Source organism: Geodermatophilus africanus (genome assembly GCF_900107105.1).
GTDB lineage: Bacteria > Actinomycetota > Actinomycetes > Mycobacteriales > Geodermatophilaceae > Geodermatophilus > Geodermatophilus africanus.
In genome coordinates, this window is sequence record NZ_FNOT01000002.1 from 170,245 (window position 1) to 283,546 (window position 113,302).

The window sequence follows — 113,302 nt, forward strand, 5'->3', positions numbered from 1 at the left end:
GGTGCTGCGGTGATCCGGGTCGCCCTCCTGCCGGGGGACGGCGTCGGCGCGGAGGTGCTCGACGGACCGGCGCGGCTGCTGCGCCGGCTGGCCGGGCAGGGGGTGCTCGAGGTGACCGGTCCCTGGCCGGTCGGCGCCCGGGCCGCCGCGGAGACCGGCGACGTGCTGCCCGCGGAGACGCTGGCCGCCTGCGACGCCGCCGACGCGGTGCTGCTCGGCGCGGTGGGGGAGGACCCCCGCGTGCCGGCCGAGGTGTGCCCGCGCCCGGAGGTGGCGCTGCACCGGCTGCGCGAGCGCTACGACCTGCGCGTCTCGGTCCGCGACGTCCCGTTTCCCGACGGCCGGGAGCTCACCGTCGTCCGCAACCTCATCGGCGGCTCCTACGGCGGCGCCGACGACCGCCTGTTCCGGCCCGACGGCAGCGAGGCCGCCGACGTGCTGCGGCTGACCCGGGAGCGGGTGGCCGAGGTCGTGCACCTGGCGTGCGACGAGCTGGCGCGGCGGGGCGGGGGGCGGCTGGTGTCGGTGGACAAGGCCAACCTCTACGCCACCGGCCGGCTGTGGCGGCAGGTGGCCACCGAGGTCACCCGCGAGCGCGGCGTGGCCGTCGAGCACCGGTACGTCGACCGCGCGGCGTTCGAGCTGGGCTCGGGCGCCCCGGTGCCCGACGTCCTCGTCACCGAGGGCCTGCTCGGCGACGTCCTGTCCGACCTCGCCGCCGGGCGGGCCGGCTCCCCGGCGCTGTGCGGGTCGGCCTCGCTGCACCCCGGCGCGCCGGCCCGCGGCCGGTGCGTCGGCCTGTTCGAGCCGGCGCACGGCTCGGCGCCGCGACGGGCACTGCGCGACGAGGTGGACCCGCTCGGCGGCTTCCTCGCGCTGGCCGCCCTGCTCCGGTACTTCCCGGCCACCCGGGACCTCGGCGCACGGGTGCGCGGGGCCGTGGACACCGTGCTGCGGTCGGGCCCGTGGACCTACGACCTGGCACCCGAGGGCACCGCGCCCGCCTCGACCACCGCGGTCGCCGACGCGGTGCTCGCGGCGTTCGGCGCGCCGGCGGACGCCGAGCCGGCGGTGATGGCGGCCGTGCAGGTGCTCTCCGAGCCGGACGTCCGCGTGCGGGCCGACGTCCTCGAGGCGTGGACGGTCGACGTGCTCGAGACCGTCGGCGTCCGGCCGGCCCACGCCCGCGACACCGCGCGGGTGCTCGGCTACGCCGACCTGTCGGGCATCGACTCGCACGGCACCGCCCGGTTGCCGGCGTACGTCGGCGCCATCGGCGGCGGCGCCATCGCGGTCGACGGCGAGCCGCGCGTGCACTCCGACGGCGGGGCGGTGGCGCTGGTCGACGGCTGCGACCTGCTCGGCCACCCGGTCACCACGTTCGCGGTCGACGAGGCGGTCCGGCGGGCGCGGCGGTACGGCGTCGGCTGGGTCAACGTCCGGAGGAGCAGCCACCACGGCGCCAGCGGCTGCTACGTGTACGACGCGGCGCGGCTCGGGCTGGTCGGGCTGGCGGCGACCAACACCGGACCGGTCGTCGCGCCCGCGGGGGCCGGCCGCCCGTACCTCGGCACCAACCCGCTGGCGCTCGGGGTGCCGGTCGCCGGCGAGGAGCCGCTGGTCTTCGACATGGCGACCTCCGCGGTCGCCGCCGGCAAGTTCGAGATCGCCCTGCGCCTGGGCCGGTCCGTGCCGCTCGGCTGGGGCCTGGACGCCGGGGGCCGGCCGACGACCGACCCGGCCGCCGTCTTCCCGGGCAGGGGCGCGCTGCTGCCCCTGGGCAGCGACCGGGAGCGGTCCGTCCACAAGGGCTACGGGCTGGGCCTGCTCGTCGAGCTCCTGACCGCGGTCCTGGCTGGTGGCCCGACGGGACCGGGGGTGGGGAACCTGACGTTCCGGTCGGGCGCCCGGCCGCCGGGGACCAGCCACCTGGTCGTCGTCCTCGACCCGGCGCGGCTGGGCGACCCGCAGGCCACCGGGGACGGCGCCGCCCGGCTGCTCGCCGGGTTGCGCGCGCTGGACCCGGTCGACCCGGAGCTGCCGGTGCGGACGCCGGGCCAGCGGGCCGCGGCCGAGCGGGCGCGGCGCCGGGCGCACGGCATCCCGCTGGACGCCGAGACGCACCGCGCGCTGGCGGCGCTGGGCGGGCAGGTCGGCCGGCCGCTCGCGGTCGGGGCGCGTGGCTGACCCGGCCGGGGAGGCGGACGCCGACCCCGACGAACGGGGCCGGGGCACCGCGCCCGGCGACCGGCGGGCCCGGTCCCCGGCGGCGGTCGGCGCCGTCCTCCGGGCGGTGGCCGTCTCCGTGCTCGGCGTGCTGCCGGCCTTCCTCGTCGGGGCACTGGCCGTGCAGATCCGCGCCGACCTGGACGTGGGCCTAGGGTTGTTCGGACTGGCCGCGGCGACGTTGTTCACCGTCTCCGGCAGCCTCGCGCGCCCCGGCGGCCGGCTGGTCCAGCGGCTCGGGTCCCGCCGCGGCGCCGCCCTGGCCGCGGCGCTGGCGACGACCTCGCTGACCGTCATCGCCCTCGCCGGCTCGCCGGCCGCGCTGATGGCCGGGCTGGCCGTCGGCGGGCTGGGCAACGCCGTCGCGCAGCCGTCGGCCAACGCGGTGGTCTCCGAGCTGGTCACCGAGCACCGGCTCGGCGTCGCCTTCGGGATCAAGCAGTCCTCGATCCCTGCGGCGACGCTGCTGGGCGGGCTGGCCGTCCCCGGGGTGGCCCTGGTCTTCGGCTGGCGGTGGGCGGTCGCCGGCGCGGTCGGTCTCGCCGTCGTCCTGCTGCTGGCCTCGCTGGCCGGCGGCCGGGACGCCGGGCGGAGGGCCGGTCCGGCGCCCGCCCCCGCCGCCCGGGCGCCGGACCGGGGGCTGCCCCGCGGCGGCCTGGTGGTGCTCACCGTCGGCGGGTTCCTCGGCTCGGCCGCGGCCACGCCGACCGGGGTCTTCCTGGTCGACTCCGCGGTCGCCGCGGGCATGGGCGCGGGCGCGGCCGGCCTGCTGTTCGCGGCCTGCTCGGTGCTGGGTCTCGTCGTCCGGATCGGCTTCGGGTGGTGGGCCGACCGGCACCCCGGGCGCAGCGCCTACCTGTTCATCGCCAACCTGCTGACGCTCGGCACCCTCGGCTACGCCCTGCTGGCCACGGGCGCGGTACCGGCCTTCCTCGCCGGTGGGGTGCTGGCCTACGGCGCCGGCTGGGCCTGGACGGGGTTGTTCCACTTCGCGGTCATCCGCGACAACCGCGGGGCCGCCGCATCGGTCACCGGCTTCGTGCAGACCGGGCTGTCGCTGGGGGCCGCCACCGGACCGCTGCTGTTCGGTCTCGTCGCGCAGGTCTCCTACCCGGCCGCCTGGCTCATGGCCGCCGCCCTCAGCCTCGCCGGTGCCGTCACGGTCCGGGTCAGCCGCCGGATGGTGCGCCGCTCCCGCGGGCTGCCGGTGAGCAGGCGGCCGCCGCCGCGCCCGACCCGAACGCACCCTGCCCCGTCCCCCGAGGAGGAGATGCACCGATGAGCACCTGCCGGCTGCACCCGCGCGGCCCGAGCCCCGACCCGGCCCTGCTGGACCGCTGCCGGGCCCTGCCGACGAGCACCCTGTCCGACAGCATGGAGCGCACCGGCGGCGTCTGCGGCGTGCACCCGGTGCCCGGCGGGCGCTGGCCGCGGGTCGCCGGCCCCGCGCTGACGGTGCGCACCCGTCCCGGGGACAACCTCGTCGTCCACCGGGCCCTCGACCTCGCCCAGCCCGGTGACGTGCTCGTCGTCGACGCCGGCGGTGCCCTCGACCGGGCCGTGCTCGGCGAGCTCATGGCCCGCTGGGCCGCCGCCCGGGGGCTGGCCGCGCTGGTCGTCGACGGCGCTGTGCGCGACGTCGAGGGCCTCGCCGCGGGCGCGCTACCGGTCTTCGCCCGGGGGGTCAACCACCTCGGCCCGTACAAGGTCGGCCCGGGGGAGATCGGCGGTCCGGTGCAGGCCGGCGGCACGGTGGTGCGCGCCGGCGACGTCGTGGTCGGTGACGCCGACGGGGTCGTGGTGGTGCCGCGGGAGCGGGCCGCGGAGGTCGTCGCGGCCGGCGAGGGGCTGGCGCGGGCCGAGGAGGCCGTCCTCGCCGACATCGCGGCCGGCGTCTGGGACCGGTCGTGGGTGGCGGCGGCGCTGACCGAGGTGCCGGTCGGCGAGGAGGTGCGCCGGTGACCCGGTGGGGCCTGGTCGGCTTCGGCGAGGCCGGCCGGGTCATCGGCGGCGCACTCGCCGCCTCCGGGGCCGACCTGGCGGTGCACGACCGCCTGCTGGCCGACCCGGACCGCGGCGCGGAGCTGGCCGCGGCGGTCCGCGCGGCCGGGGCGCGGCCCGTCGCCGACGTCGCGGAGCTGGCCGACCGCGACGTCGTCCTGTCGCTGGTCACCCCGGCCACCGCGGTGGCCGCGGCCGAGGGGTTCGCGCCCGCCGCCCCGGACGGCGTCCTCTACGTCGACCTGAACTCCACCGCGCCGCAGGTCAAGGAGGCGGTGGTCGCCGCGCTGCCCGCCGCCCGCGTCGTCGACGGGGTGATGACCGGCGGCGGCATCCGGCTCGACGGCCGCCGCATCCCGATCTCGCTGGCCGGCCCGGACGCCGGTGAGGCGGCCCGGCTGCTCGGCGGCGCCGGGCTCACCGCGGCCGTCGTCGGCGAGCGGGTGGGCGCCGCCGCGGCGCTGAAGATGCTGCGCAGCGTCGTGGTCAAGGGCCTGGAGGGGCTCTGGACCGAGGCGCTGCTGGCGGCGGCGGAGCTCGACGTCGTGGAGCCGCTGCTCGCCATGGTCGAGGAGACGCTGGACCGCTGGCCCACCCGCGACTTCGCCACGATGCTCGTCACCACCCACGTCGGGCACGCCGGCCGCCGGCAGGTCGAGGCGCGGATGGTGCGCGACACCGTGGCCGGAACCGGGGTGGAGCCGCTGATGTCGGCCGCGCTGGTGGCCCGTCAGGAGCACACCGCGCGCGGGCTGGAGCGGGCCGGACGGCGGCCGGGGGAGGTGCCGGCGACGCTGGCCGAGGCGCTGGAGGTGCTGCGCTCGTTGCCCCGCTGAGCCCGGAACTGTCAGACCGTCCGGGCATGGTGGCGGTGGCATGCCACACGCACTCCGGGGAGGGAATGCCGTGATCCTCGAGCCCCGGGCCGCCGACCTCGACCTCGCCGACCTCGAGACCGCCCTGCTGCGGGCCGCGGTCGGCGACTACTCCGCCGAGGCGGCGGTCCTCCTGCTGGCCAACGCCGGGCACTGGCTGCCGCAGCTGCAGGCCGCGGGCCTGGTGTGCCTGCTCGACGACGTCGACGGCGAGGGGCTGTGGGCGCAGGTCGCCTGGCCGGAGGTCGACGCCGCGCTGCGTGCCGGCACGATCGGCGGCGACGGCAGCCAGCTGCGCCTGCTGCGCGCCGCCGCCTCGCTCGCCGACGGGCAGCCGGTCGACCTCGCCGACCTCGCCGCCGGCCTCGACCGCGATGCGCTCGGGCTGCTGCTGGCCGCCGTCGCCCACGCCGGGGGCAGCCACGGCGACGACCAGCAGCCGCTGGCCGCCTGGCCGGTGCGCGGCTGACCGGGCGGCGCGGCGCTCAGGCCCGCGCGGCGGCCCGGCGCTGCCGGTGCGCGGCCACCAGCGCGGGGCGCTCGCGCAGCAGCAGGTGCCGGCCGAGCACGACGACCAGCCCGGCGACGACGGCCAGGACGGCGGTCGCGGTCCAGGCGACGGCGTAGGAGCTGACCGAGAGCAGCCCGCCGAAGGCCAGCGGCCCGGCCGCCGCGCCCAGCCCCATGCCGCCCTGGGTGATCGACGTGGCCTGGGCGGCCATGCCGTGGTGCATGCGGGTGACGGCGTAGGTCGACAGCCCGGCCCACGCCCAGCCGGTGCAGTAGCCGACCACCGCGCCGATGACGATGAGCGCCTCGACGCCGGTGCCGAGCAGCGCGTAGGACAGTCCGCCCACGGACATCTGCGCGGCGACGACGAGCAGCCAGCGGGTGCGCACGCGGTCGGCCAGCCACCCGACGAGCACCCGGGCGATCGCGCCCACCCCGCCGGCCACCGCGGCGAGCACGCCGGCGGTCGCGGGGGCGATGCCGCCGGCGACGGCGGTCGTGACGAAGAAGGAGCCCAGCGCGTTGCCGGTGCCGGCAGCGAGGGCGAACCCGGCGGCGAGCACGTACAGCGGCGCGCGGCGGAACGGCCCGGCCGCCTCCGACGGCGGCGACGACGACCCGGCCGACCCCAGCCGCCGCTGACCGGGCACGGAGAGCACCACGAGCAGCGCCAGGACCGCGCCGATGCCGAACGCCGTCCGCCAGCCCAGGGGGATGGCGACCAGCGGGACCGCCACGCCGGCCAGCAGCGTCGACAGCGGGATCGCCGCCTGCTTGAGGCCGTAGGCCAGGCCCTGCCGGCCGGCCGACACCGAGCGCGCGATGAGGTCGTTGCTCGCCGGCTGCCCGATGCCGTTGCCCCACCCGCCGAGGACGAGCGCGGCGACGAGGACGGCGGTGTCGCGGGCGGCCAGCGCGACGACGAGCATCGCGACCGCCGCGGTCAGCCCGGCGAGGCGCACCACCCGCACCGTGCCGAGCTTGCGGACCAGCGTCCCCGCGGACAGCGCCGACACCGCCGAGGTGGCGAAGAACGCGGCGACCAGCAGGCCGAGCTGGGACGGGCCGACGCCGAGGTCGGCGCGCACCTGCACCCAGAGCACGCCGACGAGGTAGGCCGGGAGCACGCCCGCGGTGGTCACCGTGACCGCCGCGGTGGCGGCGCGGCGCGGCCCCGCGGGGCGCCCCCGGCCGCGGCTCACGAGGTCCGGCTCACGGCCGGCCGTCCTCGGCCAGCAGCACGCCGACGAGGTGCTCGGCGATGGCCAGCGACGACGTGGCGGCCGGGGAGGGCGCGTTGCGCACGGCCACCACGGCGCCCCGCCGGGTGATGCGGAAGTCGTCGACCAGGCTGCCGTCGGACTCCAGCGCCTGGGCCCGGATCCCCGCGGCCGCGGGCACCATGTCTTCGACGGTCAGCTCGGGCACGTAGCGGCGGGCGGCGGCGGTGTAGGCCTTCTTGGACAGCGACCCGCGCATCTCGGCCAGGCCGGTGCGCCAGTGCTGCCGGGCGAACCGCCGGAAGCCCGGGAAGCGGGCGATCGCGACCAGCTCGGCGGGGGAGACGTCGCGCCACCGGTAGCCCTCGCGGGCCAGCGCCAGGACGGCGTTGGGGCCGACCAGCACCTCGCCGTCGAACCGCGGGGTCAGGTGCACCCCGAGGAACGGGTACCGCGGGTCGGGCACTGGGTAGACCAGGCCGTTGACCAGCGCGCGCTTCTCGGGCGTGAGCGCGTAGTACTCGCCGCGGAAGGGCACGATCCGCGGGGCGTCGTCGTCCCCCGCCAGGCGGGCCAGCCGGTCGACCTGCAGGCCCGCGCAGAGCACCACCCGGTCGGCGGCGACCTCCTCGCCGGCGGTGCTGGTGACCACGACCCGTCTTCCGGTGGACCGGAACGCGGCCACCTCGAAGCCGGTGCGGACCGTGGCGCCGGCGGCCCGGGCGTCGGCGGCGAGCCGCTCGGTGACCGACACGTAGTCGACGATCGCGGTGGTCGGCGAGTGCAGCGCGGCGATGCCGGCGACGTGCGGCTCGAGCTCGCGCAGCTCCGCCCGGTCGATCACCCGGATCCCGGGGACGCCGTTGGCGCGGGCCCGCTCGGCGATCGCGCCCAGCCGCTGCTCCTCGGCGCCGTCCAGCGCGACGAGCACCTTGCCGATCTCGTCGTAGGGCAGGCCGTGCTCGGCGCAGAACTCCTTGAGCAGGGCGACCCCGCGGCGGCACAGCGTCGCCTTGAGCGAGCCGGGCTCGTAGTACAGGCCGGCGTGCACCACGCCCGAGTTCCGGCCGGTCTGGTGGGCGGCGAGCCGGTGCTCCTTCTCCAGGACCGTCACCTCGGCGTCGGGGCGCTCGGCGAGCAGGCGGCGGGCCACCGCTGTCCCGATGATCCCGCCCCCGACCACGGTGTATCGCTGGACCGGCATCGTCCTCCGTCCTCCGGTGCCCCCGCGTCGGTGCGAGGCAGGGGTGGGGGCCCGGCCCGCGACCGGCGGCTACGGTGACCGCTGTGATCTCCGTCGCGTGTCCGGCCCGAGGCCGTCGTCCCCGTCCGCAGGGTAGTTCGCGGTGAGCGCCCTCTCGGGTGTGCTACCGATCACACTGACGCCGTTCACCGACGACGGCTCGGTCGACGAGGGCAGCATCGACAGCCTGGTCGAGGACTACCTCGGCGCCGGGGCCCACGGGCTGACCATCCTCGGGATCATGGGTGAGGCCGCCAAGCTGCTCGACGAGGAGCGCGAGCGGGTGCTGCGGCGCTACCTGCAGGCGACCGCCGGCCGGGTGCCGGTCGTCGCCGGGGTCTCGGCGCGGGCCACGAGGATGGCGCTGGACTACGCCCGCCGCGCCGAGGACGCCGGCGCCGCGGCCGTCATGCTCGCCCCGCCGGAGAACACCCGGAACCTCGACCTGGTCTTCGAGCACTTCCGGCTGGTCGCCGAGGCGGTGTCGGTGCCCGTCGTCGTGCAGGACGAGCCGGTCAACACCGGGGTCGTCATGCCCGCGCCGTTCCTCGTCCGCCTGCTCGACGAGATCGAGGGCTGCCGCTACCTCAAGCTCGAGGAGACGCCGACGCTGCCGAAGATCACCGCGGTGAAGCAGCGGGCCAAGGAGCAGGTGGGCGTCTTCGGCGGCCTCGGCGGGCTCTACCTGTACGAGGAGCTGCTGCGCGGCGCGGACGGCATCATGACCGGCTTCGGCTTCCCGCAGGTGCTGGTCGGCACCTATGAGCGGTTCGTCGCCGGCGACCGCGCGGGCGCGCAGGAGTTCTTCTTCCGGTACCTGCCGCTCATCCGCTACGAGGCCCAGCTCGGCGTCGGCGGGGTGACCATCCGCAAGCAGGTCTTCGCCCGCCGCGGCGCGATCGCCTCGCCGCACGCCCGCTTCCCCGCCCCGCCGGTCGACGAGCTGACCCTCGCCGAGCTCGACGACCTGATCGCGGCCGTCGGCCTGTAGCCCCGTCGTCCCACCCACCGCCCCGGCGGCGCGCTGCCGCGCGCCCGGGGCCCCGCCCGCGAGAGGACCCGCCCGTGCGACTGACGACGCTGCGACTGGACGGCGCCGAGCCCGGGGCGCTGGTGCGCCCCGGCGGTGCCGTGCCGCTGCCCGCCCTCAACGAGCGCCTGCGCGCCGACTGGCCGGCGACCGTGCAGGAGCTCCTCGAGCGCGGCCGGGTCGAGGAGCTGCGCGACTGGGTGGCCGGCCAGGACGCCGCCCGGCTCGACGAGCTCGCGCTGCCGCAGGAGCAGGTGGTCTACGCGCCGCTCTACCGCCGGCCGCGCAAGATCTGGGGCATCGGGCTGAACTACGTCGAGCACGCCGCGGACCTGTCCGAGAAGGCGCCCTCGACCGAGCCGGCCAGCTTCCTCAAGCCCGACACCGCGATCATCGGCCCCGGCGACCCGATCCGGATCCCGCCGCAGTCGCAGCGCACCACCGCGGAGGGCGAGCTGGGCGTGGTCATCGGCCGCGAGTGCAAGGACGTCGACGAGGCCGACGCCCCCTCGGTGGTCGCCGGCTTCACCACGATCGTCGACATGACCGCCGAGGACATCCTCGAGAAGAACCCGCGCTACCTGACCCGCTCGAAGAGCTTCGACACCTTCTTCAGCTTCGGGCCGGAGCTGGTGACCGTCGACGAGGTGGACGACGTCGACGCGCTCGAGGTCGCGACGATCCACAACGGGCAGGTGCACCGGCGCAACGTCGTCTCCCACATGACCTTCCGGCCGTGGTGGCTGGTCGCCTTCCACTCGCGGGTCATGACCCTGCTGCCCGGCGACGTCATCTCGACCGGCACGCCCGGAGCGGTGCACATCCGCTCCGGCGACACCGCCGGCGTGCAGATCACCGGTTTCCGCGAGCTCACCAACCCCGTGGCCTGACGGCCCCCGATCCGACGGAGCGCACCCCGATGGACCTCGAACTCACCGGCCGGGTCGCCCTGGTCACCGCCGCCTCCAAGGGCCTGGGCCGCGCCACCGCGACCCAGCTGGCCGCCGAGGGCGCGCGCGTGATGGTCTCCAGTCGCGGCGCCGACCAGCTGGCGCGGACGGCGCAGGAGATCGCCGACGCCACCGGCGCGCAGGTCGAGCACTGCCCGGCCGACGTCGCCGACGCCGCCGACCTCGACCGGCTGCTGCACGAGACGCAGCAGCGGCTCGGCGGCATCGACGTGCTGGTGAACAACGCCGGCGGGCCGCCGCCGGGCGGCTTCGACGCACTGGACGACGCGACGTGGCAGCAGGCCTTCGAGCTGAACCTGCTCTCCACCGTGCGGCTCTTCCGCGGCGTGCTGCCGCACATGCGCGAGCAGGGCTGGGGCCGGATCGTCACGGTGGCGTCCTCGTCGATCAAGCAGCCGATCGACAACCTCACGCTGTCCAACACCTTCCGGGTGGGGCTGCTCGGGCTGGCCAAGAGCGTCGCCCTGGAGGTGGCGCCCGACGGCGTCCTGGTCAACACGATCGGACCGGGCCGGATCGCCACCGACCGTGTCGCCTCCCTCGACGCCGGGCGTGCCGAGAAGACCGGCCAGTCGGTCGAGGACGTCCGCGCGCAGAGCGAGAAGGGCATCCCGCTCGGCCGCTACGGCACCGCCGAGGAGTTCGGCAAGATGGCGGCGTTCCTCGCCTCCGGCGCCAACACCTACGTCACCGGCCAGAACTTCCTGGTCGACGGCGGCATGGTCCGGGCCATCTGATGCGCCTCGTCCGCTACACCGCGCCCGGTGGTGGCCCGGCGTCGTACGGCCTGATGGAGGGCGACGACGTGGTCCGGCTGGACGGGTCCCCGTTCGACGGCGTCCGGACGACGGAGGAGCGCACCCCGCTCGCCGACGTGCGCCTGCTGGCCCCCGTCGAGCCGAGCAAGGTGCTCTGCCTCGGCCGCAACTACGCCGAGCACGCCAGGGAGCTGGGCAACGAGGTGCCGGAGATCCCGGTGGTGTTCGCCAAGTTCTCCACGTCGGTCGTCGGGCCGGACGCCGAGGTTCCCTACCCGCCGGACACGGCGGACCTGCACTTCGAGGGTGAGCTGGCGGTCGTGATCGGCCGGGAGTGCACGCGGGTCCCGGCCGAGGGGGTGGCCGACGTGGTGCTCGGCTACACGGTCGCCAACGACCTGACCATGCGGGACCTGCAGCGGGCCGAGAAGCAGTGGACCCGCGCGAAGGGCTTCGACCGCTCCTGCCCGCTGGGGCCGTGGGTGGAGACCGACGTCGACCCGGCGGCGCTGTCGCTGCGGACCACCGTGAACGGCGAGGTGCGCCAGGACGGCACGACGGCGGACATGCTGCTCGACGTCGCTAGGTGCGTGTCCTGGGTCAGCCAGACGATGACCCTGCTGCCCGGGGACGTCGTCCTGACCGGCACCCCGGCCGGCGTCGGGCCGCTGCAGGTCGGGGACGAGGTGACCGTGACCATCGAGGGGATCGGGTCGCTCGCCACCCGCATCGTCGGAGGCTGAGCCACCCCGGGTGGTCTCCGGGTCCGGGCCCCGCTCCGGACCGGCTTCGGGTCCGGGCCCCGCTCCGGACCGACCCCTCCTCCGGAGAGAGTCGGCCCCTGCTTCCACCTGTAAGCAGGGGCTGACTCTCCCGGGGACAGGTCGTGCCGGCCGGAGCGGCGCCCCGCCGTGGTCCGGCTCCGTCAGCCGCGTGACGGGAGACCCAGCGCCTGCGCCCACAACCGGGTCAGCGTGGCGACGAGCCGCTCCTCCTCGAAGTCGCCGTCGAGCACCAGCCAGTAGTGCACCGCGCCGTTGACCATGGCGACCAGCGCGTGGGCGGCGTACTCGGCGTCGAGGTCGGCGGCGACGACGCCGTCGCGCTGGAGCTGCTCGATGCTGTGCCGCACCCGGCCGACGTTGCGCTCCCGGGCCGCCCGGCGCAGCGCACGCACCTCCGGGTCGAAGGTGGTCACCTGCTCGAAGAGCGCCATGAGCGCGGTGTTCTGCCGGTACATGGCGACGAACCGGCGGTTGGCCTGGTCGATGCGGTGCACCGCCAGCCCGGCCGGGGAGCCGTCCGGCGGGCCTGCCTCGCCGTGGGTCGCCATCGAGGCGTAGAGGTCGTCCATGGTCTCGGCCACCAGCGCCCGGAAGACGGCGGTCTTGGAGCCGAAGTACGTGTAGAAGCTGCCGTGCGCGACGCCGGCCGCCGCCGAGATGTCGGTGACCCGGGCCGTCAGGAAGCCGTCGCGCTCGAACACCTCACGGGCCGCGGCGAGCAGCCGGGCCCGCATCCGGCGGCCGCGCTCGGTGGTCGGCAGCGCGGGCGGCACGCTCGGGCCGGCGTCCCCGGCGGGCGGCTCGGCCGCGGACGGTCGGGGCACGGGCACCTCCGCGGTTCGTTGACATTGACGTCGATGTCAACTTAGCTGCCAGCGAGCCCACCTGTCGTCCCCCTGAGGAGGCGTCCCGATGACCGCGCCGACGCCGCACCCGCACGACGACGGGCTGCAGTCGCTGCTGCGGCCGCGTGGGATCGCGCTGCTCGGCATCTCCGGCCGGTCCGAGAACCTCATGTCCCGGCCGCTGCGCTACCTGGTCGAGCACGGGTACGAGGGCGGCCTCTATCCGGTCAACCCCAACTACGACGAGCTGGTCGGCCGGCGCTGCTACCCGACGCTGACCGACGTCCCGGGTCCGGTCGACCTGGTGCTGGTGCTCGTCGCCGCCGACCGGGTCGTGGACGCGATCCGGCAGGCCGCCGCGGTCGGTGCGAGGGCGGCGGTCGTCTACGCCTCCGGGTTCGCCGAGGTCGGCCCCGAGGGGGTGGCGCTGCAGCAGCGGCTGGCCGCGGTGGCGCAGGAGACCGGCGTCCGCGTCGTGGGGCCGAACTGCCAGGGCTTCCTCTACGCGCCCACCGGCGTGGTCGCCACCTTCACCGCCGCCGCCGACCGGCCGCTGACCTCCGGCAGCGGCGTCGCCTATGTCGGGCAGAGCGGCGCGGTCGGCGGCTCGGTGCTCGACCTGGCCACCGACATGGGGTTGGGGCTGGCGGCGTGGTTCAGCACCGGCAACCAGGTCGACCTCGACCTGACCGAGGTCTCGCTGCACCTGCTGGCCGACCCGACGGTGCGGGTGCTGATGCTCTACGTCGAGGCCACCGGCGACGGCGCGGCCTACGCCGAGCTCGCCCGCCGCGCGCAGCGGGCCGGCAAGCACCTGGTCGTGCTGCGCTCGGGGCGCTCCAGCGCCGGGCGTCGCGCGGTGGCCAGCCACACCGGCTCGATGCTCGGGGACGACGTCGCCTTCGTGCTCACCTCGCGGCGGTACGGCGTGGTGCTGGTCGACGACATCGACGAGCTGCTCGCCGTCGCCGCGGTGCTGGCCGCCGGCAAGCCGGCGGAGGGGACGCGGGTCGCCGTCGTCACCACCTCCGGCGGGGCCGGCAGCCTGGCCGCCGACCAGTGCGAGGACGTCGGCCTGCAGCTGCCCGAGCTCTCGGCCGCGACCCAGGCGCGGCTGCGCCCGCTGATCCCGCCCTTCGGCGCGCTGGCCAACCCGGTCGACGTGACCGCGCAGCTGTTCAACCGGGGCGCGCACGCCTTCGGCGACGTCTGCCGGATCATCGCCGAGGACGACGCGGTGGACGTCGTCGCCGTCCTCGTGACCATGGTCGTCGGCGACACCGGCGCCCGGCTGGCCGAGGACCTCGTCGCCACCGCCGCCAAGCTGCCCTGCCCGCTGCTGGTCGGCTGGATCGCCGGGCAGGAGCTGACCGTCGAGGGACGCCGGGTGTTCCGGGCGGCGGGCGTCCCGGTGTTCGGCTCGGTCGGCGACCTGGCCCGGGTCGCCGCGCGGCTCGCGCCGCCGGTGCGCCGCGGCACGCCCCCGCCGTTGCCGCCGGTGCCCGGGGTCCCGGCCACGGAGGTGCGCGCGCTGCTCGAAGCCCCGGTGGTCGACGGCGCCGCGCTGCTGCGGTCGGTCGGCATCGCGCAGCCGTCGTCCACGCTGGTCACCACGCCGGAGGCGGCCCGCGAGGCGGTCGCGGCGCTGCCCGGCCCGGGCGTGCTCAAGCTGGCCGCGGCCGACCTCGCGCACAAGAGCGAGGTCGGCGGCGTGCGGGTCGGCGTCGGTCCGGACGAGGCCCCCACCGTCTTCACCGAGCTCCTCGACGCCGCGCGGGCGCACCACGTCCCCGGGGTCGAGGGCGTGCTCGTGCAGGAGCTCATCCCGCCGGGCACCGAGCTGATCCTCGGGGTGACCGCCGGGCGCGACGGCTTCCCGCCCGTGGTCACCGTCGGCCTCGGCGGGGTGACCACCGAGCTGTACCGGGACCTCGCCTCGGCGCTGGCACCGGTGACGCCGGAGGAGGCGTGGGCGATGCTGCGCAGCCTGCGTGCCTGGCCGCTGCTGGCCGGCTTCCGCGGCGCCGAGCCCGCCGACGTGCCGGCCGCCGTCGACGCCGTCGTCCGGCTGTCGCAGGCGGCGCTGGCCGCGGGCGACCGGCTGGCCGAGTTCGAGGTCAACCCGCTGATCGTCGCGCCGCGCGGGCGGGGCGCCACCGCCGTCGACGTCCTCGTCCGCACCACCGGCTCGCGGGAGCCGGTCGGCGAGTAGGCATCCTCGGCAGACCACCCCCAGCAGAGAGGCAGGACACCCCCCGTGGGACAGATCCAGTTGGAGCGGAACGGCGGCGTCGCCGTGTTCACGGTCGACTCGCCCGAGGTCAGGAACGGGCTGACCCCGGAGATGGGGCTGCAGCTCTCGGAGCTCTGCGACGAGGTGGACGCCGACCCGGCGATCGGCGCGGCCGTCGTCCGCGGGGCCGGCGGCACGTTCTGCTCGGGCGCCGACCGGCGACGCTGGACGCCGGGCAGCGACCAGGCCGAGGACAGGACGTACAAGGAGCTCGGCGCGGTCTACACCGCCTTCCGCCGCGTCGGCACCTTGCAGGTGCCGACGATCGCCGCCGTCCGCGGCGCCGCGGTGGGCGCGGGGATCAACCTGGCGCTCTCCACCGACCTGCGCATCGTCGCCGAGGACGCCCGGCTGCTGGCCGGCTTCCTGCGCATCGGCCTGCACCCCGGCGGCGGCTACTTCACGATCAGCAGCCGGACGGCGGGCCGCGAGGCCACCGCCGCGATGGGGCTGTTCAGCGAGGAGGTCGACGGTGTGCGCGCCGCCGAGATCGGGCTGGCGTGGAGGGCGGTGCCCGACGACCAGGTCGAGGACCTCGCCCTCGAGCTCGCCGGCCGCGCGGCCAAGGACCCGGAGCTGGCCCGGGAGGCGGTCCGCTCCTTCCGCACCGAGGCCGGTCCGCCCGGGATCGGCTGGGAGGCCGCCCTGCACTTCGAGCGGGCCACGCAGATGTGGTCCCAGCGGCGCCGCGAGACCGCCTGACCGAGCCCCGCCGGGCCGGCGACGGTGCCGGCCCGGCGGGGACACCCTGGAGGGATGCCATGCAGTTCGCCCCGACCGTGCTCAGCCCGGCCGAGGAGGCACTGCGCGCCGAGGTGCGCGACTTCCTCGCCGCCGAGCTGCCCGCGGACTCCCGGCCCGCGCTCGGCTTCGCCGGCCGGCACGACCCGGAGTTCTCCCGCACGCTGGCCGAGCGCGGCTGGGTCGGCATGGCGATCCCGCCGGAGTACGGCGGCCACGGCCGCAGCGCCGTCGACCGGTTCGTCGTCGCCGAGGAGCTGCTCGCCGCCGGCGCGCCGATCGGGGCGCACTTCGTCGCCGACCGGCAGACCGCGCCGGCGCTGCTGCACTTCGGCACCGAGGAGCAGCGGCGGCGGTTCCTCCCCGGCATCGCCGCGGGGGAGGTGTACTTCTCGCTGGGCATGAGCGAGCCCGACTCCGGCTCCGATCTCGCCTCGGTGCGCACCCGCGCCACCCGGGTCGAGGGTGGCTGGACGGTCACCGGCACCAAGGTGTGGACCAGCGAGGCCCACAACAACCACTTCTTCGCCGTCCTCTGCCGCACCTCGCCGATGGAGGAGGGCCGCAAGCACGCCGGCCTGTCCCAGCTGGTCGTCGACCTGCACGACCCCGGGGTCACCGTCTCGCCGATCCCGTACCTCGACGGGAGCCACCACTTCAACGAGGTCGCGCTGGAGGAGGTGTTCGTGCCCGACGACATGGTGCTCGGCGAGCTCGGCAGCGGCTGGCAGCAGGTGACCAGCGAGCTGGCCTACGAGCGCAGCGGCCCCGACCGCTGGCTGTCGACCTTCCCGGTGCTGCGCGAGTGGCTGCGTGAGCGCCCCGCGGTGACCGACGACGAGGCCGCCGTCCTGGGCCGGCTGGCCGCCCGCGCCCGCGCCATCCGGCACCTGTCGCTGTCGGTCGCCCGCTCGCTCGACGCCGGGGCGGCGCCCTCGGTCGAGGCCGCGCTGGTCAAGGAGGTCGGCACCCGCTTCGAGCAGGACCTGGTCGAGGCGCTGCGGGACGCCGCCGAGACCGAGCTCGACCAGGGCTCCGGCTCGCTGTTCCAGGCGCTGCTCGCCGAGGCCGTGCTGACCTCGCCGTCGTACACGCTGCGCGGCGGCACCACCGAGGTCCTCCGCTCCGTCGCCGCGAAGGGACTGGCCGCATGAGTGACGACCGGCAGATGCTGACCGAGGTCGCGACCGGCCTGTTCGGCGACCTGTGCACCCCCGAGGACGTCGTCGCCGCGGAGGCGACCGCCTGGAGCGGGCGGCTCTGGGACGCGCTGAGCGAGTCCGGCTTCCCGCTGGTGTCGGTGCCCGAGGAGGCCGGCGGCTCCGGCGGGGACGTCGCCGACGCGTGCGCGCTGCTCACCGTCGCCGGACGCTTCGCCGCCCCGGTGCCGCTGGCCGAGACCGGGCTGCTCGCCGGCTGGGCGCTGGCCGCGGCCGGGCTCGAGCTGCCCGAGGGCACGCTGTCGGTGGCGGTCGGCCGGCCCGGGGACACCGTGCGGCTCACCGGCCGGCGCCTGACCGCACGGCTGTCCCGGGTGCCGTGGGGCGGGCGCAGCACCCGGGTGGTGGCGTTCGCCGAGACCGGCGGGCAGCGGGTCGTCGTCTCGGCGCCCACCGCCGCGGCGAGCGTCACGCCCGGCCGCAACCTGGCCGCCGAGCCCCGGGACACCCTCGTCTGGGACGACGTCGAGCTGCCCGAGGACGCGGTGGCGCCGGCGCCGGACGGCGTGGACCCCGCGGCGCTGCGGCTGCGCGGGGCGCTGGCCCGCTCGGCGCAGATCGCCGGCGCGCTGGCCCGGGTGAGCGAGCTGAGCCTGCGCTACACCGGCGAGCGCCAGCAGTTCGGCCGCCCGATCGCCCGCTTCCAGGCGGTGCAGGCGCACCTGGTGACGATCGCGGAGGAGACCCAGCTGGCCGGCCTCGCGGCGCAGGTCGCCGCGCTGAACGCCCGGCCGGACCCCTCGTTCGACGACGTCGCCGCGGCCAAGGCGGCGGCCGGGGAGGCGGCGACGGTCGCCGCCCGGGCCGCCCACCAGGCGCACGGCGCGATCGGCATGACCAAGGAGTACGAGCTCGGCCAGCTCACCCGGCGGCTGTGGTCGTGGCGCGACGAGTTCGGCGGCGAGCGGTACTGGAGCCGGGAGCTGGGCCGCCGGCTCGCCGCCGAGGGCGCCGACGCGCTGTGGCCGAGCATCTCGACGGGGCTGGTGGGCGAGCTCGCGGGCTCACCCGAGGGCGCGGTCGCATGAGCACCGACTGGGACGTCGCCGTCGTCGGCGCGGGCACCGCGGGCCTGGTCGCCGCACAGGTAGCCGCCGAGCGCGGGCTGCGCGTCGTGGCCTACGAGCGGCTGAGCCCCGGCGGTCAGCTGGTCAACCTGACTACGCTGCACGACCACCCCGGCGGGACCGGACCCGAGCTGATGTCGGCGCTGACCGCCGCGGCCGAGGAAGCAGGCGTCCGGATCGCCTACGCCGAGGTGACCCGGGTGCACCCCGGTGGACCGGCCAGGCTGGAGACCGGCGACGGCGAGGTGACCGCCGGCGCGGTGGTCGTCGCGGCCGGGCTGTCCGCCGGGCGGCTGGGGCTGCCGGGGGAGGAGGCGCTGGTCGGCCGCGGGATCTCGACCTGCGCCGGCTGTGACGGGCCGCTGTTCCGCGGCCGCGCGGTCGCCGTGGTGGGCGACGACGAGTGGACGGCGGAGGAGGCGCTCGAGCTGGCCGGCTTCGCCGCCGCGGTGACCGTGCTGGTGCCGGGGGAGCCGCGGTGGTCAGCGGCGCGGGCGGCGCGGCTGGCGGCCGACGGGCGGGTCGACGTCGTGACCGGCGCGGCGGTGACCGCGCTGCGCGGCGAGGGCGTGCTGTCGGGCGTCGTCGTCCGGACTGCCGACGGGGAGCGGGAGCTCGCGGTCGCGGGGGTGTTCCCGTTCGTCGACCGGCGTGGCCCGGAGGGCCTGGTGGCGGGGCTGGCCGCCGACGCGGAGGGCCGGCTGGTCCCGGGGGACGGCGTCCTCGTGGCCGGCGACGCGCGCGCGGGGGCGGAGCAGTCGCTGGCCGCCGCCGAGGCCGACGGGCGCGCCGCCGGGGAGGCCGCGGTCGCGGCACTGGCGGCAACCGCCGGGTCGCTGCGGATCGTGGACCCGACGCACGGCGTGCTGCCCGAGGGCGACGCCGGGCCGGTGGAGGCCACCGACAGCACGGCGACGTGGGCCGACGTCGCGCTGTTCACCAACTCCAAGCCGAACGCGACCGAGCTGCTGCGCGGGCTCGGCGAGCGGCTGCAGGCGCACTGGGAGCTGCCCGAGCTCGGTTTCGCGGCCAAGGAGAGCGCCTCGGTGGCGGCCGACCCCGACCAGATCGACTGGCTGTCGCAGCGGTTCAAGATGGTGCTGGTGGCGGTCGGCGACTAGGGCTCGTGCTCGTCGTGGAGTCTCCACGACTCGGTGGAACTGGAGCGGCGCGGCGTCGTGGCACCCCTGGTGGTGACCGAGACGTTCCTGCCGCTGGTGCAGGCGCAGGCCCAGGCGCGACGCGTGCAGCCGCGCCTTCTGGTGGTGCCGCACCCGGTGGGCGGCCTCACCGGGACCGAACTGGCCGGGCGGATCGAGGGTGCGGCGGCCGAGCTGCTGCGGATGGCCGACGAGGCGAGGGGTCAGTCGTGAGTGCCGTGCTGGACCTGCGCGGGGTCACCGAGGAGAGCTGGCAGGAGGAGGCGTACCGCCGCGGCTGGGGCGACGGCCTGCCACTGGTGGCCCCGACGCCGGCCCGGGTGGCGGCCGCGCTGGCCGCGCTCGACGGCATCGACCTGGAGCTGGGGCCGCTGCCGCCGTCCGGGCTGGTGCCGACCCGGGAGAGCTTCGCCGCCAACGCCGTGATGGCCGGCTGCCGGCCGGCGGACCTGCCGGTGGTGCTCGCCGCCGTCCGCGCGCTGCAGGCACCCGAGTACAACCTGCACGGCGTGCTGGCCACGACGCACCCGTGCGCGCCGATGGTCGTCGTGAACGGCCCCGTGCGCGCGGAGCTGGGCGTCAACTCCGGCGCCAACTGCCTGGGCCAGGGCACCCGGGCCAACGCGGTCATCGGCCGGGCGGTGCAACTGGTCACCACGCACGTCGGCGGGGCGCGGCCGGGCGTCATGGACCGCGCGACACAGGGCGGGCCGGCGAAGTACACCTTCTGCTTCGGCGAGAACGAGGAGGAGAGCCCCTTCCCGCCGTTCTCGGTGCGCCGCGGCTTCGCGCCGGGGGAGTCGGTGGTGACGGTCGCGGCGACCGAGGGGCCACACAACGTCAACGACCACGGCGGGACGACGGCCGAGGACCTGCTGCTCACCATCGCCGGGACCATGGCCCAGCCGGGGTCGAACAACGTGTACGTGAAGGGTCCGCACTTCCTGGTGCTGGGCCCGGAGCACGCGGCGACGTTCGCCCGCGACGGGTGGACGGCGGAGGCGGTGCGGGGCGCGCTGTGGGAGCGGGCGCGGATCCCGGTGTCGCGGGTGTCGGAGGCCAACCAGCGGCAGTTCGAGGACTGGGGCGTGGTGCCCGACGGGGACGCGTACCCGGTGAGCACCGGCCCGGAGATGCTGCACGTGCTCGTGGCCGGGGGAGCGGGCAAGCACTCGGTGTGGATCCCGTCGTTCGGGGCGACGGCGGCGGTGTCGCGCGCCGTGCCCGCCCGCCCGTGACCCGTGCCTGACTTGCCGCTGCTCGGGCCGGACGCCGACCCCGCCGCGGTGGCCGACGAGCTGCTGACCGCGGGCCACGGTGACGGGCTGCCGGTGGTGCCGCCGACCGCCGACCGGCTGGCGGCGCTGGTGGACGGCGTCGCCGCACCGGACGCCGTCCTCGGGCAGGTGCCGCCGCTGTTCGGCGAGCTGACCGTGCGGGCGGTCGCCTGGTACGCGGTGCTGGCCGGGTGCCGGCCGGCCGAGCTGCCGGTCGTGGTCGCCGCGGTGCGGGCGGCGCTGGAGCCGCGGTTCAACCTGCTGGGCATCGCGACGACCACCGGGTCGCCCGCGGTGGCGGTGCTGGTGCACGGTCCGGTCGCGGCGTCCCTGGGACTGACGCCGGCCGGCGGGCTGGGGCCGGGGTCGCGGGCGAACGCCTGCGTCGGGCGGGCGGTGTCGCTGGCCCTGGCCGGCATCGGCGGTGCGCGGGCCGGGCTGACCGACATGGCGACGATCGGCTGGCCGGGGAAGTACACCTGCTGCACCGCGTCGCTGCCGGGCCCGTTCCCGCCTCCGGCGGACGGCGACGCGGTGACCGTCGTCGGCGCCAGCGGGGTGCTCGAGGTGCTGCCGGCGTCGGGCTACCGGACCCCGGCCGAGGTCCTCGCACCGGCCGCCGCGGCCCTGGCCGGGGTCGCGCTGGCCGCCGGCGACCCGGGCGCCTTCCGTGACGGCGAGCAGTTCCTGCTGCTGCCGCCGGAGCCGGCCGGGTTCCTGCACGGCCACGGGTGGGGCCCGGAGGAGGTGTCGGGGTTCCTGTTCGCGGAGGGCAACGCGGTGCTCGCCGCCGGGGCCGCGCAGCTGGCCGGGGGATCGTCCGCCTACGGGGCCGGCGACCTGCGGGTGGCCGCCTCGGCCGGGGACGTCCGGGTCGTGGTCACCGGTGGACCGGGCGTCAAGATGGCGCTGCTGCCCAGCTGGATGGGCGGCACCCGCTCGGTCACCGCCGCCGTCCACCCGCTCTGACGCCGCGTCCGCCGCCCTGACCGCCCGACGCCGCTCGAGCCGCGAGCCGCTTCCGGCCCGGTCAGCCCGCCGGACTCGGGATCGGGACGGCGCCGCAGGCCGGGCGCCGCGGCACTCGTGCTCCGGCGACCTCCACCCCTGCTTACACCTGGAAGCAGGGGTGGAGGTTCGCGGAGGAGGTGGTGCCCTGGGAGCCCGCCCCCCGCACCGTGAGCAGCGGGTGAGCGTCACTCCCGCGGGTCCGGCACCGCGGGCGCGCAGGAGGGCGGCGTCGAGCGCGGGACGTCCAGCGCGGGGTTGCGGTCGAAGAAGCCGACCGGCACGAGCCGGAAACCGGCGACCTCGACCGGCACGACCGGCCAGTCCTCCGGGCGCGGGACATGGGTCGACCCGAAGGTGTGCCACAGCACGACGTCCTCGTCCTCCAGCGACCGGTTCCCGGCCACGAACGCCGGCAGCCCGCCCTCGTCGGCCAGGTCTCCGGCGGCGTACCGCTGCGCGGGGTTGTACCGGGTCACCCACAGGTGCCGGGTCGCGAACGCCGCCCGGCCGTGGACGGATGACGCCTCGTCGGTCAGCAGCACCGGCCTGCCTTCGGGGACGAGCGCGTACGCGACCGGCTGACCGAGCCGGTTGGTCACCGAGGGGTTCACCACGTGCCACTCCCGGTCGGCCAGCGGGTCGGCCGTGCGCTGGGCCGTCCACTCCCGCGTGAGCACCGTGCGCCGACGGCGGAGGACGTCGCCGTGGGGGGCGGTCCGGCTGACCCGCCCCCGCACCACGTCCACCTCGTGGACCGTGTTCGCCTGCCCGTCGACCGCCATGTCCAGCCGGGCGCAGAACAGGTGCTGGCGGCACGGCGCCCCCGGTCCGGGCGCGACCTCCGTCGCACACGGGTACTCGGCGCCGCGGTGGACGGAGGCGAAGGGCAGGGCGGCCGCCCGCACCTCGAGCCGGATCGTCCCGTCGAGGTACAGGGACCAGGAGAACGCGTAGTCGTAGCCCCCGACGGTGGTGGCGGTCCGGACCACCAGCCGCCGCTGCCGCCGGGTCTCGGACGTGGCGGGGGAGAAGTCCGTGCGCCCCCAGAGCACACCGGCGTCCTCCTCGCGCAGGCAGACCGCGTGCGGCACGACCCGGGGCCGGCCGTGGTCGTCGGCGAGGACGACGTCGAGGTGGTGGCGCCCGTCCCGGCAGTCACAGCCCGGTCCGGGGGAGGCGGCGAACCGGCCGAAGAGGTACTCGCCGGTGTCGGGGTACTCCTGCCAGCAGCGCGCCGGGAACGGGTCGGCGTGCGGCAGCACCATCTCGGCGATCGACGCGCGGTGGAGGACCGACCGGCCGCCGTGGGTGACCTGGTGCAGCGACAGCCCCTCGCGGCTGTCGAAGCCGATGCGGAACTCCCAGCCCGCCCAGCGCACGACGTCGTCCCCGACGGCGGGGTCCGGCCCCTCCGGCCGTCCGGTGCCGGTGCGTCCGGCGTCCGTCCGGGGTCGGCCGGCGTGCAGCGGCGCGTCCCCCGGCCCCCGCGGCGCCGGCACCGGCAGGTCGAGCGCGTCGTGCACGGCGACGGTCCGCCGCCGGGGCAGGTCGACGTGGGCGACGAGGCCGTCGACGGGGGAGGCCCACGGGCCGTAGTGCGGATCGGCCTGGGGGAAGCCGAGCACGCGGATCGTGCGGCACCCGTACTCCTCTGCGGAGCCGTACATCCCGGCGGTGATCGGGACCGCGCGGACGCTGCCGACCTCCAGCCCGCGGCGCGCGATTGCAGCCGCCCAGCGCTCGTCAGCGGCCAGGATCCCCTCGACCTCCGCGAAGTCCTCGGCCAGCAGCGGGACCCGACCCTCGGGAGCCACTGGGAACCCGACGTCGCGCACGACGGCCCGGCGGGTCAGCGACACCGAGAGGTCGCGGGCCCGGCCGGCGGGCCGGTCGAGCAGCAGCACCCGCACGCGCCGGTCGACGTCCGTGCCGGGGCTCCAGCGGAGGACCTCGGCCTTGTCCGGCTCCTCGGGAGCGACGTGGACGAAGCGGGTCGTGCTGGTGAGGGTCCCGGCGACCAGGTCCCGGACCTCGTCGATCTCCCCGGCGGTTAGTGGCGACAGCGGGTGGCGGCACGCGGTGACAGGGGGTGCGGTCGCGGTCATCGCGGTCTCCTCGGACGGGGACACCCACCCTGGCCCAAGCAGCCGCCGGTGCTCTACGGACCTCCGACCCGCCATGGCCCCCTGCAGGGTCCCGCCGCGAGCTCGCGAGTGGCGGGGGGCAGGGGGTCCTTTCTCAGGCAGTGCCCTCCGCGGCGATCAGCTCGGCGACGGCCTGCGGCCGGGTCGAGCAGTCGTCGTCCGAGGGGGGCTGCTCGCCGGCCAGCCCGGTCACGCCGGCGTCCTCGACGGGCTGGAACCCGAGGCGCTCGATGTGCCGGGGCACCCGCTTCTGCGCGTTGATGACGTGCGAGCGGGAGAGCCAGCCCTGGCCGTCGGCGACGTCGAAGTCCAGGCCGCCGCCGGGCGCGCGCTGCACGTGGCCGGGGGAGGGCAGCAGCCCGACCAGCTGCACGGCCTGCTCCACCGGGAGGTCCTGCGGCGGGCGGTCGAAGTAGTACCAGCTGGCCGCGCAGACGCCGTAGAGCGACGGCCCGAACTGGGCGTAGTTCACGTAGAGCTCGAGCACCCGCCGGTCGTCGATGGCCAGGGCCAGCTCCGCGGAGAGGCCGGCCTCGACCGCCTTGCGCCAGGCGCTCATCTCCTGGTTGAGGAACAGGTTCTTGGCGACCTGCTGCGGGATGGTCGAGCCCGACGGGTCCTCCTCCCCGGACAGGTGCGCCAGTGCGCGGGCCCACATCTCGCCCCAGGTGAAGGCGCCCGGGCGATAGGGCAGCTTGGCGTCCTCGTGCGCGATGACCGCGGCGAGGAAGTTGCGCGACACGTGCTCGACCGGCACCGACTGCTGGATCGCGCCGTTCGGGTTGGCCGCCATGAACGCCGTCGTCGGCGGGTCGACCCAGCGCAGCGAGAGCATCACCAGCGCCTGGACGACGAAGCCGACGGCGAGCACCTTCGCGATCCGCCGGGTGAACAGCCGGCGCGTGCCGGAACGAGGCCGGTCCGACCGCGCGTCGCGGACCCGTCGGCCGTCGGCGGGGCGCGGCTCCTCGTCGTGGTGGTCCCGGCGGCGGAACCGGCGTCCGCGGCGCTCCTCCGGTGGGGGGCCGTACCGGTCGGCGACCTCGTCCCACGACGAGCGCGGCGGGACCGGGGCCGACCCGTCGTACCCGGACCAGTCGTCCGCGGGCCGGTCGGCGGTCGTGGTCCCGCGGGTCCGGCGGCGGACGGTGGGCCAGCGATCCGGTGAGCCGTGCGGCATGGGCGGTGTTCTCCCTGGTGGACGCGAACCGTCATGGTACGGCGGCGGAGCGTGAGGCCGGGGCACCCGCGCTGAGTTCCGTGCCACCGGACGGTCTGCCCTCTATGACGACGATCCAGCTCGACCTCGGTGCGCAGGCGGCCGCGGTGGCCCGGGTGGTGGCCGGCGTCCGCGACGACCAGCTCGGCGACCCGACCCCGTGCGCCGGCACGTCCGTGGCCGGACTGCTCGCCCACCTGGCCGGCCTGACGACCGCCTTCCGCATGGCCGCCGAGAAGATCCCGGTCCACGGCGGGCCCTCCGCGTCGCCGGACGACCTGCCGCCCGACTGGCGCACCCGGCTGCCCGCGCAGCTCGACGAACTGGTCGCCGCGTGGCGGCAGCCCTCTGCGTGGGAGGGGACCGCCACGGCCGGCGGCGTGACGATGCCCGCGCCGGTCGCGGGGATCGTGGCCCTGGACGAGGTGCTGGTGCACGGCTGGGACCTCGCCGTCGCCACCGCCCAGGACTACCCGGCCGACCCGGCGTCGGTGGCGGCGTGCACGGGGTTCGCCGAGCAGTCCGCCGCCGAGGGCCCCACGCCGGGGCTGTTCGGCCCGCCGGTCCCGGTGCAGGACGACGCCCCGCCGCTGGACCGGCTGCTCGGGCTCACCGGCCGCGACCCCGCCTGGCGCCGTCCGGGGAGCTGAACGCCGTCCGGGGAGTTGAACGCCGTCCGGGGAGCTGAACGCCGTCTCGACCGCTGAGCCCCGTCACGACGCAGGTCCCGAGCGTGACCAGCGCGCAGGCGCATCGGGGATCCGCTGGTCACGGGGGAGTGTCGTCCCCGAGGCTCGCGGCGGGCAGGAGGTGGCCATGGCGGTCTACGCGTACCGGTGCGCCGACCACGGGGTGCACGAGGTCAGCCGGCCCATCGGCACCGCCGCCGAGCGCGAGCCCTGCCCGGACTGCGCCGCGCCCACGTCGCGGGTGTTCACGGCGCCCCGCCTGTCGTCCGGGTCGGCGAGCGCCCGGGCGCTGGTCGACCGCACCGCGCGCAGCGCCTCCGAGCCCGCGGTGGTGTCCGCGCCCCCGCCGTCCCGGCGGCCCGTACCCCGCGCGACCGACCCGAGGCTCGCGAAGCTGCCCCGTCCCTGATCCCGGAGGTGTCCCGTGCCCGACGTCGTCTTCCCCCTCGACTCCACCAGGCGCTTCGTCGACCAGGACCTCGTCGGTCACAACCGCTGGCACCCCGACATCCCCGCGGCGGTCACCGTGCGACCCGGCGACACCTTCCGCGTGCACTGCCGGGAGTGGTTCGACGGGGCCATCCACGACGACGACTCGGCCGACGACGTCCGGGACGCGCCGCTGTCGACGGTGCACTGCCTGAGCGGGCCGATCGCGGTGGAGGGCGCCCGGCCCGGTGACCTGCTGATGGTCGACATCCTCGACGTCGGGCCGATCCCGCAGGAGGACTCCGGACCGCTGGCCGGGCAGGGCTGGGGCTACACCGGCATCTTCGCCACGCAGAACGGCGGCGGCTTCCTCACCGAGCAGTTCCCCGACGCGTACAAGGTGATCTGGGACTTCCGCGGCCAGACGGCGACCTCCCGGCACGTCCCCGGGGTGTCGTTCACCGGACTCATCCACCCCGGGCTGATGGGCACCGCGCCGTCGGCGGATCTGCTCGCGACCTGGAACCGGCGGGAGGGCGCGCTCATCGCGACCGACCCGGACCGGGTGCCACCGCTGGCGCTGCCGCCGCTGCCGCAGGACGCCGTCCTCGGCTCGCTGTCCGGCGCGGACTTCGACCGGGTCGCCGCCGAGGCCGCGCGCACCGCGCCGCCCCGGGAGAACGGCGGCAACCAGGACATCAAGAACTTCTCCAAGGGCAGCCGGGTCTTCTACCCGGTGTTCGTGGACGGGGCGAACCTGTCCGTGGGCGACCTGCACTTCTCCCAGGGGGACGGCGAGATCACCTTCTGCGGCGCCATCGAGATGGGCGGCTTCATCGACCTGCACGTCGACGTCATCCGCGGCGGGATGGAGACCTACGGCGTCGCGGAGAACGCGATCTTCATCCCGGGCAACGTCGAGCCCCGGTACGAGCGGTACCTGGCCTTCTCGGGGACGTCGGTGACGCTGGACGGCGAGCAGCGCTACCTGGACTCCTCGCTGGCCTACCAGCGGGCCTGCCTCCACGCGATCGACTACCTGACCACGTTCGGCTACACGCCCGAGCAGGGCTACATGATCCTGGGCGCCGCGCCGATCGAGGGCCGGCTCTCCGGCGTGGTCGACATCCCGAACTCGTGCGCGACCGTCTACCTGCCGACCGGGATCTTCGACTTCCCCGTGGAGCCGTCGGCCTCCGGACCGGCCCGGATCGACCCCGGCCAGGGCGTGCCGCGCTCGACGTTCTGAGCGCGCGGCCGCATCAGGGCAGCTCGCGGGCCAGCCGCTCGATCGGTCCGGACCAGGCGTCCGGCGTCGTCCACACGAAGCTGTGCGCGCCGGGCACGGTGCAGAACCGGCCGTCGGGGGCCAGGCCGGCGAGCTCGCGCGCCCACGCTTCGGTGCACAGCCGGTCCTGGTCGCCGTGCAGCACGAGCACCGGGACCGGCACCTGCGGGACGACGTCCTCCAGGGCGTCGGCGAGGTGCACCTTGAGCGCGTGCCGGACCCGCCCCAAGCCCGCTCGCTGCCGATCGGAGACGTGCTGCTCGTCGAGGCTCGGCAGCTCGTGCGGGTGGTTGCGGCGCCAGGCCAGCAGGATCCGCCGCGTGCTGCGGAACCGCGGGTCCATGGTGGGGCTGGCCAGGACCAGCGCCCGCACGACCCCAGGACGGCGGACCGCGACGCGGGCAGCCACCTGGGTGCCGCTGGAGTGCCCCGCGAGCACGACCTGGTCGAGGCCGCTGCCGTCGAGCCACTGCACCCCGGCGTCGGCGAACTGGGCGACGTCCAGCGGGTGCGGCGGCTCCCCGCTGCCGGAGAAGCCGGGCAGCTCGACCAGGGAGGCGCGGGTCCAGGCGCCGAGTGTGCACAGTGCGGGCTGGAGGTAGTCGGCCACCGCCAGGCCGGGGACGACGACCACCTCCGGGACGGGCTCGCGCCGCGTGCCCACCGTGCGGCTGCGCATGACGCCCCAGGTGGTGGGGCGGTGGGCGAGCGCGACGCCGGGGTCGGCAGCCATGGCGCGACGGTAGCCGTCGGCGTGCGCTGCGACCGGACGGCGTTGCTGGTTGACTCCCCGCAGACGGTGAGCCGAGCCGTCCAGGTCGGCCCGGAGGGGTTCGCCATGGCCACGACGGTCGCGGGGATGTCGAAGCAGCAGCTGGCGCGGGCGCTGGGCGCCACGGGAGCGGCCTTCGGGCTGATCAGCGTCGTCGCGCCCAGAATGGTCGCCGGGACCTACGGGGTGCCGGTCACCCCGGCCGGCCTGCAGCTGCAGCGGCTGTTCGGCAGCCACGCGCTGGCGATCTCGGTCCTGACGCTGAGCGCGCAGACCGAGGAGGAGACGAACCGCGGGCTGGCCGTGGTGGCCGGCATGAACGCGATCGACGCGCTGACCGCACTGGCGGCGGCTGCGCAAGCCGGGCGGGCGACCACGCTGCGGGCGGTCGCCAGCTCGCTGGCCTACGGGGCGGCCGCGCTGGTGGTCCGCTCCATGAGGGGCTGACGCCGGCAGACGTCCTCAGCGCCGCTGCCGGTCGGCCTCCTGACGCCCGCGGTGGTCCCGGCGTCGACCAGCGTGAGGCGGCGGAGCGACTGCGGCGGGGTGCCCGGGGAGACCCGCACGAACCCCGTGACCATCACGGTGTGCACCGCGGTCCGGCGGGTGCGCCCGCTGACCAAGCTGAACGGGATCGCGGAGTCACGGAGCGTGCGAGGCGGGCAGGGTACGGCGGTTCCTCCGGCACCGAGAGTGCTGCCCCGGTACCCGACGGGTGATCTGGGCCACCATCGGACTCCCTGCGATGGCACCGCTGCGGTCCCGCTCCCCGAGGAGAACCCGTGCACGTACGCCCGACGACGCGCCCGCGCCGCCTCCTGATCGTCCTGCTGGCTCTGTTCGGCCTGCTCGCCACCGGTTCCCCGGCGCTCGCCGCCCCCGCCGCCGGGCACGAAGCCGGCGGGAGGCACCCGGACGCGACCTACCTGGCGCTGGGCGACTCCGTGCCCTTCGGCTACCGCGGCGGCGAACCACCGGAGGTCTATGCCGACGCGGAGAACCTGACCGGCTATCCCGAGCTCGTCGCCCGCTGGCTGGACCTCGACCTGCTCAACGCCAGCTGCCCAGGGGAGACGACCGCGAGCTTCATCGACGAGACGGCGCAGAGCAACGGCTGCCAGAACAGCCTGGGCTCCGACGTCGGGTACCGCGACCGGTTCCCGCTGCACGTCGACTACGCGGGCGCGCAGCTGGAGTACGCGGCCGAGGTGCTGCAGGAGAACCGCGACGTCCGGCTGGTCACCCTGCAGATCGGTGCCAACGACGCCTTCATCTGCCAGCAGACGATCGGCTGCGACACCCCGGAGGAGGGCGCTGCGCTCGCTGCGCAGGTCGGGCGGAACGTCGAGCGCATCCTCGGCGCGCTGCGCGGGGAGGGCGGTTACACCGGACGGATCGCGGTCGTCACCTACTACGCGCTCGACTACACCGACCCGGCCAGTGTCCAGGCGGTCCAGGGGCTGAACGCCGCGCTCGCCGCCGCGGCCGGGACCCACGGGGCCGTGGTCGCCGACGGCTTCGCGACGTTCGCACCGAGGGCGCTGGCCGCCGGCGGCAGCTCGATCGACGCCGGGCTGGTGCTGCCGGACGACGTCCACCCGACGCGGAAGGGACACCGGTTGCTGGCCCGGGCGGTCGTGCAGGCCGTCGGGCACTGAGCCCGGCTGGTCTGGCGTCTCAGCCGACCAGGAATGCGGTGGCCTGCGGGCCGTCGCCGTCCACGCAGGAGCCGGTGGCGACGAGGCCGGCGTCCGCACCGACCGGGGCGACGTCGCCGAGCACCGCGGCGCCGGCGCACAGCGCCACCGTGGCGGTCCGCTCGCCGCTGGCCAGGTCGATGGTGACCAGCTCGGCGGGGTAGGAGAGGTCGGCCTGCGGCACCCACGCGGTGGCGCCGTCGGGGGAGAGGACGACGTCGAGCGCGGAGTCGCCGACCCCGTCCAGCTCGACCGAGGTGGCGACCGCGCCGTCCACCACGGTGACCAGCCGGCCGAGCCTCCGGCCGTCGCTGACGTGGGCGGTGGCGACGACGGTGCCGTCGGCGGTGACGTCGACATCGGCCGGTGCGCCGACGGAGGCGTCGGGTGCGACGTCGACCGGCTCGCCGACCGGCCGCAGGTCGTCGTCGTAGGCGGTGACCAGGGCCCGCCCCTCCGCGGCCTCGACCAGCGCGACGACGCCGCCGTCCGGGCGCGCGGCGAGCGCGGCGACCGTGCCCCCGGGCACGACCGGCGCGGTCATGGTGACCACGCCGGCGGCCAGGTCGACGGCGAGCAGCTGCGCCGGGCCCGGGGCGGCGAGCGCCAGGGCGGCGTACAGCGTGCGGTCGTCGGCGGAGAGCGCGGTCGCCGCCCGGTCGGGGCGCTGGCCGAGGGCGGTGACCTTCGCCTGCCCGTCGGGCCGGACGGTGAGCAGCTGATACCCGCTGGTCGGGCCGGTGCTGGCGACGAGGAACGAGCCGTCGGCCAGCACGCTGAGCTCGGCGTCGTCGCCGACGGCGGGCAGTTCGAGCAGCGGGGTCGCCGTCGGGCCGTCCTCGCCGCCGGCGACCTCGACCAGCCAGGCCCGCGTGCCGCCGTCCCGGAGCAGGGCGACCGGGTCGCCGCCGGGGTCGGCCGCGAGGTCGAGCAGCCGAGCGTCGCCGCCGACGGCCGCGTCGAGGTCGACGGTGCCGAGCAGTGCGGGACCGCCGTCCCCTCCGGGGCGCGGGGACGGACCCCCGTTCCCGCCGTCCGTGCACGCCGCGACCGCGAGGACGGCGGCGAGGACCGCGGCGGTGCGGCGGACGCGGGGCATGACGGCTCCGGGGTGGGCAGACGCCGAGCCTGCGGCGGGTGCGGGCGCTCGGCAACTCGGGCGCGGCGGCTGACGCGGCTGGGGCGCGTGTGACTGGCTCGTCCGGACGCGGCGGATGGGTGCCGATGAGCCGGGGGAGACGACGGACTGTTCTCTACCCCCGTCGTCGCGGGAGTGGCTCGGTATGGCGGCATGGCAGCGACGACTCGGTGATGGCCTGGCGGTGCTCGGAGGCGCCCGCCCCGACGTGCTGGAGGTGGCGCCCGGGGCGCGGCCGCGGTTCGTGGCGCTGGGCGGCGTCCTGCTGAGCACCGGCGGGCTGGCCGTCGTCTCGATGGCCTTCGCCGTGGCGATGGCGCTGGGCGTGTGGTGGCCGCTGGCGCTGCTGGTCGGCCTGGGCTGGGGCGCGGTCGTGGTCAACCTCGACCGGATGCTGCTGGTCGGGATGGCGCACGACGCCTCGCTGAGGCGGAACCTGGTGCTCGCCGTCCCCCGGGTGGGCCTGGCGCTGATCCTGGGCGCGGTGATCGCGACCCCGCTGACCCTGCAGGTGTTCTCCTCCGAGATCGACACCGAGGTCAAGGCGATGCAGGTGGAGGCGGCCGACGCCTACCGCGAGTCGCTGGAGACGGACGCGCGCTTCGCCGGGCTGGCCGAGCTGCGCGAGGAGGTGGCGCTGCAGGAGTCCATCGTGGCCTCCGGTGGCGTCGCGGACCCGCAGCTGGCGGTCGTGCACGGCGACGCGACGACGGCGCAGCAGGCCTACGACGCGGCGCTGGTCACGCAGCGCGAGCTCGAGGCGAAGGCGCAGTGCGAGCTCGACGGCACCTGCGGCACCGGGGACGCCGGCACCGGCCAGGCGTACGTGGAGGCGAGAGCGGCTGCGGACGCGCAGGCGGCGGTGGTGGCCTCGGCGCGGTCGGCGCTGGATACGGCCACGGCGGCGGCCTCGGCGGCGGAGGGGCGCGCGGCCGAGCTGGCGTCGGCGTCGCTGGAGACCGACCGGGCGGAGCTCTCGCGGCTGACGGCGGAGCAGACCCGGCTGCAGACGGCGTTCGACGCGACCAACGAGGAGTCGGCGGGGATCCTGGCGCGGCTGGAGGCGCTCGACCGGCTGGGCGACCGCAACGCGACCCTGGCCGCGGCGCAGCTGATGCTGTCGCTGCTGTTCATGAGCATCGAGATCCTGCCGGTGCTGATGAAGCTGCTGCTGAACTTCGGCCCGCCGTCGGCCTACGACAAGCTCGCGGCGCTGCGGGACTCCGGTGACGTGGAGATCGAGGAGCTGCAGAAGGAGTCGCGGCTGACCGTGGCGGCGGCCCGCGAGGAGATGCTCGTGATGGCCGAGAAGGAGCGGATCGACCGGCAGAAGGCCGCGATCGTCGCCCGGCGGGAGACCGCCGAGGCGGCCGCCCGGGCCGAGCGGGCGGCCGCGGTCCGCGCCGCCGAGCGGGCCGCTGCCGCGCCGGCTGTCGAGCCGGCCGCGGACGGCCTGCGGCCGTGGGACACCGGCCCGATGCGCCTGGCTCGCTCGGTCCTCGGCGCCCGCCGCCGTCCGTCCGACCGCGTGCCTGCCGGCGTCTGAGCGAGGTCCGTCCCTGGCGTCCTCCGCGCGCTCGTCCCCTGCCCGCCACGGTGGGCAGGGGACGAGCGCGCAGAGGAGGCACCGGCCCGGCGCTCGGCGGACGTCGCTGCGCCGGACCAGCAGTCAGCGGCCGCCGGCGCCCGGCACGTGCGGCTCCGGGGTGGCGGCCCGGCGGGCGCGCGGCGGTCGCGATCCGCGCGCGGACGGCGCCGCCCGCCGGTCGTCGTGGGTCAGACGGTCTCCGGTACCCGCAGGTGTGCCATGGCCACGTCCATCTCGGCGACCTCCAGGATCTCCGCCTCCATGGACCGGGCGAACTCCCCGCGGATGCTCCGCATCTGCTCGCGGGCCCGCTCCATGGCGTCGCGGCTCTCGAACGAGACGGTGCCGACCGCCCGGCCGCTCTCCCGGTCCATCATGAGGCTGGCGCTGCAGAAGCCGGGCATGTCCTCGAACCTCGGCAGCAGGACCATCCGGAAGCCGTCGGCGAGTCGGTCCATCTGCGCCGGGTCCAGGCGGGACCAGGTGACCCGCGCGCTGCCGCCGTCCCCGAGCGGGTGCTCCCGGTGCAGGACGGCGATCTCCCACTCCTGCACCTCGGGCTCACCCCCGAAGGTCTGCACCAGGCGTTCGCGCATCGGACGGATCCGCTCGGCGCTGGCGCGCATGGCCTCCTCGTCGCGCCAGGCCGACGTGGCGATGCAGCGGCCGGTGTCGCGCTCGACGAGCATCGACATGCCGATACAGCCGTCCATCTGCTGGATGGCGGGCATCGCCTCGTCGCGCAGGTAGGCGATGCCGTCGTCGATCGCTGCGGGCATGCCCCGGATGGTGGTGGATCGGGCGTACATGTCACCGCTCCTCTCCTGTGGCGGCGACGCCCCTGCGGCACCGCCGCGTGGTCGAGGGTCCTCGTCTCCAGGGCGGGGGACAACGGCCGGTGCGCCCGCGGCGGGCCGGCTGCCCGCTGTGTCGTGGCGCAGGCGGCGGTTAGCCTCGGACGGGTGCTGGGCGAGCTGCGGCCGATGCTCACCGATTCCGTTCTCCGCCGGTCGGTCGGCCACGAGGCCTTCCGCCGCGGCGCGGCCTACGCCAGCGCGGGCCGCGTCTCGGACGTCGCCTGGTCCCGCGGCCTCGCCCAGGTCGACGCCGTGGTGGTCGGCAGCGGGGGACGCCGGTACCAGACCGTCGCCGCCTACGACGCCGGGGCCGACCGCTGGTGGGGGGACTGCAGCTGCCCCGTGGGCGAGGACTGCAAGCACGTCGCCGCCGTCCTGATCGCCGGCCGGGAGTCGCTGGAGGGCCCGCGGCCGGCGTCGGCTGCCCGCGCCCCCCAGTGGGAGACGGCGCTCGCCGACCTGGTGCAGCCCGCCGCGGCGTCCGGGCAGCGGGCCGGCACTCCGGTCGCCCTGCAGTTCGAGGTCGAGGCGGCGCCGACCGGCCGGGATTCCCAGCCGTCCATCAGGCTGCGCCCGGTCGTGCCCGGCGCCAAGGGGCGCTGGATCCGCACGGGCGTCTCGTGGCGGACCCTGCAGTACGACTACTACTCGCAGCGCGACCCGGCGCACGCTGCCGCGCTGCGCGCGCTGCACCGCGCCCACCAGGTCAGCGACGACGGCCCCGGGTACTACGGCTACGGGGACCCGCCGGTGCTGCTGGAGGAGTTCGGCCCCGCGCTGTGGCCGGCGCTGCAGCAGGCCCTGGACGACGGCGTGGCGCTGGTGAGCACCCGCGGTGGGCCGGTCCGGCTGGCCACGGACGCCGCGCAGCTCGTCGTCGACCTGCGCCGGGAGACCGACGACCTGCTGCTGGAGCCGGTGGTCGACCTCGGCTCCGGCGTCCGCCTCCCCGCCCGGACGGTGCGACTGCTCGGCAGCCCGCCGCACGGCGCCGTGCTCCTCCCCGACGACCCGGCACTGCCCCCCGACCTCGTACCCGAGCGGGGGCTGCTGCTCGTGCCGCTCGAGCGGGTGCCCCGGCTCGCCGGCGGTCTGCTCGCCGCCGGGTCGCTGCGCGTGCCCGCGGCCGACCGCGCGCGCTTCCTGACCCGGTTCTACCCCGCACTGCACCGCGCGCTGCCGGTCCGCTCCTCCGACGGGTCGGTGGAGCTGCCGGAGGTGCTCCCCCCGCAGCTGTGCCTGCACGTGGACCACGCCGGGGATCACCGGGCCCGGCTGACCTGGGCGGTGCAGTACCGGACGGGCGAGGACGTCCGGCGGCTGCCGCTGGCGGGGGAGGACGGCGCTCCGGACGCCGGGCGCGACCTCGCCGCCGAGGCGCGGCTGCTGCGGTCGCTGCCGTTGCCGGCGGACCGGTTGCCCCGGCTGTGGCAGGACGGCCCGGAACGGCGGCTCGCGCCGACCGCCGAGCTGCGTGGCATGGACACCGTCGTCCTCACGACCGAGGTGCTGCCCCGGCTGGCGGACGCCGGCGTGCTGGTGGAGGGAACCGGCGAGCCCGCGGACTACCGGCACACCGAGGCGGCCCCGGTCGTGCAGGTGTCGGCCACGGACGGCGACGACGCCGACTGGTTCGACCTCGGCGTCACGGTCTCGGTGGACGGCGAGGACATCCCGTTCGCGCTGCTGTTCGCCGCGCTGGCGGCCGGCGACTCGCACCTGGTGCTGCCCAGCGGGACGTGGTTCGACATCCGCCGTCCGGAGTTCGACCGGCTGCGCCGGCTGATCGACGAGGCACGGGCGCTGCAGGACGCCGAGCGGCCGGGGCTGCGGATCAGCCGCTACCAGGCCGGGCTGTGGGAGGAGCTCGTCGAGCTCGGGGTCGTGGCCGAGCAGAGCGAGCGGTGGGCGCGCGACGTCCGGACGCTGCTCGAGGTGGACGACGCGGCGCCGCCCGCGGCGCCCGCCGGGCTGGCCGCGCAGCTGCGGCCCTACCAGCTGCAGGGCTACCAGTGGCTCTCCGTGCTCTGGGACGCCGGGCTCGGCGGCGTGCTCGCCGACGACATGGGGCTGGGCAAGACGCTGCAGGCGCTTGCGCTGGTGTGCCGGGCGGCGGAGGCCGGCGAGCTCATCGCCCCGGTGCTCGTCGTGGCCCCGACCAGCGTGGTGTCGAACTGGGCGCGCGAGGCGGCACGGTTCGCGCCCGGACTCGACGTCCGGACCATCGCGGCCACCGGCCGCAAGCTGGGCGTGCCGCTGGCCGAGGCGGTCGACGGCGCCGACCTCGTGATCACCTCGTACACGCTGCTGCGGCTCGGCGAGGACGACTACCGCGCGCTGCCGTGGAGCGGGCTGGTGCTCGACGAGGCGCAGTTCGTGAAGAACCACCAGGCGAAGACGTACGCCGCCGCGCGGCGGCTGCCGGCCCGGTTCAAGTTGGCGGTCACCGGCACGCCGGTGGAGAACGACCTGATGGACCTGTGGTCGATGCTCTCGATCGTGGCGCCGGGGCTGTTCCCGAGCCCCCAGCGGTTCACCGAGCACTACCGGACGCCGATCGAGAGGGGCGGCGACGCCGACGTGCTGGCCGCGCTGCGCCGCCGGATCCGGCCGCTGATGCGCCGCCGGACCAAGGAGCAGGTCGCCGCCGAGCTGCCGCCCAAGCAGGAGCAGGTGCTGGAGGTCGTGCTGAACCCGAGGCACCGCAAGGTGTACGACACCCACCTGCAGCGGGAGCGGCGCAAGGTCCTGGGCCTCGTCGACGACCTGCAGAAGAACCGGTTCACGATCTTCCGGTCGCTGACCCTGCTGCGGCAGCTGGCCCTCGACGCGTCACTGGTCGACGAGGCCCACGCCGGCGTCCGGTCGTCGAAGGCCGACGCGTTCCTGGAGCACCTGCAGGAGGTGGTGGCGGAGGGCCACCGGGCGCTGGTGTTCAGCTCGTTCACCGGCTTCCTGGGCACGGTGCGGGCGCGGCTGGACGCCCACGGCCTGCCGTACGCCTACCTCGATGGGCGCACGCGGGACCGGCAGCGGCGGATCGACGAGTTCCGCAGCGGGCGCGCGCCGGTCTTCCTGATCAGCCTCAAGGCCGGCGGGTTCGGGCTGAACCTGACCGAGGCCGACTACGTCTTCGTGCTCGACCCGTGGTGGAACCCGGCGACGGAGGCGCAGGCGGTCGACCGGGCGCACCGGATCGGCCAGGACAAGACGGTGATGGTGTACCGGCTGGTGGCCGCCGGGACCATCGAGGAGAAGGTCCTGGCGCTGCAGGAGCGCAAGCGCGACCTGTTCGCCCGGGTGATGGACGACGACGGCGGCGCGTTGTCCGGGGCGCTGACGGCCGACGACATCCGCGGCCTGTTCGCCTGAGCCCAGCAGCTTGACCGACCGGGACTCGACCAAGCCGAATCTGAACGCGTCGTGCGGCGTGGACGCCGCCGGACGGTGCGCCCACGCCTGCCGGTCGGGCACCGCCGTGACCGCCGGGTGCTGTACCTCCGTGGAAGCTCCACCGCTGCTTACACTTGTGAGCAGGGGTGGAGCTTCCACGGAGGTGCTCGGCCGCTGGGCGTCGGGACCCGGTCGGCGTCGGGGGTCCGCCCCGCGCCGGGCGAGCGGGGCCCAGATCGGGTGCCGCCGGCCGGTTGGCCCACGCCGGTCACCCCGACCCGCCAACCGGTGTGAATGCCGCGGTGAGGCGGCCATGATCCTCTTCCGGGCGGGCCGTACGCGACCCCGACCGTGGGCTGGCGCGTCGCTCCGCGCGCCTCCGCCCCCGAGCAGGCGACGTGACCCCTGACGTCGATGTGCCGGCGGCTGTCAGGAGCGGAGCCCGCTACGGCATCTCGGGGGCGACGAGCGCTGCTCCGCACACCGGACAGAACCGGTCGCCGGACAACGCCCGCCCGTGCGCGCACGCCTGTTGGCGCAGGAACGACCGCACCGCGCCGCCCGCCACGTCCAGCGCTCGCGTGACATCGAAGCCGCCTTTGACGAGCAGCCGGTCCGCGTCGCCGTCGGCGATGTCGAGGGTGGGCACCGACGGGCCTGCCGTCCACGGGTCGACGCCGGGGTCCTCGTCCGGCGCGATCGTCACCCGCCACAGGCCGTGTCGCTCCCGCAGGTAGAACCCGCGCCCGTCGACGGTCCCGGCCAGCACGAACGGCGCTCCGTCGACCGCGATCCGGGCCCGGACCCCCAGCTCCGCGGCCCGCGCGGCCAGCGCCTGCCGCTCCTCGGCCCGCACCCGACCAGCTCCGAGCGGACGTCGGCCAGCGAGGCGAACAGGCGGTGCACCGCCGCCGCCCACTCCTCCGGCGTCTGCTGGCAGCCGCAGCCGACCTGTCCGGCGCTACCTTGTGCGCCGAGGCCGAGGCGCGGATGGCAGCCGCACGGGCAGTCCAGTGCGGCCGGCGGATCCGCAGCACGATCCCGTGCTCGGCGAGCGCGGCGACATCGCCTCCCTGAGCGGCCATTCGGCGGCGCGGCGTTCCTCCTGCCCGACACGGAGGGCCGCAGCCGACGCCGCGGTAGCGGCCTGCTGCTCGGGCGACCGTGTTGGCCACTGCCGAGGGCGGGGCTCGATGGTCATGGCCGGCATGGTGCCGGGACCGCCGCGCGGCAGCACGGGAGTTCTGACCTACGAAGGCGCCGGGTCGGGCGTGCCCGGGGTCAGTCGTCGTCCAGTCGGCGCACGGCCGCGAGGAAGGCGTCGGCGGCTGCGTCGACGGCCGCCAGCGCGTCCTCCGAGTCCCTGCCGGGAACCGCGCTCGGCGTGGCCGAAGCGGATCAGGTCGCGGAGCAGGTCCGCTGCGCGCGATCGAGGTGCGGCGTCCCGGGGTCGAGGCGCACGAGCCGCGGGTCGAGCAACCGGCGGACGTTCTTCGGGCTCCGGAGAAGCGGGTCACCGACGCCGTTGGCGCTGCCGACCACCAGTACCTCGTCGAGCAGCGGACGCAGGTGAGCACCTCCGGCAGGAGGCCACGCGGGGGCGTGGCACCCCGGGGGTCAGACGGGGATGACGCGGAGGTCGCTGACCTCGGCGAGTGTCTGGTAGTCCGCGTCCTGGGTGACCACCGGGACGTCGTGCGCGAGCGCGGTGGCGGCGATCCAGGTGTCGTTCACGTTCACTCGTCGTCCCGCCGTGGCCAGGAGGAGTCGCAGCCGGGCCCACTCGTCGGCCACGGCTGTGTCGACGGGGAGGGGATGGAGCCCGCCCACGGTCTGCAGGGTGGAGAGCCTGCGGGACCGCACCGAGACGTCGGTGGCGGCGAGGACGCCGGCGCGCAGCTCGCCGTAGGTGACCACCGAGACGGCGACCTCGTCCGGCAGGGCCGAGACGTCCAGACCCCGGCCTTCCTGGGCGATGAAGACGCTGGTGTCCAGCAGGCCGCGACTCACCGGATGGGCCCGAGCTCGTCGGTGTCCCCGGTGAGGGCGCGCAGGTCCGCCCGGAGCGCGGGATCGGCCTGGGTTCTCGCCAGCCGCGCGGCGAACACCGCCCTGGGAGTCCAGTGCGAACGCTGTTCCCGGATCGGGCCGAGCTCGGCCACGGGCTCACCGTTCACCGTCACCTCCACCACCTCGCCGGCAGCGGCCCGCCGCAGCACGCCTGCCGTGTCGTTGCGCAGCTCCCTGGATGCGACCCGCATGGCTACGACTGTAGGCCAGCTGTAGCAAGAGCACGAGTGACCGGAGACGCCTCGCTCAAGAAGAGTGGGCGGACGGCCGATACTCGTCGTACTCCCGTCCTAACCTGCAGTGCGGACCGAGGGGAGGGGGTGTGCGGTGAGCACTGCCGTCTGGGCCTTCATCGGCGTGGTGGTCGGCGGGCTGCTCACGGTCGCCGCCCAGGCCACCGCCGAGTCCCTCAAGGCCCGTGCCGCAGCCCGGGCCCGGCAGGAGCAGCGGGAGCGCGCGTCCCGGGAGTTCCAGCGCGACACCCTGATCGAGCTGCAGGCCGCCATGGCCGACTACCGGGCGGCGCTGTGCCGGGACAGGAGCCAGCTCCTGCCCCTGCGCAGCACGGAGGCACAGCTCTCGGCCGCGCGGTCGCGGTACCAGATGCTGGTGCACCGGGTGTCCTCGCCGGCCGCACGGGACGCGGCGCTGGCGTGGGAGACGGACGCACTGCCCTGGTTCCAGGGCGACGACTCCGGCACCGCCGCGGCGGAGGCCGAGGCGTGGGAGACGGCGATGCGGGTGACGGGCGAGGCCGTCCGCGCCACCGACTGAGGCCGTCAGGCGGTCTGCAGGCGCTCCGCGACGCCGTGGTCCCGGGCCGCCTCGAGGAGGTACTCGCCGAACTCCCGGCTGACGTGCTCCGCGCGGAGGGCCGCGGCCCCGCCGTCGACCAGCACCCGGGTGACGAGCTCGTCGGCGAAGGACGGGGTACCGGCGACCATGCGGCGGAAGTCGACCACGATGGTGGCGCCGGACATCCGGTCGGCGAGGCCGTGGACGAGGGCACGGGCGCGCTCGCGGCCGCCGCTCAGCTGGGGGACCTCGATCGGTGGGAGGACAGCAGGCACGGTCATCGACCTCCTCACAGGCTCAGGCGCACGTGGGCGAGCGTACCGGGATAGGACGCCGGCAGATCCGCCAGTTCGGGTTCCGATCGACCGCCCTGGAAGGTGCCGCTGGCGGCGCCGCTGATGAGCGTGACGCTGCCGCGGTGCTCGCCGGTGATGCCGATGACCCGGCTGATGCCGCGCCCGCGCCCGGGGCGGCCGATCGAGGTCACGTGCACCTGCGCCGCGCGCACGATCGCCGTCCGGTCGTCGGGCACGGGGATCGCGGCGGCGAGCCGTTCCCGCAGGCCGATGCCGCTGTCACCGACGGCGAACGAGATGTCGCCCCGGTTGTCGTACCGCTGGAGCGCCACGTAGCCGTGCGACCGGGTGCTGTGCTCCAGCACGTTCCGCGCCATCTCGTCGAGCGCGGCGTACAGCGGCTGGATGAGCTCGGGGTGGTCGTCGACGTAGGTCTGCACGAGGGCGGCGGCGACGGTGTCCAGCCCGGCCTCGCCGTCGAAGCGGCGCAGCTCGACCAGGCGGTGGCCGAGCCGGCGCTCCCGCACCTGGGGCAGGTCGTGGACGACGTCGAGGCCGGTGAGCTGCTCGCCGAGCCGCATGCGGGTGAGGTAGTTGGCGACGTCCCCGCCCTCGGGCTTGCGGAAGCGGACGGGACGGCGCTGCAGCGTCGCCCGCTCGGCGATGACCGCGAGGCTCACCAGGCCGGCCGGGTCGATGAACCGCAGCCGGGTCAGGTCGATCTCGACCGGCCCGGTGCCCGCAGGACGCAGGTGCCCGCCGACCTCGTCGTACGTCAACACGCCGTTCGTGCAGAGCGTGATGTCGACGCAATCGGTCCCGGTCATCTCCGTTACATCGTCCACGAGGGTCGGACAGTTGAGTGACGGTCCGCTCCATGTGCGTGACGAGGGGCGGGTCGCAGCCAGTCAGGACCGGACGCCCGAGGGGGTGTCGTAGCCGGGCAGCCACGGCCGGACCTCGGCGTCGACGGCGACGGTGGCGCCCAGTGAGCAGAGGACGCCGACCAGTCCGCTGGCCACGCGCTGGAGCAGCAGGTGGCGCGGCGGGACGGTCAGCCGGCGCTGGGTGCGGGAGGCGGCGCTGAACGGGTCGGAGGCGCGGCGGGTCTGCTCCTGCAGCCAGGTCCGCGTGAAGTGGTACGTGGGGCTGCGCAGCGGCTGCAGGTAGGGGTCGAGCAGTGCCTGCAGGGCCGGGGCGCCGACCTGGTCCGGCCGCAGCAGGCCTGCCGAGGCGGCGGTGCGGTGCAGTGCGGTGGCGTCGCCGTCGCGACCGGCGGCGAGCAGCGGGCCCAGGCGGTGCGGCCAGCCGTGCGGCAGGGCCTCGGTCGCGCCGAAGTCGAGGACGGCGAGCCGGCCGTCGGGCAGCAGCCGGAAGTTGCCGGGGTGCGGGTCACCGTGCAGCCGGCGGGCGCGCGCGGGAGCGGAGGCGAGCAGGCGGACCAGCAGCTGTCCGGCGTGGTCCCGGTCTGCCCGGGTGCCGCCGGCGATGACCCGGGACAGCGGCGTGCCGTCGACCCACCGGGTGACCAGCACCCTCCCCTCGACGGCCAGCACGTCGGGCACGGCGATGTCCGGGTCGTCGCGGTAGGCCTCGGCGAACGCCGTCTGGGCCTCGGCCTCGCGGGCGTAGTCGACCTCCTCGACGAGCCGGTCGCGCAGCTCGGCGAACAGCTGCCGGGCGTCGAGGCCGGGCGCGGCCGCCTGCACGATCGGGGTCAGCGTCTGCAGCCCCCCCAGGTCGGCGACGAGCGCCTCGCCGGCACCGGGGTACTGGACCTTCACGGCCACCGGGGTGCCTTCGGACCAGGTGGCGCGGTGCACCTGTCCCACACTGGCAGCCGCGGCCGGCCGGTCGTCGAAGTCGCGGAACAGCCGCCGCCAGTCGGCGCCGAACGACGCCCCGAGCTCCCGGTGCACCATGTCGGGCGGCATGGCCGGCGCCGCCTCCTGCAGCCGGACCAGCGCCTCGCGGTAGGGGCCGACCAGCTGGTCGGGGAGCGCGGCCTCCATGGCCGACATCGCCTGGCCGACCTTCATCGCGCCGCCCTTGAGCTGCCCGAGGACGGCGAACAGTTGCTCGGCGGTGCGCTGCTGCACCTGCGCGGCGACCACCTCGGCGGGGCGGCCGCCGAGTCGCCTGCCGATCCCGAGGGCGGTGCGGCCCGCGTACGCGGCCGGCAGCGCGGCGAGCCGCGCCGTCCGGGCCAGGCGGCCCCGCGGCGGCACGCCGTCCTCGGAGGTCACCGGCGGACGGTAGCGCCGACGACGCGGGTGTCGGCAACTCCGGCGGGGTCGTCGTCGCCGTGTCCGCACGTTGCCCGTCCGCGCGGGGCGAGGAGGCGGTGGTGGCACCAGCAGCGGGAGAGGAGCACGAGGTGCGCACGACCCCAGGGGTGCTGGTCGGTGCCTCGCTGGCACTGGGACTGGGGCTGGTCGGCTGCCGGACCGACGAGCGGGGGTCGAGGCGCCGTAGCTGCGCTGCGAAGAGCTGCGCCGGGCTCAGCCGCGGACCGCCAGCGCAGCTCGTACCACTCGTGATCGAGCGTGGGGTCCTCGTGGACCCCCCTTGCCCACTGCCTGGATCCGGTTGAGCCACGCGTAGGTGGCGTCACCCGGCCGACTCCTGAGCGTTCTGGCACCCCGCCGGACGATCAAGGCCTTCGGTCCCGGCTCCGGCGTCCGTGGCGCGACGGCGTGTCAGGCGCCCGTGCCCGGCATCGGGGGCAGTACGCCGGCCTTGGTCAGCCAGCCGAGCCAGTCGCCGAAGTGCCACGCCTCCGACACCTCGTCGCCGGACCAGTGCAGGACGTGTGCGCCCTCGCCGGTCGTGCGCTTCCCGGTGGCCTCGACCCCCGGCAGCAGCGGGGTCGTCCCGGAGAGGACGGCCTCGACGGTCCAGCGGTGCACCGAGGTGGCACCGTCGACGAGGTGCTCCTGCATCTGGACGTGGATCTCCGTGAAGCCCGCGCGGAAGCTGTCGACGAAATCGCGGAACCCGTCCCGGCCCATGTCCGGGAACGGGGGCGCGTGGTAGGTGAGGTCCTTGCTGAAGATCTCGTCCACGGCCGCCAGCTCACCCTGCTCCCAGACGGCGACGAAGCGGGCCATCGCCTCGCGCGCCCGTTCCTTCGAGACCGAGGCCGGGCTCGTTGCCTGCGTCATGGCACGACTCCTCCCAGGGGTTCCGTGACGCGTGCCATGCTCCTCCGCCCGGCGAGGAGGGCCAGGGGCGTGGGGCCCTCCCGGCCGGAGGCCGGGTCCTGCGGACGATGGACCCACGACTTCTCGGACGTCGATGGCGTCAGGCGCTCCACCCCAGGCCTCAGCGGAACCGCGTGGTGCCACAGCATGTGCCAGGGCTCCTGCCGCGCGGACCAGGTTGTGAACGACCAGGACGTCCTCTGGGCCCAGACCGACTCGAGTCCGGCCAGTGCCCAGTCGTGTGCCTCGGCGGTCAGGCGACCAGCCGGGATGCGCGAGCCCGCGCCGCAGAGGCCCCGGCGAACGTCATTCGGACGGTCGCCACGCTCTCGGCCTGGCGGAAGACCCTGAGGGCGACCTCGGACCCAGATTTCTCGACGAGCCATGGCACCACCGCTGACGTGTCGAAGTACGCGATCACCTGCGCTGCTCGGCGACCAGGTCGCTGACCGTAGGGGAAGCCTCGACGGGTCGGGGCGCCGAGCGCTTGCGCTGGCGGGCCGGCCGGACGAGCCCCTCGGCGATCAGCCGTTCCAACGGGCTGGGCTCGTCGACCGGGACGATCCGGGCGACCGGGCGGCCCTGGTCGGTCACCGTGACGGTGCGCCCGGCGCGCGCCTCGGCCAGGAACCGGCTCAGCCCGTCGCGCAGCTCCCGGATGCGCACTGGGTCCACTCCGACCTGTCTTGTGGCCACATGAAGTACGTAGCCACAATCGCATCTTGCCGCGCTGCCGGTGAAGCTCTCGTTCGACCGGTCGAGCCAGGCGTGGAGGTCCCCCGGATCACCTCCCGCGCTGCAACCAGCTCGCGACCTGCCGGACGAAGTCCGTCAGATCCCGATGCGCCACGGGCACGGCTGCGGCGACGATCGAGAGGTCAGCACGGGTGTACTCGTCTACCAGGATGTTGCGCAGCCCGACGGCGGCCACCAGGGAAGTGGCTAGATCCGTGCCGATCAGGCCGTGCTCGGCCGCAGCGCGGACGGCGTCGCGGTACGTCATGGGAACCGTCGTCGTCTCGGCGGCCAGCACGTGGCTGCACACCGCCACCATCAGGTCGACGGCCTGGGTGAGGGCTCGTTCCACCGCCAGGCGGAGGAGCACGTCCTCTGCGAGCCGGGCGCCGTCGATCTCCCCGACGAGGCGCAGCGCGCTGCCCAGCTCGTCGAGGGACCGGAGCTTGGCCTGCACCGAGGCGGGGTCGACCGGGCCGGGGCGTCACGAGGTCGCCATCCGCTGCAGGTCCAGGTCGCGCAGCCACGCCGTCTCGTAGAACGCGAGGGCCGCAGCCATCTGTGTCCGGGCGAAGAGGCCGGCCGATGCCTCGTACAGCGGTTGCGCGCCGACCAGTCCGGAGAACCGTGCCGTAGGTGAGGCGTCGTCGAGGACCAGCACGTCGACGGCGTCACTGGCGGTCAGGTCGGCGAGCTCCCCGACCAGCGCCAGCAGATCGTGCGTCCCTGCGGAGAGGGACACGGCGACATCGAGGTCACGGGCTCTCTCCGGGGTGCGGACAGCGCTGCCGAAGACGGTGATCAGCGCGACGCCGTGCCGACGTGCCAGATCGTCGAGCCGGCCGTCGTCGGCGGCGGCGCGCAGCCGGTCGAGCGAATCGGCGACGGACACGGCCCGAGGGTACGAGACGGTACGTCACCGGGATCCCTGATCACCGCCTACGGCAGTGCCGCGCCCGAGCGTCGCTGACCCGGTTGCCTCACCTGGACCGGGCCACCGCCTGCCGCGCCCACGACGCCTGCCGCTTCCCTTGCTTGTAGGCGGCCGGCAGACACCGCGCGCACGGTCGGTGGCCGGCCGTGACGGCCGTGGCCTCATCGGCGAAGAAGACGCGGTGCGGGACATGGTGACCTGCGGCGATGTGCCGACGAGCCGAGGGACAGTCGAGTCGCCCGTAGATCCGCATGGGTGTGTATCCGCCGAACGTCCCGGGAGTCGGAGACCGGTACGGAGCGCCGTCCCCACCGAGCATTGTGTACACAGGGTGATTCTGCGACTACTCGGTGTCCGCTCGGATAGGTGCTGCAACGCGGCGTGTCGCCCCCGCGCTGCCGGCCCGGCCGCCCTGCCACCCGTACCGGACCACTCGTACAACTCGAACTGCACCGAGCAGTCGGATCAGTGGACGGCGCGCTCCTGGCCGGCCCAGTAGGGCTCGCGCAGCGCCCGCTTGAGCACCTTGCCGGCCGCGGAGACCGGCAGTGCGTCGACGACGTCCATGGACCTCGGCAGCTTGTAGCCGGCGAGCCGGTCGGCGCAGAAGGCGCGCAGCTCCTCGAGGGTCACGGTGGCGCCGGCCGCCGGGACGACGACGGCGTGCACCCGCTCGCCCCAGGTCCCGTCGGGGACGCCGATGACCGCGCAGGTCGCCACCGCCGGGTGCTGGGCGAGCACGCCCTCCACCTCGATCGAGTACACGTTCTCGCCGCCGGAGATGATCATGTCCTTGAGGCGGTCGGTGAGGTACACGTAGCCCTCGTCGTCCATCCGGCCCGCGTCGCCGGTGTGCATCCAGCCGCCGCGCAGCCCCTCCGCCGTCTCCTGGGGCCGGTCCCAGTAGCCGAGCATCACGGAGCCGCCGCGGACGACGATCTCGCCGACCTCGCCGCGGGGCAGCTCGACGTCGTCCGGGCCGACGACGCGCACCTCGGCGTGCGGCGCGGCGCGGCCGACGGAGCGCCGGTGCCGCGGGTCCTCGTGGTCGTCCGCCGTGAGGAGGGTGGCCACGGGAGCGAGTTCGGTCATGCCGTAGGCCTGCAGGAAGCGGGCGTTGGGCAGCGCCTTCACCGCCCGGCCGAGCAGGGCGTCGGACATGGGGGAGGCCCCGTACATCACCCGCCGGACGCTGGTCAGGTCGAACTCGTCGACCCGGGGATGGTCGACCACGAGCTGGATCATCGTGGGGACCAGCAGCACGTCGGTGATGCCGTGCTCCTGGACGGCGGTCAGCACGGCGACCGGGTCGAACACCGGGATCATCACCTGCGTGCCGCCGAGCACGCCGCCGGTGACCCAGGTCGAGAAGGCGGCGAGGTGGAACATCGGCGCGGCGTGCAGGAGCAGGCCGCCGGGCGGGACGTGGTCGGTGGCCAGCGCGCCCATCGCCGACGTCAGCAGGTTGTCGTGGCTGAGCATCACGCCCTTGGACCGGCCGGTGGTGCCGCCGGTGTAGAAGACGCCGGCGAGCCGGTCGCCGCCGTGGCGGACGTCCTCGACCGGGTCGTGCGCCGCCACCAGCTGCTCGAAGGCGAGCGTGCCGTCGGGAGTTGGGCCGTCGCCGGCGTGGACGACGTGCTGCAGCCGGCCGTGCGCCGTCCGGATGCCGTCGACGCAGGCCGCGAAGACGTCGTCGACGACGAGGACACGGGCGTCGACCTCGGCGAGCGAGTCGGCGATCTCCGGGACGCTCCACCGGATGTTGACCGGGACGACGGCGCCACCGGCCCACAGCGTCGCGGCGAGGAACTCGTGATAGCGGTCGGAGTTGAGGGACAGGATGGCCGCGCGCTCGCCGTCGCGGACGCCGAGCTGCTGGAGCGCGGCGGCGAGCCGGGCGATGCGGTCGACCGACTCGGCGTGGGTCCGGGTGCGGCCGGCGCAGACGGTGGCGGTCTCGTCCGGGCGTTGCTGGACGTGGCGGTGCAGGCCCTGGGTGAGGTACACGGCGACCTCCCGATCCGGGTGGGGTCCGGATCGTGGCTCCTACGGTGCCCGCGTCGCCAGGGGCGGACGGCCCGGAGGCTCCGGGGGACCGCCCGGCTCACCCGACGACGAAGGCGGTGGTCGTCGGCCCCTCGGCGTCGATGCAGGAGCCGATGACGGTCAGGGTGCTGCCGTCGGCGGAGCGGACGATCGCGCCGAAGGCGCCGGCGCCGCCGCACAGTCCGACGACCGCGGTGCGTTCGCCGGTGTCGAGGTCGACCGCGGTCAGCTCGGCGGGCTGGTACGAGGCGGACAGGACCACGTAGCCGGCGCGGCCGTCGACGGCGAGGTCGAGGGCGGTGTCGTCGGTGCCCGTCAGGTCGGCCACGGTCCGGACCCGGCCGTCGGCGACGGTGACGAGCCGCCCGTCCTCCTGCGCCGCGCCGACGTAGGCGGCGACGACCACGGTGCCGTCGGCGGTCACCTGCAGCGCGGTCGGCGTGCTGACGCGCTCCGGGACGACCACGACCGGGTCGCCGACCACCCGCAGGTCGGGACCCAGGCGGAGGAGGACGACGCCGTCGTCGGGGGAGTCGGCCAGGGCGGAGAGGCCGCCGTCCGGTGCCGGGGCGAGGTGCGTGACCGGAGCGGGCGCATCGGCGGTGGCGCGGACGGCGCCGGTGCCGACGTCGACGGTGACCAGACGGGTCTCGCGGGCGAGGTGGAGCGTCTCCCCGACGAGGAGGACGGCGGTGGGAGGTCCGCCCAGGGGCAGCGGGAGGACGTCGCCGCCGGCCCGCGTCAGCGCGGCGCCGACCACGAGCGGCGTGCCGTCGTCGCTGATGACGAGCTCGCTGCCCGGCTCGACGGCCGGCACGGCGGTCGCGGCGCGGTCGTCCAGGTCGACCAGCCAGCTCTGCGGGGCACCGGCCGCGCCGACCAGGGCCATGGGCGGGCCCACGGGGCTCGGCGCGAGGTCGTGGACGACGACGTCCGTGCCGACGGCGGCGTCGAGGTCCACGGTGGCCAGGACCGTCCGGTACGGGGGAGGGGCGGGGTCGTCCCTGCCGGTGCAGGCGGCCGCGAGCAGGACGGCGAGGACCGTAGCGGCGGTGCGGGACATGGCGTCTCCCGGGCCGGGAGGCGAGGGTCCCGCCCGGAGGGCTCAGGGGACAAGCGGGCGGTCGGCAGCGCCAGGGGCGGACGGCTCCGTGGCCGCCCGCCCCTTCGCGTCAGCCGAGGGACGTCGCCGGCTCCCGGTCGCGCGAGGCGGCGATGAACTCCCGGACGACGGGGTAGACCTCGGCCTCCCAGCGGGACCCGCTGAAGACGCCGTAGTGGCCCACCTTCTCCTGCAGGTGGTGGCGCTTGCGCTCCTCCGGGATGCCGGTGCACAGCCGGTGGGCCGCCTCGGTCTGGCCGGGGGAGCAGATGTCGTCGTTCGCGCCCTCGACGGTGAGCAGCGCGGTGTGCCGGATGGCGCCGGGGTCGACGCGGCGTCCCCGCCAGGTGAAGCGGCCCTGGGGGAGCTCGTGCTGCTGGAAGATGCGGCCGACGGTCTCCAGGTAGAACTCGGCCGGGACGTCCATGACCGCGCCGTACTCGTCGTAGAAGGCGCGGGTGGTGGCGGCGCGGGCCGCGTTGCCGGTGACCAGGTCGCGGTACAGCCGCGCGTGCGCGGTGAGGTGCCGCCGGGGGTTCATCGACATGAAGGCGGTCAGCTGGACGACGCCGGGGTAGACCCGCCGTCCGGCGCCCGCGTACCGCGCCGGCACGGTGTCGACGACCCGGCGCTCGAACCAGGAGAGCGGCTTGGCGGTGGCCGACGTGTTGACCCGGTTGGGGTTGACGCGGGTGTCGATCGGGCCGGCCATGAGGGTCACGCTGGCGGGCTGGGCCGGGTCGTCGTCCTCCGCGAGCAGCGCGACGGCGGCGAGCACGGGGACAGCGGGCTGGCAGACGGCGACGACGTGCGTGTCGGGGCCGAGGTGGCGCAGCGCGTGCATGACGTGCTCGATGTACTGGTCGAGCCCGAAGGGCCCGTGCGAGGCGGGGATGTCGCGGGCGTTGTGCCAGTCGATGACGTAGACGTCGTGGTCGGACAGCAGCGTCTTGATCGTCGGCCGGATGAGCGTCGTGAAGTGGCCGGACATCGGGCCGACGACGAGCACGCGGGGCTGGCCGGTCACCGAGGGCTTGGCGAAGTGCAGCAGGGTGCCGAAGGGTGTCCTGAGGGCCTGGCGCTCGTAGACGTCCGCCTCGCGGTCGCCGACCGGCACGGTGGTGATGCCGAAGGCGGGGCGGTGGTGGGTGGGACGCGCGTTGGCGAGGATGTCGCAGGCGGCCACCATGTGACGGACGGCCGGGGTCCGGCCCAGCGGGGCCGGCAGGCCCTGCAGCGCGCGGGCGGTCCACTCGGACGCCGCGACGAGGGGCGCTCCCATCCGACGGTTCATCTCGTAAGCGCTGTAGAGCATCGGCCTGCCTGTCACTGGGTTGCGTCTGTCAAGTGACTTAGGTCACCGGTCGAGAAGGTTAACCCCTGTGAACGACGGTGGCGCGGCGACCCTCGGATGGGGGCGCGGCACGCGGCTCTTCGTGACACCGGCGCCCCTCGTGCACCAGTGACCACTCCAGCTCCGGACGTCGTGGACCTGCCCCGTCGCAGAAGCGCCCCGGCGACCACGGTCGCCGGGGCGCTGCGTCTCGGGCTCAGACGGACTCGGGGACGTGCAGGTGGGCGAGGACGAGGTCCATCTCGGCGACGTCGACGATCCTGGCGCCCATGGCCTGCGCGAACTGCTCGCGCAGGGTCCTCGCTTCCTTCCGGTCCCTTGCGACCCAGTTGCGGTCCTCGAAGCTGGTGACGCTGGCGGTCCGGCCGAGGCGCCGGTCGACCAGCATGCTGACGCTGCAGAATCCGGGCAGCTCTTGGAGCTTGGGCAGCAGGTTGTGCCGGTAGGCGTTGAGCAGGTCGTCGAGGTGGTTGGGGGCGATGCGGGCCCAGGTGACCTGCGCGCCGGCGCCGTCCCCGGCGGGGCGCTCCCGGTGCAGGACGGCGACCTCCCACTCCCGGATGTCGGCGTGCTCGCCGCCGAGGGTGTGCATGAGGCGGTGCTGGACGGTGCGGTCCTCGTGGGCGGTGGCGCGCATGGCCTGCTCGTCGACCCAGGAGGTCGCGACGATGCAGCGGCCGCTCTCGCGGTCGGCGAGCAGGGACAGGCCGACGCAGCCGTCGGTCTGCTTCACCGACGGCATCACCTCGTCGCGGACGTAGGCGATGCCGGCGTCGAGGTTGCTGAGGTTGCCGCGGATGCTGGTGGATCGGGCGTACATGCCACCTCCGTTCGGGCGGCGCCCCGGCGGCATCGCCACGAGGGCACCTTTTCGCCCGCAGGTCGACAGGGCAACCGCTTGTGGCTGCCGCTGGCGGGGTCAGTCCACAAGCCGCTCGAGAACCGCTAGGTCTCGGAATCAGTAGGTGCACGTCAACGCCGCACAGGCGGGGTCAGCCGCATCTGGTTGGCGCAAGCGGAGCCGGTCCAGGCCCCGCCCTCTGCCGGTCTCGGCAAAGTCATACGCGTCGTACAGTGGGTCACTGAACGACGTTCAGACGGCACAGCGGCCCGTGACTACCGGTCGCTGACGGAGCCTGCTACGTCCGCAGGACAACCCGTACCCAACGCAGTTGGTGCGATCGCGCACATGAGTAGGCGTGCGTACGCACTGTTGGGCAGCAGGCAGATCCTGGCCATTGGAAGCTTGGACCCATGTACGGAGAGGCGGTGGGTTGAGCCGGCCGCTTCGCCGGCGCAGACGTCGAGATTGTCATTGGCCGGGGCGATGCTCGGGAGGTGCGAGTCGGGCGTGGCGATGTCGTTGTGAACCTCGGGATCAAGAGCCGTGTACCTGGCGGGTCGCTCGACACCTACAGTATTGTCGACGCAATTGCGTCGACATCAGTCTGGGGGTTGGTCGTGGAACGAAGTCGACGGCCGCACGGAGAGTTGCGTCAGGCTATGATCGACTTCCTACGCGGCCGCACCGAGCCTGCCTCGATCTCTGACATCAAGGACGGGGTTAGGTCACGGGTTGGCAAAGCTCCGGAGTCGTCGTATCGGAGCGCGCTGCAGGATGAGCGATTCTTTGAGCGTGTCCGCCGAGGTGTCTACAAGCTGCGCAACGGTGCCTGAGGTGCTCAAGACCGAGTTGGACTTGATTCGCGCCTGCATCACTCTGGGGGCTTTAGATGTAGGAGGTCCTCTTTCGCCAGAGGAGGAGGCCGTCGCTCGAAGCGCAGCTGACTTGCCGGGACCCTCGCCGGAGTTCGTCAAGGAGCTTTGGCGAAGTATCGAGAGTGGTAGTGACCCGCTCGGGGACGCCTTCTGTGCACTCAGGGATGCTGCGACTCGCCGTAGTGACGGCGCGATCTATACGCCGTCCACGATTGTGGAACCGATGGTGGAGTGGGCGCTCCACCAGAGTCCGACACGAGTGGTCGACCCCGGCGCTGGATCTGGCCGGTTCCTGGCGGCCTTCCTGCGTCGGGACGCAGGGTTGCATGTTATTGCGATCGACCTCGATCCGTTGGCGACGCTTATGGCCAGAGCAACTTTGGCTGTATTTGGTGCACGCAATGCACGCGTCATCCAAGCTGACTACACCTTAGTTGAATTGCCGCAAGTCGAAGGCGTAACAGCCTTCGTGGGCAATCCTCCATATGTACGACACCACAAACTTTCCCGCACTGCGAAGGAGTGGGCGCAGCGAGCCGCCGCCGATCTCGGCTACAAGATCAGCGGCCTCGCTGGGCTTCACACCCACTTCATCTTGTCGACGGCTCTATTAGCTCGCCCCGGCGACGTGGGTTGTTTTGTCACTTCGGCAGAGTGGCTCGATGTCAACTATGGCGCCATTGTGCGCACACTGATGCTTGGCGATCTCGGCGCGGATAGTCTGCATGTCCTTGAACCAACCGCGGAACCTTTCGAAGGTACCCAAACGACTGCCGTAATTACAACGTTCAGCGTTGGCGAGCAGTCAAAGTCGGTGCGTATCAACGACGTGAACACCCTGGCAGAGCTCGGTGATCTGGTGAGTGCCGGCCGACCGATTGCACGTCAGCGACTCGCAGAGGAATCACGTTGGTCCGTTCTTGCGCGCACGCCGTCTATGACCCCGGATGGTTTTGTTCAGCTCGGTGAACTATGCAGGGTGCACCGAGGGACGGTGACCGGGGCTAATGCCATTTGGGTCCTTGCTCAAGCGGGAGCGCTGCCCGATTCCGTTCTATTCCCCTCGGTGACCAAGGCGCGGGAGCTATTTGCGGCCGGGCCAGTGCTGGCCGATGGGAAGGGGCTCAAGCTCGTCGTGGACATTCCCGCCGACCTTGACTGTCTCGAGTCTGATGAGCGCAAGGCGGTAGAGGTCTTTATTAAAAAGGCCAAGCAAGCGGGTGCCGATAAGGGCTACATCGCCTCCCACCGCCGCGCGTGGTGGTCGGTTGGCCTTAAGGGTCCAGCGCCTATCCTTGCTACCTACATGGCGCGCCAGGCGCCCGCCTTCGTCATCAACGCGGTAGATGCGCGTCATATCAACATCGCTCATGGGCTCTACCCCCGCCAAGAGTTAGATGCCCACGTGCTGTCTCGCTTAGCGGCGGCCCTTCGGACGGGAGTGATGTTAAGCCAGGGGCGCGTGTATGCGGGTGGGTTGACTAAGTTTGAGCCGAAGGAGATGGAGCGACTTATGGTGCCGGACTTGTCTATGCTGAGGAGTCATGAGCCTATCTCCACCGCGATCGACGCTTGAGCAGCTCCAAACTGGAGCCGACAAGGCCATCGACGCCTTCCGGAACGAACGCCTAAGCGAGGCGCGTGATGAGTACTCTGGTCACTTCGCTGAAGCTCGAAGCGCCATCGAGGGCCTTCTAGAGCTCTCGATGGATCTCACATCCCTACAGTCGAGTGGGGAGCTGGCGATTGCGAGATATCTAGAGGCGCTGCGCTACATCGCTGCTCCGCCGATATCTGAGGACGACTTGGAGACTCTTAGCGGAGTGGACAAGAGGTGGTTTAATGCGGCTAGTCAATCATCTGCCGTGGTGCGGACCATCGTAGCCCTGGTCGACCGTCAGCGGTTTCCGTGGCTGCTTGACGGTCGAGAGCCATTGCAGACCGAGCGGGAGGCGGCGATTGTGTCGACAGCTGCCCAGCTCGCCTCCAGTCGCATCCAGACGGCGCGGCGTATGGATTCAAAGGAAGCTCAGGAACAGTTGGTCAAGGCGACACTTCGATCAACCGGATTTGTCGAGGCAGAGCCTAGGGTGATCAACACGCTTCGTTCGGCACCTAGTCCGGGGGAGTTCTGCGGCGAGAGCATGCTAGGAAGTCGCAAGGCTGACATAGTCGTGGGTCTGTGGGACGACCGGGTGCTAGCCATTGAATGCAAGGTCAGCAACTCGAAGGTCAACTCGGTTAAGCGCATCAAGAATGACGCGGCGGTGAAGGCCAGGTCCTGGATTCAGGAATTTGGGACGCAACTTATCGTGCCGGCGGCTGTCATTTCTGGGGTCTTCCACCCGCCCAACCTGCTGTCGGCGCAGGCCGATGGTCTCACCATTTGGTGGGCCCACGACCTTGACCAGATGGTTGACTGGATCCGCCGCACGGGAGGGTAATCACGCTAACGTGAACACTGGTGGGCCCTGGAGCTTTCCCAGGGCCCACCAGTCGCTTTCTTATGGGCAATGTGGGACGGCGTGATCCGTGGTTTATGCCAGTCTGGCGGCATGGAAAACATCGGCCGGCAGTTCGTGCGTCAGGCGCCACAGAACGCGCATAGGTCTTTCGCCAGTGTGTGAGACGTAGCACATCGGTCCGGCGTACAGGTAGGGCGGTGTGCCGAGCGTGCCGTCCGCCGTCTTGGACTCGCGGACGAACAGGTGCACGGACGTGCCCATCTCCCGGTGGTTGATGTAGCGCCGCCCGGTCGCTGATCGCTCGGCCGTCGCGTTCTGCGACTCCCACTGGAACAACGTCGGCGTGATGGCGTGGTCGGCGTACATCGTGGTGGGGGAAAAGTGGGCCTCCGTCTTCTGCAGGGTCACAAAGAAGACGTCTGCCCGGTCGCCGTGCACCCAGCGTACGCCCGAGCCCCAGATGCCGTTGAGGTCCTCGAGCCCGAAGGCCGCCAGCGCCTCGTCGCGGCTGTAGCGCGCATGGATGTGCAGCGGGCGGTCGCCGGCCTCGCTCAGCGGGCGAGCGACTCGGTGGATCCGCTGGTGCAGCACATCGCTCAACTCGACGAGTTCTTTAGCGCGGCCACGGTTGGCCAGCAGTCGAGCCAGCGACTCCTCGACACTGTTGAACGGCGACCGCGAGCCGAGCAGAGAAAAGTGCAGCATCGCGGCCAGCCGCCGCAGCCGGGCGCTGGTCTGCGCTGCGGCGTCGGGACGCGTCACCGACTGGACGAACCGCAGCCGCTCGAGGTCGTCAACGTGCAGCATCCGGCCGAGCGCGGCACCCAGGGCGACGTCGTCCGGCCCAGGCGCGTCGTCGACCCAGCCGGCGGCCCGTTGCAGGTCCAGCCAGCTGCGGCCGTTGCCGCGGTAGAGGTCCTCGAGTTCGACGCCCGTCTCCTCAAGGAAGTCGGCCAGTGACGGCGACTGCTCGTGCTTGGCCTCGCTGACCAGCCCCTTCCACGACACGGTCAGCGACTGCTTGATGTTGTCGAGGACGATTCGCTGCACCACGCGGTCGAGTTCGATGTGGCACCCGGCCGGCAGGGTGGGGAAGCCCTGCTCGACGTCGCGCTGCAGGCCCCGCCGTGAGCTGCCGGTCAGCGCGCGGAAGCGCAGGTCGAAGCGGAACTCCTTGTGCTGTGCGCCGATGAAGTCGAGGACGGTCAGGCACGCCTTGTCCTCGGCCAGGCGCAGGCCACGGCCTAGCTGCTGGAGGAACACCGTCGCGCTCTCTGTGGGCCGGAGGAACAGCACGGTGTCGACGGTCGGGATGTCCAAGCCCTCGTTGAACAGGTCGACGGTGAAGAGGACGTTGACCGTCCGGTCGCGCAGGGCCGCCAGCGCTGCGGCCCGCTCCTCGCGGCTCGACGTCGACGTCACCGCGCGGCTCGGGATGCCGGCCCTGGTGAACCGGTCGGCCATGTACTGCGCGTGCTGGACGCTCACGCTGAACCCGAGCGCTCGCATCCGGCCGGGGTCCTCGACCTTGTCCTTCACCGCCTGCAGGACCAGCCGGACGCGGTGGTCATCGCCGATGTAGACGTTGGTCAGCTCGGTGACTTCGTAGCCGCGGCCGCGCTTCCACCGCAGCTGGTCGAGGGCGACGTCGTCGTGGATGCCGAAGTACTGGAACGGCGCCAGCAGATTCTGCTCGAGTGCCTCCCACAGTCGCAGCTCGACGGCGGTGCGTCCGCCGAACCAGGTGCGCACGTCGGCGCCGTCCGTGCGCTCGGGCGTCGCCGTCAGGCCGAGGAGGACGGTTGGGTTGAGGTGCTCGAGCAGTCGCCGGTAGGTGCTCGCCTCGGCGTGGTGGAACTCGTCGACGATGACGACGTCGAAGTGACTGGGGGCGAGCTGGCCGAGGTCGAGCTGATTGAGCGACTGCACCGAGCCGAACACGTGCCGCCACTCGCGGGGCCGCTGGCCGCCGACGAACAGCTCACCAAAGTCGCCCCGGCGCAGCACGTGCCGGAACGTCGAGAGGCTCTGGGCCAGGATCTCCTCGCGGTGGGCGACGAACAGGAGCCGGTCGACCATGCCGCTGTCGCGCAGCCGCCGGTAGTCCAGCGCGGAGACGACCGTCTTGCCGGTGCCGGTCGCCATCACCACGAGGTTGCGCCACCGGTTGTGGACAGTCCGCTCGGCGTCGAGCGATTCGAGGATCTCCCGTTGGTAGCCGAAGGGGCGGACGTCGAGCGTCGTGATTTCGATCGGCAGGTCGGATGGCCCGCCGCGCTCCGCAGCCAGCGCCTCGCGGAGACGGTCGCCGTCACGGTGCGGCTCGTAGGTCTCGAACGACGGGTCGAGCCAGTAGCTGTCGAAGGTCTCGGCGAACGTGGTGAGCAGGTGCGCCTGCTCGACGCTGGACAACCGCACGTTCCACTCGAGACCGTCGGTCAGGGCGGTGCGGGAGAGGTTCGACGAGCCGACGTACGCCGTCGACAGGCCGGAGGCGCGGTGGAAGAGCCAGGCCTTGGCGTGCAGCCGCGTCGTCCGCGTCTCGTAGGAGACCTTGACCTCGGCGCCGAGCTCAACGAGGCGATCGAGCGCGCGCTGGTCGGTAGCACCCATGTACGTGGTGGTGATGACCCGCAGCCGGCCGCCGCGCTCGCGCAGCTCGCTGAGCTGCTTCTCGATGACCCGAAGGCCCTGCCACTTGATGAAGGCGCACAACAGGTCTACCCGGTCGGCCGAGGCCATCTCGCGGGTCACCTCGTAGCCGATCCGCGGCTGGCCACGACCGTTGACCAGCAACGCACTCGTCGACAGCGGGACTGCGGGGCGATCGGGGAATGACGTGGGACCGGGGACGCCGCTTGGCGGGGCGATTGCCAGAAGGGTGCGGGCCGGGTCGGTAACGGCGGCGTCCTGCTCGGCGCTCGCTGGAGCCATGGTGCTGATGGCCGCGATGATCCGGTTGGCTATCTCGACCTGACGGCTGATCGCCGCGGCGTCACCTCCTCCCGCAGCCCGCAGCGCGCGACGAACAAGGTCGGCGATGTGGCGGGTCAGCGCCTCGTGCGCGTCCGCCGGGTCGAGCGCGCCCAGTTGGACGAGGTCAGCGGGCGTGGCTACGAGTTCCTTGCTGAGCCGATCGGTGACCAGATGTTCGTACAGCCCGGTGGGCACGTCCCCCATAAGCTCAACGTAATCGACCGGTCTCGTTGCGCTTCTGAGGACGCGCGCCGTCCCGTTGGCCGGTCGCCCTACCGCTTCACGGTGCAGGCCGCTCAGCTGCGCCCACCAGCAGGACGACTTATTTGACCCCTTCGGGGTCGAGCAGCGTCATCGTCCCGTCCGACTCGACCACGACGTCGATTGCGAGGGGGCGTTGCTCGGCCGGGAGGAGTGCCTGGCGCATGGTCCGAGCCACCACGCTGAGCTGCCGCTGGGCACGCATGGCGTCGTCGGGGCGCGTACCTCCCCACCAGCCGGACAGGATGCCGTCGGGCATCTTGAGCTGGATGGCCTCCAGCCGATCGGCGAGGGCGAGGAGATCTGCCTCCGCGGCCGTCACCTCGGCCAGGCTGTCTGCGAGGACGGTCCGGAAGCCGTCCAGCGTCATGTCGTCCGACTGTCGGATTTTCTGCTCGCCGACGAGCAGGATGCGTGCGCGTTCCAGCTGCAGTGCGGAGAACACCAGCTCGAGCTCTGCTGACACGTCGCCTCCCGGCTGGAACATCGTGGACAGGTGCTCGGACATCGACTCCGGCGTCGGGTCATCTTCTAGCTGCGCCACTGCTAGCTTCCAACGGTTGACCCGCGTCATCGCTCGCTGGAAAGCCTTGTGGGCGTGGAAGGCCGCCGCGTCGTTGCCGTCACCGCCTGAGGGGCGCTGCCCGTCCAGGAGGAGTGCGGCTGACTGCTTGAGGAGTCGCCATGAGGCGGCCAGGTTGCTCAGCTCGTCGTCCTGCGCGTGCTTCACCAGCTTGTCGAGGTTGCGCTCGATGCGTTGAAAGCGCTCCTGCTCGTCCTTGCGCGCCTGGTACTCCATCGCAGCGGTAATGAGCGCCAGACCGGCGGTGAATCCGAAAGGAGCGACGGAGGCGGTCCGCCTGAGGGGGACCGGAACAAATCTGCCAGCACCCCGGATCACGTGAGAGCCGTCGACGATGGCCGCCTTGATGCCAACCCCGGCTGCGTCCTGCATCGGCTTGAGCACTCCTGCCGAGACGCCGGCGGCCAGCTTCGCCGGCAGCACCATCCGGTACAGCGTCCCGGCCCCCCGAGTGGCGCTGGGAGCCGCCCGGGTGATCGTCGTGAGGGCGCGGCCGATTTCGGAGGCGGGACTGATTGAGGCCGCGCGAACGGCTCGCGCGTCGCCGTGCCACTCCGCCGCCTCGACCGACATCGAGGGGACGTCGACGACCTCGGCCAGCAGCCTGGCGGCCAGCGCGCGTCGGTCGTCACCGTCGGACTGCGACAGCACCTGCTCGAGTCGTCCCAACCCGTCGCCTCCGAGCGGGACGACGATTCCAGGGGCATCCGCGTAGGTCACGTCATCTCGTCGTTAGCGGGGTCATGCGGGCTCACAGATCTGAGATTCTGGCCCGTCGGTGGAGCCACGGGTGTCACTAAAAGTGAGCAGTCAGATACTCCTCGACCATAGCTTGAGCGCAGTCGCCACCTTCGTCGCCGAGGCGCATCGCCGAAGCGTCGGAGACACGAGGGGCGTGTGCGTCGCACGGGACGCGTGACTCCGCGCGACAGAAGTCCAGGGCCTCCGGTAACTGCGCTCACGGCATGTTGATGCGACCGTCACGGTGTGGGTTTCCAGACGCCGCAGTACAAGCTGAGCGACCTGATGCAGAAGGTCGGCGATGGACGCATCCAGTTGCCTGACTTCCAGCGAGGCTACAAGTGGGACGACGAGCGCATCCGCTCCCTCCTGGTGACGATCACCCTGGGCCATCCGCTCGGCGTCGTCATGCTCCTCCAGACCGGCAACGACCAGGTGCGATTCAAACCCAAGCCGGTGGAGGGCACGACCGTTGCCATCGACGTCGCACCCGACCACCTCCTGCTCGATGGTCAGCAGCGCCTCACATCGCTCTTTCAGGCGCTGACCGGGGACGGCGTGGTCGCGACCAAGGACGTCCGCGGCAAGCTCATGGACCGCCGCTACTACCTCGACCTACGGCTCGCGATCGCCGATCCGGCCCGTCGTGACGAGGCGGTCAGGTCACTGCCCGGGGACGGCGTCGTCCGGACCAACTTCGGCAAGGACGTCGTCCTCGACGTCTCGACGCCCGACAAGGAGCGGGCGAGCGGGCTCTTCCCCCTTCGGCTGATCAGCCAGCCCACCGAGGCCTTCGCGTGGTTGCTCGCCCTGAACGATGCCGATCTCGTCAACCGCTTCCACACCGAGGTCTTCACACCCACCCAGAGCTACGAGATCCCGGCGATCGAGCTGGACAAGACGACGACGAAGTCCGCTGTTGCCACGGTCTTCGAGAAGGTCAACACGGGTGGGCTGCCACTCAACGTCTTCGAGCTGCTGACTGCCGTCTTCGCCGGGGACAAGGCCTACTTCGATGAGCACGGCACGGACTTCCGGCTGAACGACGACTGGGCGGCGACCAAGGCGCTGTTCGCCGAGCACCGGGTGCTGAGCGGGGTGGCTAACACCGACTTCCTGCAGGCCGTGACGCTGCTGACGACCCACCAGCGCCACCGGGCCGACACGAGTGACCGCCCGGTGGCCATCTCGGCCCGCAAGGAGGACGTCTTCCGACTGGGGCTGACGGACTACCTGACCTGGGTCGGTCCCCTGCGCGAGGCGTTCGTCTGGTCGGCGACCTTTCTCGCCGACCAGCACATCCACGAGTCGGCGTTCCTGCCATACCGAACGCAGCTGGTGCCGCTGGCGGCGATCAAGGTGCTGCTCGGTGACCAGGCGGACATCGTCGGCGTCCGCAAGCGCATCGCCCAGTGGTACTGGTGCGGCGTCCTCGGTGAGCTGTACGGCGGCGCGGTCGAGACCCGGTTCGCCCGTGACGTCGAGCAGGTGCCGGACTGGGCACGAGCGGCTCTCACGGGCGACTCGACCGCTGCGACACCGCGGACGGTCGCCGACGCCGCCTTCGTCGAGTCCCGCCTGCTGTCGCTGCGGACCCGCAACGCCGCCGCCTACAAGGGCATCTACGCCCTGCTCATGGCCGGTGGCTGCCGGGACTGGAAGTACCAGCAGGCGTTCGACCAGGTGCAGTACGCCAACCTCGCGGTCGACATCCACCACGTCTTCCCTAGGGCCTGGTGTATCGCCAACAGCGTCGAACCGGACCTGCGCGAGAGCATCGTCAACAAGACGCCCCTCGGCGCCGCCACCAACCGGTTCATCGGTGGTGCCTCACCCGCTGCCTACATGACCAAGCTGCAGGCGGGCGCCGGCATCAGCGCCGAGGAGCTCGACGGCCTCGTCGCGACCCATGAGATCGAGCCCGCCGCCCTGCGCAGTGCCGACTTCACTGGCTTCTTCCTCGCCCGCCGAGCCGCTCTGCTGCGGTTGATCGAAGCCGCCATGGGCAAGACGGCGCAGCGTGACGTCGATGCCGATGTCTTGCTCGGCGGAGAGGAGGCCCCGGCCGGCTTTGAGGGCGAGCCGTTGGTTGAGGACGGCGACACGGACAACGAGGTGCTCCTCGACGCGTGAGCCTCGTGCTTCATGTCCTGGCGCGGGACGACGGCACCTCGGCGCGCGCCGCGGTCGATGCGCTGGACGCCGACCGTGGCGGGATGCCGACCAGAGTCTGCTTCGTCGGCCACGGCGAGCTCGCAGCGGCTGAGCGGGTGGCGGAGCTTGCCGCCTGGAGTCGCGACTTCCGGCAGCGCTACGTCCGGGCTGGTTCGCTCAAACGAGCAAGGAGGCTCCAGTCCTGCCTCGCTGGATCCGTTGAGACCGGCATGTGCGCATTCCTCGCGGAGCCGCGGACAGCTGGGGCAAGCCCCGGCGACATCGTCGGTGAGGTGCTGCAGGGCGCTCTGGCGGAGGTCTTCTCGACCCCGTGGCTGGCCGGTCTCCTGGTGCTGCTCGCGATCGCGAAGGTGGTCCAGCTCGGCCGCGCAATGGTCCACGGAGGGCATGCGCGTGACCCCCGCCGCAGCTTCTCCCGGGCCGAGAAGGCCCAGCTCCTCGAGCGGGCCGGTCACCGGTGCGAGCACCACGCCTGGCTACTCGGTCGGTGTCGGGAGACCGAGGCGCTCCAGGCCGACCACGTCCACCCGCACAGCTGGGGCGGGGCGACCGATGCCGCCAACGGCCAGGCGCTGTGCAGGCGGCACAACAAGCGGAAGGCCGACCGCGTGCCGTGGAACGGGGAGCTCGATCGGCTGGCTCGGCGCCGGGAGAGTTACTTCCCTGCCGGGACGCCGACCGCGGTGGCGCGGTACGGAGCGCCGGCCGGTCATCCTGTCGAGGTCTGACCGTGGGTATGGGCTCAGCTCGCCAGCGCCGTCCCCTGGAAGACCTGCCCGCGGTGCCAGGCCACGTGCCGCTCGGCCGGTGGGGGAGTGCCCGGTCGCGGCCGCAGGCGCCGGCCGTGCAAGTCGTAGACGGTCCGCCCCTGCGACGTCCGGGCGGAGAAGCGCTGGGACACGACGACGGCGAGGTCGTCGTCCAGCCCGAGCATCCCGCGGTCGAACAGCTTGTGGTGCAGCGAGCAGAGCGCCAGCCCGTTGTCGAGGTCGTCGGGGCCGCCCAGCTTGAACCAGCGGACGTGCGCCGCCTCGATCCCGACCACAGCTCCGCCCGCGGCGCCGTCGAAGCCGCAGAAGGCGCACTGCCGGTCCCACGCGGCGATGACGGCGGCCGGCCAGGTGCCGCTGCGCCGTCGCTGGTCGGGGCTCGCGCTGCCCGAACGGCCCCCGAGCAGGTCCGGGTCGAGACCGACCGCCACGAGGACGTCCGGCGCCACCGTGCCCGGGAAGTGGCTCTCGACCAGCCCGCGAGCCGCCTCGTCCAGGAGCTCCGGGCGGTTCCGCAGCGCGGTCTCGAGCGATGCCTCCAGCCGGCCGGTCACGCCCTCCCGCAGCGGGCTGACGTTGTCCATCGGGACGTCGCGGTCGAGGGTCCAGACGCCATCGGCCCGGAGCCGGGTGAACGGGTACGCGGCACTCTGCGCACGGCCTGTCCTGGACGTCGGGCCGAACTCGGCGATGAGGTCGGCCAGCTTCTCCTCGGCGTCCGACCAAGGGAGGGCACTCGTGCCGGTGGCACTGAGCCGGCCCAGCGCCAGGAGGACCAGCAGCGGTTTGTGCGGGGACCGACGTCCGTCCTGCTGGTGCTGCCGGAGAGAGGACAGCCGTTCGAGGACCTGAGCATCCGGGGCGCTGCGTGACACGGAGATCCACTGTCCCCGAGGCGGCGACCTCCACGCGGGAGGACACGATGCGTTGGGTCGTCGTCGACGACGCAGCGCGAGACGGGAGCGAGGCTGCTCGACGCCTCCGTGGTGGAAACACCCGTTCCCACCCCGGCCCCGTTCGGCTCGATCCGGCGGTGCACCGGGTCGCCAGGTGCTCAGGCGCAGAGCAGGTCGAGCGCGGCCTGACCGTTGCGCCTGGCCGCCTCGGGGAGCAGCAGCCATGCCGGCGCCGTCGGGTCCGCCAGGTGCGTGCGCAGGTGGAGCAGCCGGGACCGGTCGCTGCCGGAGGGCGGGTGGTCCTCGAACGGGTCGACGCACGCGAGCAGCACGGCGGCGTCGGTCAGGTGACGGTCGCGGTCACGGGTGTCCGCCTTGTGCGCTGCCGCCTTGAGGATCAGTGCGCCGAATGCGTCGGGCACGCTGATCGTCGTCCGCGCTGTCCCGGTGACCTCCAGCTCCGCGAGCACGGTCCGTCGCCGCGCCTGCGTCCCACCTGTCACCTGCACGAGGTCGTACCCGCGGAAGCGCTCCAGCCGCTGGGGCGGGGCGTGGTCGGCGGCGACCATGTCGACGACGGACCGATCGGGCCCGGACGTCACCAGGTCGACGGTGGCGCCGTCGCGCACGAACCGGTGCGCCGTCCCCGCGCGGGGATCGATGCTCGGCCTGAGCCGGTACCCCAGGCCTTCCAAGGCGGTGGCCAGCTGTGGCGCGCGGCCCCGACCGGTCTCCACGTGCAGCAGGACGTCGACGTCGTTCGTCGGCCGCACCACCGGGAGACCCGCGGCGACCGCGTGCAGTTGGACCATCAGCCCGCCGATCAAGGTCCACGCCTCATGCGGGACGACTGCGGCCAGCTCGGCCACGTCCGGCCACGGGCGACCCCAGCCGCCGACCGGTGTCGGGGGTCGGAGCACGTCAGCCACGGAGCTCCTCCTGCGCCCTTTCGAGGAGGCGTTGGCCCTCCGAGCGCTCACGAGCGTCCGTCGATCCGGCGAGGTCGAGGCCGGCCAGGACGTGCCGGCGTCCCTGCGCCAGCTCCGCCACGACGTCCCTCCGCATGCCCGTCGCGCGCAGGGTGACGCTGCCTGCGGGATCGGTCTCCAGCCGGTAACGCTCCACCAACCGCTGCACGGCAGAACGGTCGACGTACCCGTCGAGCCGACCCGGAGTGGCGGTCAACTCGCCGATGCCCCGGGTCGCCCCGGAGGCGACGATGTCGCGGGCGAGGTGGTCGAGCGCTCGCGGGTGCGCGTGGTACCGGTGGATCATGGCCCGGTTACGGGCCCGAGCAGCGAGCTCGGCCCCGGAGATCCCGACGAGTGCCGACCGGAGACGTGACCGCTGGGCCTGCCCCAGCCACGGGGCCGGAACGCCCTCGAGGAGGGCAACGGCGGCCCATGCGGTCGGCTCCTCCCACGCGCGCAGCCGACCGCCTGTGCGCTGGGCCGTCCACTGGGCCACGGACCCCGCGTCGATGCGGTCGGGACCGACCGCCACCAGGTCCCCGGCAGCGACCAGGCGCTGTACGTGCCGGACGGACACGCCGATGCGTTCGGCAGCCTCCTGGGTCGTCATCAGGACCATACGGACAATGTCGTCACAACGACGCTTTCCATCAAGCCGAATGCTCGTTGTCGCTACCGGGTGGCTGGGAGCTGCAGAGGGTCTGCGAGATGGTGAGCCGGCCTCTCCCATCCCTCATGTGCCGCGGACGAGCTCCACGTCCGGGTCTCGGCGTCTGCCTGTCATCACCGAGGCACCGCCAGACCGGCCAGACGGTCCCCGGCGTCGGGTGGCAGCTCCAGGGCCCGGCAGAGCCGCCTGCGGACGATGAGCAGCAGTATCAGGTCGATGCCCGTGGCTGTCGGATCACCGCCCTCGGCTCGTCGGCCGAGCGCGCGCAGCCCGAGGTTCATCCACCGGTGGGCCTCCACGAGGTCGCCGGCCTTCTCCCAGGTCTCGCCGATCATCGCGTAGGAGGAGGTGTCGGCCGGAGCGGACCTGCGGACCTCCTCGGCGAGCCTGCGGGCTGAGGGCAGCTCCCCTGTCGCCACCAGCGCACGGTGCACGTAGCAACGCGCGTCCGGGGCGACCGTGCCCTCGGCGGCTGCTGCTCGTCGATACAGGTCCAGGGCGGCGGGGTGGTCGCCGAGGAGTTCCACGGTTTCCCCTGCCTCTATGAGCAGGGCAGCGGGAGTGACCTCCGGGGAGTCCTCGGGATGGCGATCAGCGGCCCACGCCACCAGCTGGGCGGCCCAGGCCCGCTGCGCCTCCGGCGTCTCGGCATCGAGCCTGAGGCTGCCGACGATCTGCATGGTCAACGGTCCCCGCATGCGGTGATCGTGAGTACCGCGGGACGACCACCGGTGCGCCGTCGCGCATCTGTGGACGGCGGACGTGGTCCACAGCCACTCCTCGAACTCAGGGACCATGGGCGGACCAGCCCGACGAATGGGCCAGCGGCGCCCGTCCGCACCGTGTCGACGGACGGCCGCTCACCGGTGTCGACGGGCAGCAGAGGATCGGGACGTCGTCGACCGCAGAGCCATGGCCGGCCCACCAGCTCGGTTGCGGGCGCCAGAGCCCAGCCGAGCCGGTCAGCGGTCGTTGCCCGCCAGCCGGTCCCGGTCGGCGATGAGCCGCCGACGGCGGGCGGCCGTCAGGTAGGCCGGGGACTCGAGTTCCAGCTCGGCGCGGTCGTGGGGATCGACCCCTATCGCCGCCAGCATCGGCTCGCTGCGCTGGGACACCGAGCCCACACCGAAGTGCCCCAGCAGGTCCTTGGCCGCCAGGTCGCCGCCGTACCCGACGCGGCGGTTGGCCTTGGCGACCAGCCACACGATCGCCCCGGCCGCGGTCTCCGCCCGGCCCCGGCGGCGGAAGATGCCCGGGCCGCCCTCCGCGACGGCGGCCAGCAGCCGGCGGGCCGCCGTCCGGTGCTCGACGTCGAGCAGCGCGTCGCAGCACCGGTCGACCAGCTCCCGCACCTCGGTCACCCGGTCGCGGACGTCCGCCGGCACCCGCTCCTCCGCGAACGGCTCGTCCGGCAGGGGCGCGTCGTCGAGCTGGTCGAGTGCCCGCGCGCCGCCCACGGCCCGGCGCAGCTCGGTCAGCTCCACGGAGTCGAGGTACTCCTCGGGGTCGAGGGCGCCCATGGCGGCCAGCAGCGCCTCGGGGCCCTGCAGCCGCGGTGCGCGGATCGCCGCCTGGTACTCCGGCTCCCACTCGTCGACGGCGGCGAGCGTCTCCTCGGTCAGCCCGGGGCGGATGCCGCGCTCCGCGTGGCTGAACCGGATGAGCGCGCGCAGGACGTTCGGTGCCTTCGCCAGCTGGGAGAAGTCGGCGACGATCTTCCTCGGGATCCAGTCGGTCAGCAGGATCTCCACGGCCACCGGGCTCCAGCGCAGCGGATCGCCCGGGCCGTAGTCCGTGCCGAACCACAGCAGGTCGTCCAGCAGGTCGCGGGAGTCGGCGTCGTCCAGCCCGGCGGCGAAGGGTGAGGCGAGGAATCGCTCGGCGAGCGACTGCCGGTCCGCCTCGCTCCACTCCGGCCGCACGTACCCGCGGCCACCGGTCGGCAGCAGGCCGACGGCCCACTCGACCAGCGGCCGGCAGGCCGGCCACGTGTCGCTCACCAGCGGCGGGAACACCAGCGCGCCGTGCTCGACCGCCTCGGTGATCCGGGCCCGGGCCTCGGCCGGATCGAGCTCGGTGAGGCTGACGTCGGGGTCGTCGGCCTCGCTGCGCATCATCTCGACCAGCGCCGGCAGTGCGCCCGGGACCACGAAGCCGTCCTTGGCGACCGTGCCGAGGTTGTGGTCCACGTAGACGGCGACCGACAGCTCCGGGCCACCGGGTAGCACCACGCCGCACACCAGGTTCTCGCCGTCACCGAGCACGTGCGCCATCTGCAGCACGCGGTCGTGCGGCCGCGCCCGGTCCAGCTCGGCGAGCCAGTGGGGGAGCACGTCCGCTCTGGCGGCGACCTCCCGGCGGACCCGCGAGCGCAGCACGTCGTCCCCGGTCAGGACGGCGATCGCCGTCAGCAGGGCCGAGGTCTCCGGCAGCGGGACCTCGAAGAAGGTCGCGACGATCTCCTCGCGCGGCGGCAGCGAGGGTTCGTCCTGGGCGCCCAGCAGGCGGCGTTCCCGCGGATCGGTGGCGGCCAGGAAGGCGCTCGTCAGTGCGAGCAGGTCGAGGGGCTCCCCGCCGGCGAGCGCCCCCGCGACCTGGTCGAGGAGGTCCGGGCTGCGCCGTTCCCGGCGTGCGGCCGCGTCCCGGCGGCCACGCGGCCCCGAGGAGAGCTTCCTGCGGTGCTTGCGCTTCGGCATCGGGACGACGCTAGCGACGCCTGCAGCTCTCGTCAGGAGGGTCGGGCGTTCCTCCTGGCCGGGCCCATTCGCCCGCCTCTGGAGTGCCCAGCGAGGGAGCTTGACCAGGGAGGATGTACGACACATAGTCGTACACATGGCGGAGAGTCTGGTCGGCACCGAGGTCTGGCAGGCGCGCATCAGCCGGGACCTGTCAGCCCAGCTGCAGGCGGATTCCGAGGTCCTCGGGCTCTCCGGTCGGACGGAGATCGTCAAGGCCGCGTTGCAGTTGCTGCACCAGCGCGCGGCCGAGGAGCGCATGGCGCGCAGCGTGGCGGAGTTCTACGGCGACGAGGAGCCGCCCCTGCCCCTCGGCGTGGTGGCGGGGGAGCCGGACGACGCGGACCCGTCCTGACCCGTGGCCCTGCCCGAACCGCTGCGAGGTGAGGTGTGGGACGTCGCACTCCCCGGTTCCGGCGTGCACCCGGCCGTCGTCCTCAGCATCAACGCCCTGAACACCAGGCTCGGCCACGTCGTCGTCCTACCGGTCACGGGGACCACCGGGCCGTCGCTCACGCACATCCCGCTGGGTTCCGACGCCGGTCTCACCCGGTACGACGAGTCGTACGTCGACATCACCGGCGTCCAAGCGGTGGCTCGCGGCCGATGCCGTCGGCGCCGTGGGCTGCTCGCACCGAGTGAGATGGTTCACATCGAAGGGCAACTGCGCGTCTATCTCGGACTGTGACCGCTCGGCGTCCCGCTCCGGTCGCCATGGCGACCACGAGGCGCTCCCGGCCTCGATGACGCGCTCCGCGCGCGCGAAGGCGACACAGTCATCCCGGCCGGGCCCCGCGGAGCCGCACACCCGCACCCCACAGCTGCGGCGTCGGGCTCGCCGGTCCCCGGGGCAGCTCGCCGGCGTCCGCCCCGGCCACCTGGTCCCAACCGGGGCCGACCCCGAAGCGGACCACGTCGGCGAGGTCCCCGGTGAGCACGACGGTCCGCGTGGTGAGCTCGCTCTCCGCGTCGGACTCGTGGTGCGCCGACACGGTCACCTCGACCCGGTCTCCGGGCACGGTCCCTCGCAGACGGTGTTCCTTGCCGAGCGTGCCCGCCTCCGCCTCGTCCAGCAGGGCGCCGTCCCCGTCGAGGACCTCGACCCGGCAGACGACGCCCTCGGTCATCCCCATGCCGCGCCCGGGGCCGTGCAACACCCGCAGCGTGCCGCCGACCCCGCTGTCGACGAACCGCCGGTCGTCGCCCGGCGTGTAGTCGTACGGGTACGTCCCGGGCTTGCGCCGTCCCACGTCGCCCGGGAGTCAGGTCAGCCTGGGCAGGTTGACCACGATCGCCTCCTGGCTGCTGCGGGCGATGACCACCACGGCCTCCTCGTCGGTCGGGTTCTCCTCGCGGTGCGGGGTGTGCGGCGGGACGAAGACGTAGTCACCGGGCCCGGTGGCCAGCCGGACCTCCTCGCCGTCCTCCGCGAAGACGAAGACCGGGTGGCCGCGCAGCACGTGGATGGCGGTCTCGGAGTCGCCGTGGTGGTGGTCACCGGACGACGTCCGCGGGGCGACGTGCGTCTGGCCCATCCACACCCGCCGGGACCCGACCGTCCTGGCCGACACCGCCTCACGCCGGGTCATGCCGTCGGTCTGGCCGGTGTCCTCGGTGAGCTCGTCGGCCCGGACGTGTCGCAGCGGCTGGTGCCAGCCGTCGGTGGGTTCCTCGGTCACGAGGGTCAGCCGACCGCGCCGGCGCGCGGGCGTCAAGCGCCGTCAGTCGGGGGTGTCGCGCGCGCTGAGCAACGCGGACGCGACGAGCGTGTCGTACTCGTCGAGCGGGAGCTCGAGGGCGTGCCGCACGCGCAGCCGGGCCATCAGCAGACCGGCGGCGTCCTCTGCCGCCCGGTCGTCGCCGTCCTCGACGTCGTCGAACGTCCGCCGTGCCCCCATCGTCAGCCAGCGGTGTGCCTCACGGAGGTCACCCGCCAGCTCGTGGTTCTCGCCGAGGAACAGGTAGACGTCCCCGTCGACCGGGCGCTCGTGGCGCAGCTCCTCGGCGATCCGACGTGCGGCTCCGGCATCGCCCAGCTCCAGCAGCCCGCCGTGCAGGTAGCAGCGGACGTCGGGCGGCACGGGTTGCCCGGCCACCACAGCCCGGCGGAAGAGGGCCACCGCACCCTCGAGATCCCCAGCCTCGGTGAGGTGCTCGCCGGCGCTCACCAGCAGGGACGCGGGGGAGACGCCGTCGTCGTCCGGGCGGACCTCCTCCGCCCAAGCCGCGAGCTTCTCGGCCGCCGCACGGTGCTGCTCCGGCGTACAGGCCCGGGCGTACAGCTCCTCGACTACGTCGCGACTGAGCGATCTGCGCACGACGGTCACCGTATGACCGGACCGGCGCGCCACGGAACTGGCGCCACTTCCTCGTCGTCCCAAGCCATGCCGGCGGGCTGACCCTGCGCCCCAGCCGCGCCCGGCTGGCCCGGTCGCTCGGCAGGCGCATCAGTCCCCGGGGACGACGACGGCGCGGCCGCGGACCGCTCCCTCGTGCAGTCGGCGGTAGGCCTCGGGCACCTCGTCGAGCGTGTACTTCTCCACCTCGACGTGCACCGCGCCGGCCCGGGCGAGGTCGAGCACCTCCATCAGCTCGGCCCGCGTGCCCCGGTACGGCGCGCGCACCGACGCCCCCATCGGCGTGGAGAAGAAGCCGGTCGGCAGCCGTCCGCCGCCGATCGCCACGACGCCGTCCACGGCCACCGACTCGTCGGAGAACGGTAGGGTGCGCGCCTCGACCTCCGTCGGGAGCTCCAGCCATCGGTACCGGCGAGGCTAGGGACCAGTGCACCCACCGTGCGTCCCGTGCCGATGGTCTGGCCAGAAGTCAGGCTAGACTCTGACCATGACGTCGATCCCGTTGAGCGAGGCCAAAGACAAGCTGTCGTCCCTCGTAGAGGCGGCCGAGACGACGCACGAGATCGTCACGATCACGCGCCATGGCCGAGAGGCCGCCGTCCTCATGGCGAAGGCCGACCTCGACTCCCTGCACGAGACACTGTTCTGGCTGTCGCAGCCGGACGTCCGTACCGACGTCGATGACGCTCGTGCCGAGCAGCGTGAGGGGCGGACTGTGTCGGGTGACGACCTGAGAGCCGAGTTCGGGCTCGCTGAGTGACCGAGCCGTTCACGGTCGAGGTCTCCTCGGCCGTGCGACGGCAACTGCGTCAACTCCCGGCCAAGGTCGCCACGGCGATCGTGGAGTTCCTCACGACCGTGCTCCCCGAAAACCCACTACGCCTCAGCAGGCCGCTGACAGGCGCCCTGTCCGGGCTCCGTAGCGCACGGCGTGGTGACTATCGGGTGCTGATCGACGTGGACGAGGACGAACGGCGGATCCTCGTCGTCCGGGTCGCCCACCGCGCCCACGCCTACCGTCTTCCAGGGCCGGGCTGACCCGGAGGGGGCCTCGCCGATCAGGCCCCGGGGACGACGACGGCGCGGCCGCGGACCGCTCCCTCGTGCAGCCGCCGGTAGGCCTCGGGCACCTCGTCGAGCGTGTACTTCTCCACCTCGACGTGCACCGCGCCGGCCCGGGCGAGGTCGAGCACCTCCATCAGCTCGGCCCGCGTGCCCCGGTACGGCGCCCGCACCGACGCCCCCATCGGCGTGGAGAAGAAGCCCGTCGGCAGCCGCCCGCCGCCGACCGCCGGAGCACCGCGGTGACGCCGTCGTGACGCGGCCGGGGCAGACTCGCCCGGCGGCGCACCTCGTCCGGCCGCACCCGGCGCGCTGCGACAGCGCGAGCTCCGAGAGGTGGCGCCATGGCCCAGCCCCGCTCCCGCAGGAACATCGACAGCCTCACGCCGCAGGAGCTCGCCGACTACGAGCACGCCTTCGCCAAGCTGAAGGAGATCTCGGACGCCGACCCCGCGAGCATCGACGGGCTGCAGTACTTCACCGACCTGCACAACACGATGCTGGGCCCCTGCGAGCACGCCAACGACACCTTCCTGCCGTGGCACCGCGCGCACCTCTTCCTGTTCGAGGAGGCGCTCCGGCGCTCGGACCCGCCGCGGACGTCGAACGTGACGCTGCCCTACTGGGACTGGTCGGCGCTGCCGAGCGGGGTGCGCTACCCGAAGGCATTCGAGGACGAGGACTCGGTCCTGCACCACCCGCTCCGCAACGACGACCCGGTGTGCCGCACCGCCTCGGCCGAGGACTGCACGGCCCTGCCCTTCCCGCGGGCCTACCTCGAGCAGCAGGTGCTCAGCAAGGCCGCCTGGTCGACCCCCGACGCCGACCAGAGCTCCACGACCTTCGGCGGTCACGCGGGCGGGCAGATGGACTGCCAGGGCCAGTTCGGCCAGGGGTTCGGCGCGCTCGAGCAGCCCGCGCACAACACCACGCACGACGGCTTCGTCGGTGGCACGATGGCCGACCCCGGGTCGGCGGCCGAGGACCCGATCTTCTTCTCGTTCCACTGCTACATCGACCTGCTCTGGGCGCAGTGGCAGGAGCAGTTCCAGACCGACACCGACCTCGACTGCCGGCTGTGCGGGCTCTTCACGGACCGCGAGCACGCCGAGGAGAACCGCTTCCGCGTCCGCGACACGCTCGATCCCGAGGCGCAGCTCGGCTACGTCTACGAGTACACGCCCGGCGAGGTCGCCCCGCCGCCGCCCGTCGCCGACGACGCGCTGTTCCCGACCCACCCCGCGCTCGACGTCGTGCCGAGCGCCCGCGCCGAGCCCGCACTCGTGCGCACGCTCGACTTCACGGTGCCGCACACGGGCGTCGAGGAGGCGGTGCTGCGGCTGGGCGACGTCCACGTGACCCTGCCCTTCTCCTACGGCGCGGACGTCTACATCACCCGCCCCGGCGAGAAGTTGCGCACCACGGACCGCACCTTCCGCCGGCGTCACCTCGCGGACGTCTGCTACTTCTGGCGCGCCCACCACGCGCACGGGGACGCCACGCACGACATCACCGTCGACCTCGGCCGCGCCCTGAGCGCCCTCGCGGCCAGCCACGCCGGCGAGCACTGGCAGGTCAGGGTCGCGCTCACGGCGAGCGGCACGGGCAGCGGTCACGATCACGACCACGGGGACGGCGGCGGCCACGGGGGCGGGCACGCGGCGGCAGCGGCGACGGCGGCAGCGGCTCACCCCGGTTCCTCGATGGACTTCGGCGACCTGACGCTCCGCGTCCGCTGAGGGGCCGGCGTGACCGCGCAGCAGCGGCCCCCGGTGTTCGAGCTGCACATCCGGCCGCTGTTCCGGCTGCTCGACCGTGCGCACATGCTCTCCCTGGTCACACCGGGCATCGACCTGTGGGACCTCGACACGGTGTGGGCGGCGCGCGAGGAGATCCTCACCCGGCTGCGCGGTGAGGGGAGCCTGAACATGCCGGGCCTCCCGGTGGGCGGCCCCTGGCCGGCGGAGTGGATCGCGCTGTTCGAGCGCTGGATCGCCACGGGCTCCGACACCACCCCCGGGCACCACCTCGTCGTCACGAAGCCGGACCAGGCCTACGAGTGGAAGAACCTCGGCGGGGAGCGGCGCCGCCTGTCGGCGATGGTGACCGCGCCGACCGAGGGCTGCCGGGTCTGGTTCGAGCTCGACGCCGTCGCGGCCGGACGGCGGGACTACACGCTCCACCTGGAGCCGGCGTTCCCCGGCCCGCCGGCCGACCCGACCCCGGTGCGGGCGACCGAGCACCTCCTCCGGAGCGAGGTGGAGCGGGTGACGGTCCGCGACGCCGACGGCACGCAGGAGCTGGTCGTGCCCTGAGGAGGACCGGCCCTTAAAACGTCAGGCCGTGCCGCTCGATGATGCGCTGGGTCCCCTCCGGGTCGGCGTCGCAGTCGAACGGCGTCGCCATCTCGGCGAGCTGCTCGGGCGTCGGCGGTTCGGACAGCCCGTCGAGCCGGCGGAAGAACTGCTCCAGCCCCGCAGGGGAGATGAGCTCGAGCACCGCGGCCGGTCCGTCCCCGGCGTTCCAGAACGTGTGCCACTGGTCGCGCGGCTTGAAGATAAGGTCACCGGGCTCGCCGACCACCTCGTCGTCCCCGAGGACGGCGCCGACGCGCCCGTAGACGACGTACATGTACTCGTCCTCCCGGTGGTGCCGGTGCAGCGGGGCGGCCAGCGACCGGGGGGCGAAGAGGTGCTGGACGAGGGCGAACCGGCCGCCGGCGTCGTCCCCGTCGACCATGAAGCGGTCCCGGACGCCGGCCGGGTCGCCCATCACCGGCCCGTCCGCGGCTCTCAGGATGCGCGGCGCGGATGCGTGCATCGTCGTCCCCTCCTATACGTAGTCGGACCTCCGGAGCCAGGCGAAGGCGGCCCAGCCGGGCAGGATCGGCAGCCAGAACGTCGCCAGCCGGTAGAGGAAGACCGCCGGGACGGCGACCGTGTGGTCCATCCCGGCGGCGACCAGCCCGGCGATCAGCGCGGCCTCCAGGGCGCCGAGGCCGCCGGGAGTGGGCGCGGCGGCGGCGATGGCGGCCCCGGCGAGGTAGACGGCGCCCACGGTGGCCAGGTCCAGGCCCCCGCCGAAGGCCCGCGTGGACAGGTAGAGGCAGACCAGGTAGCCGAGGGTGATCACCGCCGCGCCGCCCAGCAGCAGCGCCAGCTTCGCGGGGCGCCGCACGGCGGCGCCGACACCCTCGACCGACCGGCGCAGCAGCGGGACCACCTTCCCAACCACGAGCCGGCGCACCGCCGGGACGGCGAGCGCGGCGGCGGCCAGTGCGAGGACCGCCAGCACCCCCCACAGCACGGCCTGCGGGCGCGGCAGCCGCAGCGAGCCGAAGGCCGACTGCCCGGCCCAGACGGCGAACACGACCATGAGGACGACGTGCACGACCGAGCCGGCCGCGTAGCTCAGCCCCACCCCGGACGTGGCCACCGGCAGGTCGACGCCGCTCCGCTGCAGGAAGCGCACGTTCAGCGCCATCCCGCCGATCCCGGCCGGCGCCAGCTTGCTGGCGAACGAGGACGCGAGCTGGGCGACGAACGTCGTCAGCAGGCGCAGCCGGGCCGGGACGGCGCCGACGATGCTCAGCGTGGCGCCCGCGTAGGTCAGCGCGGACACCGCCAGGATCCACGGCAGCCACACCCAGTCGGCCTCCCGGACCCGCGCGACCATGCCGCCCACGTCGCCGAGCTGCGGCGCGAGGAGGTAGGTGGCGACGGCCAGCAGGACGACGGTGAGCACCGTCTTGAGGTGGACGCGCTCCAGGTCCGCCAGCCTCGGCTCCGGGACCCCGCTCCGCCGGCACACGGCCGCCCGGATCTGGGGCACGAGGTCCTTGCGGTGCTTGAGCGCGTCCCGCGTGGCGCCGCTCAGGCTGTTGGGCTGCATCCGGGGGAGCGCAGCGGCCACCGCCTCGGGCCCCAGCCGGTCGATCGCCGCGTCGACCGCCGGTTCGACGCCGACGTCCAGCGCCAGCGCGACGAGGAGCTGGGCGACGTCCGCGTCGAGGAGCGCGGGGGAGGCGGCGACCTCGCTGAAGCCGAAGTCGATGAGCCACGGGCGGCCCGTGTCGTCGAGCAGGATGTTGGCCCGGCGCAGGTCGCGGTGGGCCACCGAGTGCCGGCGGAGGACGGCGACCTGCTCCCAGATCCCCTGGAGCACCGGCGGGGTGACGGCGTCGTCCGACAGCTTGTCGAGGGTCGCGCCGTCGATCAGGTCGTAGGACAGCAGGAACGAGTCGGACCCCACCGGCGCGATGGCCCGCAGCCGCGGTGTGCGCGCACCGGCGTCCCGGACCAGCAGGGACACCAGCGCCTCGTGCTCCACGGTCCGGCGCAGCGAGGAGAACGGCCGCTCGTCGCCGACGTCCTTCAGCCGCAGGAAGCGGTAGGCGCGGAACAGCAGGTCCGCGGCCCGGTTGTCCGCGCCCATGACCTTGGCGAAGACGCGGTCGCCGTCGGCGAGGGTGGCGACCCAGGGCACCGACCCGCGAGCGTCGACCACCGCGGGCGCCAGCTCGGCCGGGCGCAGGCCGCTGCCGGCCAGGGCGGCGGCGACGGCACCCGTCGTCGGCCGTCGGCTGGGGCGGCCGAGCAGCAGCAGCGTGCCGGAGCCGGCCAGGGCGCCGAGGAGGACGGCGACGGCCACCGTGCCCGGGTGCGCGACGGGCACGAGCAGCCGCACCAGCGTGACCAGCGCCAGCAGGAGCGCCCCGGCCCGCCGCCACCGCCGGGACACGAACGGCGCCAGGACGACGAACGACGCGGCCATCACCGCGAGCCCGGCCACCGTCAGCGCGGTGTCGACGCCATCGCGCCGCGCGACCTCGCGGGCCAGGGCGTCGGCGTCCCCGCGGTCGACCACCCAGTCGGCCCCCTGCACCAGCAGCACCGCGAGGACGCCGCTGACCAGGAGGGAACCCAGCACGCGGGAACGGCGGGTCACCAGCGGCGTCGCCCACGCCGCGAGGACCGACGCGAGGATCAGCAGGGTCACCGCACCGGCCAGGACCCGCCCGACCGCCGGCGTCAGGAACGACAGCCGCTGGACGAGGTCCTCGTCCACCGCGGCGACCTCGTCCCGCGACCACCGGGCGAGGGCGACCAGCAGCAGGGCGAGGACGGCGAACACGACGGTGCGGAGGACGTCGCTCGGGGACCGCTCGTAGCCGGTGATGACCTCGTCGGTGGAGCTGCCGACCGGCGCGGCCGCGCGCGGAGCCGTTTCCGATGGGGGAGTCGTGGCGCGCGGCGGACGGGGGCTCGGGAGTGCCGTCCCTGTGGTCCGCTCCATGCCGCCCCCTCCCGGCCACGACCCTGGGCTCTCGGTTGCGCGACCGCAGTCGACGGCCCGGTCGACGGACCCGGCGGTCGACGAGGGTAGGGGCGGCAGGTTTGCGGCGGGACCTGCTCACGCCTGTCAGCCGGCCTGTCGTGCGGCTTGCACCGGCGCGCTGCACCTGCCTGTGGGAAAGCGGTTGCGGGGGGATGGGCAGGGGCACCAATCTGGCTACGATGTAGTCATGGGTAGTCCGCGCTCGGTGCGCCTGTCCGACGACGTGCTGCGCCGCCTCACGGACCTGGCGGGACGGCGTGCTGCCTCCGTCTCCTCGACCATCGAGCGGTTGCTCGACGAGGCGTTGCGCCGGGAAGCCCACCAGGGGATCACCTTCCGCGACGGCCCGAGCGGGCGGCGGGCCGGGCTCGTGGCCGGCCCGGACGTCGACGAGGTGATCCGGACCTTGCGGGCGGTGCAGGAGGAGCGTTCCGACCGGGCCCTCTCCGAGGTCGCCGAGATCCTGTCGCTGACCGAGGTGCAAGTGCTCGCGGCCGTCGCCTACTACGCCGACCACCGGCCGGAGATCGACGAGCGGATCGCGACCAACGAGCGGATGGCCGAGGAGCTGGAGGCGGCCTGGCGCCGTCAGCAGGAGGTCCTGGCCGGCCCCGCGCAGTGAGGCTGCTATTCGATGAGATGTACCCGCGGCGGCTCGCGGAGCAGTTGCGTGCCGAGGCCCACGACGTGGTCGCGGTCGTCGAGCTGCCCGAGCTCGTCGGCCGAACGGATGCCGAGGTGGCGCGCTGGGCGCGCGAGAGCGACCGCGTTCTCGTCACCGAGAACGTGGCGGACTTCGCGTCGATGGACACCGCCGAGCACACCGGCCTGCTCCTCGTCTCCGCTGGACGCTGGCCGCGCACGTCGAGCGGCCAGCCGAGACTGCTGACCGCTCTGCGTACCTGGCTCCGGGCTCGCGCGGGACCCGGCCGCTCGGCTGACAGCAGCGCCGGCCTCGTCGAGTGGCTGTGAGGTCGGCGTCCGACTCGCTGATCGCTGCGCCTGTGCCGGCGCTGCACGGCGACGGCAACCACGTGCCCGGAGTGGGTGGGCCCTCACCGATGAGCCGGGCCACCCGGGGACGTCTGATGCAGCAGGGGGCACGGTCCCAGCCGTGCCGCCGGACGAGCGGGGCGACGGACGCCTGCGCGAAGGGAGAGGTCGATGGAGATGAAGCTGGAGCTGGTGCCGATCCCGGTGGGTGACGTCGACCGGGCGAAGGCCTTCTACGTCGAGCGGCTCGGGTTCGTCGAGGACGTCGACGTGCGGCCCGCGGACGGTGTGCGGGTGGTGCAGCTGACGCCGCCGGGCTCGGCGTGCTCCATCGGCATGGGCACCGGCCTGCCGGCCTACGACGACATGCCGCCCGGCGCGATCAAGGGCCTGCACCTGGTGGTCGCGGACATCGCGCAGGCCCGTGCCGACCTCGTGGGACGCGGCGTCGACGTCGGGGAGGTGGTGGACGTCGGCGGCGGGGTCAAGTACGCCTGGCTCACCGACCCCGACGGCAACACCCTGACCCTGCAGGAGATGGCCTGGCGGACCGGGGACGCGTTCTAGCTGGGCGGGAACCGGACCGTCGCCCAGGACGCCTGGACGCACCGCCCGTCCCCCTACCCTCGGGTGGGTGCGGCAGCCCGATCGCGCACTCCCCGCCTCACGGCGCCGGCGCTCCCGATGGGAGATGGCCATCGCCACCGGCGCCGCGGCCCTGGGTGTGAGCAGCGTGGTGGCCCTGGCGACAGCGGACGACGGCCGCCCGACGAGCGCGGCCCCGACCGCTGCGGTGACGACCGGCAGCGCTTCCTCGACGTCGGCGCTCCCGTCGGTTCCCGCCTCCGTCGAGGAGTCGGCGCCGGCCCCGCCGCAGACGGTCGACGGCCTCATCGCGGACCTGACGGCGCGACCGGACGCTGCCGGACCGGCCGGCCCGCTGCTGCGAGCCGGGCTGCAGGGCCTCCTGTCGGGGGACGAGGGCGTGCGTCAGCGCTCGGCCCTGCAGGTGCTGTCGCTCGTCATCGGTGGTGAGGCGCTCGACCCCCGGTACGCCACGGCGAGCCGGCTGGCCCTGTTCCGCGCGATGACCGGCCTGGTCCCGGCGCCGTCCTCGCCGACCGGGACCCCGTCGTGCCTCGAAGTCCAGCAGGGGACGCCGCCCCCGGTGGTGCAGGGGTACGCGCGTCAGATCGTCGACCAGCTCCCGGCGTGGCAGGCCGACGGGTTCCCGGCCGACGAGACCGCACGCCTGCAGGACCTGATCGCGCCCGTGGCGGCCGGGCAGTCGACTCTCGACCTCCGTCCGTGCCCGGGTCAGTGACCTGTCGGCGCGGGAAGTCCCGGGACGGCGCCATCCGTGGCAGGGTCCCTGAGGCTCTGCACCACGCACCACGGGGGAACGTTGCGCCACCTCTCCATGCCCGCCGTCCACCCGACCGCGGGCTGACGCCGTGTACCGCGTCGACGGCCGGCTGGTCCTCAGCCCGAGTGACCTGACCCGGCACCAGGAGTGCCACCACCTCACCGCGCTCAACCTGCAGGTCGCCGAGCGCCGGCTCGACCCGCCGGCCGAGGGCGCCAGCGACCAGACGGTGCTCGTCGCCGACCTCGGCATCGCCCACGAGCTGCGCTACCTGGAGTCGCTGGAGGAGCAGGGGCTGAGCGTGGCCCGGCTGGCCGGTGTCCGCCGCGAGCCCGCCACCCTCGAGGCGATGCGCGCCGGCGTCGACGTCGTCCACCAGGCGACGCTGTCCGACGGCACCTGGGGCGGCCAGGCCGACTTCCTCCTGCGCACAGACGAGCCGTCCGACCTCGGCGACTGGTCCTACGAGGTCGCCGACGCCAAGCTCGCCCGCCGCGTCACGGTGCCGGCGCTGCTGCAGATGGCCACCTACGCCGACCGGCTGGCCACCCTGCAGGGCCGGGAGCCCGAGCGCATCTGCGTCGTCACCGGGGACGGCGAGACCCGCCCGTGGCGGCTGGTGGACGTCGCCGCCTACGCCCGCCGTGCCCGCGCCCGGCTGCAGGCCTTCATCGAGCACCCGGTGGACACCGGCCCGGTGCCCATCGCCCACTGCGACCAGTGCACCTGGAAGCCGAGGTGCGAGACCGAACTGCGCACCAGCGACGACCTCAGCCTCGTCGCCGGCATGCGCCGCGACCAGCGCGCCGCTGTCATCGGCGTCGGCATCGCCACGCTCGAGCAGCTCGCCGACGCACCCGACGACGTCCTCAGGGCCACCGGCATCAGCCGGGGCACCCGCGAGCGGCTGCGCGAGCAGGCCCGCGAGCAGCTCCGCGGCCGCGCGGCCGGCACTCCCACCCGCACGCTGCTCGCCCCGCAGACCGCGCAGGGGCTCCTGCGACTCCCCGAGCCCAGCCCCGGCGACCTCTACCTCGACTTCGAGGGCGACCCGCTCGCCGGCGACGGCGACGGCCTGGAGTACCTCGCCGGCCTCGGCGACCGCACCGGTGCGTTCACCGCCCTCTGGGCGCACGACGCCGCCGAGGAGCGGCGCATGGTCGAGGACCTCGTCGACCGCGTCGTCGACGCCTGGCACGCCGACCCCGGCATGCACGTCTACCACTACGCCGCCTACGAGGTCAGCGCGCTCAAGCGGCTCACCGGCCGGTACGGCGTCCGCGAGGCCGAGCTCGACCAGCTGCTGCGCGCCGAGCGGTTCGTCGACCTCTATCCCGTCGTCCGCCAGTCGATGCGGATCAGCGCGGAGTCCTACTCGATCAAGAAGGTCGAGGCCCTCTACGGGCGGGCGCACACCGGCGACGTCGCCGACGCGATGAGCAGCGTCGTCGAGTACGAGAAGTGGCTGATCGACCGCGACCCGGCCCGGCTGCGGTCGATCGAGGACTACAACAGGGACGACGTCGACTCCACCCGCGAGCTGCACGACTGGCTGGAGACCGAGCGGGCCGAGCTGGAGGCGTCGCACGGTCCGCAGCCGCGCCCCGGGGTGGCCGAGATCGCCGTCCCGGCCCCGCGGTCGGACGCCGAGGTCGCCGAGCTGGCGCTGGTCGAGCAGCTGCAGGACCGCGGCCACGACCTGCTCGGCGACCTGGTGCAGTGGCACCGCCGCGAGGCCCGGCCCGGCTGGTGGGAGTTCTTCAGCCGCGGCGAGCTGGACGACGACCAGCTCGTCGAGGACCGCACCGCGCTCGGCGGGCTGTCGGCCGCCGTCGAGATCGGCACCGAGAAGCGCAGCAAGCTCTACGAGTTCACCTTCCCGCCGCAGGACGCCAAGCTCTCGGTCGGCAAGCCGGCGTTCGACGTCGACAGCCGGGTGCGGATCGGCGAGGTGCGCGAGCTCGACGCGGTCGCCGGACGGGTGGTCGTGAAGAGCACCAAGGCGCCGGCGGGTCCGCGCGGTCTGGGTCCGGAGGGGCCGCTGGACGACAAGCAGCTGCGGGCGGCGATCACGGCCACCGCGGACGCCGTCCTGGCCGGGGAGCCGTGCCTCGGGCAGCGGCTGCTCGACCGCGTCGTCCCCGCGGACACCCGCCGGCTGCCGGGGGAGGAGGCCGGCGACGCCGTCGTCCGGCTCGGCCTGGCGCTGGACGGCGAGGTGCTCGCCGTGCAGGGGCCGCCCGGCAGCGGCAAGACGCGGGCGGCGTCCCGGCTGATCCGGGCGCTGCTCGATGCGGGCAAGAAGGTCGGCGTCACGGCGCAGTCCCACGCGGTGATCGGCAACGTGCTGAGCGCCGTCGGCCGGCCGGCGCTGCAGAAGTGCGAGGAGTCCCAGGCGTGCGGGGCGCCGGGGGTGGAGTGGTCGCGCGATGCCGGCGACGTGGCCTCGCGGCTGCTCGACGGTTCCGCGAGTCTGGTCGGCGGGACGTCGTGGTTCTGGTGCCGCGAGGACCTGGCCGAGGCGGTCGACGTCCTGGTGATCGACGAGGCGGGGCAGTTCTCGCTGGCCAACGCCGTGGCGGTGGCGCGGTCCGCTCGCTCCCTCGTGCTGCTCGGTGACCCGCAGCAGCTGGCGCAGCCGACGCAGGCCGTGCACCCGGGGGAGTCGGGGCTCTCGGCGCTCGAGCACCTGCTCGACGGCCACCCGACCGTGCCCGAGGACCGCGGCGTCTTCCTCGACCGCACCTACCGGATGCACCCGGCGCTGACCGCGTTCGTCTCCGGCCTGGCGTACGAGGGCCGGCTGGAGTCGGCGGCCGGCCGCGAACGGATCGCGGTGGACGGCCGGGCCAGCGGGCTCGCCGTCCGCTTCGTCGAGCACGTGCAGCCGTCGATGGCGGCTTCGCCGGATGAGGCCGCGGCGGTCGCCGGGCTGTGGCACTCGCTGCAGGGCACCGGCTGGGTGGACGCCTCCGGGGAGCGTTCTACCGTCGGGCAGGACGACGTGCTGGTGGTCGCGCCGTACAACAACCAGGTCGCGCTGATCCGGCGGGCGCTGCCCGACGGAGCACGGGTCGGCACCGTTGACAGGTTCCAGGGGCAGGAGGCGCCGGTCGTCATCTACTCGATGACGTCGACCAGCGCCGAGGACGCGCCCCGCGGCGTCTCGTTCCTCTACGACCTGCACCGGCTTAACGTCGCGGTGTCCCGCGCCAAGGCGCTGGCGGTGGTGGTGATGAGCGAGGAGCTGCTGGACGCCGCCGTCCGGACGCCGGAGCAGCTGCGCCAGGTCAACGCCCTGTGCCGGCTGGTCGAGATGGCGACCGTCGTCGGTCGAGGCGGGGAACGCGGCTGTTCGTGAGACCTCGAGCGCCCTCAGCGCCAAGGGACCGTGCTCGCCTCCAGGCGCCCAGCGATCGGCTCCACGTCGTCGAGCTCTCCGGCCGCAACGGCCATCACGAGCTCGTACGCCTCGTCGTTCGACAGGGTCAGCTGCATCCCGTTCAGGCCGTAGAAGGCGATGATCGCGGCCAACGAGAGTCGCTTGTTGCCGTCGACCAGCGGGTGGTTGCGCGCGATCGAGTGCAGCAGGGCCGCCGCCTTGTCGTGCATGGACGGGTAGGCGTCCTCCCCGAACGCCGTCGACCGCGGTCGTGCGGCTGCGGACTCCAGCAGGCCGATGTCACGCGCCTCGAACTCACCCAACGTCCGCCTCGCGATGTGCAGCAGGTCGTCCAGGTCGAGGTGGATCACTGGCCGAGTCGCTCCAGGGCCTCCGCATAGCGGGGCAGCTCCCGGTCGAGCACGCGGTCGAGGAGCTCACGCTTGCTGTTCCGCTCGATGTAGTCCCGGACCGCCTGCCGGGCGACGTCCTGCATCGACCGGCCCTCGAGTTCGGCTCGGCGGCGCAGCGCCTCCGTCTCCTGCTCGTCGAGGCGAAGGGTCATGGCCATGTCAAAATGGTATCACGGCTGATACCAACGCTGACCCTAGCCGCCCTCCCGGGCAACGGAGGCCAGTGTGTCGGGGTGGAGGCGTGGTCCCCTCGGCAGGGCTGGGCGTGGAGCGGGCAGACGCCCGCCGGTTCCCGGTTGCGGGCGGCCCCTTCGGGTGCGGATGTCAGTCGCGGACCGGCATCTCCGCCGAGATGGCCGACCGGTCGGTGCCCGCTGCCGCGATCAACTCGTCGACGGCCCGCCGAAGCGCGTCGGCGATCGAGCTGCCCGGCAGACGCTCGGCCACCGCCCGCTCGACGCTGGTGTAGTACCAGAGCAGCTCGTCGCGGCTCGCGTTGAACGTCGACCAGAAGTGCTGTCCGTACCGGCGCGCGTCGGCGGCGATGCAGAGCCCGTTGTGCGTCTTGTCCGCTGCGGTCACCAGAAGCGCGTCGAGCGGCTTGTGCGCGAGGCCGGCCACGTACGGACGCTTGCGCTCCGGCCACGACCCGCTCCGGTTGCCGGACTCGTCCAGCCCGTCCGAGCACGCCCGCACGATGTCGGCGACGGCGTCCCCGAATCGTGACCGGATGTCGGCGAGCACGGCACCGCCGGTACCGGGCGGCGCGTCCTCGACCGCGTCGTGAAGGAGCGCGGCGATCGCCTGGTCCTCGCTGCCGCCGTGCTCCATGACCAGCGCGCTGACGCTCATCAGGTGCGTCATGTACGGCACCCGCGAGCCCTTGCGCAGCTGCTCCCGGTGGTGCCGGGAGGCGAACAGCAGCGCCTCGTCGAAGCGCTCGCTCAGCGGTCCGCTGCCCAGCTCGCGGCGGCCCTCCACAGTTGCTGTCACGCGTTCTCCCTCCCTCTGGGCATGACGGCGACGATCGACTCGACGTCCGCCGGCTCGGTCGTCGTGCGGGGTCCGCTGGGCCACTCCCACCGCCACCGGCCGTGATCGCCACCCACTCCCACTTAGCTCGTTCCCGCGTCAACCACGAGTTAAACGGGATCTGCGCTAATGTCGAGCCCGTGCACCGCGACAGCTCCGGCAGGCGCCTCGTCGACTACCCGCGGCCGTCGGTCGCCGTCGACACCGCCGTCCTCACCGTGCCGGTGGAGGACCCGCGGCTCTCGGTCCTGCTCGTCCGTCGGGTGGGGGAGCGACGCACGCCGGCGTGGGCGCTGCCCGGCACGTTCCTCCACGAGGGGGAGACCCTCGCCGTCGCGGTCCGGCGGTCGTTGCGGGACAAGGCGGGGCTGACGCCGGACGTCGTGCCGCGCCAGCTGCACGTCTTCGACGACCCGAGCCGTGACGACCGTGGCTGGGTCCTCTCCGTCGCGCACGTCGCAGCGCTGCCGTGGCGGGCGGTCGAGCCGGTGCTGACTGCAGGGCCGGGGGACGTGGGCGTGCGGCCGGTGGACGACGTCCACGGACTCCTCTTCGACCACGACGAGATCGTGCGGCGAGCCGCGGCGGATGTGCGGACGGCCTACGCCGAACGCCCCGATCCGGACGGGCTCCTGGACGAGCCGTTCACGATGCGATCGCTGTTCCGTCTGCACGAGGCCGTGGCCGGCGGCCTCGACTACTCCGCCGACACCTTCCGCCGCGCGATGCTGCCGATGCTCGACGAGACCCGGCGGAGGTCGGAGGGGACGGTGGGCAAGCCGGCGCAGCTGTACGTCCGCCGGTGATCCGTGGAAGGACCTGCTCGCTGTCCCGGCGCAGCCGGAGCATCGGGCCGGCCGACCTGGAATACCTCACCATCGTCTACGCGGGCTCCTCCACCGTCGAGCCGGTGTTGGAGGTGGTGGACGCAGTCGCCACCGCGACCCGCAGGATCCAGTCCCGGGACTCGCTGCGGAACGGGGGACGGCGTCGGGCTCCGGCGGGCGGCCTCCGAAAGGAACGATGTCGCACTGCGGGACAGAGATGGCCGCGCCGGTGCTCGTCCCCTGCCCGCGGTGCGGGGCGAGGGGCGAGGCTGCGGAGGCGACACCTTCCCGGCGGACCTCCGCCGCTGCTCACAGGTGCAAGCAGGGGCAGAGGTCGGCGGAAGAGGTGTCAGGCGGCCGGGGCTCGCCGCTCGTCATCGTCCGGGTCGCCGGGGTGTCGCCGCTCTCTGCGCGAGGAGGCAGCGTCCGCGGCGGTGACCCCTCCCCGGCGGTGAGCCCTCCCCGGCCGGAGCGGCCGCCGACCACGCCGAGACCTCGGGGCAGCTTCGGTCGACGGCGCGGCGACCGGGCACCCACGGGGGCGATCGGCGCGTAGGCTCCCCGCCTCACACGGGCGGCCTGCTCCGCCGGCCGAGAGGCCCGTGGTCACTGCCGAGTCGTCCGGGAGCCCACCCACATGGCCGACCAGAGCTCTTCCCCCTCTGACCGACACCGGCACGCCCACCGCGCAGCTGCAGGGGGTCGCCGCAGACGTCTGCTCCTGATCGCCGTCGGCGTCCTCGTCGTCGCGGTGATCGCTGCCGTGCTCGTCGTCTCCTCGTGGGACCGGTCCGATGACGCGGTCGCCGGTCAGGCCGTCGCGCCCGCACCCGCCGCCGCGAGCACGACCCCGACCCCCACCAGCCTGCCCCCTGCGACGCCGGGTCCGACGACCGGTGAGACGACGACCACGCCGGATGTGCCCGTCGAGTTCGCCGACGCGATGCGGCAGATCGGCATCCCGCTGGACCCGCACACGGGCTGGGTCGTCGCCGAGGGGATCTGCGTCCGCCTGGGTCAACCCGAGTACGACCAGTTCACGATGTCCGAGGGTGTCGAGAGGGTGTTCCCCTCCGTCCCGGACGAGCAGGCTCACGAGTTCGTGGCCATGGTGGCCGAGTCGGTCTGCCATCTGTGATCCCCGCGTGGTGCGGTGGTCTCGGCCCGCTCCCAGGCCTCGGCCAGGGGCAGCTGCACGACGCGCTCGCAGCGCCTCACAGCCACGCCTCGATCTCGTCCAGCTGGTCGTGGGTCAGCCCGACGAACAGGTCGGGCGCCACCACCAGCACGTGCGGACGGGCGGCCAGCCACTCGCCGGTGTCGGCCGCCTGCACCGCCAGGTCGTCGTCGATCCACACGATCCGCCGGTCGGGTTCGGCCTCGGCGACCGCCTGGGCGGCGGTCAGCTTCCACCACTCCGACCGCCCGCCGAACACGCCGGCGAACCCGGTCGGCGCCGCGTCGGCCCGGGCGTGGGTCACCAGACCGCGGGGCAGTCCCATCGGCTCGGCGAGCAGCCGGTCGGCGTCCGTCGTCCAGGTGGTCAGCCACTGGATCTCCACCCGGCCGGACTCGTGCAGCCCCCGGAGCCGGGCCGTGACGGTCGGGTCCCAGGTGAGCACGTAGCCGTTGAACGTGCCCCGCGCCCAGCCGTCGGGCGGGTCCGCGCGCGCCGTGTTGAGCACGCCGTCGACGTCCAGCAGCAGGATCGGGACGTTCCCGGTCGAGGCCATGCGCCCATCCTGCTGCCCGATCGCGGCCGGGGGGTCCACGCCCGGCGCCGTCGGGACGATCCCGGGTCGTCCTGCCCTGGTGCGGCCGCGCGGCCCCTCGGGAGTCTCGATCCGCCACACGACGTCCGAGGGGGAGAGCGGATGCAGTACGTCGTCACCTGGCAGGAGCGGCCCACCGAGTCGGCCGCGGAGCACGAGGCGGCGCAGGAGCGGGTCCGCGCGGCCTTCTCGGCGGGGCTGCCCAGCAGCCTCACCGTCCACCACGTCGTCGCCCGCGTCGGGCTCGGCGGCTGCGCCGTCGTGGAGACCGACGAGCCCGACGACCTGCGGTACCTCCGCACCGTCCACGCGGCCGTCTCGTTCACGGTCGAGCCGGTCGAGGAGGGCCTGGACGCTGGCGCCGCCCACGCGCGCGGCGCCGGGTGAGGACCGCGCCGGACAGGGACCTTCGCGCCTGGTGGGGACGGCGTTTCGCTCCTACGTTCCGGCACGTGTGGAGGACGACCGCGGCACGAGCCGGCGGACCGGCGTGAGCAGCCCCCTGCTGGTCGCGGTCGACGACGACCCCGACCTGATGCGGGACGTCGAGCGGGAGCTGGTCAACCGGTACGCGTCCGACTACCGCGTCTGCTGCCTGAGCTCGGCGCGCGAGGCGCTGGCCACGCTGGAGGACCTCGCGGCGGCGGGGGAGCAGGTCGCCATGGTGCTCGCGGGGGAGGAGCTCGCCGGCGCACCGGGCAGCGCCCTGCTGGCCGAGGTGCGCGCCCTCTTCCCGCACGCCCAGCGCGTCCTGCTCATCGAGTGGGGCCGGTTGGGCACGGCGGAGACCGGGGACGCGATCTTCGAGGCGATCTCGAGCGGGCGCATCGACCACTACGCGCTCCGGCCGGCGCCGCCACCGGACGAGCAGTTCCACCAGGCGATCTCGACCTCCCTGCTGCGCTGGGCCGACGCGCAGCGGCGGGCCCCGTACACGATCGACGTGATCGGGGAGACCTGGTCGGGCCGGGCGTACGAGATGCGCGCGGTCCTCGAGCGCTGCGCCATGCCGCACCGGTTCCTGCTGGCCGGCTCCGACGAGGGGCGGGCCGTCGTCACGCGGGCGGGCGCGCGGCGGTTCCCGGCCATGGTCATGCCCGACGGGCGGGTCCTCGAGGACCCCACCGACCTGGAGATCGCGGCGGCGTCGGGGACGGCGGTCACCCCGGACCGCGAGCAGTACGAGCTCGTGATCGTCGGGGGCGGGCCGGCCGGTCTGTCCGCGGCCGTCTACGGCGCCTCCGAGGGACTGCGCACCCTGCTGATCGACTCGGGCGGGATCGGTGGACAGGCGAGGTCGAGCTCGTCGATCCGCAACTACCTCGGCTTCCCCCGGGGCATCAGCGGCGCGGACCTGGCCCGCCGGGCCTACCAGCAGGCGTGGGTCTTCGGCGCCCGCTTCGCCTTCATGCAGACCGCCACCCACCTGGCCCGGGAGCGGGATGGCGTCGTCGTGCGGCTGAACACCGGCGGGGTCGTGGTGGCCCGCGCCGTCGTCCTGGCGACGGGCGCCAGCTACCGCCGGCTCGGTGTCGAGCCGCTCGAGGCGCTGCGCGGCGCCGGCGTCTTCTACGGCGCGGCCGCCTCGGAGGCGCCCCTCGTCGCCGGGCAGGACGTCTACGTCGTCGGGGGCGCCAACTCCGCCGGGCAGGCCGTCCTGCACCTGGCCCGCTACGCCAAGCGGGTCACCCTCGTGGTGCGTGCCGCGTCGCTCGCCGCAGGGATGTCGCACTACCTCATCCGGCCGATCGAGGAGACGCCGAACATCGACGTCCGGACCGGGACCGAGGTCGTCGGCGGCGGTGGTGACGGCTGGCTGGACCACCTCGTCCTGCGCGACCGGGCGAGCGACGAACTCGAGCGGGTCGGCGCCTACGCGCTGTTCCTGATGATCGGCGCCCGGCCGCACACCGACTGGCTCCCGGGGACCGTCGAGCAGGACGAGGACGGTTTCATCCTGACCGGACCCGACCTGAGCGACGCCGCGGTGCGCGCGTTCGGACGGCGTCCGCTGACACTCGAGACGAGCATCCCGGGCGTCTTCGCCGCGGGGGACGTGCGGCACGGGTCGGTGAAGCGGGTGGCGTCCGCGGTCGGCGCGGGCTCGATCGCCATCCAGGGCGTCCACCGCCTGCTCACGATCTGAGGCTCCGCCCAGGTCAGGACGGCGGCTGGCCACCGACCACACCGGCGACCACTGCGGCCGTTGCGTGACCGGTCCGGACGGCGGACGGCACCGACGCCCCGGCCCGCCAGCCGGCCAGCACCCCGGCGACGAAGGCGTCCCCGCAGCCGGTCGTGTCGCGCAGCCGGCCCTCGGGCAGCGGCGCCACCGGCACCTGCCACGCACCCGCCGGGGTGGCCACCCGGGTCGGCCGGGCGCCGGCGTGCACCAGCACCAGCCCGGGCGCCCACGCCGGCAGGTCGCCGTCCAGGCCCAGCACCGTGGCCTCGGCGGCGTTGCAGCAGAGCAGGTCCGGCCGCAGCCCGGCGAGCAGGTCCACGTACGCGGCCGCACCGGAGCGCTCGATGCGGCTCGCCGCAGCGACGTCCACGCTCACCGGCACGCCGGCGTCGCGGGCTGACGTGGCAGCGGCCCGCACCGCGTCGGGGGAGCGCAGCAGGTCGTAGCCGTCCAGGTGGACGACGGCGGCGCCGGCGACCCACGAGACGCGGACGTCCGCCGGCTCCAGCCCGCCCTCCCCGCGGTCGGTGAGCAGCGTGCGCTCGCCGTCCGGGTGCACCAGCACCGTCGACAGCGGCGCCCGGCCGCGGCGCACCACCGCGACCTCGACGCCGCGCCCGGCGAGGCCGGCCAGCAGCCCGTCGGCGAGCGGATCGGCACCCGCCCAGCCCGCGATCCGGGACGGCACACCCAGCCGGGCCAGGTTCGCCGTCACGTTGGCCGGTGCGCCGCCCGCCGTCGTCGTCCGCACGACCCGCTGCTGGCCGCCGGCCACCAGGGGCTCGGACAGCTCGAGCAGCTGGTCGGCCACCAGCTTGCCCACGGCCACCACCCGGCCCCGCCCGGCGGGGCGAGGCCACCGGGCAGCGTCCTCGTCAGCCACGTGCGTCAGGGTGCCCGGCGCAGGAAGAGCCGGGTGATGAGCCCGACGCCGCAGCGCGGACGCTGCGCGAGCCGCGTCGGACCAACGCCCTCAGGTCTTGCGGCCGATCCCGGCCGCGATGCAACGCTGCACGGGGTTCAGGGCGCGCAGCCGGGGGCCGTCGGGCCACCACAGGTCGCAGAGCTCCAGTTGGCCGGGCCGGCCGGGACCCGGCGGGACGATCTCCAGGCCGGGCAGGAACCCGGTGATCTCCGCGCGCGTGCGGAACACCCCCGAGCGCATCGGGCTGTGCAGGAACACCTCCTCCATGCGCCGCGCGAGCGGGCCGAGCTCATCGGTCTCCGGGTCGAAGAAGTGGGCGACCACCACGAAGCTGCCGGTGGGGAGAGCGTCGACGTACTGCCGCATCAGCTCGGCGCCGTCGTCCCCGCCGTAGTGGTGCAGCGTCCCGACCTGGAGCAGTGCCAGCGGCTGGGTGAGGTCGAGGAGGCCGCGGACGGTCTCGTTCCCGAGCACGTCGGCCGGCCGGAAGATGTCCGCCTCCACGACACGACACGAGTCGTCCCCGGCGAGGAGCGCCTCGCTGTGCGCGATGACCGCGGGGTCGTTGTCCACGTAGACCACCCGGGTCGAGGCGTCGATCCGCCGCGCGATCTGGTGGGTGTTCTCCGCGGTGGGCAGTCCCGAGCCGCAGTCGAGGAACTGGCGGATCCCGTCCTGGTCGGCCAGGAAGCGCACAGCCCGGCCCAGGAACCTGCGGTTCGACCAGGCCAGGTCGTCGACCTCGGGCGCCACGGCACGGACCTGGGCGAGCACCTGGCGGTCGATCGGGAAGTTGTCGGTCCCCCCGAGGGCGGCGTCGTAGACGCGGGCGATGCTCGCGCGGGCCGGCTGGTCGTCCGACGGCGCCTGCGGGGCGTTCGCTGAGTCCATGTGCGCCTCGCAGGTGGCTCGTCGTGGCCGGTGGCCGGCTCCGCGTCAGCCTGGCACGTCACCGCGGAGCTGCGGAACCGGTGGGTTCACCCGCGGCCGTGGCTCGAGCCGGGCCAGTGCGGCGGTGAAGCTGTCGTTCCACAGCCCCAGGTGCGGCCACCGCTCGGCGACGTGCGCCGTGGCCTCCGCCGCCGTCATCCCCTCCTCGCGGACCAGCCAGGCGCGCAGCACCAGCCCGGTCCGGGAGGCCCCGCCGTGGCAGTGCACGAGCAGCCGGTGCCCCTCGGCGCGCAGCGCGGCCATGTCGTCGAGGACGTCGGCCAGCACGGTGTCGAGGTCGGTGTTGGAGTCGTCGTCGGCGATGTGGGCCATGCGGTGCAGCCCGTGCGGGAACGGCTCGCCCAGCCGGCACAGCGAGATGACGGCGAAGTCCTGCTCGCTGTACCGGGCGCCGTCGAGATTGCCCGCCCAGATGCCCGGCAGCACCTCTCGCGGCCCGATGCGCGGGATCACCCCGGCGTCGTAGCTCTGCTGCGCCCCGCCGTCGAGCGCGGCCGCCAGCTGCTGCAGGTCGGCCAGGCGCCACACCCGCTCGCCGTGCCCGGGGACGCGCCCGTGGACGACCGACGACCAGCGCATCGGGATGCCGCCCATCCCGTACACCGCCCCGGCCAGCCCGCCGGCGACCGCGGCGACGGTGTCGGTGTCCCCGCCCAGGTCGACCACCAGCCGGAGGACGTCGGCGAACGACGTCCCCTGCCGCAGCGCCCACACCGCCGAGCCGAGCGTCGGCCACACCGCCCCGTTCGGCGCGCCCGGGTGCGGCGTCCAGTCCGGCGCGAGCACCTCGGCGTACCGCGCGCGGTGCTCGCCGGCCACCGACGCCAGCGCCGCGGGGACCGCGTCGAGCGGGTCGCCGCCGTCGAGGGCCACCCGCACCAGCTCGTGCATGACCGCACAGCCCTCGCCGGCCGCCGGGTCGCCGTGGGTGAGCGCCGAGATGCGCCGGGCGGCGTCCATGGTGGCCTCGCGACCGTCGCGGGCGAACCGGACGGCGGCCGGCGTGGTGCGCATCAGCGAGCCGTTGCCGGCCGCCCGCCCGCTGCGGCGGACGTGGTCGGCCGCGGCGGCGTGCCACGGGAGGCCGGAGCCGAGGACGGCGCGGGTCTGCTCGCCGACGTCCGGCGGGTCCGCGGCCGCCCAGCGCAGGAACCGGTCGAACAGGTCGGCCTCGTCCAGCCCGCCGCGCGCCATGAGCGAGGTCGCGACCAGCAGTGCCATCTGCGTGTCGTCGGTGAACTCGCCGGGCTCCCGGTCCAGCGGCCCGCCGCCGCACATCTCGGTGCGCGCGCCCCGGGCGGGGGCGGGGAAGCGGGCGGTGAACTGCCCGGGCGGGCCGAACTCGAACGGTGCACCGAGGGCGTCGCCGACGGCCGAGCCGACCAGGGCGCCGGCGGCCCGGTGCGAGCGGTGCATGCGCGGGCTCACCCGAGCATCCTGCTCCGACTCTCAGGCGCTGATGTCCTCGTGGGTGTTCACCCCGGGGATCCGGCGGACGGACCCCCAGCCGAACCGGGCCCAGACGACCAGCAGCCCCGCGCCGACGAGCGAGCCCAGCGTGTCGCGGAAGAGGTCGCCGTTGGTGTCGTCGTTGTCCTCCGACAGGGCCGTCCCGAACCAGGCGTCGGACCGCCACTCGAACAGCTCCCACAGCGCCCCGATGGCGACGCCCAGCGCTGCCGTCACCACGCCGATGCCCACGTAGTGCTGCAGGTGCGTCTCGTCCCGCGGGTCGGGGACGACGTCGAGCCGGGCCAGGGCGATGTAGACGACCGGGGCCGTGAGCATCGGCAGCGTGAAGTGCACCAGGTCGTCGAAGCGGACGAACTGGTCGTAGAGGCCCAGCGTCTCGCCGAACCCCTGCAGGGCCATGCCGAGGGTCAGCGCCAGGTCGTAGAGCCGCGGCAGGTTCACCAGCCGCGCGACGAGCGTGACGCTCCCCAACGCGGTGAGCAGCGCCGCCGACCCCCACTGCCCGTCGACCGCGTAGACCGCGGCCCCGGCCACGATGATCAGTCGCAGGACGTCGATGCCGTCCCTCACCCACGGGGTCCAGTCACCCAGCAGCAGCGTGCGCCCGTCCACGTCGCCGCCCTACCCGCCTCACGTGGAGGAGTCGCGCGCTCCCGGGGCGGCCACCACGCTGCGTCACCGGCCGGAGCGTCACCCGCGCGACCGGGGGACGACGGCGTCCTTGGCGGGCGCACCGCCGCGTCCCGGTGCTGCACTGTCCCCGGCCGGCGCAGGACGCCGGAGGCACGCAGGACAGGAGCACGCCGTGACCGACCGCGAGCTCGGGCCGACCGCCCCGCGTGGCGCCCGGACGAGCGTGTGCACCAGCCACGCCGCCGGCCACGCCGTCCAGCCCACCCGCGTGCTGTTGAGCGACAGCAGCCCCGACGACGCCTGGACCCCGGTGCTCGTCATGGGCGCGGTCGGGGACGTGGTCACGGTCCGCCTGCGGCGCGGAGCTCCGGCGCTACCGCAACCACGAGTCCGGTCGGCTGCTCGACCTCACGGGCATCACCGGCCCGGACGCGCTGCTCGACGAGCGGTACGGCCTGCTGTTCCTGCGCACGTGGCCGCAGGACGCCGCGTCGGTGTTCTCCCTGCAACCGGCCGACCAGCCACCGCAGCCCTGCCGCTCCGGCTGACCGGCCGGCGAGACCGCCGATCTCGCACGTCTACAGCGTCGTAGCCGTGCGGGATCGGCGATCTCACCGCACGTGAGCTGGTCAGGCGACCCGGCGGGCGCCGGAGAAGCTCGGCATCGAGTCCAGCGACACGACGCTGACCGGCTTGCCGGCGCTCGAGGAGTGCACCATCTGACCGTTGCCGATGTACATGCCGACGTGCGAGACCGGGCTGTAGAAGAACACCAGGTCACCGGGCTGCAGATTGGCCTTCGACACCGGGGTGCCGAACGTCGACTGGGCCTTGGACGTGCGCGGGATCGAGACGCCGGCCGCCTTGTAGGCGAAGCTGGTCAGCCCCGAGCAGTCGAACCGGTCGGGACCGGTCGCGCCGTACAGGTACATGTCGCCGCGCTGGGCCAGCGCGGTGTCGACGGCCTTCTGCGCGACGGCGCTGGACGCGACGGCCGGCGCGGCGGCGACCGAGGCCGACGTAGGAGCGTTCCCCACAGCGGCCGAGGCCGGCAGGGGCGAGAGGGCGATGCCGGCACCGGCGATGGCGGCGACGGCCACCCCGCGGAACGAGCGACGAGCGAAGGACGTGCGGGCAGTCGTCATCGACGACGGTTCTCCTGTTCTCCACGACCGCCTACCGGGTTAGCTGACGGGTTCGGACGGGGGAGTCGCCCGGCGCGACGAGGTCGCGCTTCACCCCAGTGCTGCGGTGGGTCCCCGGCCCGTGCACCGGTCAGCGACCGGTGCACGGTTCGGCGGCGTCCATCGGGTGTCACCAGGTCGGCGACGCGGGCCCTCCGGACGGCCGCCGAGGCTAAGGGGGTCCTTCGGCCCTGTTCAAAACGGAGACCGAGGTTCGGGACGGCACGCCCGACACGCCGGGACACGCCGTGCTGACCACCGCAGACGCGCGCACCACCGACCTCTCGCCTGGGCGAAACCGCAGGTCAGCGCCTCGCCGAGAATTTGACCGCACCCCGGCATGGCCGCACGGAGTGTGGCGGGACGGCGACGCAGGGCCGTCCGGAGCCGGTGGTTGGACGTCCGGCCCAGCGGGCACGACACCGGTCAATCGAACCGAGGAGGAACACCATGGCCGGCATGTTGAGGAAGGCCCTGATGTCGGGGATCGCGGCGAAGGTCATCCAGGAGGCCCGCAAGCCGCAGAACCAGGCCAAGATCAAGGAGTTCATCGCCAAGATCGGCGAGCAGAACAAGAAGCAGGGCGGCGGCCGGGGCTACGGTCGCGGCCCCGTGCGCTGAGCTCGCCGCACTGACGGCACGGCGACCCCCGCTCGCACCGGGCGGGGGCCGCCGTCATGCTCAGGGACCGTGCTGCGCATCGCCGTCCTCGACGACTTCCAGTCCGTCTCCGCCGACTTCGCGGACTGGTCCCGCCTCCCCGAGGAGGCCGAGGTCGTCAGCTTCGCCGACCACCTCGACGACGGGGACGCCGTCGCCGAGCGGCTGGCCGGGTTCGACGTCGTCGTCGCCATGCGCGAGCGCACCCCGTTCCCGCGCAGCCTCCTCGAGCTGCTCCCGCGGCTGCGGCCGGCTGGCAGCGCACCGTCGGCACCGACCTGGCCGGCGCCCGGCTCGGCGTCGTCGGCCTCGGCCGGCTGGGCACCCGTGTCGCCCGCATCGGCCAGGCCTTCGGCATGGACGTCGTCGCGTGGAGCCAGCACCTCACCGACGAGCGGGCCGCGGAGGCCGGCGTCCGCCGCGTCGACCGCGACGAGGTGTTCGCCACCGCCGACGTCGTGACCGTCCACCTGGTGCTCTCCGACCGCACCCGCGGGCTGGTCGGCCGCGACGAGCTCGCCCGCATGCAGCCCGGGGCGATCCTGGTCAACACCTCGCGCGGCCCGGTCGTCGACGAGGCCGCCCTGCTCGAGGCACTGGCCGAGGGGCGCCTCGCCGGCGCCGGCCTCGACGTCTACGACCGCGAGCCGCTGCCGCCCGACTCGCCGCTGCGCACCGCGCCGCGCACCGTGCTCACCCCGCACCTGGGCTACGTCACCCGCGACACCTACCGCGTCTTCTACGGCGACGCGGTCGAGGACGTCGCCGCCTGGCTCCGCGGCGAGCCGGTGCGGGTCCTCACCCCCGCGTGACCCCGCGGCCGGCCGCCCGCCTCGCGGGACCGGACGGTCAGGCCGCGCCGAGCGGCGACCGTGCGGCCGCGGGATCCAGCAGGCCGGCCAGGCCGGTCAGCCGCAGCAGCCGGACGGTGAAGGGCGAGGGGGCCACCAGCCGCAGCGTGCAGCCGCGCTTCTCGGCCAGCGCGGCACCCGCGGCGAGCGCCCGCAGGCCCTCGGCGTCGCAGAAGGTGAGGCCCGAGGCGTCGACGGTCCACGCGCGGTGGTCGGTGAGGCTGAGCGCGTGCAGCGCGTCGGCGAGCCGGTGGGCGACGAGGCGGTCGAGTTCGCCTGCGGCGGTCACGCAGCCGGTCCGCAGGTCGATCGAGAGCAGCAGCGGGCGCTGCGGGTTGCGACGTTCGTGCATGGTGTTCCCCCTTGCGGGGTGCCGGGTCGGCGGCTGGTCCGCCGGACGGTGTGCCCATGGGCGGGCGCGTCCGGGCCAGCTCTTCGACCCGGTTTCCGACGTTAACAGGCCCCGCGCGATCTGGCCGGTGCACGATGGGATGGAGCACCACCGGATCGTGCCGACACGCCGTCCGGCTGCCGTCCGGCCGCCGGACGGCCGGTGACCCGTCCTCGGATGCGAGGAACGCGCCCTGCGCGGGCCCGCCGCGGGCACCTCCGCCGGGATTTCTCCTCCTGCTTCCCGGGGGAAGCAGGAGGAGAGGTCCCGGCAGGGGGTCCCCGTCAGTCGCCCTTGACGTTGACCACCTGGCGCAGCGTGTGCCGGACCTCCACCAGGTCGGCGGCGTCGGCCATGACCCGCTCGATGGGCTTGTACGCGTCGGGGTGCTCGTCGAGGAAGGCGTCCGAGCGGCCCCAGGCGATGCCCGCCATCCGCCGGTCCAGGTCGGCCCGGGTGAACAGCCGCCGGGCGGCGTTGCGCGAGTGGTTGCGCCCGGCCCCGTGCGGCGCCGACGTCAGCGACTCGACGTCGCCCCTGCCGACGACGACGTAGGACGCCGCGCCCATCGAGCCGGGGATGAGCCCCCACTGACCGGCCCGCGCGGAGATCGCGCCCTTGCGGGACAGCCACACCTCGGTGCCGTGGTGCGTCTCCCGCTCGGTGTAGTTGTGGTGGCACTGCACGACCTGCGCCCGGTGCACCTCCTCGCTTACGAAGCGCGACACCTGCTGGGCGAGCCGGTCCATCATCTCCTCGCGGTTGAGCGCCGCGAACCGCTGTGCCCAGCGCAGCGCCTCGAGGTACGCGTCGAACTCCGCCGTCCCCTCCTCCAGGTAGGCCAGGTCGCGGTCGGGCAGGTCCATGCCGCGGCAGCGGTCCTGCGCCACCCGGATGTGCCGGGACGCCAGCCGGTTGCCCACGCCGCGGGAGCCCGAGTGCAGGAACAGCCACACCCGGTCGGCCTCGTCCAGGCAGACCTCGACGAAGTGGTTGCCCGAGCCGAGCGAGCCCAGCTGCAGCGGCCAGTTGGGCGCGACGCCGTCGGCCTGCGCCACGCCCGGCAGGTCGCGCAGCTCCTCGACCCGCGCCGCCGCGGTCTCTCGCAGCTGCTTGTTGTAGCGGCCGGCCGACAGCGGGATCGCCCGCGAAACCTGCTCGTGCAGCCTCACCAGGTCGCGGCCGCGGAGGTCGGCGCCGGTGAACTGGGTGCGCACGGCCATCATCCCGCAGCCGATGTCGACCCCGACCGCCGCCGGGATGATCGCCCGGTCGGTCGGGATCACCGAGCCGACGGTCGCGCCCAGCCCCAGGTGCGCGTCGGGCATCAGCGCCACGTGCGGGTGGATGAACGGCATCGAGGCGGTGCGCTCGGCCTGCGCGCGCGTGGTCGGCTCGAGGATCGACGCCCAGTTGAGGAGGCGGTCGCTGATCTTCTCCATGTCCCTCCCGCTCCGGTGGGTGGCGCGACGGTGGAGCAGGACCGCCCCGCCGTCCGCACCCGGATCACCCGCGCGGAGAGGTCAGTCGTCGTCCTTCTTGTCGCGGCCCCGCCCGCGGTCCTCGTCCTTGTCCTTCTCCTTGCCCTTGTCCCCGTCGTCGGCGGTCGGCGACGGCGCGGCGGTCGTCGGCGGGGGCGGAGGTGGCGGCGGGGGGACGGCGTGCGCGACGGTCACCGTCGTCCCCACCGGGAGGACGCCGGTCGGCTCGAGCGCGATCACCTGCCCGACCGTGAGGTCGGCGCGTTCGACCGCGACCAGCGTGACCGGCAGGTCCAGGCCGGTCAACCAGGCCTGTACCGCGGCCACCTGCTGGCCGACGTGGTCGGCGGGGTCCACCTCGACGAAGGTGCCCGTGGGCCGGGGCGCGACGGGCGTCGTCGGTGCGGACGTCGTCGGGGCGGCCGCGGCCGGTGCAGCGGTGGGCACGTCGCGGCTGCCCAGCACCAGTCCGGTGACGACGAGCGCCGTGGCCACCAGCCCGACGAGCACCGGCACCACCAGCCGGCGCAACCGCCCCCGGTCGTCGTCCTCGTCGTCCCGGTCGTCGAGCGCGGGCAGCACCGGGGGGACGGCGGCGGCCGCGACCGGGCCGACCGGCAGCGTCGCGGTGGCCGGCTGCTGCACGGGGACGACGGGCAGCACGCGGGTCGCGGTCCGCTCGTCGGCCGGCTCCGGCGCGCGGCCCGCGGCGGCGCCGGCGACGGCGGGCACCAGCGCAGCGGCGTCCGGGATGCGTGCGGCCGGGTCGGTGGCGAGCGTGCGCTCCACCAGCTCGCGGACCGGCGCGGGGACGTCGGCCGGCAGCGGTGCGGGCGTCTCCGAGACCCGCCGCATCGCGACCTCGACCGGGTCGGGCCCGTCGAAGGGACGGCGCCCGGTCAGGCACTCGTAGGCGACCGTGCCCCACGAGTACACGTCGACGGCGGGCGTGGCCTTCTGCCCCTGGACGAGCTCGGGCGCGAGGTACTGCGCCGTGCCGACGACGTGGCCGGTGCGGGTGACGGTGGCGTTCGCCGCCGACCAGGCGATGCCGAAGTCGGTCATCTTCACCGTGCCGTCGGGCCGGACCAGCAGGTTGGCCGGCTTCACGTCGCGGTGCACGACCCCGGCCGCGTGCGCGGCGGCCAGCCCGGCGGCGACCTGGCCGAGCAGGTCGAGCGTGCGCTCCGGCGTCAGCCGCCCCTCGCGCGCCAGCACCGCCGACAGCGGCTCGCCGTCCACCAGCTCCATGACCAGGTAGACCAGCCGGTCACCACCGGGGGTGGCGGGCTCGACCTCGCCGTAGTCGTGCAGCACGGCGATGTTCGGGTGGGTGAGCCCGGCCGACAGGCGGGCCTCGGTGCGGAACCGGGTCAGGAAGACCGGGTCGCCGGTGAACTGGCTCCTGAGCACCTTGACCGCGACCTCACGGCCGAGCACGCGGTCCTGCGCGCGCCAGACCTCGCCCATGCCGCCGGTCGCGATGAGCGACCGCAGCTCGTAGCGGTCCTGGAGGACCTCCCCCGTCGCCGCCATGCTCAGACGGGGTCGACCAGGCGCAGCGGCGGGTGGGCCGACAGGCGCTTCTCCAGCGTGACCCGGTGCCGCCCGTCGGGCTCGTGCCGGAAGTCCAGCCGGTCGACCAGCGCCTGCATGAGCAGCAGGCCGCGGCCCTCGTCCAGCGGCGAGCGCTCGTCCCGCGTGGCCGGCTCGGCGGGGTCGAAGCCGTCCCCGCTGTCGACCACGCTGATCCGGCACAGCCGGTCGTCGATGGCCACCGCGACCTCGTACTCGGCGTGGTCCCCGGTGTGCTGGACGACGTTGGCGCAGGCCTCGGTGAGCGCCAGCGCGACCTCGTCGACCACCGCGTCCTCGACGTGCAGGTGCACGAGGGCCTGCCGGCACAGCCCCCGGATGAACGGGACGCTGCCGCTGTCCACCGGGAGGTGGACGGTGAAGGCGATGTCCACGCCGGGTTCCCCCCTCCCGCCCGCAGGCATCTAGGCTGCTCAGGTTGCGCGTCGTGGATGGGAGGATCGATCGGTGCAGTTCGACGTCGAACGGACCACGGTCCTCGGGCGGCCGGCGCTGACAGTACGCGGCGAGCTGGACCTGGCGACCGCCCCGCGCCTCGTGGCGGCCGTCGAGTCACTGCTGTCCCAGCAGCCGCAGTCCCTGGTCGTCGACCTGATCGACACGACGTTCCTCGACAGCTCCGGCGCCCGGGAGCTGGTGCGCGTCGCCCGCCGCGCCGCTGCCGCCGGCGTCGCCCTCGAGGTCGTCTGTCCGCGCGCCAACCGGCCGGTGCGGCTGGTGGTCGACCTGCTCGAACTGCGGGCGGTCGTGCCCATCGTCGAGTCGCCCAGCCTGACCGAGAACGAGGTCGGTCCGTAGGGTCGCCGGGCGATGACGCCGATCGAGCACGCCGCGCCCGACGACAGCCGCGGGAGCACCGCAGTGAGGGACGAGCGAGGAGCGGACCGCGGCGCGGAGTCGAGCCAGGGGGCAGAGCCGGAGGTGCCCGGGGTGGACGACGGCGCCCTGCAGCGCTGCGCCGACGAGCCGATCGCCGTGCCCGGCGCCATCCAGCCGCACGGCGCGCTGCTGGCCGTCACCGAGGCCGACCTCGCCGTCGTCATGGCCTCGGCCAACGCCGCCGACGTCCTGGGCGTGGCCCCGGCGTCCCTCGCCGACGTGCTCGCCCCGGCGGACCTCGACCGGCTGCGCGCCGGCCTGGCCGAGGACCTGACCGAGATCAACCCGCTGCGGGTGACCGTCGCCGGTGCCGAGGTCGACCTCGTCGTCCACCGCGCCGACGGCCTGCTGGTCACCGAGTGGGAGCCGCTCGCCGGGGCCGAGCGGGCCGACCCGGTCTGGCACGCCCGGCTGGCGCTGGTGCTGCAGCGGCTGTCGGCCGGCGGCACCCTCGACGAGCTCACCGCCTCGCTGGCCCGCGAGGTGCGGGCGCTCTCCGGCTTCGACCGGGTGATGGTCTACCGCTTCGACCCCGAGTGGAACGGCGAGGTGGTGGCCGAGGACCGGCGCACGGACCTCGAGCCCTTCCTCGGCCTGCGCTACCCGGCCGGCGACATCCCCGCCCAGGCGCGCGCGCTCTACGCGACCAACTGGCTGCGGCTGATCCCCGACGCGACCTATCGGCGGGTGCCGCTCGAGCCGGTGGCGAACCCGCGCACGGGACGCCCGCTGGACCTCTCCGGCGCGATGCTGCGCAGCGTCTCGCCGGTGCACCTGGAGTACCTGGCCAACATGGGCGTGGTCGCCTCGATGTCGGTGTCGCTGCTCGACCGCGGCCGGCTGTGGGGGCTCATCGCCTGCCACTCCTACCGCTTCCCGCGCCGCCCTTCCTACGCCGACCGGGTGGCCGCGGAGTTTCTCGGCCGCACCGCCTCGCTGCTGCTGCACACGACCGTGGAGACCGGCGAGCAGGGCCGCGTCGTCGCGGTGGCGCAGCGGCAGGCCGAGCTGGTCGCCGCGCTCGGCCGCACCCCGCGGACCCCGGCGCAGGCCCTCACCCGGGGGACGCCGACCGTGCTGGACCTGCTGCCCGCCGCGGGCGCCGCCGTCCGCCTCGACGGCCGGCTGCAGCTGCTCGGCAGCACCCCGCCGGCCGAGCGCGTGCCCGGCCTGGTCGCCGCGCTGCTGGCGCAGGGGCGTCCGGCCACCGACGCGCTCGGCAGCGTCGTGCCCGAGGCGGCGGACGTCGCCGGCACCGCCAGCGGCCTGCTCGCGGTCGAGGTGGGCGGCGGGCGCGGGGACTTCCTCGCCTGGTTCCGGCCGGAGACCCCGCGCGAGGTCACCTGGGGCGGCAACCCGCACACGGCCGAGACCGTGCAGACCGAGGCGGGGCCGCGGCTGTCGCCGCGCCGCTCGTTCGCCGCGTGGCGGGAGACGGTGCGGGGGACGGCGTTGCCGTGGCGCGCGCACGAGGTCGAGGCCGCCCGGGCGCTGGCCGCGCACCTGACCGAGTCGGCGCTGCTGCGGGCCGGGGAGGACGACCGCCTGGCCGTGGCGCTGCAGCGCACGCTGCTGCTCGACGACCTGCCGGAGGTGCCCGGGGTCGCGCTGGCCGCTCGCTACCGGCCCAGCGCCGCGGACGTCGTCGGCGGCGACTGGTACGACGTGGTGCCGCTGCCCAGCGGCCGGCTCGCCATCGTGCTGGGTGACGTGGCGGGGCACGGCCTGGCCGCCGCCTCGGTCACGGCACAGCTGCGGCACGCGCTGCGGGCCCACCTGCTGCGCGACCGCGGCCCGGCCGCCGCACTGCAGGGGCTGGGCGAGGTGATCGCCGCGCTGCTGCCCGGGGAGCTGGCCACCGCGGTCGTGGCCGAGCTGGACCCGGGGACCGGGGAGGTCGCCGTCGCCAACGCCGGCCACCTGCCGGTGCTGCACGCCGCGGCCGACGGGGTGCGGCTGCTCTCCGAGGGGCGCGGCCCGGCGCTGGGGCTGCTGGACGAGGTCGACTACGCCGAGACCCGGCTCCTGCTGGCCGGGCCGGACCGGCTGCTGCTCTACAGCGACGGGCTGGTGGAGCGCCGCGACGTGCCGCTGCCCGACCGGCTGGACGCGCTGTGCGCCGCCGTCGCGGCCGGCGGCGCCCCCGAGGCGCTGCTGGACGACGTGCTGGCCGCCCTCGACCCGCCGGACACCGACGACGTCACCCTGGTCGGCCTCGCCCGAACGTGAGCCGCGCGCACCTCCCGGGCCGCGGTCACCGCTGATCGGGTCCGCCCGGGGCCGACGTCCCTCCGGCGACCTCAGCCGCTGCTTCGCATGGGAAGCAGCGGGAGAGGTCGGGCGGAGAGGTGTCCCCGTCGGAGTCGACGGCCGACGGTGTCCCCCCACGCGACCTCTCCCGCTCCCCGCGTCGTGGGCAGGGGGAGAGGTCGCGCGGGGAAGGTGCCGCGGCGAGCCGGCCGCGCCTACCGGGTGCGGCCGTCGGCGTCCGCGCGGCCGGGGACCGGCGGCTGGCGACGCACGCCGGCGTCGAACCGCTGCGTGCGGTCGGCGGCGTCGTCGTCGGCCGCCGCCGCGTGCCGCCCGGCGGTGGGGAGCGTGAACTCGGCGGTCTCGTCCAGCAGGTGCTTGGCCACGATGAGCGTCCTTCCGTGCGTGGTCCCTACCGAGGCTAGGAGCCGGACCGGGCACGCCTGGGACGCGACGGGGCGGCTGTGACGGGTGGGACCGCTGGGTCGGCAGAGGTCGCACAGTCCGCCCGTCCGGGGGTTCAGCCGTCGCCGCGGCGGAGACGGCGGCGGGGCGACGCACCTTCGCCACCCCGGCCCCCGGCGAAGGACCGCGCCAGCTCCGGCGGCCAGCCGTCGTCCACCAGCAGCAGCTCCAGCCGCCGGCCGAGCACCCGGTCCACGTCGCCGGCGGGCAGCTCGGAGCCGAACACCACCTCGCGCAGCGCCCACCCGCGGCCGGCGCCCGCCCCGGTGGCGACCGCGGCGGCCAACTCCTCGACCCCGGCCACGTCCATGCGCAGTGCGGCCCACCGCAGCGCCGGGGGCAGCGACGGGACCGGGACGACGTCGCCGAGCCGTGACAGCCAGCCCGGGTCGGCGACCAGCAGGTGCCCCAGCAGCTCGCCGTGCGCCGCCGTCCACCCGCCCGACGAGCGCCACTGCGCGACCAGCGCGTCGCCCACGACCGCGCGGCGGGTGGCCAGCAGCGCCAGCTCCCAGGTCTGAGGGGTGAGCCCGAGCAGCGGCAGGTCGACGCCGAGGCCGAGCGCCTGCTCGACCAGCAGGCCGGCCGCGCGGTCGAGGCGGGTGATCCGCCGCCCGCGCCGCACCTCCCCGGCCAGCGCCGCGCACAGGTCGGCCTGGCCGATCCCGGCGACCTCGACGGCGAGCTCGGCCGGGCCGGGGCCGCCGTCGAGGACCTCGTCCAGCAGCCCGGCCAGCACCCGGTCGCGCACCAGCCCGGCGACCGCCGGCCACCGGTCGACCGCCGCCCGCAGCGCCGCCTCGACGGCCGGGCTGTCCGCAGCGGTGTCCAGGGCGGCGGCCGCGTTGCCCCCGCGCGCCAGCCAGCGCGGTGCGGCCGACGACTCCAGCACGCCGGCCAGCTGCCCGGCCGACAGCCCGGCGGCGTCCTGCTCGGCCCAGCTGTCGGCGAACAGCCAGACGTCGAGACGGCGCACGTCGGCCAGCTCGTCGGGCGCGAGCTCGCCCTTGCTGGCCGCCTCGAGCAGCGTGCGGGCGCGCTCGGTGTCGCGCGTCGCGGCCGACGTCCGCGCGGGCGCGTCGGTGAGCCGCACGGCGACCGGCGCGGTGTCGCCGTCGTCCTCCCGGGCGCCGGTGTGCAGCGAGACGCCCGCGGTCAGCGCCCGTGGCAGGACGGCGAACAGCACCTCGGCCACCTCGCGCCCCGACGCCGTCCGCACCGGCAGCGCGCAGCAGCCCGAGCCCGCGGCGAGCGTGGCCAGCAGCCCGGCCAGTGGCGGGGTGAGCGCGTCGACCTCGTCGGGGGGGAGCGCCGGCGCGACCCGGTCGGCGAGGGTCACCCGCAGCGGCGGCAGGGCGGCGGTGGGGGCGGCGTCCTCCGGTAGCGCGTCGAGGAACTGCCCGGCCCGGCGCAGCGCGAGCAGCTCGCGCACGCCGAGGCGGCCGCTCCCGTCCCACAGCAGGTGCACCAGGTAGTTGCCCGGCCGGCCGAAGCCGTCGGCGCGCGCGGCCACCGCCCGGTAGAGCACCCGGCCCGCGCCGCGGGAGAGCACGCCGTGGGCCTCGCCCTCCTCCGGCCGGGAGCCGACCAGCGCGCCGAGCGCCTTGCGGGTGCGGCCCACCTCGGCCGGCCAGTCGGCCGAGTGCGCGTAGACGCCGAACCCCGGCCCCTCCAGCGTGCGGCTGGCCGAGGTGTAGAGCGCCTGCGGGCAGGCCCGGCCGCTCACCGCACCCACTCGCCGCGCAGGCCGGCGCCGTACTCCTCGGGGTCGAGCCCCTCCGCGGAGAGGAAGCCCGAGCGGGCCAGCAGCACCAGCAGCGGGTCGAGCACGCCGACCGGCGCGATCCGCGGATAGCCACCGTCGCGGGCGTCGGCGCCGGTGGCCGAGACCGCGTGCACGGTCGGCCGGGGCAGCCGGTGCAGCACCGTCGTCAGCAGGTTCGACCCGCCGCTGACCTCGAGGAAGTCGACCAGCCGGGAACTGTTGGCCCGCACGTCGGCGAACCAGTGCGCCAGCGGCATCGCCCGCAGGTCGGGGTCGCGCAGCGTCCCGGCCGGGAAGTCCGGCACGCCGCGCAGCTTGTCGGCCTTGCTCAGCACGACGGCGGTCGCCACGTCGGGCACGTGCGCGTCCGGCGGCAGGTTGCGGGCGGCGCGCAGCACGTTGGCCAGGTTGACCACCATCTGCGTGTGCCGCGCCAGGCCCATCGAGGCCTCGCCCGGGTCGGCCACCGAGCGCAGCCGTGGGAAGACGCCGGGGGAGAGGACGACGAGCAGCGACGTCGCCGCGTACAGGAACCTGCCGTACAGGCCCATGTCCTCGCTGCGGTACAGCTGCTCCCCGGAGGCGTCGAAGAACACCAGGTTGACCGCGCGCTCGGCGCCGTTCCGGCCGGTGCCGCGCAGGACGAGCACGAACGGCTCGGGCGAGCTGCCCTCGCCCAGCAGCGGCAGGGTCAGCGGCAGCTGCTGGTGCTGCACCAGCAGCCGGTAGCGGTGGTCGTCGAAGCGGGCGGCGCTGTCCTCGTCCATCTCCACGGAGACGCCGAGCGGGGCCAGCGCGCCCTCGTGCAGCAGGTCGATGAGGACGGTCAGGTAGGTGCTCTTCGACGCGCCGGTCAGCCCGACCAGGCCCACCACGATGGTCGGCCGGTCGAGGTACTCCGGCGGCAGCCGGTGCCCCCGCGGGCAGGTCGGCACCACGGTGGCCGCGGCCGCGCCGGCCGCCTCCCGGGCGGTGGGCGCCGGTTGCGGGTCGGTGCGCAGTGGGTCGAGCAGCCGGTGCCAGCGGGTGCGGCGCTCGACCGGTGGCCGGGTGGGCGCGCCGGTGGCGTCGCGCCACACGGGCGCGGTCAGGGGCTCCAGGCAGCGGAGGCAGACGCGGCGGCGCATCTCAGCGGACGAACAGCGCGAAGAAGACGACGGTGCTCACGGCGAGGACGGCCAGCAGCACCCGCTGCCGCTCGCGGAACCGCTGGCGGCGCGCGTCGAGCCGCTGCTGGGCCAGCGCGCGCTCGTACATCCCGGACACGGTGTCCCTCCTCGGGGGTCGGGTCCCTTGGGGACCAGGGTCAGAAGACGACGTGGTAGAGGACGGCGAGCAGCAGCCCGGCCACGACGCCCAGCAGCACCATCGCGGCCGCGGCCACCGCGAAGCCGGTCCAGGTGTCGGCGACCGCCCGTTCCAGCCGGGCCAGCTCGTAGCGCGCCGCCTCGGTGACCGCGCCGAGCGAGCGCAGGTCGCGCACCGTCGTGCGCGGGTCGGGGATCTGCGAGGTCTCGCCCAGCCAGCGGGTGCGCTGCTCCACCTGGCGGGCGAGCTGGGCCACGGTCGGCCGGCGCTCGGGGGTGAACCGCAGCGCCTTCTCCACGCTCTCGAGCAGGTTGGCCGGCACCCCGGTCAGGTCCAGCCGGCCGGCCCGCAGCGCCAGGTAGTAGTCGGAGTCCGGCATCGTGTCGTCGGGGTCGACCGGGTGCACCGCGCCGGCCGCGTAGGCGATCACCATGCCCCAGCTGTAGACGTCGCTGGCCTCGGTGAGCACCGCGCCCGCCAGCTGCTCGGGACTGGCGAACAGCTTCGTGCCGAGAGCCGCCATCCCGGTGGTCGCGGTCCCCGAGGGCGGCTCGGGGCCGATGTACCGGCTGATGCCGAAGTCGACCAGCCACACGTCCTCGCCGGAGATGATGATGTTGCCCGGCTTCACGTCCCGGTGGACGACGCCCGCGGCGTGCACGTCGCGCAGCGCGCGCAGCAGCCCGATGGCGATGCGGCGCAGTTCCTCGGCGTTCAGCCCGCCGGAGCGGTGGGCCATGAACTCGTCCAGCGGCGTCCCGGAGACGTACTGCTGCACGTAGTAGGGGGCCCCCGCGTCGAGGTCCTGGTCGACGATGCTGGCGACCCGGGAGCTCTTCACCCGGGCGGCGTTCTCCACCTCCCGGGCCAGCCGCTTGCGGGCCAGCTCCGGCGCCCCCTCGGGCAGCCGCTTGATCACGACCAGCGCGCCGTCCGGCCCGGCCGACCCGACGAAGACGTCGGCGCCCTGGCCGCCGCGCGGCAGCCGGCACAGCAGGTCGTAGGGGCCGATGCGGTCCGGGTCGCCGGGCTCGAGCAGGCCGATCTGGCGGGTGCCGGCCAGGTCGGCGACCGTTCCGGCGGGGTCGAGCGCCTCGTCCACGCGGTACGGCCTCCCATCGACGGCGGTGGGGCCGAGGCTAGGTCCTCCACCTGGGAGTCAGGTGTGAGTCGGCCGCCCGGTCCGTCCGGCCCCGCCAGGGTCCCCGCACCCGGTGCCCGGGACATCCGGGACGTCCCCCATTCCGCCCCTGAGACGTGGAAAGTGGAGCGAGATGCATGCATTCTGCAGTCGACGCAGCTAACATGATGCTCATGGCCGTCTCCGTCACCATCCGGAACGTCCCCGAGGGCACCCGGGACGTGCTCGCGGCGCGTGCCGCCCGCGCGGGCCAGTCACTCCAGGAGTACGTGCGGGGACAGTTGACCGCGCTCGCGGAGCGACCTGACCCCGACGAGCTGTGGGATCGGGTGGCCGAACGGACACGCGCCACCGGCACCCGGTTGCCGGCCGACGCGATCCTCGAGGCACGCGACGCCGACCGTCGGTGACCCTGGTCGTCGACGCGTCCGTCGTGGTCGCCGCCCTGGTCGACGCGGGGAGCGACGGCGGATGGGCGCGGGCGCTGCTCCGGGGGGAGGACCTCACCGCCCCTCCGCACATGCAGATCGAGGCGTCGAACGTCCTGCGCCGGGCAGCGCTCGGTGGCCGGCTCGGCGCTGACGTCGCAACGCTCGCGCACCTGGACCTGACGCGGCTGAGCGTCCGGTCGTTCCGCTTCGAGCCGCTGGCGACCCGGATCTGGGAGCTGCACCCGGCGGTGACGGCCTACGACGCCGCCTCCGTGGCCCTGGCCGAGGAGCTCGCCGTCCCGCTGGCGACGCTGGACCGGCGCCTGGCCCGGGCCAGCGGCCCCACCTGCACCTTCCTCCTGCCGGAGTGAGAGAGGGCACCACGCCTCGCGAGGCACGGCGCCGGAGCCCGAGGGGCCGGTCAGGGCGCGGTGAGGGCGCCGGACTCCTGCCGCACCAGCCGGCCGATGTCGAGCGCGCGGGTCAGCGCGGCCTGCAGCAGCAGGGCCAGCGACGGCGTCCGGCGGCGGTAGCCGAACACCTCGGCGGTGCGCACGAACAGCTCGTCCTCGGCCAGCTCGCCGGCCGCCCGGCACAGCGCGGCCATGGCGTTGCCGACCTCCGCGGGCGCTACGTGCTCCAGGGGCCGGTCGGCGCTGGCCGCCTGCCGGCGGAAACCGGTCCAGCCGGCGCGGTCCAGCGTCTCGGGCCAGGCGAACTCGCCATCGAGGACGCCGTCGGGCAGCAGCTGCAGCAGCGCGTCGCGGCGGGCCTCGCTGACCCGGGACAGCCCGAAGGCGCCCGCGGCCGCCCGTACCAGCCGGTCGCGGTGCACCGGGCCCTCCGCCTTGAGACCGGCGGTCAGCACCCGCCGCACGGTGCGCGCGGCCCGCGGGTCGTCCAGGGAGTCCAGGGCCTTGCGCTCCAGGCCGCCCCGCGGCGTCCAGGGGGAGAACGCCGTCTCGCCGTCCAGCAGCGGGGCGGCGGTCTTCCGCGTCGCCCGGCGCGCCGGCCGGGCCGGGCTCTCGACCTCCTCGGCCGGCGCCGACCCGGCCACCTCCGCGGGCTCGGGGGACAGCACGGTCTCCACGACCGCCGGCGGGGCGGCGCGCAGCGGCACGATCACGCGCACCTCGGACGCGGGCGGCTCCGCGGGCGCGGGCACCGGCGGGACGGCGGCCTCCTCCGTGGAGAAGGCCGGACCCTCGACGGGCGGGGCCAGGACGGGAGCGGCGACCGGCACCGACCCGACCGCGGCGCCCGCCACCGCCCCGACCGCGGCGACCAGCCGGTCGAGCACCGCCTCGCGGTCGCGCAGCCACGTCGGCAGCCAGACCCGCTCGACGGCGGGCCAGCCGAGCATCCCCGACAGCACCTCGACCGGCAGGCCGTCGCGGTCGCCGACGGTGCGCCGCCGGGCCCACGCCGGGCCGTCGAGCAGCACGGCCACCACCGGCTCCTCCGGCGTCCCGGCCCGCGCCACCGACAGGTCGACGCGGAAGTCCGAGAGGCCGACGTCGGTGCGCACGCTCAGGCCCCGGTCGCGCAGCGCCGCGGCGATCTCCTCGCGATGCCGGTCCGGGACGGCGACCGGCCGGGCGTCGCGCGGCAGCGCGTCGGTGCCCAGCGCGGCCAGGTCGAGGTAGGCGCGCAGGTGCTTCACCCCGACCGACGAGGTCTGCTCGGCACGCAGCTGCGCGGGGTCGAACGAGGACAGGACGACGACCTGCCGGCGGGCGCGGGTGACCGCCACGTTGAGCCGCCGCTCGCCGCCGACCCGGTTGAGCGGGCCGAAGTTCAGCGGTAGCACGCCGCGGTCGTCGACGCTGAAGCCGGTCGAGAACAGGACGACGTCGCGCTCGTCGCCCTGGACGTTCTCCAGGTTCTTGACGAACAACCCCTCGCCGTCGGTGCGGTCCAGCGCCTCGACCAGCCGCTCATCGCCGGCGTCGCGCAGCAGGCCCTCGATGTAGGCCCGCTGCTGGGCGTTGAAGGTGACCACGCCGATCGAGGGCAGGCGGTCGGGCGAGGCGTCGAAGCGGCGGCGCACCTCCGCGACGACCGCCTTGGCCTCCATCGGGTTGGTGCGCAGCAGCCGGCCGGCGCCGGTGCGGTGGAAGGTGCCGTTGACCCGGACCAGCGAGATGCCGCGGCCGTCGACGTCCGCCGAGGGCCGGCCGTGGGTCGGCGCGGGGAACGACGAGAGCCGGTTGTCGTAGTAGGTGGCGTTGCTGAACGCGATGAGCGACTCGTCCTGGCTGCGGTAGTGCCAGGACAGCCACTGCCGCGGCACCCGGGCCTGCACGCACTCGGAGAGGATCGACTCCTCGTCCTCGACCGAGGTGCCCAGCAGCTCGACCGCGTCGTCCTCGGCGACGCCGTAGGTCGGCTCGGCGAACGACGTCGGGGGCATCTGCCGGCTGTCGCCGACGACCACGGCCGCCGTCGCCCGGCCCAGCGCGCCGACCGCGTCGGCCACCCGGATCTGCGAGGCCTCGTCGAAGACCACCAGGTCGAACAGGCCGGCCTCGGCGGGGAAGAACCGCGCCACGGAGTCCGGGCTGACCAGCACGCACGGCGTCACGGTGATGACCAGCCGGCCGTGGCGGGCGAGCAGCGCCCGCACGCCCGGCCCACGGCGGGCCTTGGCCAGCTCCCGCCGCAGCGCGCCGACCTCGCCGTCGTCGCCGGCGGCGTCGTGCGGCCGGGCGGCGAGCACCGCGGTGGGCAACGCCGAGCGCAGCTGCGCGCGCACCGCCCGCGAGGCCGCGGTGAACCGGGTGATGGCCCGCTCGTGCGCGTCGGCGTCGAAGTCGTCGAGGCCGGTGGCGTCGCGGCGCTCGGCGACCGAGGCCCGCGCCAGCCCGCGCTCGAAGGCCCGGACGGCGTCCTCGGCGGGCAGCTCGCCGGTGACCAGCAGCGCCCGGGCCTCGTGCAGCCCGGCGGCGCGCAGCGGCTCGAGGGTGTCGACCAGGTCGGCCCAGCGGCGCAGCGACATCAGCCCGGTGTGCTCGACGCCGCGCTCGGGCCGGGTCATCTGCCAGCGCAGCACCAGGCCGTCGTCCCCGGCCCACTCGGCCAGCCGGCGTGGGTTGCTGCGGCACACCCGCAGCAGCGCGGTGACGGTGTTCCGCAGCCGGGCGACGGTGGCGGCGACGGCCGGGTCGGGACCCTCGCCCTGGACGACCCAGCGGCGCAGCGCGACGGCGAAGTCGCTGGCGCTGTCGGTGGCCCGGCCGGCCCGGTCCAGCCACTCGACCTGGCCGACCAGCAGCTCGGGCTCGGCCAGCGGGTTCCAGCCGGGCGGCACGGCCAGGCCGGGGATCACCGAGGCGCGGGCGACGATGCCCTGCGCGGCGGTCTGCAGCCGCCACAGCCGGGCGGTGAGCTCCGGGACGTCGCCGAGCGAGACCTTCACGCCCGGCCGCAGCACCGGCTGCAGCCGCTCGCGGACCGCGCGCAGCCCCGCCCGGCGGGCCATGAACCGGCCGGCCTGCGCGGTCTGCGCGGCGACGTAGAGGTCGGCCAGCGGCAGCTCGAGCGCGGCCGGGGTGGCCAGCTCCATCCCGGGGTGGACGGCGCCGCTGAACGCGGCGACCTCGCCCAGCACGGTCGTCGTCGCCACGTTCCAGCGCTCGGTCGGCACCTCGTCGAGGACGTCGAGCGTGGTCGTGGGGCCGCCGAGCAGGTGGGCCAGCGCGTCGAGGTCCGCGGGCGTGCGGACCTCGCGCAGCACCCGGGCCAGGTGCGGCTCGCTGGGCAGGTCGCGGACGGCCCGGTCGACGGCGGCCGCGGCCTGCTGCGCGGCGAGCAGGTCGACCTGCGCGGTGTCCACGAACGCCCAGGCGTGCCGCGGGGAGGGGCGCACCAGGTCGGCGATGTCGGGCAGCAGCGCCAGCGCGCAGCGCACCGCGGTGAGCGTCTCGGCCGACGCGGCGGCGACGAAGGCGGGCGACACCGGCAGGGTGGGGACGCCGTCGCGCCGGGCCAGCGTCGCGGTCCGGGCGGTGTAGTAGGACAGCCCGGCGGAGTTCTCCTCGTGCAGCCGCTCGGCGTAGCGGGCCAGGGTGCGGCGGGCCGAGCGCAGGTCCTCGTCGGCGGCGGCCGCCCCCTCGGTCGGCGCGCCCGCGCCGTCGGCGGCGACCGCGTGCTCCAGCGCGGCCTGCACCTGGGCGCGCACCTCGGCGGGCTTGGCGCCCTTGTCGTGCAGGTCCAGGACGAACGGCCCCATGCCGACGGCCTCGAGCCGCCGCGCGACGACGTCCAGCGCGGCGCGCTTCTCCGCGACGAAGAGCACCCGCTTGCCGTCGGCGACGGCGCGGGCGAGCAGGTTGGTGATCGTCTGCGACTTGCCGGTGCCGGGCGGGCCCTCGAGCACGAAGGTGCGGCCGGCGGCGGCCTCGGCGACCGCGCGCAGCTGCGAGGCGTCCGCGGGCGCCGGGCAGGCGGCGGCCAGCTCGTCGAGGTCCGTGGCGCCCGCGGTGTCGGGGACCGGGTCGGGGAAGGCCTCCGTGGGCCGGTGCACGAGGTGGTGCACGAGCGGGTTGGCGGTGAGGTCGGCCCAGTGCTCGTCGAGGTCCTTCCACAGCCGGTACTTGGCGAACTGGAGGACGGCGAGGTCGGCGGTGGCCTCGACGCGGTGCGGGAGACCGGCGTCGGCCAGCGCCTGGCGCACCGCCTGCAGCGCCCGGTCGACGCCGGTGCCGGCGCCGTCCTCGCCGGGCTCGGTCAGCCCGGGGACGACGAGGCCGTGCACCTGCCGCAGCTTCTCCAGCAGGCAGAGGTTCGGGGTGCTCGACCCGGTGTCGTCGAGGGCGAGCCGGTAGACGCCGTTGCGGCTGGTCGGGGCCAGGGTGACCGGCACCAGGACCAGCGGGGAGCGCAGCGGCCGGCCGTCGAGCTCCCACACCAGGCTGCCCAGGGCCAGGTAGAGGTTGTTGGCGCCGGTCTCCTCGCGCACCGTCTTGGCCTTGTAGGCGAGGTTGCGCAGCCGCGGCAGGTAGCCGCCCTCGCTGACCTCGGCGTGCACGGCGCGGCGCTCGGTGAGCACCTCGGCCAGCTGGGCCTCGGGCAGGTCGCGGGCCGTGGCCAGGCCGCGCTCGCGGTGCACGGCGGCGATCCGGTCGCTGGGCAGCAGCTGGACCGCGGTGCCGCCGTGCAGCAGCTCCTCGAGGCGGGCCAGCTGCGCCGCGGGCACGGTCAGGGGCAGGCCGGCCCGCTCGGTGTAGTTGATCAGCCGGTTGCGCAGCGAGAGGTCCAGCAGGCTGTTCTTCCACTGCTGCACGCGGGCCGGAACCTCGGGGCCGGGCTGGCCGGCCCGTGCACCCGGCGTCCGCTCGACCGGCCGGGCCGCCACGCTGTGCACCGCCGGCCGGTACTCGACGACCTGCACCGCGCCGTCCCGGCCGCGGGTGCGCGCCGGCAGCGGCACGATGCCGTCGCGCCGGGCGCGGTGGACGTCGGTGACGCCGAGGACCCGGTCGAGGTCGCCGGCGCCGGCCAGCCAGGCGCTGTAGGCGGGGGCGTGCAGGTCGGCGCCGGCCGTGCCACGGCTGGTGAGGAGCGTGGTCTCGACCAGCCGGATCAGGCCCAGGTCGACGAGGTTCACCAGCGGCGCGACGTCGGTGGTGGCCACGCTCTCGGCGCTGCGCTCCTCGCGCCAGTAGCCGAGGAAGGAGTGCCCCTCGGCGACCCACAGCAACGGCCGGATGCCGGCCTGCTCGAGTGCCGCGGCCAGCGTGACGACGGTGTCCAGGCAGGTGCCGACCCGGCCGTCGAGGACGTCGCCGGGGGTGCGCACCTTCTGCCCGACGTCGGCCCAGCCGGCCGGGGGCTCGGTGTAGCGGACGGCGCGGCGCTGCACGGCCTCGGCGAGCGCGGCGACGATCTCGTCGACCCGCTCCGGGCCGGACTGGTAGCCCTGGACCGACCCGCTGCCGGTGCGCTGCTCGAGCAGGTCGGCGGCCTCGCCGATCAGCGTGGTCACCGACGGGTGATTGGGCAGCACGTGCGCGGCCAGCATCTCCAGCGCCAGCGGCACCGGCGCGGCCAGCCACTGGTTGGCGGCCAGCACCTGCACCGGGACGGCGGTGCCGCCGACGTCCTCGCCGTCCACGAGCAGGTCGACCTCGATGGAGCCGGGCCGCTGCTCCTCGATCTGCAGCATCGCGGCGGGGTCCATGACCAGGCCGACGTCGCTGAGCACGGTGGTCTGTCCGGCGTCGAGGTCGACGAGCAGCTCGACCGGCTCGCCGATCGGGCCCTCGGCGTCGCGCACCCCGAGCCGCACGGTCGCCCCCTGCACCGCGCCGCCGTGGTTGGTGAACGCCAGCCGCGAGACGACCGGCACGCGGTTGTGCGCGAGCGCGTAGCTGAGCACCGGCGTCGAGGTCGCCTGGATCGCGACGGCCGGCCGGGTGCTGGAGGCAGGGGGCCGGACGTGCGTGGTGCTCATGGCGTCCTGTCTACCGGTCCGGACGGAACGGTCCCCTCAGGCCGCCGAGGCGTCTGGGGCGGGTGTGACGGGCGGGGCGGGACTGGCTCCGGAACCGGCCGCGGGCACCTGCGGAGGGTCACGACGGTGCGGCCGGGTGCCGAGGACGCCCGCCCGCCGTGGGGCCGGACCGCACGCCCCATCGGGACGTGTGGTCGTCGTCAGGACCGCAGCGTGCGGCTGGGCAGCTCGCCGAACCGGTCGTGGTACTGCTGCGCGAAGCGGCTCTGGTGGCAGAAGCCCCACCGCACCGCCACGTCGGTGACCCGCACCCGGGCCGGGTCGCCGCGCAGCAGCTCCGCGTGGGCGTGGTCGAGCCGGACCCGCCGCAGGTAGGACATCGGTGTCTCGCCGAGCACCTGCTGGAAGGCCGCGTGCAGCGCCCGGACGCTCATGCAGCCGACCCGGGCCAGCTGCAGCGGCGTCAGCGGCTCGTCGGCGTGGGCCTCCAGGTAGGCCACGACCGGGGCGAGCCGGGGATCGGTGGCGCACTCCCGGCGCGGCTGCGCGCGGTCGAGGGTGTCGGTGAGCACGGCTGGACCTCCGCCGGTCGCCGGGGTGGTCGGACGCCTACCGACCTGTGGCGCACGCCACGATGGCGCACGGTACTTCCGCGGCGGCCCGGGCGGAACCTCAAACGGCTCGGTGCCGTCCGGATCCCCGCCGCCGACGGCACCGCCGGCGAGCGGCCGCCGGCCGGCCGCGGTCGACCGTCGGTCGCCGGTGCCGCCTCGACCGGTCGACTGAGAGGCTGCGGGACATGGCTGACGCGCAGCGGTACGAGTCCGGACTGGTCGTCGAGGAGCGCGGGCACGTCCGCGTGCTCACCCTGGACCGGCCCGAGCGCCGCAACGCCCTGTCCAGCGCGCTGCAGGGCGACCTGGTCGAGCAGCTGCTGCGCTGCGGGGAGGACGGCGACGTCCGCGCGGTCGTCCTCGCCGCCGCCGGGCCGGCCTTCTGCGCCGGGTTCGACCTCGACGAGATCCGCGAGCAGGACCGCCGCGGCGAGCGCTTCCGCCCGCCCATGGACCGGCCGACCCGCGCGCTGTTCGAGGTGGTCACCGAGGTGCCGGTGCCCGTGGTCGCTGCGATCGCCGGGGCCGCCGTGGCCGGCGGCTTCGAGCTCGCGCTGGCCTGCGACCTGCGGGTGGCCGCGCCCGGCGTCCGCATGGGGCTGCCCGAGGCGAAGATCGGCATGGGCGCCAACTTCGGCTCCGTCGTCCTGCCCAAGCGCATCCCCATGGGCATCGCCCTGGAGCTGCTCTACACCGGCGACTACGTGACCAGCGAGGTCGCCGAGCGCTGGGGGCTGGTGAACCGGCTGGTGCCGGCGGGCGACGTGCTGCCCACCGCGCTCGGGCTGGCCGAGGCGATCGCCGCCAACGCCCCGCTGTCGGTGCGCCGGATGAAGGCGACCGCGGTCAAGGGGCTGGAGCTGCCGCTGTGGCAGGCGCTGCGGCTCGACGTCGGCCCCAACCCGTACCTCTCCGAGGACCGCAGGGAGGGCATCGCCGCCCAGCGCGAGAAGCGCGCCCCCCGGTGGAGCGGGCGCTGACCCGCTCGGCCTCCACGCGCCCGGAGCCGGACCCGCCCCTCCCCGGGAGCTCGCCCCCCTGTCCCGCACCGTGGGCAGCGGGCGAGCTCCCGCGAGGAGTGGGACGGCTGGGGCGGGAGGCGCCGCCGGGGCGGTCCGTGCCCCGATCGGTGCACGCGGCCCGCGCGTGCGCCGCGGCGCGGCCGGTGCGGGGTGGG

The 113,302-nt window shown here is 74.6% G+C and carries 107 protein-coding genes, 1 pseudogene and 1 riboswitch (1 of these 109 cut by a window edge); of the genes and pseudogenes, 51 read left to right on the plus strand and 57 right to left on the minus strand.

Going from position 1 to position 113,302, the window contains the following annotated elements:
* The 6 genes from BLW63_RS03435 to BLW63_RS03460 all read left to right on the plus strand — a co-directional run.
* Window positions 1-13, plus strand: partial view of a DUF6282 family protein gene (locus tag BLW63_RS03435; RefSeq protein ID WP_091151517.1) — the end only. 839 nt of this gene lie to the left of the window's left edge; 13 of the gene's 852 nt are visible here — the last part of the coding sequence; its start codon lies off the left edge, out of view; it ends in the stop codon at window positions 11-13.
* On the plus strand, window positions 10-2,187 hold the full coding sequence (locus BLW63_RS03440) for an Ldh family oxidoreductase (protein ID WP_170856627.1): 2,178 nt from the start codon (window positions 10-12) through the stop codon (window positions 2,185-2,187). Before BLW63_RS03435 ends, BLW63_RS03440 begins: the two co-directional genes overlap by 4 nt.
* The gene (locus BLW63_RS03445; protein WP_091151521.1) at window positions 2,180-3,508 is read left to right on the plus strand and encodes an MFS transporter; all 1,329 of its coding nucleotides are present in this window, start codon (window positions 2,180-2,182) and stop codon (window positions 3,506-3,508) included. The genes BLW63_RS03440 and BLW63_RS03445 overlap by 8 nt, the downstream gene beginning before the upstream one ends.
* Entirely contained in the window at window positions 3,505-4,188 is a 684-nt protein-coding gene (locus tag BLW63_RS03450; protein ID WP_091151523.1) for an RraA family protein, read from the plus strand. The genes BLW63_RS03445 and BLW63_RS03450 overlap by 4 nt, the downstream gene beginning before the upstream one ends.
* Entirely contained in the window at window positions 4,185-5,063 is an 879-nt protein-coding gene (locus BLW63_RS03455; RefSeq protein WP_091151525.1) for a DUF1932 domain-containing protein, read from the plus strand. Before BLW63_RS03450 ends, BLW63_RS03455 begins: the two co-directional genes overlap by 4 nt.
* Window positions 5,064-5,133: 70 nt before the next feature.
* Window positions 5,134-5,571, plus strand: a complete 438-nt coding sequence (locus tag BLW63_RS03460) for a hypothetical protein (RefSeq protein WP_091151527.1) — start codon at window positions 5,134-5,136, stop codon at window positions 5,569-5,571.
* 16 nt (window positions 5,572-5,587) lie between these two features.
* On the opposite strand, the gene BLW63_RS03465 is transcribed toward BLW63_RS03460, so the two are convergent.
* Both BLW63_RS03465 and lhgO read right to left on the minus strand, forming a co-directional pair.
* Window positions 5,588-6,814: an MFS transporter gene (locus tag BLW63_RS03465; protein WP_091151530.1), complete on the minus strand. Its 1,227-nt coding sequence runs from the start codon at window positions 6,812-6,814 to the stop codon at window positions 5,588-5,590.
* Between the two features lie 10 nt (window positions 6,815-6,824).
* On the minus strand, window positions 6,825-8,036 hold the full coding sequence (gene lhgO / locus BLW63_RS03470) for an L-2-hydroxyglutarate oxidase (protein WP_091151532.1): 1,212 nt from the start codon (window positions 8,034-8,036) through the stop codon (window positions 6,825-6,827).
* A gap of 142 nt (window positions 8,037-8,178) precedes the next feature.
* Here lhgO and BLW63_RS03475 point away from each other — a divergent pair, with 142 nt between their 5' ends.
* The 4 genes from BLW63_RS03475 to BLW63_RS03490 all read left to right on the plus strand — a co-directional run bounded on the left by BLW63_RS03475 (window position 8,179) and on the right by BLW63_RS03490 (window position 11,577).
* Entirely contained in the window at window positions 8,179-9,066 is an 888-nt protein-coding gene (locus BLW63_RS03475) for a dihydrodipicolinate synthase family protein (RefSeq protein WP_091151533.1), read from the plus strand.
* A gap of 74 nt (window positions 9,067-9,140) precedes the next feature.
* Window positions 9,141-9,995 carry a fumarylacetoacetate hydrolase family protein gene (locus tag BLW63_RS03480; RefSeq protein ID WP_091151535.1) on the plus strand — a complete coding sequence of 285 codons (855 nt, stop codon included), beginning with the start codon at window positions 9,141-9,143 and terminating at the stop codon, window positions 9,993-9,995.
* A 29-nt stretch (window positions 9,996-10,024) separates the two neighbouring features.
* Window positions 10,025-10,813: an SDR family oxidoreductase gene (locus BLW63_RS03485; protein WP_091151537.1), complete on the plus strand. Its 789-nt coding sequence runs from the start codon at window positions 10,025-10,027 to the stop codon at window positions 10,811-10,813.
* Window positions 10,813-11,577, plus strand: a complete 765-nt coding sequence (locus BLW63_RS03490; RefSeq protein ID WP_091151540.1) for a fumarylacetoacetate hydrolase family protein — start codon at window positions 10,813-10,815, stop codon at window positions 11,575-11,577. Before BLW63_RS03485 ends, BLW63_RS03490 begins: the two co-directional genes overlap by 1 nt.
* A gap of 182 nt (window positions 11,578-11,759) precedes the next feature.
* On the opposite strand, the gene BLW63_RS03495 is transcribed toward BLW63_RS03490, so the two are convergent.
* Window positions 11,760-12,443: a TetR/AcrR family transcriptional regulator gene (locus BLW63_RS03495; protein ID WP_244522328.1), complete on the minus strand. Its 684-nt coding sequence runs from the start codon at window positions 12,441-12,443 to the stop codon at window positions 11,760-11,762.
* 88 nt (window positions 12,444-12,531) lie between these two features.
* Between BLW63_RS03495 and BLW63_RS03500 the strand changes: the two genes are divergently transcribed.
* The 7 genes and pseudogenes from BLW63_RS03500 to BLW63_RS03535 all read left to right on the plus strand — a co-directional run bounded on the left by BLW63_RS03500 (window position 12,532) and on the right by BLW63_RS03535 (window position 21,191).
* Entirely contained in the window at window positions 12,532-14,676 is a 2,145-nt protein-coding gene (locus tag BLW63_RS03500; protein ID WP_091151542.1) for an acetate--CoA ligase family protein, read from the plus strand.
* A gap of 45 nt (window positions 14,677-14,721) precedes the next feature.
* Window positions 14,722-15,459: an enoyl-CoA hydratase/isomerase family protein gene (locus tag BLW63_RS03505; protein WP_091151543.1), complete on the plus strand. Its 738-nt coding sequence runs from the start codon at window positions 14,722-14,724 to the stop codon at window positions 15,457-15,459.
* Window positions 15,460-15,518: 59 nt separating this feature from the next.
* Complete coding sequence (locus tag BLW63_RS03510; protein WP_091151545.1) at window positions 15,519-16,652, plus strand: acyl-CoA dehydrogenase family protein; 1,134 nt, start codon at window positions 15,519-15,521, stop codon at window positions 16,650-16,652.
* Window positions 16,649-17,746: an acyl-CoA dehydrogenase family protein gene (locus tag BLW63_RS03515; RefSeq protein ID WP_091151548.1), complete on the plus strand. Its 1,098-nt coding sequence runs from the start codon at window positions 16,649-16,651 to the stop codon at window positions 17,744-17,746. Before BLW63_RS03510 ends, BLW63_RS03515 begins: the two co-directional genes overlap by 4 nt.
* Window positions 17,743-19,158, plus strand: a pseudogene (locus tag BLW63_RS03520) (UGSC family (seleno)protein). Before BLW63_RS03515 ends, BLW63_RS03520 begins: the two are co-directional and overlap by 4 nt.
* Window positions 19,155-20,183, plus strand: coding sequence for a hypothetical protein (locus tag BLW63_RS03530; protein WP_211516982.1), 1,029 nt, complete (start codon window positions 19,155-19,157; stop codon window positions 20,181-20,183). Before BLW63_RS03520 ends, BLW63_RS03530 begins: the two are co-directional and overlap by 4 nt.
* Before the next feature lie 3 nt (window positions 20,184-20,186).
* Window positions 20,187-21,191 (plus strand): hypothetical protein, encoded by a 1,005-nt coding sequence (locus tag BLW63_RS03535; protein WP_091151554.1) that lies wholly within the window; start codon window positions 20,187-20,189, stop codon window positions 21,189-21,191.
* Between the two features lie 227 nt (window positions 21,192-21,418).
* On the opposite strand, the gene BLW63_RS03540 is transcribed toward BLW63_RS03535, so the two are convergent.
* The gene (locus BLW63_RS03540; protein ID WP_091151556.1) at window positions 21,419-23,338 is read right to left on the minus strand and encodes a primary-amine oxidase; all 1,920 of its coding nucleotides are present in this window, start codon (window positions 23,336-23,338) and stop codon (window positions 21,419-21,421) included.
* A gap of 133 nt (window positions 23,339-23,471) precedes the next feature.
* Window positions 23,472-24,557, minus strand: a complete 1,086-nt coding sequence (locus BLW63_RS03545) for a transglycosylase domain-containing protein (protein ID WP_091151558.1) — start codon at window positions 24,555-24,557, stop codon at window positions 23,472-23,474.
* Between the two features lie 104 nt (window positions 24,558-24,661).
* Here BLW63_RS03545 and BLW63_RS03550 point away from each other — a divergent pair, with 104 nt between their 5' ends.
* From BLW63_RS03550 to fmdA, 3 genes are all read left to right on the plus strand, one after another.
* On the plus strand, window positions 24,662-25,246 hold the full coding sequence (locus BLW63_RS03550; RefSeq protein ID WP_091151560.1) for a TIGR03086 family metal-binding protein: 585 nt from the start codon (window positions 24,662-24,664) through the stop codon (window positions 25,244-25,246).
* Between the two features lie 166 nt (window positions 25,247-25,412).
* Window positions 25,413-25,694 (plus strand): zinc ribbon domain-containing protein, encoded by a 282-nt coding sequence (locus tag BLW63_RS03555; protein ID WP_091151562.1) that lies wholly within the window; start codon window positions 25,413-25,415, stop codon window positions 25,692-25,694.
* 15 nt (window positions 25,695-25,709) lie between these two features.
* The gene (fmdA, locus tag BLW63_RS03560; protein ID WP_091151564.1) at window positions 25,710-26,963 is read left to right on the plus strand and encodes a formamidase; all 1,254 of its coding nucleotides are present in this window, start codon (window positions 25,710-25,712) and stop codon (window positions 26,961-26,963) included.
* Between the two features lie 13 nt (window positions 26,964-26,976).
* Here fmdA and BLW63_RS03565 read toward each other — a convergent pair whose 3' ends face one another.
* A complete protein-coding gene (locus tag BLW63_RS03565) occupies window positions 26,977-27,735 on the minus strand; it encodes an alpha/beta fold hydrolase (RefSeq protein ID WP_091151566.1) in 759 nt (252 codons plus the stop codon).
* On the opposite strand from BLW63_RS03565, the gene BLW63_RS03570 reads away from it, so the two are divergent.
* Window positions 27,703-28,221: a hypothetical protein gene (locus BLW63_RS03570; protein ID WP_139263462.1), complete on the plus strand. Its 519-nt coding sequence runs from the start codon at window positions 27,703-27,705 to the stop codon at window positions 28,219-28,221. The genes BLW63_RS03565 and BLW63_RS03570 overlap by 33 nt on opposite strands.
* 335 nt (window positions 28,222-28,556) lie before the next feature.
* A complete protein-coding gene (locus BLW63_RS03580; RefSeq protein WP_091151572.1) occupies window positions 28,557-29,432 on the plus strand; it encodes an SGNH/GDSL hydrolase family protein in 876 nt (291 codons plus the stop codon).
* 19 nt (window positions 29,433-29,451) lie between these two features.
* Here BLW63_RS03580 and BLW63_RS03585 read toward each other — a convergent pair whose 3' ends face one another.
* Window positions 29,452-30,570, minus strand: coding sequence for a YncE family protein (locus BLW63_RS03585; RefSeq protein WP_091151574.1), 1,119 nt, complete (start codon window positions 30,568-30,570; stop codon window positions 29,452-29,454).
* Between the two features lie 184 nt (window positions 30,571-30,754).
* Between BLW63_RS03585 and BLW63_RS03590 the strand changes: the two genes are divergently transcribed.
* Window positions 30,755-32,155, plus strand: a complete 1,401-nt coding sequence (locus tag BLW63_RS03590; RefSeq protein ID WP_091151576.1) for a DUF4407 domain-containing protein — start codon at window positions 30,755-30,757, stop codon at window positions 32,153-32,155.
* A gap of 230 nt (window positions 32,156-32,385) precedes the next feature.
* Here BLW63_RS03590 and BLW63_RS03595 read toward each other — a convergent pair whose 3' ends face one another.
* Complete coding sequence (locus BLW63_RS03595) at window positions 32,386-32,976, minus strand: antibiotic biosynthesis monooxygenase (protein WP_244522329.1); 591 nt, start codon at window positions 32,974-32,976, stop codon at window positions 32,386-32,388.
* 183 nt (window positions 32,977-33,159) lie between these two features.
* Between BLW63_RS03595 and BLW63_RS03600 the strand changes: the two genes are divergently transcribed.
* A complete protein-coding gene (locus tag BLW63_RS03600; RefSeq protein WP_091151580.1) occupies window positions 33,160-36,426 on the plus strand; it encodes a DEAD/DEAH box helicase in 3,267 nt (1,088 codons plus the stop codon).
* 466 nt (window positions 36,427-36,892) lie between these two features.
* On the opposite strand, the gene BLW63_RS03605 is transcribed toward BLW63_RS03600, so the two are convergent.
* From BLW63_RS03605 to BLW63_RS03615, 3 genes are all read right to left on the minus strand, one after another.
* The gene (locus tag BLW63_RS03605; RefSeq protein ID WP_091151582.1) at window positions 36,893-37,303 is read right to left on the minus strand and encodes a hypothetical protein; all 411 of its coding nucleotides are present in this window, start codon (window positions 37,301-37,303) and stop codon (window positions 36,893-36,895) included.
* Between the two features lie 761 nt (window positions 37,304-38,064).
* Window positions 38,065-38,457, minus strand: coding sequence for a type II toxin-antitoxin system VapC family toxin (locus tag BLW63_RS03610; RefSeq protein WP_211516983.1), 393 nt, complete (start codon window positions 38,455-38,457; stop codon window positions 38,065-38,067).
* On the minus strand, window positions 38,454-38,708 hold the full coding sequence (locus tag BLW63_RS03615) for a type II toxin-antitoxin system Phd/YefM family antitoxin (RefSeq protein ID WP_091151584.1): 255 nt from the start codon (window positions 38,706-38,708) through the stop codon (window positions 38,454-38,456). The genes BLW63_RS03610 and BLW63_RS03615 overlap by 4 nt, the downstream gene beginning before the upstream one ends.
* 136 nt (window positions 38,709-38,844) lie before the next feature.
* Between BLW63_RS03615 and BLW63_RS03620 the strand changes: the two genes are divergently transcribed.
* On the plus strand, window positions 38,845-39,291 hold the full coding sequence (locus tag BLW63_RS03620) for a hypothetical protein (RefSeq protein ID WP_091151587.1): 447 nt from the start codon (window positions 38,845-38,847) through the stop codon (window positions 39,289-39,291).
* 5 nt (window positions 39,292-39,296) lie between these two features.
* Here the strand turns inward: BLW63_RS03620 and BLW63_RS03625 are convergent, their stop codons facing one another.
* The 12 genes from BLW63_RS03625 to BLW63_RS03680 all read right to left on the minus strand — a co-directional run bounded on the left by BLW63_RS03625 (window position 39,297) and on the right by BLW63_RS03680 (window position 49,805).
* A complete protein-coding gene (locus tag BLW63_RS03625; protein WP_091151589.1) occupies window positions 39,297-39,593 on the minus strand; it encodes a hypothetical protein in 297 nt (98 codons plus the stop codon).
* A gap of 8 nt (window positions 39,594-39,601) precedes the next feature.
* A complete protein-coding gene (locus BLW63_RS03630) occupies window positions 39,602-40,435 on the minus strand; it encodes an ATP-binding protein (RefSeq protein ID WP_091151592.1) in 834 nt (277 codons plus the stop codon).
* 81 nt (window positions 40,436-40,516) lie between these two features.
* Window positions 40,517-41,854, minus strand: coding sequence for an ABC1 kinase family protein (locus tag BLW63_RS03635; RefSeq protein WP_091151594.1), 1,338 nt, complete (start codon window positions 41,852-41,854; stop codon window positions 40,517-40,519).
* A 453-nt stretch (window positions 41,855-42,307) separates the two neighbouring features.
* Entirely contained in the window at window positions 42,308-42,772 is a 465-nt protein-coding gene (locus tag BLW63_RS03640) for an ester cyclase (RefSeq protein WP_091151597.1), read from the minus strand.
* 456 nt (window positions 42,773-43,228) lie between these two features.
* Window positions 43,229-43,477, minus strand: coding sequence for a type II toxin-antitoxin system Phd/YefM family antitoxin (locus BLW63_RS03645; RefSeq protein WP_244522330.1), 249 nt, complete (start codon window positions 43,475-43,477; stop codon window positions 43,229-43,231).
* Between the two features lie 118 nt (window positions 43,478-43,595).
* Window positions 43,596-44,003, minus strand: a complete 408-nt coding sequence (gene hepT, locus BLW63_RS03650) for a type VII toxin-antitoxin system HepT family RNase toxin (protein WP_091151600.1) — start codon at window positions 44,001-44,003, stop codon at window positions 43,596-43,598.
* A gap of 27 nt (window positions 44,004-44,030) precedes the next feature.
* Entirely contained in the window at window positions 44,031-44,438 is a 408-nt protein-coding gene (locus BLW63_RS03655; RefSeq protein ID WP_091151602.1) for a nucleotidyltransferase family protein, read from the minus strand.
* An 88-nt stretch (window positions 44,439-44,526) separates the two neighbouring features.
* Entirely contained in the window at window positions 44,527-44,799 is a 273-nt protein-coding gene (locus BLW63_RS03660; RefSeq protein ID WP_139263487.1) for an Ada metal-binding domain-containing protein, read from the minus strand.
* A 146-nt stretch (window positions 44,800-44,945) separates the two neighbouring features.
* A complete protein-coding gene (locus BLW63_RS03665; RefSeq protein WP_091151606.1) occupies window positions 44,946-46,490 on the minus strand; it encodes an acyl-CoA synthetase in 1,545 nt (514 codons plus the stop codon).
* A 97-nt stretch (window positions 46,491-46,587) separates the two neighbouring features.
* Window positions 46,588-47,592, minus strand: coding sequence for a hypothetical protein (locus BLW63_RS03670; protein ID WP_091151609.1), 1,005 nt, complete (start codon window positions 47,590-47,592; stop codon window positions 46,588-46,590).
* A gap of 109 nt (window positions 47,593-47,701) precedes the next feature.
* The gene (locus BLW63_RS03675; protein ID WP_091151611.1) at window positions 47,702-48,946 is read right to left on the minus strand and encodes a polyhydroxyalkanoate depolymerase; all 1,245 of its coding nucleotides are present in this window, start codon (window positions 48,944-48,946) and stop codon (window positions 47,702-47,704) included.
* 235 nt (window positions 48,947-49,181) lie between these two features.
* Window positions 49,182-49,805, minus strand: a complete 624-nt coding sequence (locus BLW63_RS03680; protein ID WP_091151613.1) for a hypothetical protein — start codon at window positions 49,803-49,805, stop codon at window positions 49,182-49,184.
* Window positions 49,806-50,663: 858 nt separating this feature from the next.
* Here BLW63_RS03680 and BLW63_RS03685 point away from each other — a divergent pair.
* Together BLW63_RS03685 and BLW63_RS03690 are read left to right on the plus strand one after the other, a co-directional pair.
* Complete coding sequence (locus tag BLW63_RS03685; protein ID WP_091151615.1) at window positions 50,664-52,280, plus strand: Eco57I restriction-modification methylase domain-containing protein; 1,617 nt, start codon at window positions 50,664-50,666, stop codon at window positions 52,278-52,280.
* Complete coding sequence (locus BLW63_RS03690; protein WP_091151617.1) at window positions 52,249-53,148, plus strand: XamI family restriction endonuclease; 900 nt, start codon at window positions 52,249-52,251, stop codon at window positions 53,146-53,148. Before BLW63_RS03685 ends, BLW63_RS03690 begins: the two co-directional genes overlap by 32 nt.
* Before the next feature lie 93 nt (window positions 53,149-53,241).
* Here the strand turns inward: BLW63_RS03690 and BLW63_RS03695 are convergent, their stop codons facing one another.
* Window positions 53,242-56,349 carry a DEAD/DEAH box helicase gene (locus BLW63_RS03695; RefSeq protein WP_091151620.1) on the minus strand — a complete coding sequence of 1,036 codons (3,108 nt, stop codon included), beginning with the start codon at window positions 56,347-56,349 and terminating at the stop codon, window positions 53,242-53,244.
* A 118-nt stretch (window positions 56,350-56,467) separates the two neighbouring features.
* Entirely contained in the window at window positions 56,468-57,709 is a 1,242-nt protein-coding gene (locus tag BLW63_RS03700) for a hypothetical protein (RefSeq protein ID WP_091151622.1), read from the minus strand.
* Between the two features lie 267 nt (window positions 57,710-57,976).
* Between BLW63_RS03700 and BLW63_RS03705 the strand changes: the two genes are divergently transcribed.
* Both BLW63_RS03705 and BLW63_RS03710 read left to right on the plus strand, forming a co-directional pair.
* Window positions 57,977-59,863 carry a DUF262 domain-containing protein gene (locus BLW63_RS03705; RefSeq protein ID WP_091151624.1) on the plus strand — a complete coding sequence of 629 codons (1,887 nt, stop codon included), beginning with the start codon at window positions 57,977-57,979 and terminating at the stop codon, window positions 59,861-59,863.
* 314 nt (window positions 59,864-60,177) lie between these two features.
* Window positions 60,178-60,633 (plus strand): HNH endonuclease, encoded by a 456-nt coding sequence (locus BLW63_RS03710; protein ID WP_211516984.1) that lies wholly within the window; start codon window positions 60,178-60,180, stop codon window positions 60,631-60,633.
* Window positions 60,634-60,647: 14 nt separating this feature from the next.
* Here the strand turns inward: BLW63_RS03710 and BLW63_RS03715 are convergent, their stop codons facing one another.
* From BLW63_RS03715 to BLW63_RS03735, 5 genes are all read right to left on the minus strand, one after another.
* Complete coding sequence (locus tag BLW63_RS03715) at window positions 60,648-61,550, minus strand: phosphorothioated DNA-binding restriction endonuclease (RefSeq protein ID WP_244522333.1); 903 nt, start codon at window positions 61,548-61,550, stop codon at window positions 60,648-60,650.
* Between the two features lie 179 nt (window positions 61,551-61,729).
* The gene (locus BLW63_RS03720) at window positions 61,730-62,500 is read right to left on the minus strand and encodes a hypothetical protein (RefSeq protein WP_091151626.1); all 771 of its coding nucleotides are present in this window, start codon (window positions 62,498-62,500) and stop codon (window positions 61,730-61,732) included.
* Window positions 62,493-63,152, minus strand: coding sequence for a helix-turn-helix domain-containing protein (locus BLW63_RS03725; protein ID WP_170856628.1), 660 nt, complete (start codon window positions 63,150-63,152; stop codon window positions 62,493-62,495). Before BLW63_RS03725 ends, BLW63_RS03720 begins: the two co-directional genes overlap by 8 nt.
* Window positions 63,153-63,325: 173 nt before the next feature.
* Entirely contained in the window at window positions 63,326-63,910 is a 585-nt protein-coding gene (locus tag BLW63_RS03730) for a tetratricopeptide repeat protein (protein WP_139263467.1), read from the minus strand.
* A 264-nt stretch (window positions 63,911-64,174) separates the two neighbouring features.
* Entirely contained in the window at window positions 64,175-65,908 is a 1,734-nt protein-coding gene (locus tag BLW63_RS03735) for a DUF6398 domain-containing protein (protein ID WP_091151633.1), read from the minus strand.
* Window positions 65,909-66,044: 136 nt separating this feature from the next.
* Here BLW63_RS03735 and BLW63_RS03740 point away from each other — a divergent pair, with 136 nt between their 5' ends.
* Both BLW63_RS03740 and BLW63_RS03745 read left to right on the plus strand, forming a co-directional pair.
* Window positions 66,045-66,302: a hypothetical protein gene (locus BLW63_RS03740; protein ID WP_091151636.1), complete on the plus strand. Its 258-nt coding sequence runs from the start codon at window positions 66,045-66,047 to the stop codon at window positions 66,300-66,302.
* A gap of 3 nt (window positions 66,303-66,305) precedes the next feature.
* On the plus strand, window positions 66,306-66,635 hold the full coding sequence (locus BLW63_RS03745) for a type II toxin-antitoxin system PemK/MazF family toxin (RefSeq protein WP_091151638.1): 330 nt from the start codon (window positions 66,306-66,308) through the stop codon (window positions 66,633-66,635).
* A gap of 88 nt (window positions 66,636-66,723) precedes the next feature.
* Here BLW63_RS03745 and BLW63_RS03750 read toward each other — a convergent pair whose 3' ends face one another.
* The 4 genes from BLW63_RS03750 to BLW63_RS03765 all read right to left on the minus strand — a co-directional run bounded on the left by BLW63_RS03750 (window position 66,724) and on the right by BLW63_RS03765 (window position 68,643).
* Complete coding sequence (locus tag BLW63_RS03750; protein ID WP_091151641.1) at window positions 66,724-67,197, minus strand: hypothetical protein; 474 nt, start codon at window positions 67,195-67,197, stop codon at window positions 66,724-66,726.
* A gap of 12 nt (window positions 67,198-67,209) precedes the next feature.
* The gene (locus tag BLW63_RS03755) at window positions 67,210-67,626 is read right to left on the minus strand and encodes a cupin domain-containing protein (RefSeq protein ID WP_091151643.1); all 417 of its coding nucleotides are present in this window, start codon (window positions 67,624-67,626) and stop codon (window positions 67,210-67,212) included.
* A gap of 42 nt (window positions 67,627-67,668) precedes the next feature.
* Window positions 67,669-68,265 (minus strand): tetratricopeptide repeat protein, encoded by a 597-nt coding sequence (locus tag BLW63_RS03760; protein ID WP_244522334.1) that lies wholly within the window; start codon window positions 68,263-68,265, stop codon window positions 67,669-67,671.
* A 129-nt stretch (window positions 68,266-68,394) separates the two neighbouring features.
* Window positions 68,395-68,643 carry a zinc-binding dehydrogenase gene (locus BLW63_RS03765; protein ID WP_244522335.1) on the minus strand — a complete coding sequence of 83 codons (249 nt, stop codon included), beginning with the start codon at window positions 68,641-68,643 and terminating at the stop codon, window positions 68,395-68,397.
* 148 nt (window positions 68,644-68,791) lie between these two features.
* Here BLW63_RS03765 and BLW63_RS03770 point away from each other — a divergent pair, with 148 nt between their 5' ends.
* Together BLW63_RS03770 and BLW63_RS03775 are read left to right on the plus strand one after the other, a co-directional pair.
* Entirely contained in the window at window positions 68,792-69,064 is a 273-nt protein-coding gene (locus tag BLW63_RS03770; protein ID WP_091151647.1) for a type II toxin-antitoxin system Phd/YefM family antitoxin, read from the plus strand.
* Window positions 69,061-69,342: a type II toxin-antitoxin system RelE family toxin gene (locus BLW63_RS03775; protein WP_091151649.1), complete on the plus strand. Its 282-nt coding sequence runs from the start codon at window positions 69,061-69,063 to the stop codon at window positions 69,340-69,342. Before BLW63_RS03770 ends, BLW63_RS03775 begins: the two co-directional genes overlap by 4 nt.
* A 20-nt stretch (window positions 69,343-69,362) precedes the next feature.
* On the opposite strand, the gene BLW63_RS29190 is transcribed toward BLW63_RS03775, so the two are convergent.
* Complete coding sequence (locus tag BLW63_RS29190; protein ID WP_244522336.1) at window positions 69,363-69,551, minus strand: zinc-binding dehydrogenase; 189 nt, start codon at window positions 69,549-69,551, stop codon at window positions 69,363-69,365.
* A gap of 159 nt (window positions 69,552-69,710) precedes the next feature.
* On the opposite strand from BLW63_RS29190, the gene BLW63_RS03785 reads away from it, so the two are divergent.
* The gene (locus BLW63_RS03785; protein ID WP_091151651.1) at window positions 69,711-71,105 is read left to right on the plus strand and encodes a tyrosinase family protein; all 1,395 of its coding nucleotides are present in this window, start codon (window positions 69,711-69,713) and stop codon (window positions 71,103-71,105) included.
* Window positions 71,106-71,114: 9 nt separating this feature from the next.
* A complete protein-coding gene (locus BLW63_RS03790; RefSeq protein WP_091151653.1) occupies window positions 71,115-71,681 on the plus strand; it encodes a hypothetical protein in 567 nt (188 codons plus the stop codon).
* Window positions 71,682-71,694: 13 nt separating this feature from the next.
* Here BLW63_RS03790 and BLW63_RS03795 read toward each other — a convergent pair whose 3' ends face one another.
* On the minus strand, window positions 71,695-72,186 hold the full coding sequence (locus tag BLW63_RS03795; protein WP_091151655.1) for a cupin domain-containing protein: 492 nt from the start codon (window positions 72,184-72,186) through the stop codon (window positions 71,695-71,697).
* 12 nt (window positions 72,187-72,198) lie between these two features.
* Complete coding sequence (locus BLW63_RS03800) at window positions 72,199-74,661, minus strand: lysylphosphatidylglycerol synthase domain-containing protein (RefSeq protein ID WP_091151657.1); 2,463 nt, start codon at window positions 74,659-74,661, stop codon at window positions 72,199-72,201.
* Between the two features lie 229 nt (window positions 74,662-74,890).
* Here BLW63_RS03800 and BLW63_RS03805 point away from each other — a divergent pair, with 229 nt between their 5' ends.
* The 5 genes from BLW63_RS03805 to BLW63_RS03825 all read left to right on the plus strand — a co-directional run bounded on the left by BLW63_RS03805 (window position 74,891) and on the right by BLW63_RS03825 (window position 80,423).
* A complete protein-coding gene (locus tag BLW63_RS03805; RefSeq protein ID WP_091151659.1) occupies window positions 74,891-75,325 on the plus strand; it encodes a CopG family transcriptional regulator in 435 nt (144 codons plus the stop codon).
* Entirely contained in the window at window positions 75,322-75,675 is a 354-nt protein-coding gene (locus BLW63_RS03810; RefSeq protein ID WP_091151661.1) for a DUF5615 family PIN-like protein, read from the plus strand. The genes BLW63_RS03805 and BLW63_RS03810 overlap by 4 nt, the downstream gene beginning before the upstream one ends.
* A 192-nt stretch (window positions 75,676-75,867) precedes the next feature.
* Window positions 75,868-76,263, plus strand: coding sequence for a VOC family protein (locus BLW63_RS03815; RefSeq protein ID WP_091151663.1), 396 nt, complete (start codon window positions 75,868-75,870; stop codon window positions 76,261-76,263).
* Window positions 76,264-76,330: 67 nt separating this feature from the next.
* Complete coding sequence (locus BLW63_RS03820) at window positions 76,331-77,020, plus strand: hypothetical protein (RefSeq protein WP_244522338.1); 690 nt, start codon at window positions 76,331-76,333, stop codon at window positions 77,018-77,020.
* Between the two features lie 130 nt (window positions 77,021-77,150).
* Entirely contained in the window at window positions 77,151-80,423 is a 3,273-nt protein-coding gene (locus tag BLW63_RS03825) for a TM0106 family RecB-like putative nuclease (RefSeq protein ID WP_091151667.1), read from the plus strand.
* 14 nt (window positions 80,424-80,437) lie between these two features.
* Here the strand turns inward: BLW63_RS03825 and BLW63_RS03830 are convergent, their stop codons facing one another.
* From BLW63_RS03830 to BLW63_RS03840, 3 genes are all read right to left on the minus strand, one after another.
* Window positions 80,438-80,815, minus strand: a complete 378-nt coding sequence (locus BLW63_RS03830; RefSeq protein WP_091151669.1) for a type II toxin-antitoxin system death-on-curing family toxin — start codon at window positions 80,813-80,815, stop codon at window positions 80,438-80,440.
* Window positions 80,812-81,015 carry a DUF6290 family protein gene (locus tag BLW63_RS03835; RefSeq protein WP_170856629.1) on the minus strand — a complete coding sequence of 68 codons (204 nt, stop codon included), beginning with the start codon at window positions 81,013-81,015 and terminating at the stop codon, window positions 80,812-80,814. The genes BLW63_RS03830 and BLW63_RS03835 overlap by 4 nt, the downstream gene beginning before the upstream one ends.
* Window positions 81,016-81,181: 166 nt before the next feature.
* Window positions 81,182-81,850 carry an HD domain-containing protein gene (locus BLW63_RS03840; protein ID WP_211516985.1) on the minus strand — a complete coding sequence of 223 codons (669 nt, stop codon included), beginning with the start codon at window positions 81,848-81,850 and terminating at the stop codon, window positions 81,182-81,184.
* Between the two features lie 179 nt (window positions 81,851-82,029).
* Between BLW63_RS03840 and BLW63_RS03845 the strand changes: the two genes are divergently transcribed.
* Window positions 82,030-82,695, plus strand: a complete 666-nt coding sequence (locus BLW63_RS03845) for an NUDIX hydrolase (protein WP_091151671.1) — start codon at window positions 82,030-82,032, stop codon at window positions 82,693-82,695.
* A 772-nt stretch (window positions 82,696-83,467) separates the two neighbouring features.
* The gene (locus BLW63_RS03855) at window positions 83,468-83,854 is read left to right on the plus strand and encodes a hypothetical protein (RefSeq protein ID WP_091151674.1); all 387 of its coding nucleotides are present in this window, start codon (window positions 83,468-83,470) and stop codon (window positions 83,852-83,854) included.
* 76 nt (window positions 83,855-83,930) lie between these two features.
* Here BLW63_RS03855 and BLW63_RS03860 read toward each other — a convergent pair whose 3' ends face one another.
* Complete coding sequence (locus BLW63_RS03860; protein WP_091152227.1) at window positions 83,931-84,449, minus strand: HAD domain-containing protein; 519 nt, start codon at window positions 84,447-84,449, stop codon at window positions 83,931-83,933.
* A 141-nt stretch (window positions 84,450-84,590) separates the two neighbouring features.
* Here BLW63_RS03860 and BLW63_RS03865 point away from each other — a divergent pair, with 141 nt between their 5' ends.
* Together BLW63_RS03865 and BLW63_RS03870 are read left to right on the plus strand one after the other, a co-directional pair.
* A complete protein-coding gene (locus tag BLW63_RS03865; protein WP_091151676.1) occupies window positions 84,591-84,875 on the plus strand; it encodes a DUF3303 domain-containing protein in 285 nt (94 codons plus the stop codon).
* 103 nt (window positions 84,876-84,978) lie between these two features.
* A complete protein-coding gene (locus tag BLW63_RS03870; protein WP_091152229.1) occupies window positions 84,979-86,634 on the plus strand; it encodes an NAD(P)/FAD-dependent oxidoreductase in 1,656 nt (551 codons plus the stop codon).
* A gap of 13 nt (window positions 86,635-86,647) precedes the next feature.
* Here the strand turns inward: BLW63_RS03870 and BLW63_RS03875 are convergent, their stop codons facing one another.
* The 5 genes from BLW63_RS03875 to BLW63_RS03895 form a co-directional block, all read right to left on the minus strand.
* Window positions 86,648-87,556: a carbohydrate kinase family protein gene (locus BLW63_RS03875; protein WP_170856630.1), complete on the minus strand. Its 909-nt coding sequence runs from the start codon at window positions 87,554-87,556 to the stop codon at window positions 86,648-86,650.
* Window positions 87,557-87,646: 90 nt separating this feature from the next.
* Entirely contained in the window at window positions 87,647-88,489 is an 843-nt protein-coding gene (locus BLW63_RS03880; RefSeq protein WP_091151681.1) for an SAM-dependent methyltransferase, read from the minus strand.
* A 45-nt stretch (window positions 88,490-88,534) separates the two neighbouring features.
* Entirely contained in the window at window positions 88,535-89,977 is a 1,443-nt protein-coding gene (locus tag BLW63_RS03885) for an ADP-ribosylglycohydrolase family protein (RefSeq protein ID WP_091151683.1), read from the minus strand.
* A 21-nt stretch (window positions 89,978-89,998) separates the two neighbouring features.
* Window positions 89,999-90,634, minus strand: coding sequence for a DUF2238 domain-containing protein (locus tag BLW63_RS03890; RefSeq protein WP_091151685.1), 636 nt, complete (start codon window positions 90,632-90,634; stop codon window positions 89,999-90,001).
* A gap of 650 nt (window positions 90,635-91,284) precedes the next feature.
* On the minus strand, window positions 91,285-91,800 hold the full coding sequence (locus BLW63_RS03895; RefSeq protein ID WP_091151687.1) for a C40 family peptidase: 516 nt from the start codon (window positions 91,798-91,800) through the stop codon (window positions 91,285-91,287).
* Between the two features lie 12 nt (window positions 91,801-91,812).
* Window positions 91,813-91,946, minus strand: a riboswitch (cyclic di-AMP (ydaO/yuaA leader).
* A gap of 352 nt (window positions 91,947-92,298) precedes the next feature.
* On the opposite strand from BLW63_RS03895, the gene BLW63_RS26625 reads away from it, so the two are divergent.
* A complete protein-coding gene (locus tag BLW63_RS26625) occupies window positions 92,299-92,460 on the plus strand; it encodes a hypothetical protein (protein ID WP_170856607.1) in 162 nt (53 codons plus the stop codon).
* A 56-nt stretch (window positions 92,461-92,516) separates the two neighbouring features.
* Window positions 92,517-93,311 carry an NAD(P)-dependent oxidoreductase gene (locus BLW63_RS03900; protein ID WP_244522339.1) on the plus strand — a complete coding sequence of 265 codons (795 nt, stop codon included), beginning with the start codon at window positions 92,517-92,519 and terminating at the stop codon, window positions 93,309-93,311.
* Window positions 93,312-93,348: 37 nt separating this feature from the next.
* Here the strand turns inward: BLW63_RS03900 and BLW63_RS03905 are convergent, their stop codons facing one another.
* The 4 genes from BLW63_RS03905 to BLW63_RS03920 form a co-directional block, all read right to left on the minus strand.
* Entirely contained in the window at window positions 93,349-93,702 is a 354-nt protein-coding gene (locus tag BLW63_RS03905) for an STAS domain-containing protein (protein WP_091151689.1), read from the minus strand.
* 323 nt (window positions 93,703-94,025) lie between these two features.
* On the minus strand, window positions 94,026-95,183 hold the full coding sequence (locus tag BLW63_RS03910) for an RtcB family protein (RefSeq protein ID WP_091151691.1): 1,158 nt from the start codon (window positions 95,181-95,183) through the stop codon (window positions 94,026-94,028).
* A gap of 81 nt (window positions 95,184-95,264) precedes the next feature.
* Window positions 95,265-96,758: a serine/threonine-protein kinase gene (locus tag BLW63_RS03915; protein ID WP_091151692.1), complete on the minus strand. Its 1,494-nt coding sequence runs from the start codon at window positions 96,756-96,758 to the stop codon at window positions 95,265-95,267.
* A gap of 2 nt (window positions 96,759-96,760) precedes the next feature.
* Window positions 96,761-97,192, minus strand: coding sequence for an ATP-binding protein (locus BLW63_RS03920; protein WP_170856631.1), 432 nt, complete (start codon window positions 97,190-97,192; stop codon window positions 96,761-96,763).
* A gap of 73 nt (window positions 97,193-97,265) precedes the next feature.
* Between BLW63_RS03920 and BLW63_RS03925 the strand changes: the two genes are divergently transcribed.
* Window positions 97,266-97,616: an STAS domain-containing protein gene (locus tag BLW63_RS03925; protein WP_091151697.1), complete on the plus strand. Its 351-nt coding sequence runs from the start codon at window positions 97,266-97,268 to the stop codon at window positions 97,614-97,616.
* A 12-nt stretch (window positions 97,617-97,628) separates the two neighbouring features.
* Entirely contained in the window at window positions 97,629-99,926 is a 2,298-nt protein-coding gene (locus tag BLW63_RS03930; protein ID WP_091151699.1) for a SpoIIE family protein phosphatase, read from the plus strand.
* 236 nt (window positions 99,927-100,162) lie between these two features.
* Here BLW63_RS03930 and BLW63_RS26630 read toward each other — a convergent pair whose 3' ends face one another.
* From BLW63_RS26630 to BLW63_RS03945, 5 genes are all read right to left on the minus strand, one after another.
* Window positions 100,163-100,333, minus strand: coding sequence for a hypothetical protein (locus BLW63_RS26630; RefSeq protein WP_170856632.1), 171 nt, complete (start codon window positions 100,331-100,333; stop codon window positions 100,163-100,165).
* Window positions 100,334-100,467: 134 nt separating this feature from the next.
* Complete coding sequence (locus BLW63_RS26635) at window positions 100,468-102,138, minus strand: GAP1-N2 domain-containing protein (protein WP_170856633.1); 1,671 nt, start codon at window positions 102,136-102,138, stop codon at window positions 100,468-100,470.
* Window positions 102,135-103,304 carry a TRAFAC clade GTPase domain-containing protein gene (locus BLW63_RS03940; RefSeq protein ID WP_091151703.1) on the minus strand — a complete coding sequence of 390 codons (1,170 nt, stop codon included), beginning with the start codon at window positions 103,302-103,304 and terminating at the stop codon, window positions 102,135-102,137. Before BLW63_RS03940 ends, BLW63_RS26635 begins: the two co-directional genes overlap by 4 nt.
* A 1-nt stretch (window position 103,305) precedes the next feature.
* Window positions 103,306-103,443 carry a hypothetical protein gene (locus tag BLW63_RS26640; protein WP_170856634.1) on the minus strand — a complete coding sequence of 46 codons (138 nt, stop codon included), beginning with the start codon at window positions 103,441-103,443 and terminating at the stop codon, window positions 103,306-103,308.
* 40 nt (window positions 103,444-103,483) lie between these two features.
* Complete coding sequence (locus BLW63_RS03945) at window positions 103,484-104,587, minus strand: serine/threonine-protein kinase (protein ID WP_091151705.1); 1,104 nt, start codon at window positions 104,585-104,587, stop codon at window positions 103,484-103,486.
* Between the two features lie 212 nt (window positions 104,588-104,799).
* Here BLW63_RS03945 and BLW63_RS03950 point away from each other — a divergent pair, with 212 nt between their 5' ends.
* Together BLW63_RS03950 and BLW63_RS03955 are read left to right on the plus strand one after the other, a co-directional pair.
* A complete protein-coding gene (locus tag BLW63_RS03950) occupies window positions 104,800-105,036 on the plus strand; it encodes a FitA-like ribbon-helix-helix domain-containing protein (RefSeq protein WP_091152231.1) in 237 nt (78 codons plus the stop codon).
* Window positions 105,033-105,428 (plus strand): type II toxin-antitoxin system VapC family toxin, encoded by a 396-nt coding sequence (locus BLW63_RS03955; protein ID WP_091151707.1) that lies wholly within the window; start codon window positions 105,033-105,035, stop codon window positions 105,426-105,428. Before BLW63_RS03950 ends, BLW63_RS03955 begins: the two co-directional genes overlap by 4 nt.
* A gap of 50 nt (window positions 105,429-105,478) precedes the next feature.
* Here BLW63_RS03955 and BLW63_RS03960 read toward each other — a convergent pair whose 3' ends face one another.
* Window positions 105,479-111,511 carry a DUF4011 domain-containing protein gene (locus BLW63_RS03960; RefSeq protein WP_091151710.1) on the minus strand — a complete coding sequence of 2,011 codons (6,033 nt, stop codon included), beginning with the start codon at window positions 111,509-111,511 and terminating at the stop codon, window positions 105,479-105,481.
* Between the two features lie 200 nt (window positions 111,512-111,711).
* Window positions 111,712-112,083, minus strand: a complete 372-nt coding sequence (locus BLW63_RS27265) for a helix-turn-helix transcriptional regulator (protein WP_211516986.1) — start codon at window positions 112,081-112,083, stop codon at window positions 111,712-111,714.
* 227 nt (window positions 112,084-112,310) lie between these two features.
* Between BLW63_RS27265 and BLW63_RS03970 the strand changes: the two genes are divergently transcribed.
* Window positions 112,311-113,105, plus strand: a complete 795-nt coding sequence (locus BLW63_RS03970; protein WP_091151711.1) for an enoyl-CoA hydratase/isomerase family protein — start codon at window positions 112,311-112,313, stop codon at window positions 113,103-113,105.
* Window positions 113,106-113,302: the final 197 nt, after the last annotated feature.

Coding starts and splice junctions, on each gene's coding strand:
- BLW63_RS03450 (WP_091151523.1), top strand. CDS start 3,505: ATGAGCACCTGCCGGCTGCACCCGCGCGGCCCGAGCCCCGACCCGGCC.
- lhgO (WP_091151532.1), bottom strand. CDS start 8,036: ATGCCGGTCCAGCGATACACCGTGGTCGGGGGCGGGATCATCGGGACA.
- BLW63_RS03485 (WP_091151537.1), top strand. CDS start 10,025: ATGGACCTCGAACTCACCGGCCGGGTCGCCCTGGTCACCGCCGCCTCC.
- BLW63_RS03490 (WP_091151540.1), top strand. CDS start 10,813: ATGCGCCTCGTCCGCTACACCGCGCCCGGTGGTGGCCCGGCGTCGTAC.
- BLW63_RS03500 (WP_091151542.1), top strand. CDS start 12,532: ATGACCGCGCCGACGCCGCACCCGCACGACGACGGGCTGCAGTCGCTG.
- BLW63_RS03510 (WP_091151545.1), top strand. CDS start 15,519: ATGCAGTTCGCCCCGACCGTGCTCAGCCCGGCCGAGGAGGCACTGCGC.
- BLW63_RS03515 (WP_091151548.1), top strand. CDS start 16,649: ATGAGTGACGACCGGCAGATGCTGACCGAGGTCGCGACCGGCCTGTTC.
- BLW63_RS03540 (WP_091151556.1), bottom strand. CDS start 23,338: ATGACCGCGACCGCACCCCCTGTCACCGCGTGCCGCCACCCGCTGTCG.
- BLW63_RS03545 (WP_091151558.1), bottom strand. CDS start 24,557: ATGCCGCACGGCTCACCGGATCGCTGGCCCACCGTCCGCCGCCGGACC.
- BLW63_RS03550 (WP_091151560.1), top strand. CDS start 24,662: ATGACGACGATCCAGCTCGACCTCGGTGCGCAGGCGGCCGCGGTGGCC.
- BLW63_RS03555 (WP_091151562.1), top strand. CDS start 25,413: ATGGCGGTCTACGCGTACCGGTGCGCCGACCACGGGGTGCACGAGGTC.
- BLW63_RS03565 (WP_091151566.1), bottom strand. CDS start 27,735: ATGGCTGCCGACCCCGGCGTCGCGCTCGCCCACCGCCCCACCACCTGG.
- BLW63_RS03585 (WP_091151574.1), bottom strand. CDS start 30,570: ATGCCCCGCGTCCGCCGCACCGCCGCGGTCCTCGCCGCCGTCCTCGCG.
- BLW63_RS03590 (WP_091151576.1), top strand. CDS start 30,755: ATGGCGGCATGGCAGCGACGACTCGGTGATGGCCTGGCGGTGCTCGGA.
- BLW63_RS03595 (WP_244522329.1), bottom strand. CDS start 32,976: ATGCCCGCAGCGATCGACGACGGCATCGCCTACCTGCGCGACGAGGCG.
- BLW63_RS03615 (WP_091151584.1), bottom strand. CDS start 38,708: ATGCGGGTCGCATCCAGGGAGCTGCGCAACGACACGGCAGGCGTGCTG.
- BLW63_RS03625 (WP_091151589.1), bottom strand. CDS start 39,593: ATGACCGTGCCTGCTGTCCTCCCACCGATCGAGGTCCCCCAGCTGAGC.
- BLW63_RS03630 (WP_091151592.1), bottom strand. CDS start 40,435: ATGACCGGGACCGATTGCGTCGACATCACGCTCTGCACGAACGGCGTG.
- BLW63_RS03640 (WP_091151597.1), bottom strand. CDS start 42,772: ATGACGCAGGCAACGAGCCCGGCCTCGGTCTCGAAGGAACGGGCGCGC.
- BLW63_RS03660 (WP_139263487.1), bottom strand. CDS start 44,799: ATGCTCGGTGGGGACGGCGCTCCGTACCGGTCTCCGACTCCCGGGACG.
- BLW63_RS03670 (WP_091151609.1), bottom strand. CDS start 47,592: ATGTCCCGCACCGCCGCTACGGTCCTCGCCGTCCTGCTCGCGGCCGCC.
- BLW63_RS03675 (WP_091151611.1), bottom strand. CDS start 48,946: ATGCTCTACAGCGCTTACGAGATGAACCGTCGGATGGGAGCGCCCCTC.
- BLW63_RS03680 (WP_091151613.1), bottom strand. CDS start 49,805: ATGTACGCCCGATCCACCAGCATCCGCGGCAACCTCAGCAACCTCGAC.
- BLW63_RS03690 (WP_091151617.1), top strand. CDS start 52,249: ATGAGCCTATCTCCACCGCGATCGACGCTTGAGCAGCTCCAAACTGGA.
- BLW63_RS03695 (WP_091151620.1), bottom strand. CDS start 56,349: ATGGGGGACGTGCCCACCGGGCTGTACGAACATCTGGTCACCGATCGG.
- BLW63_RS03725 (WP_170856628.1), bottom strand. CDS start 63,152: ATGACGACCCAGGAGGCTGCCGAACGCATCGGCGTGTCCGTCCGGCAC.
- BLW63_RS03730 (WP_139263467.1), bottom strand. CDS start 63,910: ATGCGGGGACCGTTGACCATGCAGATCGTCGGCAGCCTCAGGCTCGAT.
- BLW63_RS03735 (WP_091151633.1), bottom strand. CDS start 65,908: ATGCCGAAGCGCAAGCACCGCAGGAAGCTCTCCTCGGGGCCGCGTGGC.
- BLW63_RS03740 (WP_091151636.1), top strand. CDS start 66,045: ATGGCGGAGAGTCTGGTCGGCACCGAGGTCTGGCAGGCGCGCATCAGC.
- BLW63_RS03770 (WP_091151647.1), top strand. CDS start 68,792: ATGACGTCGATCCCGTTGAGCGAGGCCAAAGACAAGCTGTCGTCCCTC.
- BLW63_RS29190 (WP_244522336.1), bottom strand. CDS start 69,551: ATGGGGGCGTCGGTGCGGGCGCCGTACCGGGGCACGCGGGCCGAGCTG.
- BLW63_RS03785 (WP_091151651.1), top strand. CDS start 69,711: ATGGCCCAGCCCCGCTCCCGCAGGAACATCGACAGCCTCACGCCGCAG.
- BLW63_RS03795 (WP_091151655.1), bottom strand. CDS start 72,186: ATGCACGCATCCGCGCCGCGCATCCTGAGAGCCGCGGACGGGCCGGTG.
- BLW63_RS03800 (WP_091151657.1), bottom strand. CDS start 74,661: ATGGAGCGGACCACAGGGACGGCACTCCCGAGCCCCCGTCCGCCGCGC.
- BLW63_RS03805 (WP_091151659.1), top strand. CDS start 74,891: ATGGGTAGTCCGCGCTCGGTGCGCCTGTCCGACGACGTGCTGCGCCGC.
- BLW63_RS03815 (WP_091151663.1), top strand. CDS start 75,868: ATGGAGATGAAGCTGGAGCTGGTGCCGATCCCGGTGGGTGACGTCGAC.
- BLW63_RS03835 (WP_170856629.1), bottom strand. CDS start 81,015: ATGGCCATGACCCTTCGCCTCGACGAGCAGGAGACGGAGGCGCTGCGC.
- BLW63_RS03860 (WP_091152227.1), bottom strand. CDS start 84,449: ATGGCCTCGACCGGGAACGTCCCGATCCTGCTGCTGGACGTCGACGGC.
- BLW63_RS03865 (WP_091151676.1), top strand. CDS start 84,591: ATGCAGTACGTCGTCACCTGGCAGGAGCGGCCCACCGAGTCGGCCGCG.
- BLW63_RS03880 (WP_091151681.1), bottom strand. CDS start 88,489: ATGGACTCAGCGAACGCCCCGCAGGCGCCGTCGGACGACCAGCCGGCC.
- BLW63_RS03895 (WP_091151687.1), bottom strand. CDS start 91,800: ATGACGACTGCCCGCACGTCCTTCGCTCGTCGCTCGTTCCGCGGGGTG.
- BLW63_RS26625 (WP_170856607.1), top strand. CDS start 92,299: ATGTTGAGGAAGGCCCTGATGTCGGGGATCGCGGCGAAGGTCATCCAG.
- BLW63_RS03900 (WP_244522339.1), top strand. CDS start 92,517: ATGCTCAGGGACCGTGCTGCGCATCGCCGTCCTCGACGACTTCCAGTC.
- BLW63_RS03905 (WP_091151689.1), bottom strand. CDS start 93,702: ATGCACGAACGTCGCAACCCGCAGCGCCCGCTGCTGCTCTCGATCGAC.
- BLW63_RS03910 (WP_091151691.1), bottom strand. CDS start 95,183: ATGGAGAAGATCAGCGACCGCCTCCTCAACTGGGCGTCGATCCTCGAG.
- BLW63_RS03915 (WP_091151692.1), bottom strand. CDS start 96,758: ATGGCGGCGACGGGGGAGGTCCTCCAGGACCGCTACGAGCTGCGGTCG.
- BLW63_RS03930 (WP_091151699.1), top strand. CDS start 97,629: ATGACGCCGATCGAGCACGCCGCGCCCGACGACAGCCGCGGGAGCACC.
- BLW63_RS03940 (WP_091151703.1), bottom strand. CDS start 103,304: ATGCGCCGCCGCGTCTGCCTCCGCTGCCTGGAGCCCCTGACCGCGCCC.
- BLW63_RS03950 (WP_091152231.1), top strand. CDS start 104,800: ATGGCCGTCTCCGTCACCATCCGGAACGTCCCCGAGGGCACCCGGGAC.
- BLW63_RS03960 (WP_091151710.1), bottom strand. CDS start 111,511: ATGAGCACCACGCACGTCCGGCCCCCTGCCTCCAGCACCCGGCCGGCC.
- BLW63_RS03970 (WP_091151711.1), top strand. CDS start 112,311: ATGGCTGACGCGCAGCGGTACGAGTCCGGACTGGTCGTCGAGGAGCGC.